Source organism: bacterium (genome assembly GCA_030646995.1).
Lineage (GTDB): Bacteria > Patescibacteriota > Minisyncoccia > UBA6257 > WO2-44-18 > JAUSKF01.
Genome location: JAUSKF010000004.1, coordinates 1 through 110,372, shown reverse-complemented (window position 1 = coordinate 110,372; position 110,372 = coordinate 1). Strand labels below are relative to the sequence as shown.

Annotated in this window: 124 protein-coding genes and 2 tRNA genes (1 of these 126 running past the window's edge); 78 read left to right on the top strand and 48 right to left on the bottom strand. The window is 45.8% G+C overall.

Annotation, left to right across the window (positions count from 1 at the left end):
• The 19 genes from murA to pheT all read left to right on the top strand — a co-directional run.
• Positions 1–156, top strand: partial view of a UDP-N-acetylglucosamine 1-carboxyvinyltransferase gene (murA, locus tag Q7S83_02120; protein ID MDO8466916.1) — the end only. Its footprint begins 1,155 nt before the window's first position; 156 of the gene's 1,311 nt are visible here — the last part of the coding sequence; the start codon falls outside the window, past its left edge; its stop codon occupies positions 154–156.
• Positions 157–172: 16 nt separating this feature from the next.
• Positions 173–1,180, top strand: coding sequence for a rod shape-determining protein (locus Q7S83_02115; GenBank protein MDO8466915.1), 1,008 nt, complete (start codon positions 173–175; stop codon positions 1,178–1,180).
• A gap of 14 nt (positions 1,181–1,194) precedes the next feature.
• A complete protein-coding gene (locus Q7S83_02110; GenBank protein MDO8466914.1) occupies positions 1,195–1,908 on the top strand; it encodes a hypothetical protein in 714 nt (237 codons plus the stop codon).
• Positions 1,909–2,441: 533 nt separating this feature from the next.
• Positions 2,442–2,867 (top strand): hypothetical protein, encoded by a 426-nt coding sequence (locus Q7S83_02105; GenBank protein MDO8466913.1) that lies wholly within the window; start codon positions 2,442–2,444, stop codon positions 2,865–2,867.
• 58 nt (positions 2,868–2,925) lie between these two features.
• Positions 2,926–3,480, top strand: coding sequence for a ribosome recycling factor (frr, locus tag Q7S83_02100; protein ID MDO8466912.1), 555 nt, complete (start codon positions 2,926–2,928; stop codon positions 3,478–3,480).
• Positions 3,481–3,563: 83 nt separating this feature from the next.
• Positions 3,564–4,577 carry a M50 family metallopeptidase gene (locus Q7S83_02095; GenBank protein MDO8466911.1) on the top strand — a complete coding sequence of 338 codons (1,014 nt, stop codon included), beginning with the start codon at positions 3,564–3,566 and terminating at the stop codon, positions 4,575–4,577.
• 47 nt (positions 4,578–4,624) lie between these two features.
• Entirely contained in the window at positions 4,625–5,461 is an 837-nt protein-coding gene (locus tag Q7S83_02090) for a hypothetical protein (protein ID MDO8466910.1), read from the top strand.
• Between the two features lie 373 nt (positions 5,462–5,834).
• Positions 5,835–6,665 (top strand): hypothetical protein, encoded by an 831-nt coding sequence (locus Q7S83_02085; protein MDO8466909.1) that lies wholly within the window; start codon positions 5,835–5,837, stop codon positions 6,663–6,665.
• Between the two features lie 90 nt (positions 6,666–6,755).
• Complete coding sequence (locus Q7S83_02080; GenBank protein MDO8466908.1) at positions 6,756–7,583, top strand: hypothetical protein; 828 nt, start codon at positions 6,756–6,758, stop codon at positions 7,581–7,583.
• 120 nt (positions 7,584–7,703) lie between these two features.
• Positions 7,704–8,729, top strand: a complete 1,026-nt coding sequence (locus Q7S83_02075; GenBank protein MDO8466907.1) for a hypothetical protein — start codon at positions 7,704–7,706, stop codon at positions 8,727–8,729.
• 49 nt (positions 8,730–8,778) lie between these two features.
• Positions 8,779–9,996, top strand: coding sequence for an aminoacyl--tRNA ligase-related protein (locus tag Q7S83_02070; protein ID MDO8466906.1), 1,218 nt, complete (start codon positions 8,779–8,781; stop codon positions 9,994–9,996).
• Between the two features lie 140 nt (positions 9,997–10,136).
• Positions 10,137–10,499: a hypothetical protein gene (locus tag Q7S83_02065; protein ID MDO8466905.1), complete on the top strand. Its 363-nt coding sequence runs from the start codon at positions 10,137–10,139 to the stop codon at positions 10,497–10,499.
• 298 nt (positions 10,500–10,797) lie between these two features.
• On the top strand, positions 10,798–11,847 hold the full coding sequence (locus tag Q7S83_02060) for a rod shape-determining protein (GenBank protein MDO8466904.1): 1,050 nt from the start codon (positions 10,798–10,800) through the stop codon (positions 11,845–11,847).
• Positions 11,848–11,850: 3 nt separating this feature from the next.
• Complete coding sequence (locus Q7S83_02055; GenBank protein ID MDO8466903.1) at positions 11,851–12,456, top strand: rod shape-determining protein MreC; 606 nt, start codon at positions 11,851–11,853, stop codon at positions 12,454–12,456.
• On the top strand, positions 12,453–12,920 hold the full coding sequence (locus Q7S83_02050; protein MDO8466902.1) for a hypothetical protein: 468 nt from the start codon (positions 12,453–12,455) through the stop codon (positions 12,918–12,920). The genes Q7S83_02055 and Q7S83_02050 overlap by 4 nt, the downstream gene beginning before the upstream one ends.
• A complete protein-coding gene (gene mrdA / locus Q7S83_02045) occupies positions 12,917–14,722 on the top strand; it encodes a penicillin-binding protein 2 (GenBank protein ID MDO8466901.1) in 1,806 nt (601 codons plus the stop codon). The genes Q7S83_02050 and mrdA overlap by 4 nt, the downstream gene beginning before the upstream one ends.
• Complete coding sequence (locus tag Q7S83_02040) at positions 14,722–15,708, top strand: HIT domain-containing protein (protein MDO8466900.1); 987 nt, start codon at positions 14,722–14,724, stop codon at positions 15,706–15,708. The genes mrdA and Q7S83_02040 overlap by 1 nt, the downstream gene beginning before the upstream one ends.
• A 101-nt stretch (positions 15,709–15,809) precedes the next feature.
• Positions 15,810–16,796, top strand: a complete 987-nt coding sequence (gene pheS, locus Q7S83_02035; protein ID MDO8466899.1) for a phenylalanine--tRNA ligase subunit alpha — start codon at positions 15,810–15,812, stop codon at positions 16,794–16,796.
• 4 nt (positions 16,797–16,800) lie between these two features.
• Positions 16,801–18,816 (top strand): phenylalanine--tRNA ligase subunit beta, encoded by a 2,016-nt coding sequence (pheT, locus tag Q7S83_02030; protein MDO8466898.1) that lies wholly within the window; start codon positions 16,801–16,803, stop codon positions 18,814–18,816.
• Between the two features lie 29 nt (positions 18,817–18,845).
• Here the strand turns inward: pheT and Q7S83_02025 are convergent, their stop codons facing one another.
• The gene (locus tag Q7S83_02025; protein ID MDO8466897.1) at positions 18,846–19,154 is read right to left on the bottom strand and encodes a hypothetical protein; all 309 of its coding nucleotides are present in this window, start codon (positions 19,152–19,154) and stop codon (positions 18,846–18,848) included.
• Between the two features lie 72 nt (positions 19,155–19,226).
• On the opposite strand from Q7S83_02025, the gene gyrB reads away from it, so the two are divergent.
• Positions 19,227–21,221 carry a DNA topoisomerase (ATP-hydrolyzing) subunit B gene (gyrB, locus tag Q7S83_02020; protein ID MDO8466896.1) on the top strand — a complete coding sequence of 665 codons (1,995 nt, stop codon included), beginning with the start codon at positions 19,227–19,229 and terminating at the stop codon, positions 21,219–21,221.
• A gap of 243 nt (positions 21,222–21,464) precedes the next feature.
• Here gyrB and Q7S83_02015 read toward each other — a convergent pair whose 3' ends face one another.
• Positions 21,465–21,809 (bottom strand): hypothetical protein, encoded by a 345-nt coding sequence (locus Q7S83_02015; protein ID MDO8466895.1) that lies wholly within the window; start codon positions 21,807–21,809, stop codon positions 21,465–21,467.
• Between the two features lie 102 nt (positions 21,810–21,911).
• On the opposite strand from Q7S83_02015, the gene secE reads away from it, so the two are divergent.
• From secE to Q7S83_01990, 5 genes are all read left to right on the top strand, one after another.
• Positions 21,912–22,094 (top strand): preprotein translocase subunit SecE, encoded by a 183-nt coding sequence (gene secE / locus Q7S83_02010; GenBank protein ID MDO8466894.1) that lies wholly within the window; start codon positions 21,912–21,914, stop codon positions 22,092–22,094.
• Between the two features lie 8 nt (positions 22,095–22,102).
• Positions 22,103–22,657: a transcription termination/antitermination protein NusG gene (gene nusG, locus Q7S83_02005; protein MDO8466893.1), complete on the top strand. Its 555-nt coding sequence runs from the start codon at positions 22,103–22,105 to the stop codon at positions 22,655–22,657.
• 23 nt (positions 22,658–22,680) lie between these two features.
• Positions 22,681–23,112: a 50S ribosomal protein L11 gene (rplK, locus tag Q7S83_02000; protein MDO8466892.1), complete on the top strand. Its 432-nt coding sequence runs from the start codon at positions 22,681–22,683 to the stop codon at positions 23,110–23,112.
• Between the two features lie 463 nt (positions 23,113–23,575).
• On the top strand, positions 23,576–24,145 hold the full coding sequence (locus tag Q7S83_01995; protein ID MDO8466891.1) for a deaminase: 570 nt from the start codon (positions 23,576–23,578) through the stop codon (positions 24,143–24,145).
• A gap of 64 nt (positions 24,146–24,209) precedes the next feature.
• The gene (locus Q7S83_01990) at positions 24,210–24,722 is read left to right on the top strand and encodes a hypothetical protein (protein MDO8466890.1); all 513 of its coding nucleotides are present in this window, start codon (positions 24,210–24,212) and stop codon (positions 24,720–24,722) included.
• A gap of 34 nt (positions 24,723–24,756) precedes the next feature.
• On the opposite strand, the gene Q7S83_01985 is transcribed toward Q7S83_01990, so the two are convergent.
• Complete coding sequence (locus Q7S83_01985) at positions 24,757–25,689, bottom strand: hypothetical protein (GenBank protein MDO8466889.1); 933 nt, start codon at positions 25,687–25,689, stop codon at positions 24,757–24,759.
• A gap of 71 nt (positions 25,690–25,760) precedes the next feature.
• Between Q7S83_01985 and gatB the strand changes: the two genes are divergently transcribed.
• Positions 25,761–27,179 carry an Asp-tRNA(Asn)/Glu-tRNA(Gln) amidotransferase subunit GatB gene (gene gatB / locus Q7S83_01980; GenBank protein MDO8466888.1) on the top strand — a complete coding sequence of 473 codons (1,419 nt, stop codon included), beginning with the start codon at positions 25,761–25,763 and terminating at the stop codon, positions 27,177–27,179.
• Positions 27,180–27,222: 43 nt separating this feature from the next.
• Positions 27,223–27,666, top strand: a complete 444-nt coding sequence (locus Q7S83_01975) for a hypothetical protein (GenBank protein ID MDO8466887.1) — start codon at positions 27,223–27,225, stop codon at positions 27,664–27,666.
• A gap of 55 nt (positions 27,667–27,721) precedes the next feature.
• Here the strand turns inward: Q7S83_01975 and thrS are convergent, their stop codons facing one another.
• Positions 27,722–29,470 carry a threonine--tRNA ligase gene (thrS, locus tag Q7S83_01970; GenBank protein ID MDO8466886.1) on the bottom strand — a complete coding sequence of 583 codons (1,749 nt, stop codon included), beginning with the start codon at positions 29,468–29,470 and terminating at the stop codon, positions 27,722–27,724.
• 118 nt (positions 29,471–29,588) lie between these two features.
• On the opposite strand from thrS, the gene Q7S83_01965 reads away from it, so the two are divergent.
• Positions 29,589–30,299 carry a class I SAM-dependent methyltransferase gene (locus Q7S83_01965; protein ID MDO8466885.1) on the top strand — a complete coding sequence of 237 codons (711 nt, stop codon included), beginning with the start codon at positions 29,589–29,591 and terminating at the stop codon, positions 30,297–30,299.
• A gap of 36 nt (positions 30,300–30,335) precedes the next feature.
• On the opposite strand, the gene Q7S83_01960 is transcribed toward Q7S83_01965, so the two are convergent.
• Positions 30,336–33,470 (bottom strand): DNA polymerase III subunit alpha, encoded by a 3,135-nt coding sequence (locus Q7S83_01960; GenBank protein MDO8466884.1) that lies wholly within the window; start codon positions 33,468–33,470, stop codon positions 30,336–30,338.
• 113 nt (positions 33,471–33,583) lie between these two features.
• Positions 33,584–34,555: a S1C family serine protease gene (locus tag Q7S83_01955; protein ID MDO8466883.1), complete on the bottom strand. Its 972-nt coding sequence runs from the start codon at positions 34,553–34,555 to the stop codon at positions 33,584–33,586.
• A gap of 267 nt (positions 34,556–34,822) precedes the next feature.
• Between Q7S83_01955 and rpmF the strand changes: the two genes are divergently transcribed.
• The 5 genes from rpmF (at position 34,823) to Q7S83_01930 (ending at position 40,408) form a co-directional block, all read left to right on the top strand.
• Positions 34,823–34,987, top strand: coding sequence for a 50S ribosomal protein L32 (gene rpmF / locus Q7S83_01950; protein MDO8466882.1), 165 nt, complete (start codon positions 34,823–34,825; stop codon positions 34,985–34,987).
• A gap of 58 nt (positions 34,988–35,045) precedes the next feature.
• Complete coding sequence (nusB, locus tag Q7S83_01945; GenBank protein MDO8466881.1) at positions 35,046–35,510, top strand: transcription antitermination factor NusB; 465 nt, start codon at positions 35,046–35,048, stop codon at positions 35,508–35,510.
• Between the two features lie 84 nt (positions 35,511–35,594).
• Positions 35,595–36,278: a ribonuclease III gene (rnc, locus tag Q7S83_01940; protein MDO8466880.1), complete on the top strand. Its 684-nt coding sequence runs from the start codon at positions 35,595–35,597 to the stop codon at positions 36,276–36,278.
• A gap of 59 nt (positions 36,279–36,337) precedes the next feature.
• Complete coding sequence (locus Q7S83_01935; GenBank protein ID MDO8466879.1) at positions 36,338–38,158, top strand: AAA family ATPase; 1,821 nt, start codon at positions 36,338–36,340, stop codon at positions 38,156–38,158.
• Between the two features lie 51 nt (positions 38,159–38,209).
• Positions 38,210–40,408, top strand: a complete 2,199-nt coding sequence (locus tag Q7S83_01930; protein ID MDO8466878.1) for an AAA family ATPase — start codon at positions 38,210–38,212, stop codon at positions 40,406–40,408.
• A 184-nt stretch (positions 40,409–40,592) separates the two neighbouring features.
• On the opposite strand, the gene Q7S83_01925 is transcribed toward Q7S83_01930, so the two are convergent.
• Complete coding sequence (locus tag Q7S83_01925) at positions 40,593–41,201, bottom strand: hypothetical protein (GenBank protein MDO8466877.1); 609 nt, start codon at positions 41,199–41,201, stop codon at positions 40,593–40,595.
• A 386-nt stretch (positions 41,202–41,587) separates the two neighbouring features.
• Between Q7S83_01925 and rpsP the strand changes: the two genes are divergently transcribed.
• The 8 genes from rpsP to Q7S83_01885 all read left to right on the top strand — a co-directional run bounded on the left by rpsP (position 41,588) and on the right by Q7S83_01885 (position 46,044).
• Positions 41,588–41,986, top strand: coding sequence for a 30S ribosomal protein S16 (gene rpsP, locus Q7S83_01920; GenBank protein ID MDO8466876.1), 399 nt, complete (start codon positions 41,588–41,590; stop codon positions 41,984–41,986).
• Positions 41,987–42,008: 22 nt separating this feature from the next.
• The gene (locus Q7S83_01915) at positions 42,009–42,302 is read left to right on the top strand and encodes a KH domain-containing protein (GenBank protein ID MDO8466875.1); all 294 of its coding nucleotides are present in this window, start codon (positions 42,009–42,011) and stop codon (positions 42,300–42,302) included.
• A gap of 131 nt (positions 42,303–42,433) precedes the next feature.
• Positions 42,434–43,102, top strand: coding sequence for a tRNA (guanosine(37)-N1)-methyltransferase TrmD (trmD, locus tag Q7S83_01910; GenBank protein MDO8466874.1), 669 nt, complete (start codon positions 42,434–42,436; stop codon positions 43,100–43,102).
• A gap of 30 nt (positions 43,103–43,132) precedes the next feature.
• The gene (locus tag Q7S83_01905) at positions 43,133–43,282 is read left to right on the top strand and encodes a hypothetical protein (GenBank protein ID MDO8466873.1); all 150 of its coding nucleotides are present in this window, start codon (positions 43,133–43,135) and stop codon (positions 43,280–43,282) included.
• A gap of 8 nt (positions 43,283–43,290) precedes the next feature.
• Positions 43,291–44,169 (top strand): hypothetical protein, encoded by an 879-nt coding sequence (locus Q7S83_01900; GenBank protein MDO8466872.1) that lies wholly within the window; start codon positions 43,291–43,293, stop codon positions 44,167–44,169.
• Between the two features lie 421 nt (positions 44,170–44,590).
• Entirely contained in the window at positions 44,591–45,235 is a 645-nt protein-coding gene (gene rplJ, locus Q7S83_01895) for a 50S ribosomal protein L10 (GenBank protein ID MDO8466871.1), read from the top strand.
• Positions 45,236–45,264: 29 nt separating this feature from the next.
• The gene (gene rplL, locus Q7S83_01890) at positions 45,265–45,636 is read left to right on the top strand and encodes a 50S ribosomal protein L7/L12 (protein MDO8466870.1); all 372 of its coding nucleotides are present in this window, start codon (positions 45,265–45,267) and stop codon (positions 45,634–45,636) included.
• A gap of 78 nt (positions 45,637–45,714) precedes the next feature.
• Entirely contained in the window at positions 45,715–46,044 is a 330-nt protein-coding gene (locus Q7S83_01885) for a hypothetical protein (protein ID MDO8466869.1), read from the top strand.
• 36 nt (positions 46,045–46,080) lie between these two features.
• On the opposite strand, the gene Q7S83_01880 is transcribed toward Q7S83_01885, so the two are convergent.
• Positions 46,081–46,152: transfer RNA gene (locus Q7S83_01880), tRNA-Val, on the bottom strand.
• A gap of 214 nt (positions 46,153–46,366) precedes the next feature.
• Here Q7S83_01880 and mraZ point away from each other — a divergent pair.
• The 9 genes from mraZ (at position 46,367) to Q7S83_01835 (ending at position 53,961) form a co-directional block, all read left to right on the top strand.
• Entirely contained in the window at positions 46,367–46,798 is a 432-nt protein-coding gene (mraZ, locus tag Q7S83_01875) for a division/cell wall cluster transcriptional repressor MraZ (GenBank protein ID MDO8466868.1), read from the top strand.
• Between the two features lie 3 nt (positions 46,799–46,801).
• Positions 46,802–47,692, top strand: a complete 891-nt coding sequence (gene rsmH / locus Q7S83_01870; protein MDO8466867.1) for a 16S rRNA (cytosine(1402)-N(4))-methyltransferase RsmH — start codon at positions 46,802–46,804, stop codon at positions 47,690–47,692.
• Positions 47,689–47,979 carry a hypothetical protein gene (locus Q7S83_01865; GenBank protein ID MDO8466866.1) on the top strand — a complete coding sequence of 97 codons (291 nt, stop codon included), beginning with the start codon at positions 47,689–47,691 and terminating at the stop codon, positions 47,977–47,979. Before rsmH ends, Q7S83_01865 begins: the two co-directional genes overlap by 4 nt.
• Positions 47,976–49,571: a penicillin-binding protein 2 gene (locus tag Q7S83_01860; GenBank protein MDO8466865.1), complete on the top strand. Its 1,596-nt coding sequence runs from the start codon at positions 47,976–47,978 to the stop codon at positions 49,569–49,571. Before Q7S83_01865 ends, Q7S83_01860 begins: the two co-directional genes overlap by 4 nt.
• Positions 49,571–50,803, top strand: a complete 1,233-nt coding sequence (gene murF, locus Q7S83_01855; protein MDO8466864.1) for a UDP-N-acetylmuramoyl-tripeptide--D-alanyl-D-alanine ligase — start codon at positions 49,571–49,573, stop codon at positions 50,801–50,803. Before Q7S83_01860 ends, murF begins: the two co-directional genes overlap by 1 nt.
• A gap of 57 nt (positions 50,804–50,860) precedes the next feature.
• A complete protein-coding gene (locus Q7S83_01850) occupies positions 50,861–51,202 on the top strand; it encodes a hypothetical protein (GenBank protein ID MDO8466863.1) in 342 nt (113 codons plus the stop codon).
• Positions 51,203–51,628: 426 nt separating this feature from the next.
• Positions 51,629–52,315 (top strand): hypothetical protein, encoded by a 687-nt coding sequence (locus Q7S83_01845; protein ID MDO8466862.1) that lies wholly within the window; start codon positions 51,629–51,631, stop codon positions 52,313–52,315.
• 81 nt (positions 52,316–52,396) lie between these two features.
• Positions 52,397–53,020 carry an NYN domain-containing protein gene (locus tag Q7S83_01840; protein MDO8466861.1) on the top strand — a complete coding sequence of 208 codons (624 nt, stop codon included), beginning with the start codon at positions 52,397–52,399 and terminating at the stop codon, positions 53,018–53,020.
• 212 nt (positions 53,021–53,232) lie between these two features.
• A complete protein-coding gene (locus tag Q7S83_01835) occupies positions 53,233–53,961 on the top strand; it encodes a hypothetical protein (GenBank protein ID MDO8466860.1) in 729 nt (242 codons plus the stop codon).
• Positions 53,962–54,437: 476 nt separating this feature from the next.
• Here the strand turns inward: Q7S83_01835 and Q7S83_01830 are convergent, their stop codons facing one another.
• Complete coding sequence (locus Q7S83_01830; GenBank protein MDO8466859.1) at positions 54,438–54,779, bottom strand: four helix bundle protein; 342 nt, start codon at positions 54,777–54,779, stop codon at positions 54,438–54,440.
• Between the two features lie 85 nt (positions 54,780–54,864).
• Between Q7S83_01830 and Q7S83_01825 the strand changes: the two genes are divergently transcribed.
• Positions 54,865–55,998 carry a reverse transcriptase/maturase family protein gene (locus tag Q7S83_01825; protein MDO8466858.1) on the top strand — a complete coding sequence of 378 codons (1,134 nt, stop codon included), beginning with the start codon at positions 54,865–54,867 and terminating at the stop codon, positions 55,996–55,998.
• A gap of 29 nt (positions 55,999–56,027) precedes the next feature.
• Here Q7S83_01825 and Q7S83_01820 read toward each other — a convergent pair whose 3' ends face one another.
• The 3 genes from Q7S83_01820 to Q7S83_01810 form a co-directional block, all read right to left on the bottom strand.
• Positions 56,028–56,306, bottom strand: coding sequence for an RNA-binding protein (locus Q7S83_01820; GenBank protein MDO8466857.1), 279 nt, complete (start codon positions 56,304–56,306; stop codon positions 56,028–56,030).
• Between the two features lie 106 nt (positions 56,307–56,412).
• Entirely contained in the window at positions 56,413–57,381 is a 969-nt protein-coding gene (gene obgE, locus Q7S83_01815; GenBank protein ID MDO8466856.1) for a GTPase ObgE, read from the bottom strand.
• A 108-nt stretch (positions 57,382–57,489) separates the two neighbouring features.
• Entirely contained in the window at positions 57,490–57,975 is a 486-nt protein-coding gene (locus Q7S83_01810) for a DUF456 domain-containing protein (protein ID MDO8466855.1), read from the bottom strand.
• Positions 57,976–58,065: 90 nt separating this feature from the next.
• On the opposite strand from Q7S83_01810, the gene Q7S83_01805 reads away from it, so the two are divergent.
• From Q7S83_01805 to Q7S83_01795, 3 genes are all read left to right on the top strand, one after another.
• Positions 58,066–58,686 carry a hypothetical protein gene (locus Q7S83_01805; protein MDO8466854.1) on the top strand — a complete coding sequence of 207 codons (621 nt, stop codon included), beginning with the start codon at positions 58,066–58,068 and terminating at the stop codon, positions 58,684–58,686.
• A gap of 116 nt (positions 58,687–58,802) precedes the next feature.
• A complete protein-coding gene (locus tag Q7S83_01800) occupies positions 58,803–60,326 on the top strand; it encodes an ATP-binding cassette domain-containing protein (protein MDO8466853.1) in 1,524 nt (507 codons plus the stop codon).
• 194 nt (positions 60,327–60,520) lie between these two features.
• Positions 60,521–61,288, top strand: a complete 768-nt coding sequence (locus Q7S83_01795; protein ID MDO8466852.1) for a fatty acid desaturase — start codon at positions 60,521–60,523, stop codon at positions 61,286–61,288.
• A gap of 9 nt (positions 61,289–61,297) precedes the next feature.
• Here Q7S83_01795 and Q7S83_01790 read toward each other — a convergent pair whose 3' ends face one another.
• The 4 genes from Q7S83_01790 to Q7S83_01775 are packed head-to-tail and all read right to left on the bottom strand — an operon-like array spanning position 61,298 to position 64,625.
• Complete coding sequence (locus Q7S83_01790; protein MDO8466851.1) at positions 61,298–62,140, bottom strand: phosphoglycerate mutase family protein; 843 nt, start codon at positions 62,138–62,140, stop codon at positions 61,298–61,300.
• A gap of 41 nt (positions 62,141–62,181) precedes the next feature.
• Positions 62,182–62,925: an NTP transferase domain-containing protein gene (locus Q7S83_01785; GenBank protein ID MDO8466850.1), complete on the bottom strand. Its 744-nt coding sequence runs from the start codon at positions 62,923–62,925 to the stop codon at positions 62,182–62,184.
• Complete coding sequence (locus Q7S83_01780) at positions 62,910–64,433, bottom strand: hypothetical protein (GenBank protein ID MDO8466849.1); 1,524 nt, start codon at positions 64,431–64,433, stop codon at positions 62,910–62,912. Before Q7S83_01780 ends, Q7S83_01785 begins: the two co-directional genes overlap by 16 nt.
• Positions 64,434–64,460: 27 nt before the next feature.
• A complete protein-coding gene (locus tag Q7S83_01775; protein MDO8466848.1) occupies positions 64,461–64,625 on the bottom strand; it encodes a DUF5652 family protein in 165 nt (54 codons plus the stop codon).
• Positions 64,626–64,804: 179 nt separating this feature from the next.
• On the opposite strand from Q7S83_01775, the gene Q7S83_01770 reads away from it, so the two are divergent.
• Positions 64,805–64,875, top strand: a tRNA-Gln gene (locus Q7S83_01770).
• Here Q7S83_01770 and dnaX read toward each other — a convergent pair.
• Positions 64,876–65,982 carry a DNA polymerase III subunit gamma/tau gene (gene dnaX, locus Q7S83_01765; protein MDO8466847.1) on the bottom strand — a complete coding sequence of 369 codons (1,107 nt, stop codon included), beginning with the start codon at positions 65,980–65,982 and terminating at the stop codon, positions 64,876–64,878.
• A 321-nt stretch (positions 65,983–66,303) separates the two neighbouring features.
• Positions 66,304–67,053 carry an NUDIX domain-containing protein gene (locus Q7S83_01760; protein MDO8466846.1) on the bottom strand — a complete coding sequence of 250 codons (750 nt, stop codon included), beginning with the start codon at positions 67,051–67,053 and terminating at the stop codon, positions 66,304–66,306.
• A gap of 209 nt (positions 67,054–67,262) precedes the next feature.
• On the opposite strand from Q7S83_01760, the gene Q7S83_01755 reads away from it, so the two are divergent.
• The 7 genes from Q7S83_01755 (at position 67,263) to Q7S83_01725 (ending at position 73,707) form a co-directional block, all read left to right on the top strand.
• Positions 67,263–68,456 (top strand): putative glycoside hydrolase, encoded by a 1,194-nt coding sequence (locus tag Q7S83_01755; GenBank protein ID MDO8466845.1) that lies wholly within the window; start codon positions 67,263–67,265, stop codon positions 68,454–68,456.
• A gap of 9 nt (positions 68,457–68,465) precedes the next feature.
• Positions 68,466–69,179, top strand: coding sequence for a segregation/condensation protein A (locus Q7S83_01750; protein MDO8466844.1), 714 nt, complete (start codon positions 68,466–68,468; stop codon positions 69,177–69,179).
• Positions 69,172–69,762 (top strand): SMC-Scp complex subunit ScpB, encoded by a 591-nt coding sequence (locus Q7S83_01745; GenBank protein MDO8466843.1) that lies wholly within the window; start codon positions 69,172–69,174, stop codon positions 69,760–69,762. Before Q7S83_01750 ends, Q7S83_01745 begins: the two co-directional genes overlap by 8 nt.
• Before the next feature lie 54 nt (positions 69,763–69,816).
• Complete coding sequence (locus tag Q7S83_01740) at positions 69,817–70,734, top strand: serine hydrolase (GenBank protein ID MDO8466842.1); 918 nt, start codon at positions 69,817–69,819, stop codon at positions 70,732–70,734.
• A 25-nt stretch (positions 70,735–70,759) separates the two neighbouring features.
• Positions 70,760–71,809, top strand: coding sequence for a phospho-N-acetylmuramoyl-pentapeptide-transferase (gene mraY / locus Q7S83_01735; protein ID MDO8466841.1), 1,050 nt, complete (start codon positions 70,760–70,762; stop codon positions 71,807–71,809).
• Positions 71,810–71,856: 47 nt separating this feature from the next.
• On the top strand, positions 71,857–72,186 hold the full coding sequence (locus Q7S83_01730; protein MDO8466840.1) for a hypothetical protein: 330 nt from the start codon (positions 71,857–71,859) through the stop codon (positions 72,184–72,186).
• A 417-nt stretch (positions 72,187–72,603) separates the two neighbouring features.
• Positions 72,604–73,707, top strand: a complete 1,104-nt coding sequence (locus tag Q7S83_01725; GenBank protein ID MDO8466839.1) for an isocitrate lyase/PEP mutase family protein — start codon at positions 72,604–72,606, stop codon at positions 73,705–73,707.
• A gap of 31 nt (positions 73,708–73,738) precedes the next feature.
• Here the strand turns inward: Q7S83_01725 and Q7S83_01720 are convergent, their stop codons facing one another.
• Positions 73,739–74,485: a TIGR00730 family Rossman fold protein gene (locus Q7S83_01720; protein MDO8466838.1), complete on the bottom strand. Its 747-nt coding sequence runs from the start codon at positions 74,483–74,485 to the stop codon at positions 73,739–73,741.
• Positions 74,486–74,801: 316 nt separating this feature from the next.
• On the opposite strand from Q7S83_01720, the gene Q7S83_01715 reads away from it, so the two are divergent.
• Positions 74,802–75,524, top strand: a complete 723-nt coding sequence (locus tag Q7S83_01715; GenBank protein MDO8466837.1) for a metal ABC transporter ATP-binding protein — start codon at positions 74,802–74,804, stop codon at positions 75,522–75,524.
• Complete coding sequence (locus tag Q7S83_01710) at positions 75,508–76,284, top strand: metal ABC transporter permease (protein MDO8466836.1); 777 nt, start codon at positions 75,508–75,510, stop codon at positions 76,282–76,284. Before Q7S83_01715 ends, Q7S83_01710 begins: the two co-directional genes overlap by 17 nt.
• Positions 76,285–76,514: 230 nt before the next feature.
• Here the strand turns inward: Q7S83_01710 and Q7S83_01705 are convergent, their stop codons facing one another.
• The 8 genes from Q7S83_01705 to Q7S83_01670 form a co-directional block, all read right to left on the bottom strand.
• Positions 76,515–76,988, bottom strand: a complete 474-nt coding sequence (locus Q7S83_01705) for a hypothetical protein (protein ID MDO8466835.1) — start codon at positions 76,986–76,988, stop codon at positions 76,515–76,517.
• Positions 76,988–77,464: a DUF5671 domain-containing protein gene (locus Q7S83_01700; protein MDO8466834.1), complete on the bottom strand. Its 477-nt coding sequence runs from the start codon at positions 77,462–77,464 to the stop codon at positions 76,988–76,990. Before Q7S83_01700 ends, Q7S83_01705 begins: the two co-directional genes overlap by 1 nt.
• Positions 77,465–77,564: 100 nt before the next feature.
• Positions 77,565–78,014 carry a hypothetical protein gene (locus Q7S83_01695; protein ID MDO8466833.1) on the bottom strand — a complete coding sequence of 150 codons (450 nt, stop codon included), beginning with the start codon at positions 78,012–78,014 and terminating at the stop codon, positions 77,565–77,567.
• Between the two features lie 19 nt (positions 78,015–78,033).
• Positions 78,034–79,662, bottom strand: a complete 1,629-nt coding sequence (locus Q7S83_01690; GenBank protein ID MDO8466832.1) for an FAD-binding oxidoreductase — start codon at positions 79,660–79,662, stop codon at positions 78,034–78,036.
• A 33-nt stretch (positions 79,663–79,695) separates the two neighbouring features.
• Positions 79,696–80,088, bottom strand: a complete 393-nt coding sequence (locus Q7S83_01685) for a Gmad2 immunoglobulin-like domain-containing protein (GenBank protein MDO8466831.1) — start codon at positions 80,086–80,088, stop codon at positions 79,696–79,698.
• Positions 80,089–80,095: 7 nt separating this feature from the next.
• Positions 80,096–80,572 carry a cupredoxin family copper-binding protein gene (locus Q7S83_01680; GenBank protein ID MDO8466830.1) on the bottom strand — a complete coding sequence of 159 codons (477 nt, stop codon included), beginning with the start codon at positions 80,570–80,572 and terminating at the stop codon, positions 80,096–80,098.
• Between the two features lie 59 nt (positions 80,573–80,631).
• Entirely contained in the window at positions 80,632–81,222 is a 591-nt protein-coding gene (locus Q7S83_01675) for a non-canonical purine NTP pyrophosphatase (GenBank protein ID MDO8466829.1), read from the bottom strand.
• Positions 81,223–81,261: 39 nt separating this feature from the next.
• A complete protein-coding gene (locus tag Q7S83_01670) occupies positions 81,262–82,104 on the bottom strand; it encodes a deoxyribonuclease IV (protein MDO8466828.1) in 843 nt (280 codons plus the stop codon).
• Between the two features lie 114 nt (positions 82,105–82,218).
• Between Q7S83_01670 and Q7S83_01665 the strand changes: the two genes are divergently transcribed.
• Positions 82,219–82,707 (top strand): hypothetical protein, encoded by a 489-nt coding sequence (locus tag Q7S83_01665; protein ID MDO8466827.1) that lies wholly within the window; start codon positions 82,219–82,221, stop codon positions 82,705–82,707.
• A 110-nt stretch (positions 82,708–82,817) separates the two neighbouring features.
• On the opposite strand, the gene Q7S83_01660 is transcribed toward Q7S83_01665, so the two are convergent.
• From Q7S83_01660 to Q7S83_01630, 7 genes are read right to left on the bottom strand one after another with little or no spacing between them, the layout of a single operon-like run.
• Positions 82,818–82,979, bottom strand: coding sequence for a hypothetical protein (locus Q7S83_01660; GenBank protein MDO8466826.1), 162 nt, complete (start codon positions 82,977–82,979; stop codon positions 82,818–82,820).
• A 50-nt stretch (positions 82,980–83,029) separates the two neighbouring features.
• Entirely contained in the window at positions 83,030–83,371 is a 342-nt protein-coding gene (locus tag Q7S83_01655) for a methionine--tRNA ligase subunit beta (GenBank protein ID MDO8466825.1), read from the bottom strand.
• Entirely contained in the window at positions 83,368–83,574 is a 207-nt protein-coding gene (locus Q7S83_01650) for a hypothetical protein (GenBank protein ID MDO8466824.1), read from the bottom strand. Before Q7S83_01650 ends, Q7S83_01655 begins: the two co-directional genes overlap by 4 nt.
• 2 nt (positions 83,575–83,576) lie before the next feature.
• Entirely contained in the window at positions 83,577–84,485 is a 909-nt protein-coding gene (locus tag Q7S83_01645) for a trypsin-like peptidase domain-containing protein (GenBank protein ID MDO8466823.1), read from the bottom strand.
• A 19-nt stretch (positions 84,486–84,504) separates the two neighbouring features.
• Complete coding sequence (locus Q7S83_01640) at positions 84,505–85,203, bottom strand: RsmE family RNA methyltransferase (GenBank protein MDO8466822.1); 699 nt, start codon at positions 85,201–85,203, stop codon at positions 84,505–84,507.
• Positions 85,204–85,207: 4 nt separating this feature from the next.
• Positions 85,208–85,945 (bottom strand): class I SAM-dependent methyltransferase, encoded by a 738-nt coding sequence (locus tag Q7S83_01635; GenBank protein ID MDO8466821.1) that lies wholly within the window; start codon positions 85,943–85,945, stop codon positions 85,208–85,210.
• A gap of 48 nt (positions 85,946–85,993) precedes the next feature.
• On the bottom strand, positions 85,994–87,718 hold the full coding sequence (locus Q7S83_01630) for a glycosyltransferase family 39 protein (protein ID MDO8466820.1): 1,725 nt from the start codon (positions 87,716–87,718) through the stop codon (positions 85,994–85,996).
• A 40-nt stretch (positions 87,719–87,758) separates the two neighbouring features.
• Between Q7S83_01630 and Q7S83_01625 the strand changes: the two genes are divergently transcribed.
• Complete coding sequence (locus Q7S83_01625; GenBank protein ID MDO8466819.1) at positions 87,759–89,312, top strand: DUF2079 domain-containing protein; 1,554 nt, start codon at positions 87,759–87,761, stop codon at positions 89,310–89,312.
• Here Q7S83_01625 and Q7S83_01620 read toward each other — a convergent pair.
• Positions 89,295–90,017, bottom strand: a complete 723-nt coding sequence (locus Q7S83_01620) for a polyprenol monophosphomannose synthase (GenBank protein MDO8466818.1) — start codon at positions 90,015–90,017, stop codon at positions 89,295–89,297. The two genes, Q7S83_01625 and Q7S83_01620, sit on opposite strands and share 18 nt — an antisense overlap.
• An 82-nt stretch (positions 90,018–90,099) precedes the next feature.
• Between Q7S83_01620 and Q7S83_01615 the strand changes: the two genes are divergently transcribed.
• A complete protein-coding gene (locus Q7S83_01615) occupies positions 90,100–91,734 on the top strand; it encodes a putative Ig domain-containing protein (protein MDO8466817.1) in 1,635 nt (544 codons plus the stop codon).
• A 73-nt stretch (positions 91,735–91,807) separates the two neighbouring features.
• Here Q7S83_01615 and Q7S83_01610 read toward each other — a convergent pair whose 3' ends face one another.
• Positions 91,808–92,209, bottom strand: a complete 402-nt coding sequence (locus Q7S83_01610) for a hypothetical protein (protein ID MDO8466816.1) — start codon at positions 92,207–92,209, stop codon at positions 91,808–91,810.
• A gap of 125 nt (positions 92,210–92,334) precedes the next feature.
• Between Q7S83_01610 and Q7S83_01605 the strand changes: the two genes are divergently transcribed.
• On the top strand, positions 92,335–92,772 hold the full coding sequence (locus tag Q7S83_01605; GenBank protein ID MDO8466815.1) for a hypothetical protein: 438 nt from the start codon (positions 92,335–92,337) through the stop codon (positions 92,770–92,772).
• 37 nt (positions 92,773–92,809) lie between these two features.
• Here the strand turns inward: Q7S83_01605 and Q7S83_01600 are convergent, their stop codons facing one another.
• On the bottom strand, positions 92,810–93,256 hold the full coding sequence (locus Q7S83_01600; GenBank protein MDO8466814.1) for a hypothetical protein: 447 nt from the start codon (positions 93,254–93,256) through the stop codon (positions 92,810–92,812).
• 249 nt (positions 93,257–93,505) lie between these two features.
• Between Q7S83_01600 and Q7S83_01595 the strand changes: the two genes are divergently transcribed.
• The 3 genes from Q7S83_01595 to Q7S83_01585 all read left to right on the top strand — a co-directional run bounded on the left by Q7S83_01595 (position 93,506) and on the right by Q7S83_01585 (position 94,626).
• Positions 93,506–93,628, top strand: a complete 123-nt coding sequence (locus Q7S83_01595) for a hypothetical protein (GenBank protein MDO8466813.1) — start codon at positions 93,506–93,508, stop codon at positions 93,626–93,628.
• A 58-nt stretch (positions 93,629–93,686) separates the two neighbouring features.
• Complete coding sequence (locus Q7S83_01590) at positions 93,687–94,064, top strand: hypothetical protein (protein MDO8466812.1); 378 nt, start codon at positions 93,687–93,689, stop codon at positions 94,062–94,064.
• Positions 94,065–94,146: 82 nt separating this feature from the next.
• Complete coding sequence (locus Q7S83_01585; protein ID MDO8466811.1) at positions 94,147–94,626, top strand: hypothetical protein; 480 nt, start codon at positions 94,147–94,149, stop codon at positions 94,624–94,626.
• Between the two features lie 17 nt (positions 94,627–94,643).
• Here the strand turns inward: Q7S83_01585 and Q7S83_01580 are convergent, their stop codons facing one another.
• Both Q7S83_01580 and Q7S83_01575 read right to left on the bottom strand, forming a co-directional pair.
• On the bottom strand, positions 94,644–95,270 hold the full coding sequence (locus Q7S83_01580) for a hypothetical protein (protein ID MDO8466810.1): 627 nt from the start codon (positions 95,268–95,270) through the stop codon (positions 94,644–94,646).
• 122 nt (positions 95,271–95,392) lie between these two features.
• Positions 95,393–95,590, bottom strand: a complete 198-nt coding sequence (locus Q7S83_01575; GenBank protein MDO8466809.1) for a cold shock domain-containing protein — start codon at positions 95,588–95,590, stop codon at positions 95,393–95,395.
• Positions 95,591–95,707: 117 nt separating this feature from the next.
• On the opposite strand from Q7S83_01575, the gene Q7S83_01570 reads away from it, so the two are divergent.
• Complete coding sequence (locus Q7S83_01570; protein ID MDO8466808.1) at positions 95,708–96,970, top strand: aminoacetone oxidase family FAD-binding enzyme; 1,263 nt, start codon at positions 95,708–95,710, stop codon at positions 96,968–96,970.
• 2 nt (positions 96,971–96,972) lie between these two features.
• On the opposite strand, the gene greA is transcribed toward Q7S83_01570, so the two are convergent.
• From greA to Q7S83_01530, 8 genes are all read right to left on the bottom strand, one after another.
• Positions 96,973–97,500, bottom strand: a complete 528-nt coding sequence (gene greA / locus Q7S83_01565; protein ID MDO8466807.1) for a transcription elongation factor GreA — start codon at positions 97,498–97,500, stop codon at positions 96,973–96,975.
• A 109-nt stretch (positions 97,501–97,609) separates the two neighbouring features.
• A complete protein-coding gene (locus tag Q7S83_01560; GenBank protein MDO8466806.1) occupies positions 97,610–98,371 on the bottom strand; it encodes a hypothetical protein in 762 nt (253 codons plus the stop codon).
• A gap of 51 nt (positions 98,372–98,422) precedes the next feature.
• Complete coding sequence (msrB, locus tag Q7S83_01555; GenBank protein MDO8466805.1) at positions 98,423–99,109, bottom strand: peptide-methionine (R)-S-oxide reductase MsrB; 687 nt, start codon at positions 99,107–99,109, stop codon at positions 98,423–98,425.
• Between the two features lie 49 nt (positions 99,110–99,158).
• On the bottom strand, positions 99,159–99,773 hold the full coding sequence (locus Q7S83_01550; protein MDO8466804.1) for a DUF1653 domain-containing protein: 615 nt from the start codon (positions 99,771–99,773) through the stop codon (positions 99,159–99,161).
• A 57-nt stretch (positions 99,774–99,830) separates the two neighbouring features.
• Positions 99,831–99,992, bottom strand: coding sequence for a hypothetical protein (locus tag Q7S83_01545; protein ID MDO8466803.1), 162 nt, complete (start codon positions 99,990–99,992; stop codon positions 99,831–99,833).
• Positions 99,989–100,423 carry a RidA family protein gene (locus Q7S83_01540; GenBank protein ID MDO8466802.1) on the bottom strand — a complete coding sequence of 145 codons (435 nt, stop codon included), beginning with the start codon at positions 100,421–100,423 and terminating at the stop codon, positions 99,989–99,991. Before Q7S83_01540 ends, Q7S83_01545 begins: the two co-directional genes overlap by 4 nt.
• Before the next feature lie 85 nt (positions 100,424–100,508).
• Positions 100,509–101,381, bottom strand: coding sequence for a D-alanyl-D-alanine carboxypeptidase family protein (locus Q7S83_01535; GenBank protein MDO8466801.1), 873 nt, complete (start codon positions 101,379–101,381; stop codon positions 100,509–100,511).
• 102 nt (positions 101,382–101,483) lie between these two features.
• The gene (locus Q7S83_01530) at positions 101,484–101,885 is read right to left on the bottom strand and encodes a hypothetical protein (protein MDO8466800.1); all 402 of its coding nucleotides are present in this window, start codon (positions 101,883–101,885) and stop codon (positions 101,484–101,486) included.
• Between the two features lie 145 nt (positions 101,886–102,030).
• Here Q7S83_01530 and Q7S83_01525 point away from each other — a divergent pair, with 145 nt between their 5' ends.
• From Q7S83_01525 to Q7S83_01500, 6 genes are all read left to right on the top strand, one after another.
• Entirely contained in the window at positions 102,031–102,279 is a 249-nt protein-coding gene (locus tag Q7S83_01525; GenBank protein ID MDO8466799.1) for a GIY-YIG nuclease family protein, read from the top strand.
• A gap of 444 nt (positions 102,280–102,723) precedes the next feature.
• A complete protein-coding gene (locus tag Q7S83_01520) occupies positions 102,724–103,935 on the top strand; it encodes an HNH endonuclease signature motif containing protein (GenBank protein MDO8466798.1) in 1,212 nt (403 codons plus the stop codon).
• 293 nt (positions 103,936–104,228) lie between these two features.
• Entirely contained in the window at positions 104,229–106,331 is a 2,103-nt protein-coding gene (locus Q7S83_01515; protein ID MDO8466797.1) for a site-specific DNA-methyltransferase, read from the top strand.
• Position 106,332: 1 nt separating this feature from the next.
• Entirely contained in the window at positions 106,333–109,020 is a 2,688-nt protein-coding gene (locus Q7S83_01510; protein MDO8466796.1) for a DEAD/DEAH box helicase family protein, read from the top strand.
• Between the two features lie 4 nt (positions 109,021–109,024).
• The gene (locus Q7S83_01505) at positions 109,025–109,354 is read left to right on the top strand and encodes a hypothetical protein (GenBank protein MDO8466795.1); all 330 of its coding nucleotides are present in this window, start codon (positions 109,025–109,027) and stop codon (positions 109,352–109,354) included.
• 14 nt (positions 109,355–109,368) lie between these two features.
• Positions 109,369–109,818, top strand: a complete 450-nt coding sequence (locus Q7S83_01500) for a hypothetical protein (GenBank protein MDO8466794.1) — start codon at positions 109,369–109,371, stop codon at positions 109,816–109,818.
• A gap of 12 nt (positions 109,819–109,830) precedes the next feature.
• Here Q7S83_01500 and Q7S83_01495 read toward each other — a convergent pair.
• A partial coding sequence (locus Q7S83_01495) for a zinc ribbon domain-containing protein (GenBank protein ID MDO8466793.1) occupies positions 109,831–110,372 on the bottom strand: 542 nt, incomplete at its 5' end.

Below are 110,372 nucleotides of genomic sequence, written 5' to 3'. Positions count from 1 at the left end.
CTTCGTTCCGGAATTGCTCACGTCATCGCGGCTCTTGTTGCCGAAGGAGAATCGGAGATTGATGGTATTGAAGAATTGGACAGGGGATATGAAAATTTGGATGAGCGACTTCGGAAACTAGGGGCAGACATCAAACGACTAACGACTAACGACTAACAAAGTACACAAAAAAATGTTTACACGAAAAATCGGAATAGACTTAGGAACCGCCAACACGATTGTTTTCGTGCCGGGCCGGGGTTTTATTATCAACGAACCAACCATCGTTGCCTTGAGTGTACCCGACAACACCGTTCTTGCTGTTGGCCGCGAAGCCAAAGATATGATCGGCCGTACACCCGACAACATTGTGGCGTATCGTCCGCTCAAGGAAGGCGTGATTGCCGACTACTACATCACCAAAGCGATGATGAAGTATTTCATCGCTAAGGCCTCCGGCTCATTTAATTTCTTTAAGCCCGAGGTGGTAATTTCCGTTCCTGCCGGTATTTCTCCAACCGAAAAACGCGCAGTAATAAACGCCGCCAAAGAAGCGGGCGCCAAAGAGGCTTATATCGTAAAAGAACCCATTTTGGCCGCGCTGGGTGCCGGCGTTCCGATTAACAACTATTCCGGCAATATGATTATCAACATCGGCGGCGGCACTTCCGAGGTGGCCGTGGTTGCTTTGGGCGGAATTGTTTCCTGGGCCAGCTTGCGGGTTGCCGGAAATAAATTCGATCAGGCGATTATGGATTATATTAAGAAAAAGTACTCTCTATTTTTGGGAGAGCAGAGCGCGGAAAATGTGAAGATTGAAATCGGTTCCGCTTTGCCGACTAAAGAAAAATTGGAATACCGTCTTCGTGGCCGGGATTTAGTTTCGGGCTTGCCTAGAGATTTAGTAATCACCTCCAACGAAATTGCTGAAGCGCTTAATCCGCACTTGCTCGACATTGCCGCTTCCGTGCAAAGCGTTTTCAATAGCACTCCTCCGGAATTGGTAGCGGATATTATGGAAAAGGGAATTATTCTTTCCGGCGGCGGCGCGCATCTGCGTTATATTGATGAATTTTTCCGGCGGATGACCGGCGTGCAGACCTACGTCGCTGAAGATCCGCTTTATTGCGTTGCCAAGGGTACCGGCTTGATTCTGAATCATCTGGAAGTCTACAAGCGAACGCTTTTGAACAAGCGCTAGGTTATACTTAGTTAGTGAAAGCAGGGGATTTAAAAAAACTTTTTTCCGACTTGATAAAAGATGAGCGTCTTTCGCACAGTTATATTTTTTTCGGACACGGCACAGAGAAAGAAAAACTAGTAGCGGCAAAATGCTTGGCTAATTTTTTAGAAGCAGGGAACTGGGAGGCGCCGACTCGGGTTTTAAATGACAGTATTTTTTATGATGCTCACGCCGATGGCGGGATTGATTTAATTCGGTTAGCCTCGGAATTTTTATGGCAACGACCCGCTGTTTCCATTCGCCGATTATTGGTAATTGATAACGCTCACGCTCTGACTTTGTACGCCCAGAACGCAATTTTGAAGATCGCCGAGGAGCCGCCCGCCGGGGCCCTGTTGGTATTGCTTTTAAAAGACCCAGGCGCTTTGTCGCCCGCCGTTCAGTCGCGTTTTCAGCGCATATTTTTGGCTGGGGAGAATGTTGTTGAGGCGGAAGTAAAAGAAGTGGGAATATTTATGAAAACCGCGCCCGCGAAAAGAAAAGAATTTCTCAAAACTCTTATTGAGCGCACCGAAGAAGAGCCTCGCTTAGTGGATGATTTCGTGCGCGGGATGATGATGGAATTGCAAAAAGATCCGGTAAAAAATTGGAAAGGACTAAAGGCTTTATCGCGGCGCTGGGCTTTAATGAGTGAATTTAATTTGAATAAGCGGCTTCAGCTTGAAGCGGCGCTATTAGAGGTATAAAATTAAAGTAATGGACAAAGCTTTTGGAATAATCTTACTCACCATCTTTACGGGTGTTTTGATCTACTTTTTGCCGATTGTCTGCAAATAGCGGAGCCATTGACTAGCAGAAGATTTCTTGCTAAAATTGCTTACAGCAAATCAGAAAGTATATCCGCCCCGCTCGGGCTCCCGAAAACCCGAGACGCCGGTACTTGGCTCGTTAATTCATATGCGATCGCGGCCTCTAAGGCGTGAGCTGTTGCTCTGGTGGCAGCAGTGGCATACGAGCGATAAGCGACCGGCGAGCACCTCCCCCAAAGCGACATCTCCCCAAAGTCGCCGGGAACCGAGCGGGGTTCTTTAATAAATTTTTATGTACTGCCGCAGGCAGTTTCCGGAAAAGGCTCCCGATTGTTGATCGGGTCGTCTGTCCGAAGTTGCTGCCATTGCGGCGCAAACTCAAACCCCCGTCCAGCAGCATGCTGGCGGGGGTATTTTTTATCCTAGGCGTTTGTGTTATAGTAGCCGACGGCACATTTGAGGAGGCGTTCATGTACGCAGTCATCACTGCCGACAAGCCCTTCGCCCGCGACATGCGCGAGAGGGGCTGGAAATTGAAAAGGGATGTCGAGGTTGAGCATGATCTGGTGGTTATGGATATCTGCGGGTTTCATCATCCTGAAGAAGGACTGATCCATGGTAACCGTATGGCCATCCGCGCTCTTGAGCTGGATGCCAATCTTGGCCAGAGACACGCTGAGGCGTTGCTCGAGCGTCAGAATTTCATTCCGCATAGCTGGACGAATTTCTATCTGATTTTTCCCGGTACTGTTTGGAATGATCCGCAAGGCAAGCGCCGTGTTCCTTTCTTGGGCTATAACAGCGATACGGGAAAGTGGGTCCTGGATTTCATCCTGCTGGACCAGGAGAACTGGTGCGGCATCGACAAGCTGATGCGAGCTTACCCCGCCGCATGAAGTACCACCCCCGAATGGGGGCTTTTTATTTTTCAGCCTTTCATTTATTCTTTTTCTTATGACAGAACAACTAATAAAAGATTTCGAGAAAAATTTAAGAGCGATCGTGGATTATCTGAAAAATGAACTTTCCGGAGTCCGTACCAACCGGCCCAGCCCAAAACTGGTGGATAACCTGAAAGTCCGGTATATGGATCAGGATTTTACTGTTCAGCAACTTGGCGCAATCAGCATTCTTCCTCCCCGTGAAATTGATATCAACGTCTGGGATAAAGAATCCTTGAGCGCGGTGGTTAAGGCTATTGAAACTTCCGGGATGGGATTAACCGCTAATTCCGACGGTAATCTTATCCGGATTAATTTGCCGGCCCTGACGGATGAACGCCGTGAAGAATTGACTAAATTGGCCAAGCGTCTGACCGAGGAGGCCAAGATAAAAGTCCGCGCCGGGCGTGATGATGTAAATAAAAAGATTGAGTCCGCTTTCAAGGAAAAATTAATTACCGAAGATCAGAAATTCAAATCGCGCGAAAAGGCGCAAAAGTCCGTAGATAAAACAAACAGCGAGATTGAAGTTTCTCTTTCTGCTAAGATTGAGGAGATCTCCGAATAGTATTTAGTATTCAGTGTGATGTATTAAGTATAAATTCTCCCCCAATACTTAATACCGTATACTTTATACGAAACACTAAACCAATGGACATTTTAATTGTAATTATCGGTATTTCGTTACTGATCTTAATCCACGAGTTTGGGCATTTTTTGGCGGCTCGCAAGTTCGGTGTTTTGGTGGAGGAGTTTGGTTTTGGATTTCCACCGCGTCTATTTTCAAAAAAAATCGGAGAGACTATTTATAGCCTGAATCTTCTGCCTTTTGGCGGATTCGTGCGTCTTTATGGAGAGAATCAGTGGGAAGAAATAAATGCGGAGAAGCGCGCGCGAAGTTTTTTTGTGCAGCCGATTTGGAAACGCTCTTTGGTAATCGTCGCCGGTGTGGCAATGAATTTCTTCTTGGGTTGGATGTTGATGTCTTTAATTTTCGCTGTCGGCACTCCGCGGGTGGTAGTGGTGTCGGAAATTCTTCCGGGTAGCCCGGCGGAAGCGGTGGGAATTTTGGCTAATGATCAGATGAAGGATTTTCAAAATGGAAGCGATTTCGTTTCTTTTATAAATCAGAATCGCGGGAAAGAAATCGTTTTGAACATTAGTCGGGCAGGGGAAGAGTTGCAAATTAAAGCTACACCAAGAGTTTCCGGAGAGGGGGCGTTGGGAGTGGCGGTAGTGGAGGCGGGGATAGAGCGGCATTCTTTGTTGGCTAGTCTTTGGGAGGGATTGAAGGCTTCGTTGATGATTGTGGGTGGAATTTTGGCGGCCTTTGCGAATCTTTTCTGGGGACTGATTACTCAAGGCCGGTTGCTGGTGGATTTCGTGGGGCCAATCGGCATCTTTGGCATCGCCAACCAGGCCGGCTCAATGGGCTTTATTTATCTTGTTCAGTTGATTGCTTTGATTTCTTTAAATTTGGCGGTTCTCAATATCTTTCCATTTCCGGCACTGGACGGAGGAAGATTCTTGTTTATTATTCTTGAAAAAATTAAAGGCTCGCCGTTGCGTCCGGAGATGGAAAGATCTGTTAATGCCGCCGGGTTTCTTGTTCTCCTCCTGCTGATAATTGCCGTTACTATTCGGGACGTTGTCCACTTGTTCTAACTTTAGAAAACCGCTATCCTAATTCCAGCTTTTTAAAGGAGGCAGCCGTGCACAAATTGTCCGTTATCGTGTTCGCCTGTTTTTACGGAGGAAGTCTTTTTGCTGAAGTTGCTGATTTCGAAAAGCCCCCGTCGAGAATGAAAGCACGGATCACCGAATATTGGGATGAAGATGATAAGAATCCGACCGTGCAGTATTTTGACCGCAAGGTTACCGAAACCTTTGATGATAGGGGTGATTTGGTAAATAAGGAGCTCTCGGATTCCACCGGCAAGACCGAAAAACTTATCTATAAACATATCTATGGAGATGATGGCCAGATTAAGGAACGATTGGAGATTGACGACAAAGGAAAGACTTTAGAGCGTTGGACATACAAGAGAGACGTTGACGGCAATTTGGAGATTGAGCAGCGAATCATTCTTGCCACGGGAGATTTGCTTTACATCTCACGCTTCGACAAGAAGGGGCTCCTGAAAGAATGGGAATGCGCTCAATGCCGCGGCTCTAAAACCAAGATCGTCAATCATTACAGCGATGACGGAGTACTAAAGAAGAGCGAGGAAGTGATTGAGGGAAAGATTCGGAATACTACTGATTTCGAATACGATAAGGACGGTAAGTTGCGTCGCGCGACTACCGTCAACCACATGGGCTATCTGTCCGCAGAATCCAGCTACAACCTTGCCGGAGACCTGGAGGAGCGCGCCGTTTACGATTACTATGGTGGCGAGGTGGTGGCTAAGCTGGCTCATGAGTACACCTACGACAAGGACGGACGGATTACCGAAGATGAATGGATGGACAGTAAAATAGAGAAGAGGGCGCTGGCGTTGAAACGCGGCCACGTCTTGTATCAGTATGAGTTTTACGAGAAGAAGTAGCTTAGCCCCCTATTCCCACATATTCTCCGCAGCGATGCGGGGATTTTTTATTTAGTACGAGGCTTTGAGGACGCAGATGTAGAAGTCTACTCCAAGTCCGAGAAACGAAGTAATAAATAATAAAATCCCGCATCCCAGAGGGTTGTGGTTAAAATTCTTTATTTCTATGTCAGCTCATCTTGGGCATAGAGTCTATGCCTCAAAATTCGCTTCCTCGAAATAAAGAATTTATACCTCACAACGCTGCTAGAGCTTATGTGGGAATAGGGGGCTGACCCCGTCTTTACGGGGCTTTTTTCTTGCCCCGTGATGGCGTAGCCATTTTACGGGGTTTGTTATAAAATAATCCTTGGTTACTTTGAAAGGATAGAAAATGAAAAGCTTTCTCTTTCTGTTGTTTTTCGCCGGTCTCGCTTTGGCGAGCGATCCCGAGGATTTCTTCAAGAAAGTTGATGAAAAGATTTCCAAGAAAATTTCTAAGTTCTACATTGATAGCGCAGACCCAGAAGGCACTCTGATGCTGACCCGTACCGAAAGTTATAAGGACGGCGTTCTGGTTTCTATTACCGTAGAGGGTCCAAGTAATAGCGTGAATTACTATGAGCATGACTACGATGACAAGGGTCATCCGAAAGAGCGGCGACAGCTTGATGCTGATCGTAAGCTATATGGAAAGTTTAGTTACACTTACGTCGAAGACGGCAGTTACAAGGTGAGGGTTTATCGTTGTGATGCCGACGGGAAAGAAGTTTCCGGAACGGTTGTCGACTATGCTTACGACATCGGCGGCCGATGGCTCTCGGCTGAGAATGTTCATGTTTCCGGGTTGGTTCGTAGGCGTGAAAACGAATATGACGTTGCGGGTAAACTGACTAAATCCACTCTTTCCTCGACCATGAATGGCACCAAGGAAGTGGATGAAATTGTGACCTACTCCTACTACGCCAATGGCCATCTCAAGGAAGCCAAGACAAATTCCGGTGATGGCGACCCTGTAGATAAGGCGGTTTTCAACACCCGCGGCGATATGATTTCGTTTGCGCAGTACGATGGTTTGGGTAATGTCGCCCAGCGGGTAGAAATTACTCCTGGTTACAAAGCTGGCGATAAGCGGATTAGTGAAATTTGGAAGGTTTTTGTCGGAGATGAAAAGATTCCGCGAGCCTCGGGTCGCAGCACTTTTGAGTATGAATACGCGAAGTAACCATCAGTAAATTTTGAATGCCCGCCTTGTAAGGCGGGATTTTTTTATATAAAATTATTCTTAGTTAATTAAAAGAAGAGGAGGAGAGTCATGAAGCTTTTTGCTCTGCTACTTATTTCCGCTCCCGTATTTGCTCAGGACACCACTTTTGCCAAGGAAAATCCGAATCTCAAGAATGTTGAAGTTGAAATTTTTCTTGAAAGTTCCGGAGGTGATTCGCAGTCGTTGATTCATGCCGTGCGGTCTTACGAGGAAGGTGATTTGGTCGGCGTGGTTACCAGCGGAATATTTGCTCTCGATTTTAAGTACACTCATAAGTATGGCGCTGATGGAAAGATTGCGGAGCGCACCGATTATGTTGATGGAAAGTTGGGGCGCGTCTGGGTTTACACCTACAACGAAGATGGTAGCTGGGAGTTGAATGGTTATTCTTATGACGACGAAGGGGAGCGCTCTGAAGATTCAATTTATGTCGAAAAGTGGAACGACAAAGGAAATCTTCTTACGGTGGAATTGAAATTGGAAGGATACAAGACCGTCAAGAAATTTTCCTATAATAAGGACGGCAAACTTGTGAAGATGGAGGAAACTCCTGACGGCGCCACTAAGCCGATTTCTTGGGAGGTTTATGAATATACCGATGCCGGCAAGCTGGAGAAGAAAGAAGTCTACAGTGGCGATGTTCTCCGTGAAACCACCAGCTACAATGACCGTGGCGACAAGAAAGAGTCTGTTCGCTATGATGAAGTCGGTAAGAATCCCGTAAGCAAGAGTGTTTACTCGACGACTTATGCGGATCTGGCCATATTGGGCGAAAGGAAGACGGAAGATGTTTCTACTTCCTATGCGATGAAGAACGGGCAATGGGTTAAGGGTGGCACTTTGCGCGCCAAGCTCCAGTACTTTTTGAAGAAATAATTTTAAGCCCCACGGTCTCTAGAGAACGTGGGGCTTTTCTTTTGGGTAGTTTTCTGGTATAATCTCCCCAGACTTGTCCCTTACATAAATTATGTGAGGGATTCTTTGAAAGGAAAAGTCATGAAATTCAGCTTCCTGTTCGTGATTTTTTTTGGCATTTCCGCTTTTGCCGAACCTCCGGAAATAGTCACTGCCCCGAAAGGCGCGAAGAAGATTCACAGAGATTTTTATTTTTCCCATGTTAGCAAAGAGGCCGCGCCTCCAATATACAAGAAGGAAATTTTTGCTTTTGATGAAAATCAGCGATTGATTTCTATCGAGACGGAATATGTCAACAGGGAAGGATGCTGTCCGAACATTATGGAATTGTTTTCCTACAAACTAGATGAGAGGGGTAGGATTTTAGAGAAAACCTACCTACTGAACGGGGTTCGTGAAAAGTTCTGGGAGTATAAATACCGTGGCGATGGCGCTTTTACTGTGATTTTTTGGCGATGTGAGCTTGAGGGAGATTTAAGGAGTGACCCCGAAGAGACGTGGCAGTTCAACGAAAAAGGTCTGCCGATATCGATGGAGGCCTTTGATCGTTGGGGAGTTCGGAGGCTTACTTACAAATACGCAAACTGGAGCCAGCCCGGTCAGCGTAATCCGACTCACGGAAACGGAAAGCTGCTTTCGATCTATCAGGATTCCTATAAGTGGGATAAGAAAGACGATGTTACTCACTATGAAGATTTTCGGATTTATCGCGAAGATAACTCTCTCGAGATCCGCTACGACTATGATTGTCGAGGAGCAATTTGCCATAAAGAGGAGTACGACGAACGAGGAGATAAGGTAAAGGGAACCATCTTCTCGAACGAAATCGTGGATGGCAAGTATCTTTACCGCACTCCTATTGGACGCTCCGAAATCGAACGCGCCTACTCCAAGCTTCATGGAATCGAGTTGTTGAGCCAGGAAAGCGAGATTGCGTACAATATCAATTATCCTCGTAAATCAGAGGAAGATTGGAGCTTGGACTTCTCGCAAGACGGCACCGAATCCTTCTCTATAATAAGGAAGTACGTTTACCGCTACGAGTTTCACGAAGATTTTTTGAAGAAGGAAGCCGAAAAAGAAAAAGAAGAGAAAGCAGGTAAGTAAATCCCAGCGGCCTTTATTAAAGGCCGCTTTTTTGTTAGATTTCTACTTAATGAAGCAATCCGAGCTTTTCACGAAAACTTCTAAAACTGCTCCGAAAGAAGAAGAGGCGGTCAACGCTAAACTGCTTACGCGTGGCGGATTTGTGCGCAAGATGTCTGCCGGTGTTTATTCTTATTTGCCATTGGGTTATCGGGTTTTAAATAAAATCAATCAGATAATTCGAGAAGAGATGAACGCCATCGGCGGGCAGGAAATGCTGATGCAGGCCTTGGTGGCGAAAGAATATTGGGAAAAATCCAAGCGTTGGCACACCGACGTGGCCTATGAATTCAAATCTCCATTTGGCGAAGATATTGGTTTGGGTTGGACACACGAAGAAGTAATTACTTCCATTGCTACCCATTTCATTAACTCTTACAAAGACTTGCCGTTTTCGGCTTATCAGATTCAGACGAAGTTCCGGGCCGAAGCTCGGGCAAAGAGCGGTATTCTTCGAGGCCGCGAGTTTTCTATGAAAGATTTATACAGCTTCCATACTTCCGTGGAAGATCTGAATGTTTATTACGAAAAAGTAATTAAGGCTTATCACAAAATTTTCAAACGGGTTGGGTTGAAAGCGAAATTAACCGAAGCTTCCGGTGGCGCTTTTACCAAAGACTACACTCACGAATTTCAGGTGCCGACTCCTGTGGGTGAGGACACAATCGTTTATTGCACCAAGTGTGATTTCGCGCAGAACAAAGAAATTGCTTTAGTGCGTGGCGGAAATCTTTGCCCGAAGTGCAACGCGGAAGTGAAAGAAGAAAAGGCGATTGAAGTTGGCAACGTATTCCGTTTGGGGACTCGCTTTTCGGAAGCCTTTGGTTTGAAGTTCACCAATGAAAAAGGGGAGCAGTCGCCGGTGATAATGGGTTCTTATGGAATTGGCCCGACTCGCGTAATGGGCACGATTGTAGAAGTCTACAACGACGCCAATGGCATTATCTGGCCGGAAGCTGTCTCGCCATTCAAGATTCATTTGCTTGGCATCAATAAATCCGCTGACGCGATCTACAAGCAACTGGTGAAAGCCGGAGTAGAAGTGCTCTACGACGATCGTGATACTTCCGCTGGCGCAAAATTTGCTGATGCCGATCTTTTGGGTATCACTTGGCGCGCCGTGGTCAGCCCGAAAACCGGAGATAAGATCGAACTCAAACGCCGTGACTCGGATAAGGTGAAGTTAGTTGGCATTAAGGAGCTTATTAAAACAGCGACTAGAGTTTAGTGATTACGGAAGGCGGCTAGAAGCATTGGGTGTTGCACTTGAAGGTTGAATCCGGCTTACGAGCTATTGACAAAATAGGCACATTTGTGCTATATTGTGCGTAGATTCAAAACAACCTAGAAACTCTTTGGAGGCCTCCCATGCCTTATACCTTCGACGATTTGGCGAGGGCGTATGAGGAACTGCGTCGTTGTAATGAATGGTCTGCCAACGATTCGAGTAACAATCCCAACAAGTACTCGTCTCTAATCCATAATGCCGCCAACCAGCTTCGTTGGATCGAGGAAGACTTGAAGAAGAGTGGGGCAATCGAGCGTACGGAGGAAGAGAAGCTTCAGCTGGAGATTGACGCTCTTCATCCCAACGCCAAGTCGCGTAGCGTCATCAAGCACAACCGGAAACGTTATCAGATCCGCTACTATCCTGCGCATATCAGCCGTTCCGGCAAAACGGTGATGGAGTGGGAGCATCAGTGGGTGTTACTCGGGGAGGTGAGTTCTTAATCGTGAAGCCGCTACGTCGAAAGATGTGGCGGTTTTTTTCTTCCTACTACCCCGCGGGGTAGTGGTTGCTGTTGCGAGCTTTTGGTCGAAGGCATATTGGTTCGAGGAGCGTGTCGGAGCTTCGCCAGCTCGGTTCTTCCGTAATCGGAAGTGGCGGAGCGAGACACGAGGTGAGTCCCGCCGCTGGAGCGGGACTACACCATCTCTGAGAAGCAATTTCCTGAGGGTACCAAAAGCTAGAAACTTTCCTAGACAAATTTTTTCCAGTGAATTAAAATGTAGGTACTTTATTTAAGCAATGAAATCCCCATTGGCCTTTTTTTCTAAAAATGTCGGTATCGATCTAGGCACGGCGAACTCGCTAGTTTATCTCGCGGGGCGGGGAATCGTGATCAACGAGCCTTCGATCACCGCAGTCAACGCGAAAACTAATCAGATCCTCGCTATCGGCGACGAAGCGCGCAAAATGATCGGCCGCACTCCGGCGCACATCAATGTAATTCGCCCGCTGGTCAATGGAGTTATCTCTGATTTTGAAATGACGCAGGAAATGCTCCGCCATTTCTTGAAGCGCTTAGGCGGCACCAGTATTTTTTACAGCTTCCAAAAAGCCGTCATCGGCGTGCCGAGCAATTTAACTGAAGTAGAAAGAAAATCCGTAGAAGACGCCGTCGTGGGCGCCGGAGTTTCCCGCGCTTATGTAATTGAAGAGCCGATCGCCGCCGCTTTGGGTGCGCGCCTGCCGATCGATGAGCCGACTGCGAATATGATCATTGATATCGGTGGCGGCACGACCGAAGTCGCTATTATTTCTATGGGTGGATCAGTGATCGCCAAGAGTTTGAAAGTAGCCGGTGATAAATTAAACGACGATATTATGCGTTTCGTGCGCGATGAATTTAAATTGGCCATTGGTGAGCCGACTGCCGAGGAGCTAAAGATCAACATCGGTTCGGCTATTCCGCAGAGCGACAAGATGGAAATGGCGGTGCGGGGCCGAGATTTGGCCAGCGGTTTGCCTAGAGAGGCGATCGTGCGGGAGACTCACGTGCGCGCGGCGATCGTGAAATCTTTGAAATCGATGCTTGAAGCGGTTAAAGAAGTCATCGAGTTGGCGCCTCCGGAATTGGCCGGCGACATTTTAAAGAAAGGAGTTTATCTTTGCGGTGGTGGAAGTTTACTGCGAGGAATGGATGCTTTGATCGCCCGCGAGTTGGGCGTGGCGGCAAATATCGTGGACGATCCGCTTACCTGCGTGGCGCGCGGCACCGGTGTAGCTGTAGAGAATTTAGCCAAGTATCAGCAAATCATAGATAACCCTCTTCGGCCGAGAGATATAAAAATTTAGTTTATGAGCAGGTTTATTTCCGCCTTAATACTCATTGGTATTGCGGCATTTTTCCTGGTAAATAATTTTTTTACAGGATTTAAAAATAACCTAGCTTCTTTGGTGGGACTGCGTCCTCTGTCTCAACCGGAGCTGGTTCAGCAGGGTAAGCGAATTGGGCTTTCCGCATTGGTTTATTCCTCTTTTCCGTTGAACTATAAACATTTAATTGCCATCAATGCGGGAGCAACTCACGGAGTCAGGGTTGGTATGCCCGTCACGCTGGAGGGGAATATTTTAATTGGCCAGATCATTGAAGTTTCAGAAGATCAGTCTTTGGTGCGGACTATCTTTGATAAAGATTGGTCTTTACCTGTGAGAATTGGAGTTATGGAGCATGATGCTCTCTTGGTTGGCGGCCAAGATCCAAAACTGACCTTGATTGATAAAGATCAGGAGATAAATATTGGTGATCAGGTTATATCAGCAAAAAAGGATTTACCTTACGGATTAAAAGTGGGAGAAGTGGCGGAGGTTAATAATTTAGTCGCCCATTCTTTCAAAGAGGCGGGATTGATTTTCCCTTATAACTCTAAAGATTTGAGGAGTGTGGTGGTTTTGTTGAAATGATTAAAAGAACTATTCTGGCCGCTACCTTGGTTCCGTTGGCCGGGCTACTGCAAAACACCGGCCTTTTTTCCGTTCTCGGAATCAAGCCCAATCTTTTACTTGCGGTTTTGGTGGCCGCTTCATTTTTCGTAACTTCTTTTCCCGTTTTTATTTTTTTAGTGGTTGAATCTATTTTGTTTCTACGCTTTGAGTCCGGTTTTCAGTTGGACTTGTTAATCTGGGTTTTTCTGCTGGCCATCTTCTATTTTATTGGCCGAGTTTTGCCTTGGCGTCAATCAGTAAATAATCTGGCTTTGGCAGCTTCTGCGATTATAATTTTTTATTTAATTGCAGACTTCGGATATCTTATTGGCGCTCCCTTGGCGGTGGGGATGGAGATTTTCTACACCTCAATTTTTAGTTTATTGTTTTATGACCTTTTACGGCAATTAGGCGATAATGAAGAGAATATATTCAAAAGATGAAGGAGTTGAACGTAGAAGATTTGTTGTTCAATGAAGAGCAACAAGAGTCGGATTATCTGGAGCGGCCGCTTTCTCGGCGGACTTTTTTATTGGTGGGCGCAGTAGTAGTTGCCCTCGCTTTGATTGCTTTTGGCCGCTCAGCCTATCTTAATGTCGCGCGCGGTTCATTTTATCAGGAGCGCGCTTTGGTGAATTTGCACAGGGAAGTGGAATTGCCGGCGCCACGAGGTATCATCAAAGATCGCTTTGGTAATCCGTTGGTAGAAAATAAAAATTCCTTCAGCGCCTTTTTGAATGTCGCTGATCTTTTAAAGAAGAACGAAGACTGGTCGGCGATGATTGGGGAGATTGCTCACGTGCTTGGCTCCGATTCGGAAGAGTTGGAGGAGTTTGTGCGTAAAGCTAATTTGGAAAAAAGAAATTTTATTCCTCTTGCGCGCAACATTAGCCGCTCTCAAACCATTTCTTTAAATAGTCTAAATTTTCCGGAAATTGAAATTACTTCCGACTATGTCCGCGAATATATTGACGGTCCGGTTTATAGTCACACGCTGGGATATGTCGGCGAGTCGGATTCTTCCAAGGATCTCGTCGGGAAAGATGGCATAGAGGCTTATTACGATTCAATTTTACGTGGTATTGATGGAAAAATGTTTATTTATCGCGATGCGTTGGGGAAAACTTTGGATAGAAAAGTCGCAGAGGCTCCGCGAGCCGGTGGAGATCTTGTGGTGACTTTAGATAGTCAGCTGCAGAAATTTTTCTATGATCGAATGAAATCTGCTCTGGCGGGCTTGGGCCGGGAAGCGGGGGTGGGAATAGCCCTAGACCCGCAGAGTGGTGAAGTGCTGGCAATGGTTAGCCTGCCGAGCTTCGATAACAATAACGTTTCTAAGTATCTTGTTGGCCGCAGTCAGCCATTATTTAACCGTGCCGTTTCGGGCACTTATACTCCGGGCTCTACAATCAAACCTTTAGTTGCCCTAGCTGCTTTACATGAGAAAATCGTGGAGCCGGATTTTCAGATTTTATCTACAGGATCAATTGAGATTCCTAATCCCTATGTTCCGGAAAATCCAAGTAGATTTTTGGATTGGAAAGCTCATGGTTGGGTTGATTTGCGTTCGGCGTTGGCGCGCTCAAGCAACGTTTATTTTTATGAATTAGGGGGTGGATTTCAGGGATTCAAGGGCTTAGGAATAGAAAGATTGCGTGGTTATTGGGAGAAGTTTTTATTGGGGCAAAAAACCGGAATAGATCTTTTGTCGGAGAGTAGCGGATTTTTGCCCGAGCCGGAAGAAAAAGAGAAACGCACCGGTCAAATCTGGCGCATCGGTGACACCTACAACGTGAGTATCGGGCAGGGCGACCTTCAGCTGACCCCGCTTCAATTAATTAATTTCATTTCCTCCATCGCCAATAACGGTAAAATTTTCCGCCCGCATCTGGTAAATAAGCAGAATGACCCCGAAGTTTTGTTTGATTACTCCGACTGGGCGTCGGAGTTGAAGGAAGTCCGGCAGGGAATGGAAGATGCAGTAAGCAAGCCATATGGCACGGCGAACATGTTGGTTTATCTGCCGATGAAGTCCGCCGGTAAAACCGGAAGTTCTCAGGTTGCCAATAATACCCGCACTAATGCTTTCTTTGTAGGTTATGCGCCGGCGGAAAATTCCGAGATTGCTGTACTGGTTCTGATAGAAAACTCCAGAGAGGGGAGTTTGAACGCCGTTCCTGTCGCGCGTGATGTAATGCAATGGTATTATGACAATAGAATTAGTAACGGAAAATCTTCACTCTAATGAAAAAATCAGAACTTAGGCAGGATATGGTATCGGGTGACTGGATTATTATGGCACCGGGGCGTTCCAAGCGCCCGCATGAATCCGCTATCCGTTTAGTGAAGCGCAGAAAAGCGTCTATTAAAGAGTGCCCGTTTGAGGATCCGCAAGCAGGAGGAAATCGTGAGCCGATTCTGACTTACCCCGAACGGAAAAAATGGCAGATTCAGGTTTTGGAAAATAAATATCCGGCAGTAGTACATCAGAAAGTTTGCGGGACCATTTCTAAGAACGGCCCATATTCAGTTTTGCCGGGAGTCGGGCATCACGATTTGATAATTACCAGAGATCATCATAAAAATTTCGCGAAGCTTTCCAAAGAAGATGCCAATCAGGTCTTTCAGGTATTCCGTGACCGCTACTTGATGCTCTACGGCGATCCCTGCATCGCTTACACGCTTATTTTCCACAATTGGGGTCCGACCGCCGGCGCTTCGGTTTATCACCCGCATTATCAATTGTTGGCGATGCCAATTGTTCCGCCGGATGTAAATCACTCTCTGCAGGGATCTGCCCGATATTACAAAGAAAATAAAAAATGCGTTCATTGCGAAATGATAGCTTGGGAAACAAAGGATAAAAAAAGAATTGTTTTTGAAAACAAGGGAGCGATTGCTTTTACGCCGTTCGTATCCCGTCTGCCGTTTGAGGTGCGTATTTTCCCGAAAAAACATCTGCCGAATTTTGAAAATTCTTATGACGAAGACATCGCTTACGTGGTTGAGGCTTTGCAGACAGTTCTAAAAAGACTGGAGCATAAACTTAAAGATCCGGATTATAATTTTTTCATTCACACCGCTCCGATTAAAGACAAGAAAAAATATGGCCACTACCATTGGCATATTGAGGTGTATCCGAAGGTCTCTATTCGGGCGGCCTTTGAACAAGGCTCCGGAGTTGAGCTAAATTCCGTTGACCCCAACGACGCCGCTAAGTTTTTAAGATAGGGGTTAGGGAATAGGCAATAGTGAATAGTAAATAGGGCCAGATAGGGCAATTTAGCGTTAAAATTAGCCTTAACAGAGCCCTTTTGCTATAATTGTAGGCAATGGACATATCTAAGCTAAAGAGTGCTTTTGCGAAAGATATTAAGGCGGTAAAAGACGTTAAGGGCCTTGAGGACCTCAAGGTTCAATATCTTGGCCGGAAGGATGGCGAGTTGAATAGAGTTTTGAAATCTTTGAAGGATTTGTCACTTGCCCAGAAACAAAAAGTTGGCCCTGCTGCCAACGCTTTGCGTATGGAGATTGAATCAGCGTTAGAAAAAAAATTGGCGGAGCTGGCGAAAAAATCAGCGCCAACGATTGCGAAAGTAGATGTCAGCTTGCCCGGAAAAAAGATGCCGGTGGGTCATTTGCATCCGCTCACACAGATCGAAAATAAGATTAAAGAAATTTTCTTGGGCTTAAATTTTTCCGTGGTGGAAGGACCGGAGGCGGAAACTGAATATTATAATTTCGATGCTTTGAATATCCCCGCCAATCATCCCGCGCGCGATATGTGGGACACTTTTTGGCTTGGGCAGAAAGAGAACTTGGGGAAAATGCTGATGCGCACACATACCAGCCCGATGCAGATCCGCTATATGGAAAAGAATCAGCCGCCTTTTCAAATTATCGTGCCGGGTAGAGTTTTTCGTTTTGAGGCGACCGATGCTTCTCATGAAATCAATTTCCATCAAGTAGAAGGCTTAATGATCGGTGAAAATGTGAATTTGGCGAATTTTAAATATGTAATCGAGCAATTCTTTAAAAAATTCTTCGGGCGTGAAGCTAAAATCCGCTTCCGGCCTAGTTATTTCCCGTTCGTGGAGCCGGGTTTGGAGGTAGATGTGGAATTCAACGGCAAGTGGTTGGAGGTGATGGGAGCCGGAATGGTGCATCCTTCGGTTCTGGATAAAGTGAAGCTTGATCCAAAAAAATATCAGGGCTTTGCTTTCGGATTCGGGCTGGAGCGATTGGCGATGATTAAATATAAAATTCCTGATATCCGGATGTTTTATTCCGGCGATTTAAGATTTATAAATCAATTCTAACGGAATGAAATTCTCATATAGTTTACTCAAACAACTGGCGCCGAAAATTTCCTCCAAAGAAGCTTTAATAGAAAAGCTGAATTTTCATGCCTTTGAAGCGGAAGATGTGCCAACCGTGCTTCAGGGATTGCCTGGGCAGGGCGGCGCTTCTGATACATTGGAAATTTCCATTCCCGCGAATCGCTATTCCGACGCCTCCTCCCACTGGGGAATCGCGCGGATGGGCGCGGCGCTTTTTGGCGGCAGCTTAGTGGATATATCGGCTGGGCGTGATCCGAAAGCAGAATTAAAAAATCCCGCTGTCGAAATATCAATTTCTTCTAAGAAAGCCTGTAGCCGCTACATCGGGCGATATTTGGAAGTTCCGGCTGTAAAATCTTCTCCCGAGTGGCTAAGAAATATTTTGATGGCCTGCGGTCAGCGCCCGATTAATTCGGTGGTAGACGTGATGAATTACGTGATGCTTGAAACCGGCCAGCCTCTACACGCTTTCGACGCCGATTTAGTGAAGGGTCCGATTGAAGTCCGGATGGCGCAAGAAGGGGAGACGATTCGCACCATCGACGGCGCCGACCACAAGTTGAATTCTAGCCATCTCGTTATTGCTGATTCTCAGGGCCCGCTGGCGATTGCCGGAATAAAAGGAGGGAAGCGCGCGGAAGTCAGCCAAGACACTAGGAAAATTATTGTGGAGGCTGCCAGCTTCGACGGTCCTTCAATTTATAAGACTGCCAGAGATTTGAATTTATTTACTGATGCTTCCGGCCGATTTTCTCACGGTCTGTCGCCTATGCTTGCCGAAGTAGCGATGAAGAGAGCTACGGTTTTGTTGAAAGACGAAACGAAGGCAAAAATTGGTGAACTGACAGATGTAAATTATTCCAAGAACCCGAAGCGTCTGCTGAAATTTGATATCAAACGTTTCAATCAGCTGACCGGATTGTCGCTGGAAGAAAAGGCGGCTTTGGGGTATCTGAAAAAACTCGGCTTCAAGATTACCGGCCGATTTGTGGAAATTCCCGCTTGGCGGAATGATGTTTCGATTTTTGAGGATTTAGTTGAAGAAGTTGTGAATCTCTATGGTTACCAGAAGCTTGAATCCCAAGCCCCGCACGTTCCAATTAAGGCGGCGCACAAAGAAGAGAATATTGTATTAAAAGATAAATTACGCGGAGTTTTGCAGGGTTTTGGTTTGAGTGAGGTTTATAACCATACCTTTCTATCTAGGCAAGATCTGACTAAATACGCCGATCCGAAGTGGTGGGGCGCGCCGGCGTTGCTGAATCCTGTGAGCGCCGATTTCCAATATTTGCGTCCTGATTTAACTGTGGCTCTGATAAAAAATGTGGAAGACAACTTCCGATTCTTTGATTCCGTGAGGATTTTTGAAGTCGGAAAAGTGTTTACCGAAAAAGAGGGGATTTTTAAAGAAGAGGCAATGTTGGGGGTGGCGCTGGCTTCAAAATCGGAAAATCCGATTCTGGAATTGAAGGGCCTGCTTGATGAATTACTGAAGTCTGTTGGCCTTACCGATTTCTTTTTCCGTGACCTTGATTGGGATTTGAAGCACTTAGAGCAGGATCGTGGATTGCGCGTTGAAGCCAATCATGAGGTACTCGGTTATTTGGGAATTCCGCGTGGTTCCGAAGGAACGGCAGTAGCGGAGATTTTCTTGGATAAGCTTTTGAAATTAGTAGAGGAGGAAAAAGAATATGAGCCGCTTTCTAAATATCCTTCGGTGGATAGGGATATTTCGGTATTCGTGAATCAGGAAACTCGCGTGGATAAACTGATGGAGGCGATGGAAAATGCCGCTCCACAATTTTTAGACGACGTGGATCTTATCGATTACTATGATCCTTCGGTAGAAAACAAGAACACTAAGAAAGATCACAAGAGCTTAACTTTCCGGTTGGTTTTCCAAGCCGACGACCACACTCTCACCGACGAAGAAGTGAATGCTGAAATGGTAAAAATTACTTCTGTACTTGAAGAGAAATTCGGAGCGGAGATACGTTAAACAAAAAAGAGGCCTAAGGCCTCTTTTAGTTATTTCATTCCGTTCATTTGCTTGAACCAGATATCGTAGATTTCTTTCTCTTGTGGAGTGAGATCCGGCCGAGGCCTGGAAACGGTTACTGTCACCTCGAACTTATTGTCGTCGGGGTTTGGCTGCAGCTTCATGCTGGCCAGCCAATCTACCCAGAAACCGAAAGAATTAATTTCTTTTTTGATTGCGCCAACGCGTTGAATTGCCGCATTGCACTCCGGTCCATCTTTACCGAGCCATTTTTCCAGCAAACCATGCATCTCCTCGCTTAATTTCAAGGCTTTTTCCTCGTTTTCGCTGAGGCTCATAATTGCTCCCAAAAGGTACTGTTTTTATACTATTCTTTTCCCCATAATTTTGCTATAATCTATGTATTGCTTATGGCGAAAAAAGAGGAAAAAGAACCAAAAAGTGAGATCCGAAAAACCGAAGTGAAGGACGAGAAGCTTTCCCTTAAGGACTCAAATAAGCCCGGCTCTTATACCGCGAAAGACATCTACGTTTTGGAGGGTTTGGACCCTGTCAGGAAGCGCCCGGGTATGTATATCGGCACGACTGATCTCGCCGGTTTGCATCATTTGATCTGGGAAGTCGTGGATAACTCTTTTGATGAAGCCATGGCCGGATATGCGAAAAATATCCGAATCGAATTGTTGCCTCAAAACCGTATCTCGGTAGTGGACGACGGCCGCGGTATTCCGGTAGAAGTTCACCCGCAAACGAAAAAATCCACATTGGAAACTGTGATGACCACCTTGCACGCTGGTGGTAAATTCGGCGGCGAGTCTTATAAAGTGTCAGGCGGTTTGCATGGTGTGGGTGTTTCCGTAGTGTGCGCGTTATCCAGCTGGATGCAGGTGGAAGTAAACCGCGATGGAGGAGTCTACACGCAGGAATATAAGCAGGGCAAGCCGCAATATAAAGTAAAAAAAATCGGCAGTTCTAAAACCACCGGTACCAAAGTTACTTTTGAGCCCGACCCGTTAATCTTTCCGGCCGCCACAGGAAAAGATAATCCATTTGATAGAAAGCGTATTCTTGACCATCTTCGCCAGCAGGCCTTCTTGACCAAGGGCATCCGTTTGGAAGTGGTGGATTTGCGGAATGAAAAAGATGAGCAGTTCCACTCCTTTTATTTCGACGGTGGCCTTCTTTCCTTCATTAAATATTTGAGTAAAGGAGAAAAACCGTTGCAGGAAACTCCTTTTTATATCCAAAAAGATTCCGAGAACGTTGAGGTGGAGGTGGCTTTCATTTACAACAGTGAGATGGAAATTCAGGAGTTGAGCTTCGCCAACAATATCTACACTCCCGACGGTGGTATGCATCTCACCGGTTTCCGCTCGGCTCTTACCCGCTCGCTCAACGATTACGCCCGCTCTGGAGAATACATTCGCAAAGATGATGAGAATTTCACCGGTGATGATGTGCGTGAAGGTTTGATTGCGATTGTTTCTGTGAAGCTTCGCGAGCCTCAATTTGAAGGTCAGACCAAGGCTCGCTTAGGCAACACCGAAGCTCGCACGGCTGTGGAAATTGTGACCGGTGAAGCTTTGAAGGATTTCTTGGAGCGCTATAGCGCGGACGCCCGCCGTGTAATTGAGCGTTGTATGCTCGCCGCCAAGGCGCGTAAGGCCGCGAAAGCTGCTAAGGATACCGTTTTGCGTAAGGGTGTCCTCGAAGGACTGACCCTGCCGGGTAAATTGGCTGATTGCAGCTCGAGGAATCCGGAAGATTCAGAAATGTTTATCGTTGAGGGAGACTCTGCCGGTGGAAGCGCCAAGCAAGGCCGCGACCGCCGCACGCAAGCTATCTTGCCGTTGAAGGGCAAGATTTTGAACGTGGAAAAATCCCGTATTGATAAAATGTTGCTCAACAAAGAAATTAAATCTTTGGTGATTGCTCTCGGTACCGCCATTGCTGAATCTTTCGATCTCACAAAGCTTCGCTATCACAAAATCGTACTGATGACTGATGCCGACGTGGACGGCTCTCACATCCGCACGCTTCTGCTCACGCTTTTCTACCGTCATTTCTTGCCGATTATTGAAGGCGGGTATTTGTATATCGCCCAGCCGCCGTTGTATCACGTGCAGAAGGGGAAAGAGGTGAAATATATTTATAAGCAGGCCGAGATGGATAAGTTGCCGAAAGAGGGTCTTAACGTCCAGCGGTACAAGGGTCTTGGAGAAATGAACCCGGAACAGCTTTGGGAAACCACGATGAATCCCGCTAATCGTACTTTATTGAAGGTGGTGATTGACGACGCCAAAGAAGCGGACCGTCTGTTTGATATTCTTTTAGGCGAAGAAGTTGAGCCGCGTAAGCAATTTATTCAGAGCCGGGCTAAGTACGTAAAGAATTTGGATATTTAACGAGGCAGACATCTCTTCCCTCAACCCGCTTCATTCGCTCCTGCGGCGAACTCCGCTTGGCGCTCGCGCTAATCGGGTTTTTGTTAAAGATATATTATACAAAAACCTCCAAAGCCGATTAAGCTCGCTCGGGTTTCGGGGAAGAAATGTCTGCCTCGATTAAATTATTAGGTGGTAGTTGGCCAAGTATGTAGCGCGATGCGCTTTTTAATAAAAAACCGCCCGCGACAGAGTCGGGGCGATTTATTTTATTCCGTTGGCATTGAGAATTTCTAAGATCTTTTTTGCGGCATCTTTCCTAAGTTCCTCGAGATTAATCTTTTCGAAACTCACCAGCGCATCGATTTCTTTTATGTATATCGCCATTAGGAGGCGATTAATTTCCGCATGCCAATCCCGGGTTTTATTGGGGCGGGTGAACCGATCGTGTAGATGCTTATTGCCGGACATAGCTTCTGCGAGGCCGGTTGGGGCAAGAACGTTTCTTTCGACGTTCATCGGCGAGCCACAAACTCCGCAAGTGGCTGTCGCCATAGTTCCTGGGAGAGGATTGCAGCTGCCGTCATTCCCGTACCAGTCAATGTTCATAGCCGTTCCTATTTTTGGTGCTGGCGTTATTGTAGCATAATTAAGCCTATATTGTCAGTCTGACGTTGACTTTTTCTTAATCGTGATATAGAATAGGTATTAATGTTTAGTAAGGTTACAGCTTTTTGGCAGGAGGCCAGACAGGAGTTCACAAGGGTTAATTGGCCCACTTTTTCAGAAACAATGCGGCTAACGATGATCGTAGTGGTTTTTTCGGTTGCCATAGCAATGTTTTTGGGAGTTTTGGACACCGCGTTCGCTTATCTGCTTAGCCAAATTATTTAATAATAAAAATGGATAAGGTAGAAACTAAAAAAGAAAGGGAGTGGTTTGCCGTACACACTTATTCGGGCTACGAAGATGCCGTAGCGCGCTACTTAACGCAACGCGTGGAGTCTTTGGCTATGGGAGACAAGATTTTTAACATTATCGTTCCGAAAGAGAAGATGATTAAGATTAAGAACGGCAAGCGTCGCGCCGTGGAGGAAAAAATTTATCCCGGTTACGTTCTGGTGGAAATGATTCTCACCGAAGACACTTGGTATGTCGTGCGCAACACGCCACGTGTTACCGGTTTCGTGGGTCCGGACAGTACCAAGCCGACCCCTCTTTCTAAAGACGAGATTGAATCTTTGTTGAAGCGAATCAGCGGCGGAGAGGAGGAAGTAAAGTTCAAAGTAGAGTTGCAGGTGGGTGAGTCTGTCAAAATCACCGATGGTCCTTTCAAGGACTACGACGCTAAGGTGGCGGAGGTTGATGAGGAAAAGGGCAAAGTTAAGGTGCTGGTGGCAATTTTCGGACGCGACACCGTGGTAGAGCTTGATTCCTTGCAGGTTCAAAAGTTATAAGCTATAATCTCTTTACTTAATTTATGGCAGGAAAACCAGTTAAAACAGTATTAAAGTTACAGATTGAGGCCGGTAAGGCCAACCCAGCGCCGCCGATCGGCCCGGCTTTAGGTCAGCACGGCGTAAACATTCAGGACTTCTGCAAGAAGTTCAACGACGCCACAAAGGAAATGATTGGCGACGTAGTCCCGGCGGAAATTACGATTTATGAAGATCGTAGCTTTGATTTCAAATTGAAGACTCCTCCGGCTTCCGCTTTGTTGAAGAAAGCTGCCGGCATTGAAAAAGGCTCTGGTGATCCGCTGAAAACCAAAGTTGGTAAAGTTACCAAAGCTGACTTGCGGGCGATTGCCGAGCGCAAAATGATTGACTTGAATGCTTATGATGTGGAGGCGGCAATGAAAATTATCGCCGGTACTGCTAAGAATATGGGCATCGAGGTAATAGAGAAATAAACTTTCTGGCTTATCGGTCAACTGCCTCCTCGGAAACAGAATTGGCCCCTAATTCCACATATCGCATCAATTTGGCGGAGTTAATTTTGAATAGATTCGCGACCACGAGGATGCAGACATAGACTCTATGTCTAATCCGAGTAACAAAGAAGCTATTCAAAATTAACCCGCCCTTCGGGAAGCTAAAAAATGGCCAATTTCTTTGTTCGTTCGCCTAGCTTTACGCTTGTAAAGCTGTGGCTCACTTCGCGAACTTGCCTCATTTTTTAGCTTCCAAATTAGATGGAATATGTGGAAATAGGGGCCCACAGTCTCCTGCGGGCTGTTTTTCTTCTCCCTCGACGATTTTTCGTTTGTATTAACAAACAAACCAATCAAAATCGTCTCCGGCATGTTCCTTAGAGGCAGCTGCCCTGCGCCAAAAAGTTTTAAAAGAGTGAATGGTTTGGTAGTATAGGAAGTAATGGATTCTTTGAGCCATAAACCCAATTGGGACGAAACTTTCTTGGTGCAGGCTTGGTGGCTTTCCAATCGCGGCTCTTGCGATCGGCTACGCACCGCCTGTGTTTTGGTAAATAAAGATAAGCACGTAGTCGGCACGGGATATAATGGGTCCGTGTCGGGATTGGAGACTTGCGACGAAGCGGGGCATCTTTTGGAGAATAACCATTGCGTGCGCACTTTGCATGGTGAGGTGAACGCAGTTTTAAATACCGTGCGGGAAGATTTACGCGGAGCAACCGCTTACATAGTGGGCACGCCCTGCGTGGACTGTTCGAAGGTATTAATGCAAAAGGGAATTACGAGGGTGGTTACTGCCGGCACCTATTCCAACGCAAAAGCTCGTGAAGCAACAATGCAAATGTTTGCGCAGAAGGGAGTGAAGTTTGAAGAATGGCCAGGCGGAGCAGAGGCAATCTTAAAAGTACTAGGCCGCGGAATAAAACGTTCCCGTGGCTCGGGTGGATTGTTTAAAGACTTACCGCACGATAAATTTGGTGAGCATTTGGCCCCTCCCTCAAATTTGGTTTAGCCGTTGCTATCTCGATTTTGTTTTGTTATTTTTAAGGCAGAACTTCGATTACTTCGGAGGCTTAATGTATCGTCCACTGGTGATCTGTTGCAGTCAGCGATTCAAAGAGGAGTTGCAATCATTTGTGAATTTTCTGGAGAAGAAGGGCGTGCTGGTCTTCTATCCGGATTTTAAATTCCATCGCAAGAAGATCATCAAGAAGCCTGAACGGCTTCGTCCGAAAACTTCTCCTCGCGAAAGCTCTGGCTTGGTGCTCACCCATCTGGACAAGATCAACGAGGTCGGGAATATGGGTGGTGTTTGCCTAATCTTCAATCCCTTGCCGCTCGAAGGGCAGAAGAGGGAATTTGGGTATGTGGGCGACAATACTCTCGGCGAGGTTTTTCACTCTCACGCCAAAGAGATTCCCACGATTATGCTCAAGCCTACCGACAAGCACTGCATTATGGCGATCATCTCCAAAACAGAAAGAAAGAGAATCTTCACTATCCAGTGTCCGAAGATGAAGACCTCCGACCTTGATGTCATCTGGGATAATTGGCTTCGTAAGTGGCTGAACGGTGGAAGCTCTTCGTAAATAAAAAATCCGCCCCCTAAAGGGCGGTTTTTAATTATTCTGCAATCAAAGGCTTTACGATTTTCAAGATATTTTTTGCGTCTTCCTCGTTGTTGCCGGTGATTATGATTTTCTTATGGGGCACGCTTGGAGGCAGAGTAAAAGAGCGAGCTTCCTCCAAGAGCCGTTTCTGCCGTTCAGGGTTGATATCCTTTCGGCGCGAAAAGTTCTTCATCAGAATGTCCGGAGACTTTGCCACTAGTAGGATAGTGGTCAGGTTGACCTCCAGTCGATGCCGATTAAGCGCAATAGCGCCCTTTGGGGTCAGCGCGCAGATGCCGTTGCAGTGCTTCAGCACTTTCCGGATATTGCCGAGCGAGGAGCCATAGTAATTGTCGTGATACCAGACCGTTTCCAGAAATTTATGTTCCGCTCGCGATTTCAAGAACTCCTCTTTGGTAACGAACCGATAAGATTCATAATCTCTTTTATCGCGAGGTTGGCGAGTTGTGGTGTTTTTCACTCTAGCCAAACAATCGCCGAGTTGCTCGAGAAGCCAGTTAGACCAGAAGGTTTTTCCGATGGCTTTAGCTCCAACGAGATTAAACAACTGATGCGGCCCGCGTAGCCGGGCAAAAAGATCGCTGTATTTGCACTTCAACTTTTCATACATTGCATCCCACTCGGGATCCAATCCCGGGAAAACCCGGATCTTCTTTCCTTCATCGAGCGCGGTTTTCAATTCTCCCATCACGCCTTCGGAAATTCCGAAAATTCCGACCGTTCCGCAGATTTTCATATAATCGATCATAAAGCGCAGGGTTTCCGTCCGTCCAATAATGCCGCCTTCAAAATATTTGAAAGGCCCTACATCAAAAGGAATCGATGGAGCAAAGCCGGCCTGCCAGGCAATTCGGCGCACCTTGGCGCTCAAATGAGTCAATCGGGTCGGCATAGCGCAATACATAATCTTCTCTCGAAGTCTCATCCTGCCTCCTCTATTTCTAGGGGTCTTTTTTCAATGAGCCTGGTTGAAGTATAATAAGACTAACGAGAAATATGCAATATAAACCCACAATTGGTCTGGAAGTTCACGCGGAGCTGAAAACGCAAACCAAGATGTTTTGTGATTGTCTTAACGACCCAGAAGAGAAACATCCAAACATAAACATCTGCCCGATTTGTACTGGTCACCCCGGAACTCTACCAGTGATAAATAAAAAAGCCGTGGAATCGGTGTTGAAAGCAGGCATGGCTCTCAACGGAGATATTCCGCAGTTTTCTAAATTCGACCGGAAAAATTATTTTTACCCTGACCTGCCCAAAGCTTATCAACTTTCTCAATACGACCTGCCGTTTGTATTCGGTGGTTCATTATTGGGAGTCCGCTTGCGTCGTATTCACCTTGAAGAAGACACTGGCCGATTAGCTCACTCTGAAGACGGTAAATCTTCTTATGTGGACTATAACCGTTCCAGCGTCCCATTGATGGAATTGGTAACCGAGCCGGATATCACCAGCGCCGAGCAGGCGGTGCAGTTTGGCAAGGAATTACAGCTAATTTTGCGTTATTTGGGCATTTCGGATGCGGATATGGAAAAGGGTCAGATGCGCGTGGAGGCCAATATTAGCTTGAATATGGGGACTAAAGTTGAGGTGAAAAACATCAATTCTTTTAGGGCGGTTTTTGGCGCGATTAATTACGAACTAAAGAGGCAGGAAGAACTTATAAAGTCCGGAGGAAAAGTGGTGCAGGAGACGAGGGGTTGGGATGATGCAAAAAATTCCACCTTCTCCCAGCGCTTGAAAGAAGAGGCGCACGATTATCGATATTTCCCGGAGCCTGATCTACCGCCGTTGGACTTGGCCGGTTTTGATTTGAAAAAATTGAAGTTGGAAGTTCCTGAATTGCCGCACGCCAAGCGTCTGCGCTTCACAAAAGAATATGGTCTCCTGCCGGAGCAGGCGGAGGCTTTGATTCAAAATCGTGAAGCGGCGCAATTTTTTGAAGAAACGGTTTCGGAAATCCGCGAGGAAGATGAATCGGGAGCACTGGAAAAAATAAAATTGGCCTTTAATTATCTGACCAGCGATCTTTGGGGTTTGATTATGGATAAAGGGCTGACTTTCTCGGAATTGAAGATTGACGCGGAAAACTTCGCTGATTTGATTGTGTTAATCAGTAAAAAGGAAATTTCCAGCCGTGGCGCTAAGGATATCTTGGTAAAAATGATGGAAACAGGATTAGACCCGAGGGAGATTATGAAAAAGGAAGGGTTGGCGCAGGTTTCTGATGAAGGAGCTCTACAACCGATTGTGGATAAAATTATCGCCGAGAATCCGAAGGCAATCGAGGATTATCGCAAAGGAAAAATGGCGGCGGTGCAATTTTTAGTTGGCCGGGCAATGGGCGCTTTGAAGGGTTCGGGTAATCCGGAGGTGTTGCGGAAGATTTTCGAGGAGACCTTAAAAAAGTAATTTTTTGTGTTAAAATTGGCGTAGAACATTTAGGGGACCACCGATGAGAGAAATCGTTTCTCCGATCGGCAACCCCGATCGGAAATGGGTTTTCGTGGATAATTTTTATCTTTCAATCCGGGGGTCCGGACTGGACTCAAGCTTATTTTCTACGAGAACCAAAGATAAATACTGGATTGGTCATACTGATGTATATTTTTTGGATGACTCGCAGGGAAAGCTTAATGATGACAATATGGTCGTCTGTCATGCTTTCAAGGTTTTCGGAAAGGAGCTTGCGATGCAGAATTGGGGCTTCTTCAGTGAGCTGGAATCGAGTGGAGGGCAACAGGCGGTGTGTTTGGGCGGGCGCTGGTTCCTAATGGAAAAAGGTGATGAGTTGGAGATGAATTCTAGAGAAAAGGTCGCGCCCTTTAAAGAAATTACTCTGGCAATTCACAATAAAGACGGCATAATGGCGCAGGCATTCAAAAGACCCCCGGGTTAACGGGGGGCTTTTTCTTAAGAGTTTATTATTCGCAATATTACCTCTTTAATTCGCATTATTCGCGATTACTCCGGAGCATTTCTTTCAGTTTTTCTACACTTATCGAGCCGTGGTCTTTGCCGCCGTGTTCGCGCAGGCTAACCATGCCGCTTTCCATTTCTTTATCTCCAACCACCGCCAAGAACGGCACTTTTTCCTTTTCAGCGTTGCGGATTTTTTTCCCAAGCGTGTCGTTTTCGGAAGCAATTTCTACGCGATAGCCAACCAATTCCTTTTTGATTTTTTCCGCATAGGCCAGATGCTTTTCTGAAATCGGCACGATTTTTACCTGCACAGGAGCGAGCCAAGCAGGGAAGGCGCCGCCATAGTGCTCAATGAGTATTCCCAAGAAGCGCTCGGTAGAGCCTAAGATTGCGCGATGAATGACCACTGGAGCTTTTTTGGTGCCATCGGTGTCGGTGTATTCCAAATCAAATCTTTTCGGCAGGTTCATATCTAATTGAATTGTGGAAAGCTGCCAATCGCGGCCAATCACGTCTTTGAAAATGAAATCCAACTTTGGACCATAGAAGGCGGCCTCGCCCACGCCGATCTCATGCTTCCAGCCGCGCTTTTGGATGAGCCGAGCCAGAGCTTCTTCGGATTCCTGCCAGACCTTCTCATCGCCGATATATTTATCTTTCGATCCGCCAGCTGGCGGATTCGGATCGCGCGTGGAGATGCGGACCCAGAAATCGTTGAAGCCGAATTTTTTATAAACCTCTTCTATCATATCCAGCATCAGATTAATTTCTGGTTCTATCTGATCCGGTCGGGCAAACACGTGGCAATCGTCTTGGGTGAGTGAGCGCACGCGAGTTAAGCCGGAAAGCTCGCCGGATTTTTCGTGGCGATAGTTGGTGGTGGTGCAGGTCCAGCGCACTGGTAGCTCTTTATATGAATGCTGTTGAGCTTTATAAAGCATCATAAAGTGCGGGCAGTTCATCGGTTTGATGTAGTAATCCGCCTCGTCTTTGAGCTTCATTGGCGGGTACATCGCGTCGTATTTATCCAAATGGCCGGAGATCTTGTAGAGCTCGCCTTTGGTAATGTGGGGGATCCAGATCGGTTGGTAGCCTCGGCTTTCCTGAAGTTCGGTGATGTAGTTTTCTACGACGCGGCGCAAGATCGCGCCTTTCGGATGGAACAACGGCAATCCTGGGCCGACTTCATCAATGATCTCAAAAAGTTCTAGCTCTTTGCCGAGTTTGCGGTGGTCCCGCTTCTGGGCCTCTTCGCGCATTTTTAAGAAGGCTTCCAGTTCGTTTTTGTTGGCGAAGGCCAATCCATAGATACGTTGAAGCTGGGCATTTTTCTCGCTGCCTTTCCAATAAGCTCCGGCGATGGAATCCAACTTAAAACCTTCGGCATTTATTTCCGAAGTGTCGGCCACATGGCCTCCGCGGCAAAGGTCTTCAAAGACATCGCCGGTTTTATATATAGAAAGCTTCTGATCTTCTTTGGAAAAATCTTTGATTAATTCCAGCTTATATTTCTGGCCCTTCATCCGCTTGGTGGCGGCCGCGGCTGTAACTTCCTCGCCCGAGAAGGGGAGTTTGGCGTTAATCATTTTCCGCATTTCTTTTGTGAAATCTTGCAGGTCTTCGGGAGTCAGCGCTTCGGGCAGGTCAAAATCATAATAAAACCCGTTCTCAATGACGGGGCCAATACCGAGTTTTACTTTCGGATATTTTTTTAAAACCGCCGCCGCTAACAAATGGGCGAGCGAGTGGCGAATATTTTCTAGATTAGTTTCGGAAGCCATAGATACAATTTTACTCATAAAATACAATCAAGTCCATTGAGCTTGACTTTAATCTAATAATCTTGTAATATATCAAGCAGAAGCTTAACATCTCAATCCTCTTAAAAAGGAATATCGTATGCCTGAAACGAAAGGTCGGCTGGTCGTCGATATCGGTTGTGGCGCGAGGCCGGTTTTTGTTGATATTGAACAGGAGGCAAGATCTAAGGAGCGTTTGATTTACTCAACGCCGCTTTCAAGGGATTTTTTGGCAATCAAGGAAGGGGATCGATATATCGGGATTGATCGGCATAAAGAGTCGATTGCTTCTTGTAAGAAATCCATCAAGGAGAAAAAGTGGTCATGGTTTGACACATCTAAGATTTCTTTTAAAGCCGGAGATGCGAGAAGCCTTAGGATCGCAACTGGCTCTGCAGATGTTGTGCTTCTTTCGGATATACTTTCGGCTCCGATCCCAGGCACTACGCCAGTTTCAGAGCCTTATCCGGATGAAACCTGTATCACCGAAGGGGCTAAGTGGGCGATGATCAAGGAGGCCTTGCGTATTTTGCGTGACGACGGTCATCTCGTCATTCAAATCTGTCAGACTCCTCTTTACGCTGAGGAAGTGATGAGTCGGATCCAGCGTGATCTTCTTGAGAAGAAAAGGATTAAGCTTGTTAGGCAGTGTGGCGAGTTCGTCAAAGATAGCGACAACTGGAATCTTTATCAGGCCGCCTTTCAGAAAGCCTCTGGCCCGTTCAAAGGAACACCGGAAGTAATTCCTTGGACCGAGGCTCAGAAGAAGTTCGCCATCAAGTACGCCGCTAGCTGGGACTCTTTTTATTAGTAGATCCGCCGCCCTATCTGGGCGGCGTTTTTTTATTTATAGTTCCTGCACCCAATCACAAATGATCTTACATTCACCGTCGCGGGGGGAGACTTTGCCGGAGACTAGCACAATCTTATTTTCCACCCAAAGATTGGCGTATTTTGCCATTATATCGGGGAAGACCACCACTTCCACCGAATCATCTAAGCCATCCACTTTCACAAACATCATCGGCTTCCCATTTTTAGTCATAATTTTTTTCGCCGTGGAGATGAGGCCGGCAATATTCACGACGCCGGAGGTCATTAGCTTTACCTGTTTGATAGGCTTAGCGCCCTTGGCGGCAATTTTTTCGCGGTGCACGTTCAACGGATGGTCCGACACATAAAGACCCAGCAATTCGCGCTCCCAAGTCAGCTTCTCGTGCGAGGTAGCAGGAGTGGCCGGCTGGAATTTAATAGAAAGGTTGGCGAATGGATTGGCGAAGAGGCCAACTTGAGAACTTTCTTTATTTTTCCTGATGCCTTGGCTGAACTTCAAAATCTCTTCCATATTCGTAAGAATGGCATTGCGTTCTAAGCCGAAGGAGTCAAAGGCGCCGCATTTCGCCAAGCTTTCCATTGATTTTTTGTTCAAATCGCGGTGAAGCACACGGTAAATCATCTCGGAAAGTTTTTTAAATTCACCTCCACGCTGACGCTCCTCAATAATTACCTGTACGATATTTTCGCCCACGTTTTTAATCGCCGCCAATCCGAAGCGGATATTGCCGTTATCGGCAGTGAAATCCGCCGAGCTTTTGTTTATATCCGGCGGCAAAACGGCGATGCTCATTTTCTTGCACTCCGACATCAGCTCGGCGATACGATCTACATCTCCGGATTCGGAATTGAGCAGGCTGGCCATAAACTCCACGGGATAATGAGCTTTCAGGTAGGCGGTTTGGTAGGCGATGGTGGCGTAGCAGGCGGCGTGTGAGCGGTTGAAGCCGTAGCGGGCGAATGGCGGGAACAATTCCCAGATTTCCTCGGCGATTTTTTTATCAATTCCATTCGCAATCATCCCGTTTATTAACTTGCCCTTCTGCTGATCCAACAGAGCTTTGATTTTTTTGCCGATAGCTTTTCGAAGTCCGTCGGCTTCAGCAAGAGTAAAGCCGGCCAAATCACGCGCGATTCTCATCATTTGCTCCTGATAAACGCCCACGCCGTAAGTCTTTCTCATGATTGGCTCCAGCTTCTGATGGAGGTAGACGACTTTTTCCAAGCCATGCTTGCGGGCAATGTAGCTTGGGATAAGTTCCATCGGACCCGGGCGATATAGAGAAACCATGGCGATGATGTCTTCTAGCTCGGTCGGTTTTAATTCTTTGAGGTAGCGCTTCATTCCTGAAGATTCCAACTGGAAGACGCCGGTGGTGTCGCCAGCTTGGAAAAGCTTGAAAGCCTTCGGGTCATTTTCCGGAAGTTTGTTGATATCAACTTTATCGGGATAGGTTTCATTAATCAGGCGGACGGCGTCTTCGATGATGGTCAGGTTTTTTAATCCCAGTAAGTCCATTTTTAAAAGGCCAAGGTCTTCAACGCTGTGCATTTCAAATTGAGTGACGGTCACATCCGGATCCTGCGGAGCTTTTTGGAGCGGCATATAATCCGTCAGCGGGGCGCCGGAAATAACTGTGCCGCAGGCGTGCACCGAAGCATGACGGGCAACGCCTTCCATTTTCCGCGCGGCATCAAGAATCTTTTTGGCGTCGGGTTGGGTGTCGTAAAGTTTTTTCAAGTCTTCATTCTCCATCGCCTCTTCGAGGTCTTGGTTGAAGGGGATTAGCTTGGCGAGTTGGTCGCAAAATCCATAACTGATGCCCATCGCGCGACCTACGTCACGGACTGCGGCGCGCGCTGCCATCGTTCCGAAGGTAATAATGTGGGCGACGTGATCTTCGCCGTATTTTTCGCGCAGATATCCGAACACCTCGTCGCGGCGTTTGTCGGTGATATCTATGTCGATATCAGGCATCTGGATACGGTCTGGGTTCAAGAAGCGTTCAAAAAGGAGGTCGTATTTAATCGGGTCAATATCGGTAATGCGCAGTATATAGGAGAGAATGCTACCGGCGGCGGAACCACGGCCCGGCCCTACGACTACCCCTCGGTCTTTCGCCCAATTCACAAAATCCTGCACAATCAAGAAATAATCGGCAAAACCCATCTTCTCCACCACGCTCATTTCAAATTCTATGCGGTCTTTTACTTCTTGTGTTGGATTCGGGTAGCGGTAAGCCAGCCGCTCGGCTACCAACTTTCGCATGTGAGTATTGGGTGTTTCGCCTTCCGGAACTTCAAATTTCGGCAATCGGATTTTATTTAATTCGATTTCCAGATTGCATTGGTCTGCAACCACCTGCGTATTGCTGATAGCCTCCGGCAAATCTTTGAACATTTCCGCCATTTCGTCAGGAGACTTCATTGAGAAGTCGTCGTCTTTCAGCGAGAGGCGATCAGGGTCGTCAAGTTTGTTGCCGGTCTGAACCGCCAACAAAATGTCGTGATATTTCGCATCTTCAGCTTTTAAATAATGAACATCGTGAGTCGCGATCAGAGGAATGCCGGTTTTTTTAGATAGCTCAACTACGCCCTTGTGAACTTTGATGGTTTCTTTAATGCCGGGGTGATAGCCGGTTTCAAGAAAGAATTTTCCTTTGCCGAAAATACTTTCATAATCCAGCGCCACCCTTTCTGCCTCCGCATTTTGGTTATTCAAAATATTTCGCCCGACTTCACCAGACAGGCAAGCGGAGAGTGCAATCAGCCCTTCGCTGTGTTTTCGTAAAAAATCTTTGTTGATACGCGGCTTATAATAGAAGCCTTCGAAGTTGGCGTGAGTAATCAGTTTTAAAAGATTCTTCCAGCCGGTTTCGTTCTGGCAGAGCAAAATCATATGGAAATATCTTTCCGTGGCGTTTTCTTTTTCCGGCATGATGTAGGCCTCCACGCCGATAATCGGTTTGATGCCTGCGGCTTTGGCGACTTTATAAAATTCGATGGCGCCGTAAAGATTGCCGTGGTCGGTTAGGGCTAGCGAATCCATTCCTAACTCCTTGGCGCGGTCTACTAGCTGGTCAATTTTAGCGAGGCCATCAAGAAGAGAGTAATGGGAGTGGGTATGTAAGTGAGTAAATTTAGGCATTGAGTTCGTTGGACTAATTTTACTCGGCGCACCGGTTTTTATCAATAAAATTTTCTTAAAATAAAAGCCCCGCGCCTGCCTGCTGGTAGGCAGGTTTCGCGCGGGGATTTTTATTAATTTTTTTGTCCTCTGATCAGTTCGGGCATGACTTCCAGAATGCTTCTTACGGATACCGCGATCCCCATTGCCGAAACGAAGTTATTGACGGGGTCGCCGGTGACCATCGTGTTGATGCCGACGATTTGGCCATCTTCGTTGAGTAGCGGTCCGCCGGAGTTGCCGGGGTTGATTAGGGCATTATGCATCAGCAGGTCCCGAGTGGCCGGGGAATCCCGGTAAATTTTACCGATACACCCCACCGACAGCACGAAAGGTTTGCAGAGAGGGGAGCCCATTGCCACGACCCGATGGCCCACCTTCAGACTGTCCTTATCGGCGAAGCCTGGGGTGTAGCCTTCATATTTGAAGTTCGGGTCTTTGAACTTGAGCAGCATCACGTCATAGCTATGATCGTAGCCCACGATCTCCGCTTCCTGGGTGCTGACTCCGAAGTTGAAGGTCGCCGTGATCTTGGAGACCGTGTAGCCCGCCATATCCAGATGGCCGGCAGTCAGGATGTAGGTGTTGCCTTCGTAGCGGATGATCGAGCCCGACAGGCAGGACCGCGCCTTCTTAGTGGGTTCTTTTGTGTTGCTATAATCCACCATCAGATGGGTCAGGTAGCCGGCTTCGCCATAGATCTTGACGATGCAGTTCTTGTAGCTTTCGAAATCTTCGCGGAGCTTGTTCAGTTCATCGCGCAGATCATCGTTCTGGTCCGCCAGATTCGTATTTTGGTCAGTCAGATGTCCGACGTTTTCGCCGAGCGCATAAAGAAGAAAACCAATCTGCAGATTCATTTCGGCTTTTTCTTTTTCCGTTGCGACACGGGCATCTTCAAGTTCCAGCACTCTTTCGGTAAGTATGACATTGGCCTGTTCGCTATCTTTGCGCGTATTTTCAATCTTTTTCTGTACGTAAACGAAGCAAAAAGTAGCAACAAGTACGGCAAGCGTACCGGCAATCAGGGCATTGCGAGGTTTCATGTTCTGACCTTTCTCTATGTCAAAACGCTATAATTAATGTCGCATAGGCTTTTAATTTTGGCAACACGGTAAATGTAATCCTACGCTACGCTCAGGATTGCTACTGCTAACCAAATTTTCTGCTTCTTTGAATTGAAAATTTGGAGCAGTAGGTAAAAAAATCAAGTATCCTCTGACTCTTTGACAATTTTCTTGAAACCCGCTATCTTAAAAGTATTGCTATTGGCTGTTCTAGCTACTATCTACTAGCCACTAGCTACTATTCATATGGGTGGCGTACCAGTAAAACATCATTCTAAATCGAAAGTCGGCCGTCGCCGGTCGCATTTGGCTTTGAAAAAACACATGATTATCGCTTGCCTGAAGTGTCAGGGTCCGATGCTTCCACATAAGGCTTGCCCGCAGTGTGGAGTGTACGAGAAGGCGAAATAGCAGTAAGTAGAGAGTAGTAAGTAGAAAATAGAAAGTTTGAAAATTACAAACTGAAAGAATGGCAACTCGACAACTTGCAAGATCAGTAGTCCTCCAATCACTCTTTGAGTGGGACTTTTACCACAAGAAAGAAGATTTGACGAAAGTCTTGGAAAGAAACCTTGCGGAATTTGCTCCCGGCATTGATGAGCCGGAATTTGCTTGGAGATTGATGAAAGGAATCGTGGATAATCTGGAAGAGCTGGACACCATTATCACTCGCGCCGCGCCGGACTGGCCGATTGAGCAGATTGCCATTATCGATCGCAATGCTTTGCGCATAGGTCTTTATGAGTTGCTGCATGCGGACCATGAGGAGGTTCCGCCAAAGGTTGCTATAAATGAAGCCATCGAAATTTCCAAGAATTACGGTGGGCCGAACTCCGGAAAGTTCATCAACGGTGTTCTCGGCACCATTTATAAAGAAATGTTGGCTTCTGGGCAGATAGTGGAAAAGCCAAAAGAAGAGAAAAAAGAAGAATAAAATTCAGTTATTAAGTTGTTAAGTAATTTGGTTATTTGGCGGTTGAATGACGAAATTACTTAGTTACTTAATAACTCCAAACAAATGGAGTTATCTAAATTAGAAAAAGTAATCGGTTATAAGTTTGAAGAAAAAAACCTTTTGAAAGAGGCGGTAACTCACCGTTCTTATTTGAATGAAAATCCTAAGTGGGATGTGCCGGACAATGAGCGATTGGAATTTTTGGGAGATGCGGTTTTAGAATTATCGGTTACCGAAGAATTGTACAAGCGTTTTCCGGAGCAGAAAGAAGGAGCGCTCACGAGTTATCGAGCCGCTTTAGTGAATTATGTGATGATGGCTCGGATTGCCGGAGATATAGGCTTGGAGAAATTTGTTTTGCTTTCCCGTGGAGAGGCAAGAGATGGCGGAAAAGCGCGTGAGGTTATTCTGGCGAACGCGATGGAGGCGTTGATTGGCGCGATATACCTTGATGGCGGACAGGATGTAGCAAACAGCTTTGTAAATAAATTTGTTTTAGAGCATTTGGAAGAAGTTTTACGGGCCGGGTCTTATAAGGATCCGAAGAGCAAGCTTCAGGAAAAAGTGCAGGAAACCAAGCGAGTCACGCCGGTTTATAAAGTATTGTCGGAAATCGGACCGGATCATGCGAAGGTATTTACTGTGGGAGTTTATTTCGGGGAAAAAATGATTGCTAAAGGCACCGGCCAGTCTAAACAAGAGGCGGAAGCAGATGCCGCGAAAGAGGCTTTGTCCTTGCTCGACTAGTAAATTATTGCTTTACTTGGGCTAGTTTTCAGCTCTTTGAAATTAAGAGAGGTGTACGCATGCCTGCCAATCAGCAGGGAATTCCGCCGGGTCGTTCCCCTAAATTTCGCCCTCCTTCTTTTCGGCTGTTGATGATTTTTATTATCTCTTTGTTGATAATCGGAGCCTATGATCGATTCTTCGGCGGTCCGAATGTTGAAGACAAGGCCATCACGATTGATGAGTTGTATAAGGAAATTGACAGTGGTTCGGTGAAAGAAATGAACATCGATCGAAACACCGGAGTGGTCGCTGGAAAATTTTCCAGCAATAAACTTTTCCATACTCAAGTCGCCGACGTCGAGAAGCTGGAAGCCATAGCGCTGGCCAAAAACGTGAAGCTGACTGCCAAGCCCCTTGGTACTGAATGGTGGGTGTATGCTTTGCAATTCTTTGCTTCTTGGGGGATTTTGGTTTTGCTAATAGTTTTCTTTTTCTGGTTCAATTCTAGACGGCAGAAGGCAATGCTTAGTGTAGGAAATTTGACCAGTAAGGCTCGGAAAGAAAGATTCTCTGATGTTGCCGGTTGCGATGAGGCGATTGAGGAAACGCAGGAAGCGATTGATGCCTTGAAGCGCCCGGAAATTTACCGGAAGTTTGGAGCGAAGGCTCCGCGCGGTATTTTGCTCACGGGTTCTCCCGGAGTCGGCAAGACCCTGATGGCTAAAGCTATGGCCGGTGAATGCGGCGCCTCCTTCTATGCTTTGAGCGGTTCGGATTTTGTGCAGGTTTTCGTTGGTGTCGGCGCAATGCGTATTCGTGAAACATTCGCCATGGCTCGCGCTCATGCCCCATCAATTATTTTTTTCGATGAGTTTGACGCGGTTGCATCGCAGCGGATGCCTGGTCCGGGTGGAAATGACGAAAAAGCCCAGACTGTAACGGCGCTGCTGGATGAGATGGACGGATTCAAAACCGACGAACGTGTTCTGGTGATTGCCGCCACTAATCGTCCGGAAAATCTGGATGAAGCGGTGAAGAGGCCTGGCCGCTTGGATAGGGAAATCAGTATTGATTTGCCTGACTTGAAGGCCCGCGAATTAATCTTGAAGATTCATACCAGAAATAAACCCAAGGCTCCAGAAGTTGACCTTATGCAAGTCGCGAAGTGGACTCCTAATCATTCCGGCGCCAAGTTGGAAGCGGTTGCGAATGAAGCCGCATTCATGGCTATTCGGGCCAAAAAAGACGAGATCGGAATGAAGGAGTTTGACGAAGCGATTGACCGAGTCGCTTGGGGCCCGATTAAAAAGAGTCGGGAGATGACAGATGATGATTTGGAATTGGTGACCCATCATGAGATCGGACATACAATCGTTGCGAGACATCACAAGATTTCTGTGCGCAAAGTTACAAATCTTCCGCGAGCTAAAGCCGGTGGTTATACCGGACTGGTTATGGAAGAAAATCAGATGACCCGCGCTCACCTGCAATACTTCAAAAATATGCTCGACATGCTCTTTGGCGGAAAAGCCGGAGAGATTGCTAAGTACGGAAAATCTTGTATTGGTGATCATCAGGATCGTAAAATGGCCACTGACCTTGCTCGTCGTATGGTCTGTGAATTCGGAATGAGCGAGCGCATTGGTTTGGCGGTGATTGCCCAGCGTAGTGATTTCTTGGGAGCGTCCTCCAACAATCTAAGCTGTTCTGATGCTTTTGCTCAGATTGTGGACGAAGAGATTAAAAAGATTCTGGATGATGCCTTTGAGCGCGCCCAGCAGATTGTTAAGGATAATTTGCGTCAGCGCGACGCGTTGGTTGCCGAACTACTGGAAAAGAAGGTTCTGACCGGTGATGAAATTGATGCAGTGATTGCCGGTTGTGCTAATCCGACGTAAAAATATGAAGCCGCGTAGCAATACGCGGCTTTTTTAGTTAAAATAATAGCAATGCAGTTGAAGCGGCTAGAACTAGTCGGTTTTAAGTCTTTTGCCCAAAAGACGGTTTTGGATTTTCCGGCAGGAATTACGGCCATTGTCGGCCCGAATGGTTCGGGTAAATCTAACGTGATTGATGCGATTCGTTGGCTCCTAGGAGAGCGTGACGCGAAAAATATCCGCGGCACTAAATCTGAAGATCTTATTTTCGCGGGCACGCCACAGAAGCCGCGCATGGGTATGGCGCAGGCAACAATGATTTTTGAAAACAGCGATCATTTCTTTCCCGTGGATTATGATGAAGTTTCCATCACCCGCAAAGTCAGCCGCGGAGGTGATTCGGAATATTTTTTAAATGAAGCCTCGGTTCGCCTGAAAGATATCATAGATTTTTTTGCCAAAGCCCGTCTTGGAACCCGTGGCCTTACTATAGTAAATCAGGGCAATAGCGATATTTTTGTGCGCGCTACTCCGAAGGAACGCCGCGCGATGATTGAGGAGGTTTTGGGATTGCGCCAGTTCCAATTAAAAAAGCATGAGGCGGAACGGAAACTAGTTTCTACTAAATTTAATTTGGAAAAAGTGAAAGCGATGATTGATGAGTTAACCCCGCATTTACGTTTACTCCGTCGTCAGGCCGCCAAGTGGGAGAAGCAGGCAGATGTGGAAAAAGAACTCCACGACCTGGAGGCCATTTATTTCGGCGGTCGTTTATTTGATATAGAAAAGGATTTAAAAGATTTGGAGCCGCAACTTAACGGCTTAGACAAAGAGACCAACGACAAACGACGAGAACTAAAAGACGTGCAGGGCGAGTTGGCGAAAGTCGATAAATCAGGCCCGAAAGGGGACCAGAATTTTCAGGATTTTAAAAAGAAGCAGGCAGATTTTCTCTTTAAGAAGTCTATTTTTCAAAAAGACATCGGCCGTTTGGAGGCGCAGATGGAATTTTTGGTGAATCAGCCAAAGTCGGAGATGAAGGCTGCCGAAGCGGTGAAACTGCTTGAAGAAACGAGGGAAAAGATTGGTGAAGCCCTAGTAGAGGACGACCTAGTGGGCTTGAAATCAATTTTGCGCGAGCTTTCAGATAAGATTGAGCGTGTACTTTCCGTTGGTTCAGATAATCGCGAAGGAAAGGTAAAAGAATTGGAAAAGTCTAAAGAAAAATTATTTTCCGATTTGGCGGCAGTGGATGCCGAGCTTGGTCAGTTGACCGGCATGGAAGATAAGTTAGCAGAAGATTTGCGCGGGTTTAACGCGGTGTTTAAGAAGGCTTTTGAATTAGTGGAGGCAAAGAAAGATGAGATTCAGAAGTTGGAAAATGAGAAAAATAGACTGCTTTTTGATAGGGAAAGGATAACTATTCGGCGGCAAGAATTGCATAATTTGGCGGCGCAGGCCGGTCGTAAGTTGAGTGATTTCTCTGCGAAGGAATTGGTGGGTGGGAGTCCGTCATCCGCCCTGGTTGGCGGAGGCGGATTAGCGGAATTAGAGAAGAAGATGTTTAAGTTGCGGGCCGAGTTGGCCGGAATAGGGGATTTGGATCCGGCTTTGGTAAAAGAAGCCCAAGATACTGAGGCGCGACATAATTTCTTGTCTACCCAAATGGCGGATTTGGATAAAGCTTCCGATGACTTGGGAGTTTTGATTAATGATTTGGATGAGAAAATTCATACCGAATTTGATAGAGCGATGTCGTCAATTAACGATGAATTTGATAGGTATTTTAAACTGATGTTCGGAGGCGGGAAGGCTAGCTTGAAATTGGTAAAGGATGAGCCGAAGCCGGAAGTTTCTGATGAGGTTAATATGGAAAATGCGACTCCGGGCGATGAGGTTCCCAGTGAGGACGAAGATGCGGGTCACAAAGTAGACCATGGTGGCTTGGAGGTGCACGTCAGCATTCCCCGTAAGAAAATCAGTAGTTTGGAAATGCTCTCGGGCGGAGAAAAGAGTTTGGTTTCTATCGCCGCGCTTTTTGCTCTTATCTCGGTCAGCCCCCCGCCATTTCTGGTGCTTGATGAAATAGATGCGCCGCTTGATGAACGCAACGCTCGCCGCTTCTCCGACTTAATTAAAACTTTTTCCGAAAAAACCCAGTTCTTATTGGTTACTCATAACCGCGCCACAATGGAAGCCGCCAGCGTGATGTATGGTGTGACTATGGGAGATGATGGGACTTCGCGGGTGCTTTCATTAAAACTAGAATAGGGCTCCGGGAATAGTTCCTCGGAAACGGCATAATTGAGCTCCAGCGGCTCAATTTGCCTCTCCCTCGTTTCGCCACTTCTGAAAGACCCAGCTGGCGAAACTCCGGCATGTTCCTCGAAGCTATTTCCTTCGCTTTGGTTAATTTGAAAACAACAAAAAGCCCCTCATGAGAGGGGTTTTGGTTTTACTCTTCGTCTTTTTCGGCTTCCGGCTTTTCAATCCAGACATTTCCGGTCTTCATAAAGAGACCGCTGGCGTCGCCTTCATCTTCATAACACAGGCAGTAGCTGAAACCGACTGGATAGTCTTTCGTATCCGAGTCGTTCCAGACGGTCTTCCAGGCCATGATGGTTTTTCCGGGCAAGCCGGGAACCCATTTCCCGTTTTCGTCGAGAACTGCATAGTTCATCTCGCCGTTGCCGTCGGGTACGCCGTTGCCGTCCCTGTCTTCATCCTGCATATATTTACCTTCAACTTTTTTGATGCCCCAGACCTTAGCGAAGGTCACCCATTCACCCCTATCGTTCTTGGAGCGGTAGATGCCGCCGTATTCGCCGGGGTTATCCGGGTCTTCATAAAAAACACTTTCCATCACGGGCTGGCGTGCATCGTCGGGCTTCAGGGCGGTGCCGGTCTTGCTCATACGCACGGCCTGGAAGCCGTGCTTGGGCGGATCCGCATCGGAAACCGTCCAGCCTTCGATGTTAGGAGCCTTTGCTTCCTCTTTGACTTCTTCGTCGGGATAGGCAAAAATCGCAGTCGCGGAAACGAGTAGAGCAATGAAGCTTTTCATCGGCTTTTCCTTGAAAAGTAGCTGCCTTAAAAGTACGCCTACAGTATTTTCAAGTCAATGGCTCGGCCAGACAGCTTCTTGGAAGCAGAATAACTTTTCTCCTGCGGAAAAGTTTCCTTCTCTCTCGGCGGCTGTTCGTTCGGACATAACGAACGAGCCAAGCACAACCGCCTCCGAGATGTTCCTTAAAGCTGTCTAGCCTTACTCTTAAAAAGAGCGAAGGGAATAGTTTCGAGGAACATGCCGGAGCTTCGCCAGCTTGGTCTTAATAGTGGCGAAGCGAGGGAGAGGCAAATTTGCTCGCCGGAAGCAAATTATGCCGTTTCCGAGGGGCTATTCCCGTAGCCCTTTGACTTTGTCCTCAGACTGATATAGAATATCTATCAATGTTGATGTTAAAGCTAAAACGGATTGGCAAGAAGCACCAAGCGAGCTTCCGCCTTATTGTGGATGAAAAGCGCCACAAGCTTTTTGGTAGGCACGTTGAAGATTTGGGCTGGTACAATCCCCGCACGGATAAATCTGAAATTAAGAAAGACCGAGTGGAATATTGGATGAAAACCGGCGCTAAGCCGACCGACACCGTCTACAATTTGCTGATTACCGCCGGGATTCTTTCCGGAAAAAAGATTGCAGTTCATAGCCAGCCGAAGAAGAAAGAAGGGGATGCGAATCCGCCAGCTGGCGGACCCGCCGCAGCTGCTCCAGCAGCTCCCGCCTCGGCGGATAAAGCTCCGGCCGCCGCAGATCCAGCCGCTGAAGCCCCCGCAGAAAAGGTCGCGTAAATAAAATTCTGAATAGAAAGAAATGGCAGAAAAATCTACAGATCTTGAGTTCTTGGAATACCTTGTCAAATCTATCGTTGATCATCCCGATGATGTCGTGGTGAAGCGCACGGTAGATGAAATGGGAGTTCTACTTTCTTTGAAAGTACATCTCCAGGACATGGGTCAGGTAGTCGGCCGCGAAGGCGCTACCGCCAAGGCCATCCGCTCTCTTTTGAGAATCGTTGGCATTAAGAATAATGCCCGCGTGAACTTAAAAATTGAAGAGCCGGAAGGTTCCACTCACGTTCCTCGTGAACGTCAGGAAAAAGAGTAGTCCGCCAGCTGGCGGATCTTACATAACTAAAACCCCGATTATTGCGGGGTTTTAGTTTTCCCGGATCCGCAGTACCATGAGCTTATTCGCATTATTAAATCTTTAATTAGCATTATTCGCGATTACTCCATATGAAATTCCACATTCTCACAATTTTCCCGAAAATTTTTGACTCCTATATTTCCGAGTCCATTATTAAGCGCGCTCAAGAAAAAGGCCTTATTAAAATTCAGGCGCATAATATCCGCGACTACGCTACCGATAAGCACAATAAAGTAGACGATAAGGTTTACGGCGGTGGGCCGGGGATGGTGATGAAGGTGGAGCCAATCTACAAAGCAGTATCAAGTATTAAGTATCAAGTATTAAGTATGGGGAAGCGGGGGAAGAAGCCGAAAGTTAGGACAATTCTTTTTAGTACCCGCGGGAAGAAGTTTGATAACACAATCGCGAAAAGATTATCTAAATACGACCAGCTGATTTTAATCTGCGGTCGCTATGAAGGCGTAGATGAACGAGTGGCGAAATATGTGGCAGATGAAGAAATTTCTATCGGGGATTATGTGTTGTCGGGAGGGGAGTTGCCGGCGCTGGTTTTGCTAGACGCCGTCTCTCGCCAAATCCAAGGAGTATTGGGAAAAATGGAATCTCTGGAAGAAATAAAAGGCTCGTATGAAGTCTACACTCGCCCCGAGGAATTCAAGGCTGTCGTTGGTCGTAAGTCAAAAATCTGGCGCGTCCCCAAGGTTCTCGTGAGTGGGCATCATAAGAAAATTGACCAGGAGCGGGGGAAGGCTTAGATTTATATTAGTTCTCTGGAGGCGATCGCGATGATCCGATTCGTGCCGTTGGCAATCATGGTTACAGGGCTTCTGCTGGTCTGGTTTCTGAATCCGCCGTGGAGTTTGTTGGTAGTAATGGGCATCATTGCCGCTTTAATTGCTTTCCGAATTTTCGTGAATCCGAAAAACTATGAGTAGCTCCGCTATTGACTTTGCGGAGTTTTTTGTTTATTATACCGCCAGTCCCTCGAAAGGCTAGATTAATCCATTGCGGATTGATCGCCCGATCAAACAAGTTTGATTTAGGGAGAAAGGCAATGCTGAAGTTTCTCGGTTCGTCCGCGCTGTTCCCGGTCAAGCTGGTGGTGTACCCGCTGATGGTGCCGATGGCGATCTTGCAGGTGATCGGGTCGGGAGCTTATGTGGCTCTCGTCCAGCTTCCGATGCTGATCCTGTGGAATCTCGGTTCTATCCTGAAGTTGCCGATTACCGTGCCGATCGCGGTGGGGAAGTGGGCAATCCGCAATCGCGGATCAATCGCGATCTTTCCGTTCGCCTCCATCAAAGTCGCGAAGGATGAGGGCTCTGATGGGGGTGTCGTGTTTGGCGCGATGGTCTTTTACCTATATTGTCTCGTTACGGCTGCGCTCACCACTTCCTCGAGCGTTCCCTGGATTGCTCTTGCAGAGACTCCGCTTGCCAGCCTGCCGAGTTCCGTGTGGAAATTGCATCAGATGGGGATGATCCAGCCGTTGCATTATGTTTTCGCCGCATCGGCTCTCCTCCTGGCCAGCAACGTCTTCGTGGGTCTCTTCATGGCTGGCGGGGCCTACTACAGGTACCTGATGAGTCCGAAGCCCAGTCCAAAAGAAGAGATTCCGGAGGCGAAGGTCATGGCTCCGCAAAGTCATCTGACGATGTTCAGCAAGATCCAGGATAAGGACAAGGTTTCCGAGGAGGAAGGCTGGACGCTTCTCGGAGAGGCTGTCGAGGTTGGCAAGAACGGCAAGATGAAGCTTGGCGACGTGCCTCATCTGGCCAAGATGATTTGCGATCGAGCTCCCAGTACGGCAGTCGTTCACTAGAATTTCAAATCCCCGTGTTCAACGCGTTAAACACGGGGATTTTTTTATATGTCATCGCGAGGCACTTACTCTATCCGTCATTACGAGTGAAATGAAGTAATCTTACACTGATGTTATTTATAAATAGCACTATCGTAAGATTGCCGCGCTTCGCTCGCAATGACTGAATAGCGACGTTGACTTTTGTGAGGAGGTGGAGTATATTATTCGTAATCCGCAGACGGTGGGCATTCGCGAAAAAGCGAAACAAGTCCCGCCTAGGAAATCCAAGTTCTAGTTACTATTTTCTAGTTACTAGTTACTGAATTCACCTGTGGACCGTAAAGGTCCATTTTTGTTAGCGGAGGCCTGAATTACAAAAATAAAAAAGGTCGAAATGCTAGATAGCGGAGTGATTCATTTCACTTCGTTCAAAAAATAAATGTTAACTAAAGCGCAGAAAAAACAGCACATAGATAAGAGCGCAGAGATGGTGAAGGGGAGCAAGACTTTGGTATTTGCTGATTTTACCGGCGTAGACACCGCTTCCATCCGCAGAATCAAGATCGAGGCGAAGAAAGTTGGCGCGTCCTTCAAGGTTTTCAAAAAGCGTTTATTGAACATCACCCTGAAAGAAATGGGAGTGGCGTTTGATCCTTTGCAATTTAAAACCCAAGTCGGCACCTTCTTTATTCCTGAAGATTTGAGTTCTATCGCGGCTACGATTCACAAGTTTGCTAAAGAGTTGGCCAGAACCAAGAAAAATTTTATCGTCTTGGGGGCTTATGACTTAGCGAACAAGCAAGCCGTTTCCGTAGAAGAGTTTGCTGTAATCGCCAAATTGCCGGGCCGCGAGGTTCTGCTTTCGATGGTGATTAGTGGTATTACAGGTCCGCTTCGCGCGTTCATGTACATGCTTGGCGAGTTAGCAAAGAAAGCCTCCGCCTCGGCGGATAAAGCTCCTGTGGCTAGCGTTCCAGCCCCCGTTGAATCTTCAGCGGAAACGTCTGTAGTGCCAGCTTCGGAAGCAGTCCATCCGCCAACTGGCGGAGCCCCTGCGGTTGAGCCAGCCCCAGCTAGTCAATAAAAAAGTCGAAATAATAAATAAACAAAACAATGGAAAAATATCAAGATTTACTCACTAAGATTGGCGATATGAAAGTTACCGAGCTTGCTGAGTTAGTAAAAGCAATGGAAGAGAAGTTCGGAGTTTCTGCCTCGATGCCGGCCGCTGCCGGAGTAGGTGGTGGAGCAGGTGGCGCCGAAGCGGAAGAGAAAACCGCTTGGGATGTCATGTTGACTGTGGGTGGTGGCCAGAAAATCCAGGTCATCAAGGTTATCCGCGAAGTCACAGGTCTTGGCTTGAAAGAAGCTAAGGACATCGTAGATGCCGCCCCGAAAGTTGTGAAAGCCGGAATGAAGAAAGAGGAAGCCGAAGACTTGAAGAAAAAGTTGGAAGCTGCCGGCGCGACTGTGGAATTGAAATAAATTCTATCAAAAAGACCCCCTTGACTGTGGGGTCTTTTTGATTTATAATCTTTTCGGTTTCAAATTAAGGAGAAACGGATGCTGCAGTTTCCCGGCGAAGGATCAGTTCTCAAGAAAGGCTGGGCGAATCGAAGAGGAATGAAGGTTTACGCTCGATCCCATGAAATGCGTAAAGCTTTGCGGGATCACTCTGCGACGAATCGGGGATCAAATTTGATGATTACCCCCGAGCCGTTGCCGGAAGGTCGCAGTCTTCATCTGCAAAATCGTCTTAATATTTTGAAGCGTTTCCTGGCGACACCCGTGGACATGCTGGCTAAGAAATTGCTCGTCAATCTTTCGTCTTGTCAGAATGGACACAGAGAAAAAAGGCCGTGGATTCGCAGTGCACGAAAGTTCATCAGTTGATAGCCCCCGCCCCTAACCGGGCGGATTTTTTTATTGTGCGCCCTGTTGGAATCGGACCAACGGCCTTTCCAATGTGAATGGAACGCTCTACCACTGAGCTAAGGGCGCAAGATTTATTTAATCTAATGCTTAATTGGTTCTTTTTCAATGCCTAAAAAGTCGTGATTAACTTTTGGGGATAAAGTGGGTTTTGCATGAGCTCACTTTAAGCTATATTTAGTTGGTAGTGGTGAAAAGTGGATAAAGGTGGGGATAACCGCCGAATCTGGGGACAACTGATAGGAGAGTAATTAAGCTTAAACGAGCTTAAAAAATATAAAAAATGTTCATTGGAGAATACACACATAGCTTAGATACTAAGGGGCGAGTAGCTTTACCCGCTAAATTTCGGCCGAAGCTTGGCGATGGAGCAATTATCGCGCGTGGACTTGATCATTGTTTATTTGTATTCACGAAAGAGAGCTGGGAAAAATTAACTGCCAAGATTGCGGCTATGTCTTTTATGAAATCCGACTCTCGGGCGTTTGCTCGTTTGATGCTCGCCGGCGCGAGTGAAGTGGAATTTGATAATCAGGGAAGAATTCTGATTCCGGAATATTTGCGAATTTATGCATCGCTAAAAAAGCAGGCGATTTTTGCCGGACTCTACGACCGAATTGAAATTTGGGATGAAGCAAACTGGAAGTCCTACAAATCTAAAACCGAAGCCTCTTCCGACGACATAGCCGAAAAGTTGGGAGAGCTCGGAATTTAACAAATGACTTACGACAAACAACTAACGACAAGTCCTTCAGTCGCCAGTCATAAGTCGTCAGTCGGTGGTCACGTGCCCGTTCTTTTAAATGAAGTTCTGAAATTTCTCGAACCGAAGCCGGGAGAATTTTTCATTGACGGAACCTTCGGAGCCGGTGGTCATAGTCGGGCGATTCAGGAACGGATTGGTCCGCCAGCCGGCGGAGGGAGGCTACTGGCCATTGATTGGGAAAAGACCGGAGAAAATTACGCCGACCTTGTGGAGATTTTGAAAGCCAAAAAACTGGGCAAAGCCGATGGTCTTCTTCTTGATTTAGGTTTCTCTTCCGAGCAGCTTGGCGGTGGCAAGGGCTTCAGCTTTCAGATCAATGAACCGTTGGCGATGGTTTATGACATCAATCAAAATCCCGTCCGCACGATTTTAAAAGAGCTGACCGAGAAAGAGTTAGCAGGAATCATTCGGGATTTGGGAGGAGAGAAATTTTCGGGGAGAATCGCCCGAGTAATCAAAGAGATCATTCACCGACGGGGAATTAACACCACCTTCGATTTAGCGGAGGCGGTGAAATCAGCAGTGCCAGGAAATTATGAGCATGGAAGAATTCATCCCGCGACCCGTACTTTCCAAGCGCTGCGCATTTATGCCAACAACGAGCTGGGCAATCTGGAAAAAGTTTTGAAGGATTTGTTCAAGATAGTTAAATCCGGCGGGCGAGTCGCGATAATTTCGTTCCATTCTTTGGAAGACAAGATAGTCAAAAATTATTTCCGTGATTATGCCAAGGAAGAGAAATTGAAAATTCTGACCAAAAAACCGGTTGAGGCCAGCGACGAAGAGGTGAGGAGTAATCCACGCTCTCGCTCGGCCAAGATACGGGCCGCACAAATCATATGACAATCATTGAACCAAATAAAAATAGTTTTAAATCTAAAATAGTAGCCTATTTGCTTATGGGTTTGGTTTTATTTGAAGCGGGTTTAAGTATTTTTGCTTATAATCAGAGCGTGCAGTTGAATTATTCTTTAAAAGAAAATCATAAAAAAACAGAGATTGTGCGGGCAGAGAACGCCGATTTGAAAAATCAGCTTTATTTGGCGTTGGATATAGAAAACGCTGATGTTCTGGCCGGAAAATTAGGATTGATAAAGGAGCGCAAGCCGGAGTATTTAGCGCAGCGATGAAAACTTGGAGATTATGGCTGATTACCGCCTCAATATTTTTCACTTATTCCGCGCTGATCCTGAATATCTATAATTTACAGATTAAGAAGGGGAGTATTTATGCCGCCAAAGCCGTTTCGCAATCGCGGGGTGTTTCTTATTTAAATTCCACTCGGGGCACTATTTATTTTACGGATAAAAGCGGTAATGAGATTCCGGCGGTTTTTAACCGACAATTTCCGGTGATTTTTGCCGTGCCGAAAGACGTGGAAGATCCCGATGAAGCAGCCAATGCCCTGTCGTCGATTTTGAATATTGCGGCCGGCAAAATTCACCTGAAGCCTTCCACGCCGAACGATCAATATGAATTATTATCTTCCAAGGCAACCAACGAACAGGTGTCAAAGGTTCGGGCATTGGGCCTCAAGGGTATTTACATCGACAGTGAATATTTCCGATTCTACCCTTTCGCTAATCTGGCATCTCAAGTTCTTGGTTTCGTGGGTCAGGGCAGTGAAGATGGGGCCCTGACGGGCCGTTATGGTGTAGAAGCCTATTACGAAGATTCTTTAGGCCGCGATGATGTCTACTTGACCATCGACCGAAACATTCAGGCGCAGGCCGAAAAGATTCTAAAAGCTTTAATTGATAAACATGGAGCAGAGGGTGGCACAGTGATTGTGCAGGTGCCTAAGACCGGAGAGATTCTAGCTATGGGAAGTTTCGAGAATTTTGATCCTAACGCATATGCTGATTACCCGATTCGGTCTTTCACTAATCCGGCGATTCAGGGCGTGTATGAGCCCGGTTCGGTGTTCAAGGTGTTGACGATGGCGGCCGGAATTGATTCTGGCAAAATTACTCCGACTACGAAATTTTACGACAGCGGTTCCCTGACTCTGAATGGGAAGACAATTAAAAACTGGGACGGCAAAGCTCATGGCAATGTCACTATGACCGAAGTTATCGAGCAGTCTATTAATACCGGAGCATCTTTCGCGGAAAAAAAGACCGGCCATGATATATTTTATAATTATCTTTTGAAGTTTGGCTTTGATGATCCTACCGGCATTACTTTGCCCGGCGAATTATCGGGCAAACTGACTAATTTGAAAACTGCCACTCGGGATATCAATTTTGCTACCGCCGCTTTCGGTCAGGGTGTTTCGGTAACGCCCATGCAGTTGATTAACGCTGTTTCTGCTATCGCTAACGATGGAGAGTTAATGCGGCCCCACATCGTCAAGGGTTTGCCGGCCGAAAAAATGAATGATGTAATTTCCAAAGAGTCCGCTGATTTGGTTACTGCGATGATGGTCTCCGCCGTAGACAAGGCCGAGATTGCCAGAATTAATGGATATGAAATTGCCGGCAAAACCGGTACTGCGCAGGTTCCGGATTTTAAGAGGGGAGGATACGGCGACCAATATATTCATAGCTATGTCGGATTTGGGCCGGCCTCTGATCCGAAGTTTTCAATTCTGATGAAAATTGATAAACCCAAAGGCGCGAGCCTTGCTGGCTCTACCGTGGTGCCCGCTTTTAGGGAATTAGCTCAATTTATACTAAACTACTATAATATTCCGGCAGACGATTTGGCCGATAAAAACTAATGCGATCATTTTTACGCAATCAATTGAGGGGGATTTTGAGGTTGCTGGTGCGATGGACTTTACGTAAGTATCAGCCGGGAATTGTGGGCATTACCGGTACCGTAGGGAAGACTTCTACCAAAGAAGCGATTTTGACGACCCTACGCTCAATCCGGAAAGTTCGGGCCTCAACCGGAAATTTTAATAATGAATTTGGTTTGCCGCTCACAATTTTAGGAACTTGGGAAAAATCGGGGGGTATTTTTTTCTGGATTAAAGTGATTCTTTCCTCTTTGATGAGGCTAGTGATTCGCGGCTCTTATCCGGAAATTTTGGTATTGGAGTACGGAGCCGATAAGCCCGGCGATTTGAAATATCTTTTGGAGATGGCCCGGCCGCAGATCGGAGTGGTGACGGCAATCGGCGATATTCCTGTGCACGTTGAGTTTTATAGCGGGCCCGATGCGGTGGCGCGGGAAAAAGCCAGATTGGTTGAAGCTTTGCCGGCTATCGGTTTTTCAGTTCTGAATTTTGATGATGAGGCGGTATATGAAATGAGGGAGAAGACTCGCGCTCACGTGATTACTTTTGGTTTTGCGAGTGGCGCCGAAGTGCGGATTACTAATTTTGAAAACAGAATGGAAGACGGCCATCCTGTCGGTCTTACTTTTAAATTGGAATATGGAGGCAGTTTCGTGCCGGTTCGTCTTGATGGAGCCTTTGGTAGGGCTCAGGCTTATGCCGCCGCCGCAGCAGCAGCAGTAGGATTTTCTTTCGGTATGAATCTTGTGCGTATCTCGGAGGCCTTGGCTTATTATCAGGTGCCACAGCGTCGCGGTAGAATTATTAAAGGAATAAAAGATACTTTAATTTTTGATGATAGCTATAACGCCTCTCCGCTTTCAATGCACGCCGCCATTGATACGATGAAAGATTTTAAGGCACTAAGAAAAATAGCGGTGCTGGGAGATATGTTGGAGATTGGAAAGTATGCAATTGAAGCTCATGAGAACGTCGGTCGGTTAGCCGAAAAAGTTTTTGATATTATCATAACTGTTGGGCCGAGAGCGAAGTTTATTGCCGATGCCGCGCAGAAAGCCGGGCTGGCTAGGAAAAATATTTTTACTTTCGACTTCGCAGATGAAGCAAGGATTCCGGTGCAGGATTTATTGAAAAAAGGGGATTTGATATTGATAAAAGGTTCCCGCGCGATTGGGTTGGATAAGATAGTGGAGGAAATAAGGCAGATGTAGGGCTTGGTAGCTGATTGACCCCTCCCCCTCCCTCTGTTAAAATTAAACTAACAGTCAATGACTAAACTACATCAAAATACTCTGCAAAAAGGGTCTTTAAGGTATATAATCTTTCGCGAAGAGGGTGTTTGGTATGGCGTTGGTTTGGAATTTAATATTGTGGAATCGGGCGACACGCCCGATGAGGCTCTGTTCCTTTTGCTTGAAGCCACCCGTGGATATTTAAAATCAGCTAAAAAGGCCAAAGCTCGAATCAATCATATTTTGAATCAAAAAACTGATTCCGAATATGAAAATATGTGGAACTCATTGGAGGTAAAAAAGTCTAATAAAGAAGATGTGCCGTCAAACGTGTTTACTTTTGGCAGCATGAGTAACCGTAGCTTGGTGCATGCCTAGAAAGGTTTTTAATTGGACGTTTCATGATGTTGTAGAGTTTTTAAAAGAGCACGGTTTTCGCCTGAATCATACGGAGGGGAGTCATCATTTTTTCACCGGAGTCTATGAGGGAAAATTGATGCAAGTTTGCGTACCGTTTCATTCATCAAAAACTTTTAAACCTCGAACTTTCAAGGGTATGATTGCGCAGTCCGGTATTCCAAAGGACAAATGGCTAAATTTTTAGAGTCAAAGAAACAAGAAGAGGGCTGGGAAACAATCATAGATTTTACGTCTATTAGAGAAGGCGGTGTTGACGTTGAGGAGGTTTTAGCGTGCTTAAACAGACTTCTTGACAAATAGGCCTAAAGTGTGCTACATTTACCGCAGTTCTGAAGTCCGCAATTAAGCGGAAAATAACTGAAAACCCAATTCAAGGAGATTGCCGTGAGCGAAGAAAAGAAGTCTTCCGACGTGGAGGAGGCAGTGGAGAACAGCCAGAACATGTGGGACCCGGTGATTGCTGCTTTGGAAGAGATCAATAAGGATCTCAAGGGCAAGCTAGACACGATGTCGCAGGAAGCTGAGCAGGTTCTTCAGGAAGCCAAGTCGGAGATGGAGCAGGTGGCGGCCAGCGCGAAAGCGACGGCCGAGAAGATTCAGGCAGTGATCGACAAGTTCGGTCGCGCGAAATCCGGAAAGCCTCCGGACAATTCCTTGATCGTGAACTACGGAAAGTCCATCTCTCAGCTCATCGGCGAAGCCGGGTTTAGCTACGTCAACTCCGACATCACGGAAAAGCATTTCAATCAGGAGAAGACGGACGGCACGGAAACGCTGGAGTGCAAGATGTATCACTTCAGTCGGGACATGAATTCCGACAACGTGGTCGCCGAGATGAAGCGTGACGGCTTCGAACCGGCCTCCCTGAAGACGCTCCTCCACTACCAGATGGCCCATCCCGACGAGCACAAGCAATATCCGATCGTCGGGCTCGGGAATCCTTGGCGGGGCTCGTTCGGCAACCGCCGCGTGCCGTATCTGTACTGGTTCGACGTTCGGAAGCTCAATCTCTACTGGTTCGGCAGCGATTGGTACGGCAGCTATCGTTTCCTCGCCGTCCGCAAGTCTTAGGCCCTTGGACACTTGGGCGCCCTCATGAAGCTAGCTTCATGAGGGCTTTTTTATTGCGAGCTTTTATTATAAAATAGACGCATGAAAGCATATGGTTTTGTGGATGCATCCAATCTTTTTTATGGCGGCGAAAAGAGTTTAGGTTGGAAAATAGACTACAAAAAACTCCTTGAGTATCTAAAAGAAAAATATGGAGTAGATACGGTTTTTTATTTTGGCGGCGTGGAAATTTATGAATTTCCATATGATTACCAATCCAATGAGACCGTTCCTCTAAAAGAGCTAGAGAAGTATTTGAGACAGCTACCCGAGAACAAAGACAGGAAGCTCAATGAAGCGCAGCTCGCTTTAATCAGTAGACATCTTCAAAGAGTTAAATTCTATATTCGTCTTGAGAAGTTCGGATACAAACTTTTTCTTAAACCAGTAAAGCTATATAACCAAGATGACGGTTCCACAAAAAGAAAAGCTAATTGTGATGTGGATATGGCCTTTCACTTAATGAGAGAAAAAGACAATTTTGATAGAGTTCTTGTTTTGTCAGGCGATGGAGACTTCCTTCCCGTATTGAAACATCTTCGATCTGAGAAGAAAGAGGTTGTGGTTTTAGGTAGAGGAGCGAGGACTGCTAAAGAAATCAAGCAGTTTGCAGGCAGTGATTTCAGGGACTTCGAATATCTTAGAGAGCGTATAAAAATGGAATAAAAAACGAAGGGCACCCATATAGGATGCCCTTCACGTTTAGTATCCCCATTATAGCGTTCCATTTGGACTAAGTCAATATCCCCCCCCGTTGCCCCCTAAGGAGGGCCAAAGGTTGGGGTTGACAAATAGCCTCAACTCTGCTATATTTACGGCAGTTCACAAATCCGCTATTCGGCGGATAAAAATTGATAACCCAATTCAGGAGAGCTCCGGTGAGCGGAAAAAAGAAGTCTGAAGAAGACGTCGACTTGAGTGGGGATTTGACGAAAGTTTGCGAGGAGGCCAAGGAAGAGGTGAAGAAAATCGGAGAGTTGGAAAACCAGCTTTCGGAAGCGAAGCAGGCACACAAGAATGATTTGGAGGTGCTTCGTTCTGAGCTCGGTGAAAAAATCACCGGACTTCAGCAGTTCTGCGACCGAATCGACCAGGCGATTGCCAGGGTTGGCGAGATCAAGCCGATTCGATGCTCTTCCGCTCTTCCTGTCTGGAAGACCCTCAAGCTGGGAACGCATCCGTCTCCGGAGGCTCTCCGAAAGGCCATCATCGGCAAGAAAAACCGGGTCTCTGACTGGGGCAACGACATTCTGAAAAAGATCTCGGTCAACCCCAAGGAGATAGAGATCGATCTGGTCAAGATGACGGTCGCCCAACTGGGACTTCCCAGTGGCGGCACTCGCGAGCAGATCTACGCCGAAGCCAAAGAGCTTGGCTTGGATCGCTGCCCTGCCGAAGTCGGCCCCCAGCTCCGCCTCCAATACCAGGACCAGCCTTACGGGGAATGGATTCTGGTCGGAATGGAGCCGATTTCTGACTCGAGCGGCTACCCGTTCGTGTTCTGCGTGGAGCCGGATGGCGGTGGGCATTGGCTCCACGCGAGCGACGGCGACGCTGGCCGCTTCTGGGATCCCGACGACGTCTGGGTGTTCGGTCGTCGCAAGTAGCTCTTAGTCCTTGGAACTTTTGACCTGGCCCTTTGACTCTTTGTCCCCGCGCTTTCGAGCGCGGGGGTTTTTGTTTTTAGCGTATGTTAATATAATTTTGGTATTAGGCGAATACGCGGGGGACTAAGGTTCCTTGCTGCCGAATCCAGTATCCGCGTGTCGAGTGTGTTTCTGATCAAGGTTGGAGATAGAGTGGCGCGCGCAGAACTCTAAAAAAATAGAGATACTTGGTATAAGAGGCTATCGTACTTTAGGTACGGAATTCGATACAACCCAGAGAGTATTCAATGGGCGGTGGCATAGGCAGCCTCTTATATATAACTGACTCGAACGGCAACCCGAACGTGTTCAACGTGGAGCATAATAGCGATGAGCATTGGCTCAACGCGAACAACGGCAACGCTGACAACTTCTGGAATCCCGACAACGTCTGGGTGTTCGGTCGTCGCAAATCTATCTATTTCTCTCCCCGCTTTTTAGCGGGGAGAGTTTTGTTTCTGAATCTTTCCCAGCCAGCCGCCAAGCATTTTTCCTAGTTCGCTTATTTTAAAAGATATTTGAATATATTTTTTATCGTTCAGCGATTTATTCTCCCAGAGAACCATCATCAAAACTTTTAGCGTATCTACTTTCATAATCGCCAAACTTAAATATGCCAGCTTCTTTTCCTTGGCGATAAAGCCGGCAGCAGCCACGGTTTCTATAATTTCTACAAAAAGAGAGTCAATTTTCTGGCCGAGCGAGTAGCGGTGGGTTTTTGGTAGAATCTGGTAGTAGGAATACCAAAGCGCGTAAGCATCTTTTATTTTATGCAACAACGGAAAAATCGGCTGGGGGGGGGGCGTTATAGGTAGAATTCAATTCCGTCATAGTTTTGAGGATATAATTTCTATTGAAAATCTTTTGGTTGCTTGGCAGGAATTCTTGAAGGGGAAGCGAGGTAAAAAGGATGTGCAGGAATTCGGTTTCAATCTTATGGATAACATTCTATCGCTTCACGGGGAGTTGGCAAGTCAAAGATACCGTCACGGCGGCTATTATCAATTCCGAATCGCCGACCCCAAACCACGCATCATTCACAAGGCGGAAGTTCGCGATCGTCTCGTTCATCACGCCATTCACCGATTGCTTTATCCATTTTTTGATAAAACTTTCTTTGCCGATTCGTTTTCCTGCCGGATCAAAAAGGGAACCCATCGAGCGCTTAATCGTTTCCGAGCGATAGCATATAAAGTTAGCAAAAATCACACCAAAACCTGCTGGGTATTAAAGTGTGATATCAAAAAGTTTTTTGACAGCATTAATCATCAGATTCTTCTCAAAATTCTGAAGGCATATATTCCCGACCAGAAAATAATTTGGCTGTTAGAGAATGTCATAAGTAGTTTCTCCACCAAGCCGGGTTTTGGTCTGCCCCTCGGCAATCTCACTTCCCAGTTATTCGCTAATGTTTATATGAATCAATTTGACCAGTTCGTGAAGCATAAACTCAAAGCCCGACATTACGTAAGATACGCCGATGACTTTGTGTTTTTGTCTCCGGACAAGGAACGACTTGTGGAAATAATCCCGAAAATTCAGGATTTCCTTGAGGAGAATCTCAAATTATTCATTCACAAAGACAAGTTATTTCTGAAGACCCTTGTTTCGGGAGTGGATTTTCTCGGCTGGGTGCATTTCCCGGATCATAGGGTTATTCGCTTCGTCACAAAGTGGAAAATGTTCCGGAGATTGAAAGAGAATCCAAATGAGCAATCCCGGCAGTCATATTTGGGGATGTTGGGGCATGGGAACGCGAATAAAATAAAAGCGAGGCTAAATTTATTACTTCCGTCGACGGAAGTACCCATCTTTCGGTCAGATTGGTTTGAGGAACATCTCGGAGGCGGTTGGGCTTGGTTCGTTCGTTTATATAATCGAACGAACAACCGCCGAGAGCGAAGAAAACTTTTCCGCAGGAGAAAAGTTATTCTGTTTCCGAGAAGCTGTCTGGCCGAAAGATGTAGGGTGTTCTGCAACCAAAAACCGCTCCGATAAATCGAGAGCGGTTTTTGTGTAAGTCGCGCTTAGTAGCGGGACTCGCGAGGAGCGCGGGGCTCCATTGGACGTGCCTCGTTAACAGTGAGAGCGCGACCACCCATATCTTTGCCATTGAACATTTCAATAGCTTTAGTAGCTTCCTCGTCATTCGTCATCTCGACGAAACCGAAGCCCTTTGACCGGCCAGTGGCGCGATCCATGATAATGGTAGCGGACTCTACGCTGCCAGCAGCTGCGAACATCTCCTTTAGAGATTCGTCGTTAGCGCTGTAAGGCAAGTTACCAACATACAATTTCTTTGCCATGTGTAATTTAATTAATTTTCATAGGGCGACCACTCAGAAGACTTAACTTGACTGAGAAACCTACGAACTCGTTTATCATACTCTAGCTAGTTTTTTTGTCAAATACCTAAGATTTCTTCGCGTCGATGAGCTTGTTTAAGATTTTCTTTACTTTCTCGAGGCTGTCGGAGTCGTGGATAGAAATGGCGATGGCGTTTTTATTTAGTTTTTTCAGGGTGGCGAGTTTTTTCTTCAATCCGGCGGCATCCAGCATGTCGCTTTTTGTAAGGAAAACATATTCTTTCTTTTCCAGTAATTCTTGGTTGTATTCTCCCAGCTCACCGCGGATAATTTTGTAATCTTTGGCTACATTCGCTGATTCGGCGGAAACTAAATGGAAAATCGTCTGCGTGCGCTCTACGTGGCGAAGGAATTTTATTCCTAGGCCTTTGCCGCCCGATGCTCCTTCGATTAGTCCCGGAATGTCAGCGATAATTAGGTCATAATAAGCGCCCAAACTTGGCTCCAGTGTGGTGAAGGGGTAATTGGCCACCTTACTATTCGCGGCCGTTAATTCATTTATCAAGCTGGACTTACCGGCATTCGGCAGGCCAACTAAACCAACACCGGCAATCAGTTTGAGCTCTAGCCGTACAGGAAATTCATCTCCCGGTAGTCCAGATTGGAATCTGACTGGGCTGGTATCGCGAGGGGAGCGGAATTGAAAGTTGCCCTTGCCTCCTTTGCCCCCTTGCGCGATTAAAATCTTCTCCCCAATTTTTGTGACCTCCGTGTGTGCTCCGGTCGCGAGATTGTGGATGACTGTGCCGGCGGGGACTTTTAAGACCAAATCCTGCCCATCTTGGCCGTCGCGATATTGACCGCGACCCTCTTGGCCGTTTTCTGCTTCTACTACTTTTCTGAAACGAAAATGACGCAGTGCTCCGATGTCGGCCACGCCCTGAAAAAAGATGCTACCTCCTTTGCCTCCACTGCCTCCGGCCGGGCCGAGGGCTAATTTATTTTTATCAAAAGCCACGGCACCTTTGCCTCCATGCCCAGCGGCGATTTTGATTGTAACGTCGTCAATTAACATAGTTAGTTTTCGCTAATAATACGAATTTTGGCAAATAATGCAAATAATGAGTATTTAAGCCCATTCGCAATATTAAATCTTTAATTAGCATTATTAGCGATTACTCTTCTAGAACAAGGCAACGATGAAAAATCCCAGCATTACGAAAATGACTATCAATTTAATCAGTGAGCCGGCGAGGAACCCGAGAAAGGTTCCCATAGCGGAGTGGATCGCGTCCTTCGATTTTCTTCCCGCGGCAACTTCTCCGATTAGCGCTCCCAAGAATGGACCAACGATTACTCCCAGCGGTCCGAGGGCGAATATTCCAAACAGCAAACCCAACGAAGAGCCCACTACTCCATATTTGGTAGCGTGATATCGCTTGGCTCCAATCAGCGGAGCGATTATGTCGGTAATCAGAGTAAGGATGGTTAGACCAAGGGAGACTAGGATGGTAGTCAGGGAAATCGGTTCGAAATGTTTCACGTAGGCGTAAATAAATAAACCAAGCCATGCTAGTGGCACCCCCGGCAATATCGGTAGCACCGTGCCTAATAGTCCGATTGCGAATAGGGCGAACACCGCTAAAACTAAAAGTATTTCTCCAATCATTAAGGTAATTATAGCACTATTGCGAATATTTGACGTTCTTCTGGAGAGTTGGTAATATAACCATCGGTTCATTAGAATAAGGAGCTTGCAATGAAAAGAGTTGTAGGCTTTCTCCGGTCGCGTGGCGATGATTCGTTGATGTCGCCCGGCGATGTGATTGGAGATTTTTACCGGCCTGGATGGGTGTTCGGGGTCTTCTATGAGGAAGCTGATCCGGGAATTCAGGAAGCGAGCTGTTTGGTCACCGAATTCACCGGACGGTTTCTAAGAGTGTTGAATTCCACCAGGTCGCAGATTTCGGCGTTTCAGGAGGGCTATGACGTCTTGATGGAAAGCGGCCGGCGTATTGAAAATTTCGTATGCTTCTTGGTTTCCGGCGATGGGATTTGGTTTGCTGCTGCTGACGAAGCTAAGCTATTGCGGGTCCGGGTGGATGGTGAAAGCAGTTTGATAAAGATTCGTCCTCCTGCCCAGCAAGTGCTGGAAAGTGGATTCACGCGGCCGAAGATCGATTGGGAGATGATTGACGACCAAGACCTCTATCTGGTTTCCGGAAATTCCAATCTTTTTTCGGTTTTAGATATCTCCGAGATTTCCCGCATCGTTCGTGAATGTTGTGATCCCGAAAAGTCTGCGGAGGCTTTGGTGAAGGCGGCTCAGAAAAAGCTGCCCCGGCCGAACTACTCCGCCGTAGTCGTTCCACTGAAATAGAATACCCCCCGAATTCGGGGGTTTTTTTATCCCGCTGCGCGGGATCCCGCCTTCTTTATATTTAAAATTGGCGCGACGGGACAAAATAAGGCAATTATGATATCATTTCCAAACATATGGCTAAGGAGAAGGAAGCTAAACAACCGCAAAAAGAGGCTAAAAACTACGACCACGGAGATGTGGTTTTAAGGTTTAATAAAGTTACTTTCGGATTCACAGCCGCCAAGACTCTTTTGGATGAGGTGGATTTTAGCATACGGGAAGGAGCCAAAATGACTTTAATGGGGCAGAACGGCGCCGGAAAAAGTACCATTTTCAAAATGATTTCCGGAGAGGTGGAGCCGGAAGAAGGCGCAATTAATATAAAAGACGGCGCGACTATTGCTACTGCTAAGCAGGTAATTCCTCGTGATCAGTTGGATTTGACGGTAATTCAATTTTTCGAAAAGGCATTTCAGGAGAAGGTTTATGATATTGAGCCGAAGGTAAAGAAAATCTTGAATGTGGTGAATTTGAAGTTCGATGAAAAAAAGAAAGTCCGGGAATTTTCCGGCGGCCAACAGGCGCGTTTATTGTTGGCCTTTGCGTTGATTCAAAATCCGGATATTTTGTTGCTCGATGAGCCGACTAACAATCTCGACAAAGAGGGCATTGAGCGATTAACGAAGTTTTTGGTGGATTATGAAAAGACTTGCATTGTTATTTCTCACGACGCGAAATTTTTAAATGCATTTACGCATGGGGTTTTATATCTGGATTCTTTTACCAGAAAAATGGAGCAGTATGTCGGTGATTATTTGGATGTGGTGGCGGAAATCGCCCGTCGGATTGAAAGGGAGCGTCAGGCCAACGTTCGTTTGGAGCGGGATATTACTAATCGCAAAGAACAATTCAATTTTTTCGCCCAGAAAGGAGGCAAGATGCGTGATGTGGCCCGCAAGATGGGAGAGGCGATAGAAGAACTGGAATCCCAACTGGTGGATATGAGACAGGAAGACAAAACAATTCGGAATTTTGCGATTCCGGTACAGACTTTCATAGATTCCGAATTGCCGGAATGGAAGATTGCCGAGATTAAAGCCGTGACGGTGATGGAAAATCACAAGCCGACTCAAAAAAAGGTTAATGTCATTTTGAAGCGGAAAAACAAATTACTTTTAAAAGGTCCGAACGGAATCGGTAAGAGTACTTTTTTGCAGCTGATTGCTTCCGGAAAAGCTAAAGGGGCTTCAATTAGCGATGGTGTGAAAATCGGATACTATCAGCAGGATTTTGCCGGCTTGGATTTTGAGCAGACGGTTTATAAATCTCTGGCGGATGTTATGGAAGGGGGATCGGAAGAGTCTTTGCGTTCGGCAGCGGCGAATTTTCTTTTGACTGATGATCTTCTGAAAAATAAAGTTGGTTCGTTGTCGGAGGGTCAGAAAGGGCTCCTTTCTTTCGCCCGCTTCGTTCTGCAGAGGCCGGGATTATTGATTTTAGATGAGCCGACTAACCATATTAATTTCCGTCATCTGCCGGTCATCGCCGAAGCATTGAGTAAATATGATGGCGCGATGATTGTAGTCAGTCACATGAAGGAATTCGCCGCGCAGATTAATTTTGATTATCAGTTGGATATGGGGGAGCTCCGCACCTAGCCGAGCGCTGCATCGTCCAGCCGTTCTTTTGATACTGGAGCTAGTTGTTCGCAAATTAAGTTTATTGAGTAGCGCTTTGTTTGGCGAAGACGATGTTGGAGAAGATTGGCGCTCGTTCTGGTGTCGGAGCATGCTTTAGTGCTACCCTGAAGCCAGATTCTTTGACAGACGTTGAGGGGTAAGAGGAGGCCGAGATGAATCTTTTCATCGCAGCGATCTGCTATGTTTTGGTTGCTCATCAGATGGACGGCCTACTCACTTCTATCTATTTGCATCGGGCTATGACTCATCAAGGAATCAAATTGAATTCGGCTGTGGCATTTATGATGAGGGTTTGGCTCTGGTTGTTTACCTGGCAGGCGATGAGAAGCTGGGTGGCAGTACATCGCAAGCATCACCGTTTTACTGACGTTGAAGGAGATCCCCATAGCCCGGTACTAATTGGTCTTTGGCGTCTTTTCTGGACGCATGAAAAGTATTACACCGAGGCGGCTAACAACGCGCAATTGGTGGAGGAGTATTGCTGGGGCATTCCGAAAACGAAAGCGGATGTTCTTTTGGAAAATGGACCGCTTGGCGTAGCTATCGGATTTGTTGCTTCAATGTCGGCATTCGGTTTGCTTTACGGCTGGTGGGGCGTTCTGGCGGGTGGCCTCGCTTTCGTGGCCCAACTCTACCTTTATTTGAGAACTGCTGCGGCCATCAATAGCATTGGCCATACGCGTGGGTATAAAAATTTTGATAATACGGCTACCAATGTTTGGTGGCTGGGATTGTGGGGTGCCGGAGAAGGGTGGCACAACAATCATCATCATGATCAGAATTCGCCCAAGCTTGGATTTCTCAAGAGTGAATTTGATCCCTCTTGGGTAGTTATCTGGGCTTTGATTAAGTTGCGGTTGGCCGTGAAAGTTAAGCCAACAATTAACGAAAGAATGGAAAAACAAAAATCCCGCGTTTAGCGGGTTTTTTTATTCAATCATTCTTTTTGTCTGTTCGGCGATTTCCCAAAGATCACTGTTGCTGTATTTTTTTCTTTGGATGGGTGTCCAGATATTACTCGATAAGGCGGTATTGGTCGGGCAGACGGAGCGCATCCAGGTGAAGTGGGGGAGAAGCTTTTTGGATTTTTTAGTGGCCCCGCCGATGGCGGGGTTCGTGCTAAACACTCGATCTTCTCGGGTATATTGTAGGATTTGGCAGTTGAGAATGCGGTCTTTTTTATCGGTCGAGGCATCAAGGCGGGCATATTCCCAAGGCGACATTCTTTCCAAGATGATTCGGAAAGCCCTCATTGTCTCCCCGTGGCAGACTACAATCACATTTTTGCCGCTACATTCACGAGCCATCGTTTGAATAACTCGATCTACCCTAATGCAGAGGTTCGACATAGACTCGCCGTTTGGTGGCCGCCAGAATATTCCATCTGATTTCCGCGCCTCCATAATCTCTTTATATTTAGTCTCCTTTTCTTCTTGAGAAACTACATCGAGATCGCCCCAGTCCCTTTCGCGGAGAAAAATCTCTGCTCGCCATTCCGCGAACGGAAGTTGCAGGATGCAAGCTGTTTCAATCGCGCGTAGATATACGGATGTGTAACATCGGTCGAATTCTAAGCCAACGTTCTTGCGAATCCAATCGCCGGCCATTTCTGCCTGCTTCCTGCCTTTGTTTGTAAGGCGGAAAGTGGAGCTGTGGCGTTTCATAAACGCTTCCGTGAATAGACTGTGGTCGCGTTTTTCAGATAATTTTTTTGCGACGTTACCTTCCGATTCTCCGTGGCGCACCAGCAGTAGACTCCTTGGCATTGCCATTCTGGTTTTCTCCTAGAAGCTAGGCAAGAACTGCCTCTATCTTACAAATTTTGAATATATTTCTCAACTATCGCGAGCTCCTCCGGGTTATTTACACCCATTCCTTCAATAGGATTTTTTACTTTAACGGCCGGGACTTTATGACCCTGCTCGGTTGCGATATTCAAAAGATCAGTTAAATAATACTCGCCGGCGGCGTTATTGGGTTTTATTTTTCCGATATTTTCCCAGAGCCAATTGGTATCAAAAACATAATAACTAGGATTAACTTCGGTGATCTTTTTCTCTTCGTCTGTGGCATCTTTGAACTCCACGATTCGGTTGGCCGAACCATCACTGCTTCGGATGACCCGCCCATAGCGTTCGCAGACTTTAAATTCATTTTCGAAATTCGGTACCTTAATCGTTGCCATTGCCATCACGCTGTTGTTTCCCTCCTGATCGGCGAGCATTGCTTCTATTGTTTCCCGGCTGACCAGGGGATTGTCTCCGGGAATTACCACGATGGTTTCAAAATCGGATAGAGCTTCTTTGGCTGATAGCAGGGCGTCGCCTGTGCCACGCTGTTCCTTCTGCTCGGCGTAGGTGTATGAAGATCCGAGAGCATTCCTGATTTCCTGGCTTTTGTGGCCGATGACAATCACCGGTTTCGGGAAGAGGTCGCGCATTCGCTCCAGAAGTCGCTCAATTATGCTTTTGCCTGCGATAGGAACGAGCGGTTTGGGCAGGTGATGATTCATCCGTTTTCCCTGACCACCCGCCAGAATTACTAATTGGCTAGACATAGATTTTTATAATCAGCCTCAAAGCCGTCACAGATAAGTTTTCGGCGCTCTGGTGTGTTGAATACATCCAGCAGGCGAGAGGCGAGTGTAGTGTAGCAGGAGCGTTTTCCGGTTTCGGGAAGGATTTGGCAAAGCTCGGTGGCTTGGGTGGTGAGCAGGTCGCCCCAGAAATCAACGACCACGTTCACCGCGCCCACTACGCAGATGTAGTAGTAGTTTTGGATGTCCGGAATTTTTCCGCATAATTCTTTAATCTTTTGCGGATTGCGCAGGGTGTGGCCGGCCGCGTCCCTGCCATAGCTTTTAAAGCAGACCTCAACCATATCCGGGCGGGATTTCAGGCATTCTTCAGAGACTTTATTGAAGTCATAACTAAACAGCGTCAGCATCCAGCTGGTCTGCATCTGATAGCACTGATATTGAACTTCGTGGTCCTGATCAATGGCATTACAGGGGAACTGCGGATCTTTGCTGACCCATTCCGTGTCGTGGTCCTTACTCCCGCCGGAACCCTGGCCGGTGATGATATTTTCCATAAACATTCCGCCGTAGCAGGAGGAGACAGAGTAGTCATCCTTTAGGAGCCGGCAGGTTTTTATGGCCTTCGGAAGGTCGTAGTTATCATAGGCCAGGACGCCATGGCCGACACCGTGCAGACATTCAAAGCGTCCGAAGCTGGTGTTGAAAGTATCACAGACATCATTGATGGTTTTTGATAGATTGGCGGTGCCCTTTTCTTTTAGCAACTCTTCCATTGCTCCGTGATAATAGCCGGAGTGGCAGGAAGAATTGCCGTCGCCGAAAGCCGAGGCGCCGTATATTTTAAATGCTAATCGTCCGACGGTGTGGGATTCCTGATGGCAGTCCACCAACGAACCGCCGTTGGTGTCTTTCAGTAGTTTTTCCATTATTTTTTTCGGGCCGACCGCGTTCAGCCATTTGGTCAGCTGTTCGTTATCTTTCAGGGCCGCCATGATATTTATGGAGGCGAAATCAGTTTCAGTTTTAGTGGTCGGTTTTGGAACAGATTTTTTCGGTTCAACTTTTTCCGACGCGATATTTTCGATCGCTCCGGCAACCGGGATTACTTTGATGTCCCCAACGATACCGGGGGCGAGGTGGTCGTGGAATTTCCAGGTTCCGGGTTTGTTAAAGGTGAAGCTCCAGGATTCTCCGGGCGCCATTTTTTTCTTCGGATCAAACTCCGAATATATTTGATGAGTCGGATGGATGTTGGAAGCCGGCCAGCGGTATTTGGTTGTCCCAGTATTTTCAAAAGTGACCGTATCGCCCTGCTTTATTTCCAAAGCCAACTTGTCATAGCCGGCATCGCTCATCTTGATGACAAAACCTGCTCCGCTTGTTGAGGGATTTGCTGCTACATTTTCGGTTTTTTTGTTCGCCACGCTAAGCGTGGCCTGACCCAGCTCAGCTGGGTCGCCAAGAGAGAAAAGTCCCGCGCTGATAATCACAGCTAAAATAGCTCCGAAAGTAAGATACTTAGACATTACTGCTACTTTACACGATTTTAACGTTTATTGCTTTACTTCTGCAGGCGCCTCGTTCTTCTTGCTGAAATGATAGATATAAAGAATGTCCAAAATTCCGGCCGTATTGAGTATCAATAGAGCAATAAACCAATTACGGTCTCCTTTTTGAGCCGCTTTCCACATCGACATTCCCTTCCAAATAGAGACCATACTACGAAAGCCAAGCTTAAAATCATTCCCGCCCCCATAAGCGGTGTCCAGAGGCTCCAATTCATCGTTGAAAAATTAAAATTCATCATAAATATATTATACATAACTACGGAGGAATAAAAATCCCAGCAATCCTCAATGATTGAATGAATGGCTTTTTTGAGTTAAAGTAGGTTTATTCCGGGGTCGTCTAATGGTCGGACGCATCCCTTTGAAGGATGATATTGGGGTTCGATTCCCTGCCCCGGAACTATTTCTGCAAATTCTCAATTATCGCGATTTCCAGCGGGACGATTGCAAAAGGGGAGTAGCGCATTTCGCTGTAGGCGCGGATGAGGGATTTTATGAAATTAATGTGTTTATCGGCGACGACTTTCACGCTTTGCGCTTTCATTTTTTCCAATTCTTTTTTCGTCAGTTCGTTTTTATATAACTCATCCAGCTTTGGGTCAAATTTCAGACTCAACAACCGGCGCCAGTAATTTATCAGTTCCTTGTTGAAGTCCACTAAGTTATAGCCGCCCGAGTTCAGGTCGGAAATATATTTCAAAGCGCCCGCTAGATCGGTGGAGAGTACCAGTTCGGAGAAGTCGGCAGTGCGAGCGAGGCCCACTTTGCCGATAATTTTTTCTATATCTTCAACGGAGATCTCCGTTTTGATGCTGGCCATCTGGTCCAGCAGAGATTCGGCGTCGCGCAAGCTACCTTCGGCTGAGGCGGCAATCAATTCTATGGCATCTTCGGCGACTTTGAATTTTTCCGTGGCGGCAATCCGGTTCAACTTCTCAATAATTTCTTCCACGGTCAGTTTTCGGAAATGAAATCGCTGGGTGCGGGAGATGATGGTCGGAGGGACCTTTTCCAGTTCGGTGGTCGCCAAAATAATTATCGCGTGCGCCGGCGGCTCTTCCAGAGTTTTCAAAAGCGCGTTAAATGCGTCGCGGCTCAACATGTGGACCTCGTCTAGAATGACCACCTTGTAGTCGTAAGAAGAAGGGGAGAGGCGGATGCCTTCGCGCAGTTCGCGCACGTCGTCTATGCCGCGGTTGGAGGCGGCGTCAATTTCAATTACGTCTAGCGCCCGGCCGGAATCTATCTCCGAACAGTGAGCGCATTTGTTGCAGGGTTCGCCTTTCTGGCCGAAAGCTTTGTCTTCTTTGCGAGTCTCGCAGTTGGCGAGTTTGGCAACGAGGCGGGCGACGGTGGTTTTGCCGGTGCCCTTTGGGCCATAGAAAAGATAGGCGTGGGCGATTTTATTTTGCCGCGCCGCGTTGCGGAGTACCTCGATTATTTCTTTTTGACCCAAAAGCTCGTCAAAACTTTTCGGGCGGTACTTTCTATATATAGCGAGTGCCATACGGCAATGTCTAAATACCCTCCTTTACCAATTGAAGGCTACGACTATAGCCTAGATTTCGCGAAGCGACGATGAAAGCGTAGACTCTACCCTGAAGAGGAGCGACAAAGAAATCGGCTATAGTCGTGCCTCCCGGATGGGTAAGGAAATTTTTATAAACTCCTTCGTTGCTCAAGCTTGCAGTAGAGTCTACAGCTACACTCTCGCGCCTTGGAGATTGAATAAAAATTTCTCTTATCAATTGGGAAAAAGGGTATTTGGACATTGCTATTATTCTATAACAAAAGTAAAAAAACCGCCCCTGTGGGGGGCGGGTGATTGTTAGTCTTGAATCAATCCAAGACGGCGCAGGTGTTTTACGTAGATGTAGTCGGGTTTGCCGAAAGAGTTCTTGTAATTTCTTCCGCGCTCTTCGAGATATTCGCGCATCGCCCACATCCAGCCGTCTACGTTCCCGGCGATCTCGTTGCGAGTTCCTAGATCATCGATGTTGAGGATGTCGGCGGCATCTACCTCAAACAGCCAGGTCGTATGAGTCCCACCGTCGCGGCCATTTTCTGGCGTCGGCTGGCCGATCATTTTTATCAGGCCGAATTTCTTTGCGGCAGAGGCATATTCCGTGATGATCGCATTGCGTTCCTCAACAGCCGGCTTCAGCCGAGGATCTTCGATCTTCAGTCGCTTGATCTCCCTTGTGAGACTGTCCAGCCTTTCCGGCATTTTTTCAAACCGGTGAATGGTGAGAACTTTTTTCTGATCTTCCTCGTTCATATACTCCAGATAGCCGAACTCATGCTCGCGTCCGATAAATTCTTTCATCAGCTCTCTGACGACATTGAGGAATGCATTGCTTTCTTCAAACAACTCACGGAGCGTTCCCTCATACTCATTTTCATCTTCGCGAACTCCACCGCCCGGTGTTCCCCAGCCAACATTCTTGGGTTTGCCATCGGGCATTGGCTTGGAAAGATTGTGCACGAGAAGCAACTCGATCCACTCACCATCTTTGCCTTTCTTCACCAGCTTAACGAATCCCGTACCTTTCGTTCTAGCCTTCTCTTCTCTGGCCATCTGCCGCCTCCTTCATCTGAAACTTATTGAAAATTGGTAAGGACTTGGCACCACGCCAAATCTCGCTACCGCCATCCTACAACACTTTCTCGAACCCGTCAATACCTAGGAGTGTCATAGGACAAATACGTCACATAGGACTTATAAGTCTTATTGGCAGTCGGCCTCGGGTGAGGTAAAATTAAGGTAAATTCATGCGCGTGAGGAATATGATAATTTCAATAGGGATATTTTTAGCCGGCCTCGGGCTTTTTTTATTTTCACAGGAATCCAATAAGATAATTATTCTATCTACGGAAGACATGGGGGTAGAGAAAAAAGTTGCTCCGGCGGAACCGGTTGTTCCAAAAATTGTTGATATTGCCCCGCAGAAGCCACTGATCAATCCTCCGGAAAAAATCAAAGCTATCTACGCTACTAGCTGGTCAGCCGGCAGTGAAAAAAAATTAAAATATTTAATTGATCTGATAAAAGAAACGGAATTAAATGCGATAGTTATTGATATTAAGGATTATTCCGGTTACGTGGCATACAACACTGATTTAGAGCTTCCTAAAAAATACGACGCTATTGAAATTAGAATTCCCAAGCTGAACCAACTAGTGAAGCGTTTTCATGACGAAGGAATTTATGTAATCGGCCGTATTTCGGTCTTTCAGGATCAACGTCTGGCCTTGGCCCGTCCGGACCTCGCTCTTTATAGTTCTTCAACCGGAGGACTATGGAAAGATTTCAAAGGTTTGATGTGGATGGATACGGCTTCTACGGAAGTTTGGCAATACAATGCCGATATCGCTAAAGAGATTCTGGCCAGGGGAGTGGATGAGGCGAATTTTGATTATATTCGTTTTGCTTCCGACGGCGATATGGATGATATCAAGTATCCTTTTTGGGATGAGAAAACTTTAAAAACGAAAATCGTTCGGCAATTTCTTGAGTATCTTCACGCGCAGATTCCTGACGGTAAAATTTCCGGTGATTTGTTCGGATTGGTGACTATAAACAAAGACGGATTGGGCATCGGTCAGCATCTGGAATTCGCTCTGCCGTACTTAGATGCCATCGCTCCGATGACTTACCCATCTCATTACTTCACGGGATTCATCGGATTTGAAAAGCCGGCAGAGTATCCTTATGAAGTGATAAAATACTCTATGGACACTGCGGTGAAAAGAATTGAAGAATTTAAAGTCTATGCTTCTACTACTCCGATTCGGGCCAAGCTTCGGCCGTGGTTTCAGGATTTTGATTTGGGGGCTGACTATGACGCCGTGAAAGTGAAGGCCCAGATTCAGGCTTGGGAAGATTCAGTAGCCGGCCACCCCGATCTTGATGGCGGCTGGATGCTTTGGAACGCATCAAACATTTATACTAAAGATGCGCTGAAGCCTGAAACGCCATAGGAATATTTTATGACCAATTACGAAGTTAAAACACAACAATTTGCCGGGCCACTTGGGAAGCTGCTGGAATTAATCGAAGAAAAAAAGTTGGAGATCACCGCCGTCAGTTTGGCGGAGGTTACTGCCGACTTTTTACGATATGTGAAAACGTTAGAGAAAACGGCTCCAGGAGTGATTGCCGATTTTTTGGTGGTGGCGGCGAAATTGGTGCTTATAAAATCAAAAGCGCTTTTACCGATGTTGGAGCTTTCTAAAGATGAGGAAGAAGATATTAAAGATTTGGAGGGCAGATTGAGAATTTATCGCGAGTTCAAGCAGGCGAGTGGGTTCATTAAAAATCTTTGGGATAGGAATGTTTCCGCCTATGCGAGGCCGTTGTTTTTTAGCTTAGGCGAGCAATCAATTTTTTATCCTCCGGAAGATTTGAAAATTTCTGATCTGGCTCGCGCCGTGAATAATCTGGCGGCAATTTTAAAAGTATTGTTGCCGGAAGAGCAAACCGTCAAAAGGACGGTGGTAACTATTGAACAAAAGATGGAAGAGCTGTTAAATAGATTTAAAGATGCTGGTCAGCACAGCTTTCGCACAATGTCCGGCCAGAAGGCTCGGCATGAAGTAATTATTTTATTTTTGGCTATTCTGCATCTTTTGAAAGAGCGTATTATTAATGTTGAACAGGGGAGTCAGTTTGAAGACATGGTTATTCAAAAATCTAATGGCTGAAATAATAGCTAAAATTGAGGCGCTACTTTTTATCTACGGAGATGCAATTGGTTTAAAAAAGATTGCACAAACTTTAAAGGCTTCTGAAGAAGATGTAGAGGCGGCGCTTAAGAAATTAGCGGAAGAGTTGAAGGCCGGGAATCGCGGACTTTTTTTGGTTTACGATAAAGAAAAAGTTCAACTAACTACCAAGCCAGACTTCTCTTCTTTGCTGGAGACAGTGATGAAAGAAGAATTGCGGGAAAATCTGACACCGGCCGCCCTAGAGACGCTTTCCATCGTCGCTTATGCCGGCCCGATGACTCGCGCAGAGCTGGATTATATCCGAGGCGTCAATTCCAGCTTCAGCTTGCGGAATCTTTCTATCCGAGGGCTTGTGGAGCGTTATCCTGACCCGAAGAGGGGGAATGTTTATTTGTATAAGCCTAACTTCGAGCTTTTGAAGTTTTTGGGCGTGGCCAGAGTTGAAGATTTACCTGATTATGAAAAATTCCAGAGCCTGATATCAAAATTAAGAAATCCCGCCGAGGTTGGTCCACCCCCAGCGGCACCCGAGACTTCAGCTGGTCTCCCAACCGAATGAACCCACGCTTTATGTTTCAATATTTAAATCTTTAAATAATAAAAATATTCTACAATGACCAAGGAACACAAGGAGCATAATTTTCACGGTTTATTTTTTACGATTGTGGTTTTTATTTTGGTTTTAGCCGGAGGCGCGCGCGGGCACAGTCAGCGTGAGCAGATCCGTCAGGCTGATAGAATATCAGGTGTTATCTCGCGAGATAACATACTAGCCAAAGCGGTCGTTATTCCTGATCTGATTTCCAAGAGGGGCGCTTTATTAGTGAAAGTAACAGAGTCGGCAATTCTTACCCCCTCCATTTCAGGAATTTCCGCCTTAGTACAAGAAATTGGAATTATTAAGCCGGTGTTTAGTTTTAATTCTCAAAAACAATGGTCGGCCGCCTCTTTGGCCAAGTTAGTTACGGCCGTGGTGGCGATCGAAAATTTAAGCAGTGATCAGATTATTAAGGTGAGCCCGGCTGCAATCGCCACGGAAAGTTCTGCCGGTAATTTAGTCAGCGGGAAATCTTATCCACTTATGGATCTTTTGAGGGTGATGATGGTTTTTTCCAGTAATGACGCAGCAGTAGCTATCGCAGAGCATTTCGGGAAAGAAAATTTTGTATCGATGATGAATAAAAAGGCATCGGAGATGGGAATGTCTAATACCCGATTCTTTGATTCAAGCGGACTTTCGCCGCTGGATTTGACCACCGCAGAAGATTTGAATCGTCTTGTGAATTATATATTCACAAGACATATAAACCTATTAACTCTCTCGCAAGAAAAAATCGAAGGCGCGACCCATCCTTTTGCGGGATATTCTAATTTTATCGGCGGGAAAACCGGATTTATTGATGAGGCAGGTGGTAACTTGGTATCATTATTCAATTATCGCAACCGCGCGTTCGCGGTCATCGTTCTGGGAAGCAAACAGCGGGCGGAAGATACTGAGATTTTAAGTGACTGGTTTCTAGTCGATAATTAATCAATAGCAACTAATTACCACCCCAATGATTGTTCTTCAAGCAGTCCGAGTCATAGGTCTTTCGCTAGTGTCATTTTTAGTGGCATTGGCTTTAACGCCCTTGATTTCCAAGCTGCTTTATAAATTTCACGCCGCAAAACAAATTCGTTCCAGTGAATCTGCTCCGATATTTTCCAGCTTACACGCCAAGAAAGCCGGTACGCCGACGATGGGCGGCTCGATTATTTGGATTACGGTCTTAGGTTTAGCAATGTTTTTTTTGATTCTCGATCTTCTTTTTGATGGATTCTGGACCTATTTAAGTTTCGTGGATCGGGCTCAGACTTATTTGCCGATTGCGGCTATGTTTATCGCGGCAATCTTAGGATTATCTGATGACATACTTGGGGTTCTCAAGATTGGACCCTACGGAGGGGGATTGAGGATGACTCAGAAACTGGTCCTCTATCTCACCTTGGCGATAGTTGGTTCGCTTTGGTTCTATTATCGATTGGATTGGAGCGTTCTTCATATTCCTTTGGTTGGAAATCTGGAAATTGGCTTATGGTATATACCGCTATTCGTATTTATTATCGTAGCCAGCGCTTTTTCAGCCAATGAGACTGATGGCTTGGATGGTTTGGCTGGAGGGGTTTTGCTTTTCGCTTTTTCGGCGCTTACGGTCGTGGCCTTCGCCATCGGTCGCTATGATTTGGCAGCTTTTAGCGGCGTTACCATCGGCGCCCTGCTCGCGTTTTTATGGTTCAATATCTATCCGGCCCGCTTTTTTATGGGAGACACCGGTTCGATGTCATTGGGAATAACCATGGGCGTAATCGCGATGCTGACCAACACCACTTTACTACTACCGCTGTTCGCTTCGGTTATGGTGTTCGAATCTTTCTCTGTTATCGTGCAGGTTCTTAGTAAGAAGTTTCGTGGGAAGAAAGTTTTTTTGTCGGCCCCTATTCATCATCATTTTGAAGCCCTGGGTTGGCCGGAAACTAAAGTTACTATGCGTTTTTGGATTATCTCCGCAATTTTTAGCGCGCTTGGCCTGGTGTTTTTCTTTTTGGAAAAGTATTTGATTTCTTAGCGCATTTTGTTTAAATTGACTCTAGAACATTGAGAGGGAGGCAGAATGTGGCCATCTGGACATCATGTGCTCAAGGTCTTAAAAGCGCCTATTACCGACTTAAGAAATCCTATCTGGAGCTGGCAATGGTCCGTGATGGCTTTTCTTTCACACTTTGCGCTGGGCTTTTTGCTGGGCTGGCTGCTGTCTTCATTGATATCGATCATTTGCCGATGTTGTGGGGCGGGCCGGATCGAGTACTCCATACGCCACTATGTATTTTGGCTGTGTGTGTCGCTATCTATTGTAGTGCACGTATTGGAAGACTACTTGTTGGGGTGGTTTTAGAAAATCGCCGGAATAAGAAAAGGGGGCGTCGCCATGAATCTTTGCGGTAATTGCGGATATAAGATGGGTTCGGTAGCGAATTTTTGTGGGATGTGCGGAGTGATTCTACCGGTAGCTAAAAATCCGCCTTCCGAGGAAGAGCGCAGTGATACAGAGCAATGGCGGGAGCCGGATGAGAATGGCGTTTGCTCGAATTTCTTTCATAGCCTAATTAGGGCTTGTGAAGGATGGTGCTCTCTCTGTAAAATTTTCTGCAAACGGACCGACCATAGTCGTCATCAGAAATCCTCTTTCGAATATTGTCCGGAATGCGGCATAAAATTTAAGCAATGACCCCAAGTAGGGGTCATTTTTTATTTATAGTGAGCCTGTTTACCCTGAGCTAGTCGAAGGGCCGAACTATAGTTGATTTGCAGGAGGGAAAAGTTTAGAATATTCTCAGTTCTTAATTAGTTAAGAGGTTGACCATGGGATCCAAAGATTTCATGGAAAAGGACTTCGAAGTTCTTTTCCAGTGCCGACACAAGCGTCCTGGGGATGTGTTTATGAACACGCTCAAGCGCGACGGCTGTATTATTGCTCCTGGCGTTTATAACGCCATGGGTGCCTACATCGCCAAGGAAATCATGCTAAGGCGAAAGGCTGTCAGTCAACCCTGTGTTTTCAATGGAGTCTACATCGGTGGCTGGTCAATCAGCGCAATGAATTGGCGCCGTCCTGATATGGGATTTCATGATCGCACCATGATGAGCCTGATGGCTCGTTATGCGGTTTCATCGGCCTATCCCTTGCCAACAATCGTGGACGCAGAAACTGGCTTCGGAACCGAGGTAACTCTTCCTGAATTGGTCGAGCTTTATCACCAGATGGGTGTGGGTTTGGCTCACATGGAAGACCAGGACTCTGAAGCGACTCGTCGCTGTGGCAATCTTGGCGGTAAGCAGTGTATCGCGCCAGAGAAGATGGTTGCCAAGATTCGTTCTTGGTTGAATGTTTCTAAAGCTCTCGGTACCTCGATGCGTCTCATGGTTCGCACTGATGCTCTGACAGCGGTGGGCGGTGGCATCGATAACGCACTCGACCGAGCTAAGCGCTACATGGATGTGGATTATCGGGGTTTGCGCCCAACTGTGCTTTGGGCGGACGCTATGATTGGCAAAAAGCAGATTGAGCGTTGGGTTTCGGAAATGCTCAAGCATGACCCGAAGATGATCTTGGGTATCAACTACTCACCCAATAAAGATTGGGTGAGTTACTATCGAAAAAATCACAATTGTTTGCCCCCGACCTTCAACGAACTGCGCGATCTTGGATTTAAGGTGATTTGGCACACAATCCTTCAGGCGCGTATCGATATGGAGGCTACGTGGAGGGGATTTGTACAAATGGCTGAGGATGGCCAGCAAGTGCTTTGGGATCTTCATGAGCGTCAGCGCAACCATCCGGTCGGTGATTCGCAGGAAATGAGCGGCGCTAAGATTTGGCAGGCCTACGAGCAGTTTATTGGCGGAGATGAAGCCAAAGAGCGCTATGAAAAGTCTGAAGGCTACAAAGGAGAGATTAAGAAATAAAACAAAACCCCCTCGAAAGAGGGGGTTTTTATTAGAATTCTTCGCGGGGTTTAGATTTCTTAATTATCTCGAAAGCCTCTTTCGCGGTATCTACAATCGTGTAGAGCTCCAGATCTTCGGCATCGATTGTCTTGTGCTGCAAGAGGAGTTTCTCGCGCATCCATTTATCGATATCTCCCCAGAATTCTTTTCCTACCAAAATTATCGGAATTTTGTCATAAATCTTTTTTGTTTGAACTAAAGTTAAGATTTCAAAAAGCTCATCTAAAGTTCCGAATCCACCGGGAAAATAAACATAAGCCTGCGAAGCGAAAGAGAGCATTATTTTTCTGGTGAAGAAATAATAGAAACCATGACTTTTAGTTACATATTCGTTGATGCGTTGCTCAAAAGGCAGTTGGATGTTGATTCCGATAGAGTCGCCCTTACCCTCAAAAGCGCCGCGGTTACCGGCTTCCATAATACCCGGTCCGCCTCCTGTAATTACGCCAAATTTGGCCTTAGCGAGCATTTTGCTGAGCTCTCGAGCCACTTCATACCAGCGGGTTCCTTCATTGAGGCGGGCAGAGCCGAAAAAAGTAACCGTATTCTTTAGGTCAGCTAAAAATTGAAAGCCGTCCACAAATTCCGCCATAATGCGGAAGATGCGCCAGTGGAAAGAATGACGCCAATCTTTCGGGTGGAGATGGATCGGCAATTCTTTCGCCGGAACCAATAATTTATCTTTCTCGCTCTGAGCTTGCCGAACGGGCTTATCTTGTTTTTTATTTTTTTTCATTTTGGTAATGACTAAATACCCTCCTTTTCCAATTGAAGGCTACGACTATAGCCTAGATTTCGCGAAGCGACGATGAAAGCGTAGACTCTACGCTGAAGAAGAGCGACAAAGAAATCGGCTATAGTCGCGCCTCCCGGAAGGGTAAGGAAATTTTTATCAATCCCTTTGTTAAGTTTATTGGTCATATGTTTATATGACGGCATAAACAAGCCTCGGGCTTGAGTAAAAATTTCTCTTATCAATTGGGAAAAAGGGCGTTCAGTCATTACTGTTTATTTTACCATATCTTAGTTATACTGAAAGCAATGACTTATTTATGCCTGCAATACTTAAAGTTCAAGATCTACGGGTAGTTTTTGGGGGCGAGCCGGTGATTAGTAATCTCTCTCTGGAGGTAACAAAGGGAGAAGTAGTCGCGGTAATCGGTCCGAATGGAGCCGGAAAGACCGTATTCTTCCGGGCGCTTTTGGGTATTTTACCATATGAAGGAAAAATTGATTGGATGCCGAATGTAAAGGTGGGATACGTGCCTCAAAAGCTATCCATTGATAGGGATTTGCCGATGAGTGTATTGGATTTTTTGCGCTTGAAGGGAGCTTCAGAAGCGGAAATTTATGAAGCCTTAGAATCTGTGGGAATGCGCCGCGGAGAGTCTGCCGATCAACATCATTTCCGGAGGCATGTTCTGGGCGCGCGCATTGGTGAGCTATCGGGAGGTCAATTTCAGAGGGTGATGATAGCTTATGCTTTAATGAATCACCCCGACGTTTTACTTTTTGATGAGCCGACCACCGGCATTGATATTGGCGGCGAAGAGACAATCTATAATCTACTTGGGAAGCTGCACCGCGAGCATGGCCTCACTATTATTTTGATTACCCATGATTTTAATATCGTATATCGTTATGCCGAGAAAGTTTTGTGTTTGAATAAAGAGAAAGTTTGTTTCGGTTCGCCGAAAGAGGCTTTGAATCCGAAAATTTTGGAAGAGTTGTACGGATCGCAGATAGGAATTTACCCACATGAGCACCAACATTGATTCTAATTTAATCGCCAGTATTTTAGTGGGTGTATTTGTGGGGGCGGCTTCGGCTTACCTTGGTTCTTTGATGGTCTTGAAGCGCATGGCATTAGTGGGGGATGCATTATCGCACGTTGCCCTGCCCGGCATTGGCATTGCCCTTACTTATGGTATAAATCCCTTCTTGGGGGCGTTTTCTGCCTTGGCGGTAGGAGTATTCTTAGTTTGGAAACTAGAAGAGAAAACGGATATTCCCGCCGAAGCGATTGTGGGTATTATTTTCGCCGTGGCGCTGGCAGTCGGCATCTTGGTGACTCCGGAGCCGGAATTACTGGAGTCGTTGTTCGGCGATATTAGCAAGGTTAATTTGATGGACGCAATTTTGGGAGTCGTTTTGTCGCTGGTGGTTCTGGTGGCAACTTTTGCAATTCGTCGCCGGATTTTATTAGACATAGTTTCGTCGGATCTCGCCCGGTCCCAAGGAATTAACACGCGTGTCTGGAATTTTGTGTTTATGGCGTTGGTGGCGGTGGTTGTGGCGTTGGGCGTGAAGGTAGTAGGAACTTTATTAATGGGCGCGCTGGTTGTTATTCCGGCTGCTGCTTCAAAGAATATCGCGAAAAATTTCAGCACCTATGGCTTTATGAGCGTAATACTAGGATCGGTCAGTGCCTTGGGTGGCATTCTATTGGCGTTTACTTTCAATCTCCCCCCCGGGCCGTTGGTAGTCTTATCCAGCGCGGCCGTATTTCTGTTATCGCTGTTCGCAAAAAAATAACTACGCCTCCCAACATGAGTGAGGCTACTTTTTGTTCTCTTGGTGTCTTGGGGCTTGGTCGTGTTGCTTTAAGGAACATCTCGGAGGCGGTTAAGCTTGGTTCGTTCGTTATTATTTTACGAACGATTAACCGCCGAGAGAGAAGAAAGCCCCACCGTTGGAGTGGGGCTATTCTGTGTCCGAGAAGCAATACGAACAAGCCTTTTGTAAGAGAGCAAAAAGTAGCCGAGCTACTTCTTGATTGGGGTCGGGCGGTATATCTCCTTATCGATAGTTCTATCAAAGCAAACTTCTCCTTCGCCATGTTGCCAATTATCTTGCGCGTACGGCTCTGCGTAGTACATTGCCGGTATAGGCTTCGGGCTAATATTTGAACGGGTTGAAATTAGACTTGGCTTTGCAAATACGGCGCATAATTTAAAGCTTTCCGCTCCCGTGACGGTGTAGGTATAAGGCGCGCCGGTTTCGGGGTCGCTCGGGATGCGCACGCCGCGGATATCGTCTTCTAATTCAGAAAGCATCTTCGGCAATCTTGCTTTGTTAATCCAAAAATTAATTATTTCCGATTGAATCATTTGAAGACTGGAGAGCCGTTGATTGTCTTGCTCGAAAAGGCGGGCAGTTTTTGGTGAGCCGACGATAAAGAAACCGGCTACTACCGATGTCGCGACAATTGCGATAATTGTATAAACGTAGTATTTCATTACTCAGCTTTTTTATGTTTTAACTCCCAGATGTAGTAATAAAAAACATTTCCGGATACAAAGAATACAGCCAGTACCTTCAATAAGAAGCGCATCGTTAATTCACCGTTGAGAAGATTGTTAATCAGACTTACTAAGTCGCCGATGATAATCAGCGCGGCGACAAAGAGCGTGAAATAGACTAGCCACTTTCGGACCCAGATTTTTTTCTTGGCGGGAGTTTTGTCGTAGGATTTATTCAAAAACCAGGTGGCGATAATATAGGTCGGGAAAACTATAATTAGAGAAGAAATAGACCATCGAATCATCCGATAAGCGGACTCTAGTTGATAATAATTATCTCCAGCTACGGCATCGGGGAAGAGCACATTCACATATTGGAAAATCAGCACTAAAAAAGCGATTCCGCTCGTATATAGCGAAACAATTGATAGGAGGTGTAGGAATACATCTTTCGGGGAGGTCTTTGCTTCCATTCTAATAACTATACCATTTTATCTCTAATTTTATAAGTCTGGTACACGTAACACAAAGCCATAAAAAAATCCCTCATTCTAGCGTGAATGGGGGATTAGACTATTTCTTAAAGTGAATCGGTTTTAGTTGGCTGGCGATGCCCATCGCGAGAGCGATAATTACCAAGTTTTTTATTATGTACTGCCCCTCAAGAGTTGGAACAAGGAAAGAGCTCCAGGCAATTTCAGGCAGGAGAAATAGCGGCATTCCGGTAGTAATCATGTGCGGCACCAAAAGCAGGATTGCCAGCCTCTCTAGGCGAGGAATGGCGAAACAGATTCCGATTAGCATCTCAAAGATTCCGAGACCGATTATGAATTCGTTAAATCCAATGAAAGGGAGGGTGTTGTGTAGTAAGTTTTCAACCAGTGGATTAGCCGGACTTGCATCAAAGAGCTTTAGGGCACCAAATCCGAAAAAAACCACAAATAATGCGAGGCGCGCCACAAAAGGGAAGGCGGCGCTGATTTTGGAGATTATTTGCCGGTCAAGTTTTTCGAGGAAGTGCATATAGTATTTTTTCAACATGCTATTTCTCCGCTAGGTGTCCCATAGAATATTCTATACTAACATCTACTTTTTTGCCCGGGTTAAATAGATTGTCCGGGTCGAATATCTTTTTGGTTTTTCTGAATAATGCCATCACCTTTTTGCCGTACATTTTTTCCAGAAAAGGCGTGCGGATCAAGCCGTCGTTGTGCTCACCGCTCATTGAGCCGTGAAATTTGAATACTAAATCATAAACCTTCTCGGACAGCTCCGGAATAATTTTTCTGGACTCCGGATTGGTCATGTCCATCAATGGAATAATATGGAAATTGCCGTCGCCAATGTGGCCGGCGACCGTATAAACCAGCTTGTATTGGGCCATTATTTCGTTTAATTGCGGCAGAAATTCCGGAAGCTGTTCGGGGCGGACGGTCATATCGTCTATAAACGGAGCCGTATGTTTACCTTTGATGTGATGACGAAGCAAATTAAAGCTTTCCCGTCTGATTACCCAATACTTTTTCGATTCCTTGTCGCTTTTTGTGATTCTGGAGCGCACAGAAAATTCTTTGAGGGCAGTTCTGGCATTAGTGGCGCGACGTGTCACGTCCTCCTCCGAATCACCGGCGAATTCAGCAATTAGAATCAATTTTGGTATACCGCCGGTAATGGCGGTCCAAAATTCCGGCAAGAAGCTCCATGCCAGAGAAAATAGATTAGTTTTCATTAGCTTGATGAAGTCCGGTAGATATCGGATGGCTAATTTTAGAGTGTTGTCGTCGTAGGATTCAAAGCTTTCCGGCTTGTAGGAAAGTACAATATTTATAATTTTAGCGAGCGGCTTCAAGTCTTTCAAAAATATCGCCAGCATTTTAGTGTGCGGTTTTGGTTTGACGAGCCGGAATTTGATTTCAGTAGTGATGCCGAGAGTGCCTTGGGAGCCGACCAAAAGCTTAGTCAGATCAAAGGTTTTTTTATCCCAAACATTCCAAAGATAATATCCGGAGGAATTTTTTGAAACCTTAGGTTTTGCGGCCTGCAAAAGCTCATAATTTTTATCTATTAAAGTAAAAATTTCTTTATAGATTTTCCCCTCGATTGTTTTTGAGTCCAGCTTTTTTTTCAGCTCTATTCCGGCAAGGGGCTTCACAGTGTATTCGTTGCCATCCCGCAAGATTACTTTTAGCTCTTCAACGTATTTTTCAGTTTTCCCATACGCTAAGGTTTTTTCTCCGCCGGCGTTATTGCCTACCATTCCGCCAACAGTGCAAATTTCTCGGGATGCCGGATAGCACGGCAAAATCCACCCTTTCGCCAGAGTGGCCTTTTCAAAATCACGGTAAAAAGCTCCTGGTTCAGTGACTGCATAGCCATTGCCCACCTCTTTTATGTGATTGAGGTGTTGATTCACGTCCACTATGACCGATTCGCTAAGCGGGCCGCCGGTCATGCAAGTACCACCTGAACGGGGGGTAAGGGAAATCTTTTCCTTTTTATGCTTTCCCGCGAATTTTACAAGATTTTTAATGTCTTCCGTGTTCTGGGGAACGGCTACAATCGCCGGTTTTACCACAAATAAGCTGGCATCCCGGCTGTATTTTTCTAGAGTTGAGTTGTCGTCAAAAACTTCCCCTTTGAAAAATGATTTAATTTCTTCTTTTAAGGACATTCCTACCAGTATAACAAAAAACCGTTAACGGAATTATCGGAATCTAACTGGGATTCGAATTTCGGCGTCGTGCTCCGGTAAACCCGAGGGATTGTCTTTTTGCAGTATCAAAGTGCCGGTGTCGGTCTTTGGGGCGATGAATTCCATCTTTGTGGAGAAGGGGACGAATCTTTCCGTCATCCACTCATCCAGGGCCTGCACCGGAATGATAGCGATTTCTTTCCCATTTCCGTCCAGTAATCTTGCGGGGAAAGAAGCTTCAAAGTACCAAAATCCGCGGGCCTGACCGCTGATAGTTACCGGGCTGGTGATGATCGAATCATTCTTTGGAGAATAAACCTCAATTAAACTTTTTGGTGTAAACCAAAAGATTAATGCCGCGATTGCTGCAATTAAAACGGCAACTAAGAAATATATCCTTTTCATCTGGAAACTATTCTACTACTATCTCCCCCTTCATGTAAGGATGTGGAATACAGTGATAGGAATACGTGCCTGGAGTATTGAAGATGTATTCAAAGCTCTTGCCTTGGCTTAAAATTTTACTGGCGAAAAGGCCGGTGTCGCTGGTAACAGTGTGGCCGGCGGCATCAAAGTTGGTCCAGGTTATTTTTGTGCCGGCTTTGACCCGGACAGTTTCCGAAACGAACCCGAAACCTCGTACGGCTACTTGGATATTGGAGGTAAAGGCGGGTTCTTGCGGTTTAATAGAGCTCGGAGCCGGAGTTGGTCCGCCAGCTGGCGGAGGAGCCGGTTTTATTCCGCCGGTTGGTGGAGTCGGTGGAATGATGTTCATTTGCGCGGGTGGCGGAACGGGCGAAGGGGTAACCGCTGTTTTATATCCCCAATTGTAAACTGCAATAGCGATGCCGGCGAGAATTAAAACGGCGCCAATTATATTTTTATTCATTACCATAATGATAATTGGTGCCGCTCTAAGGCTCAATCGAAAAGTTGTCCACTGAAGTTTTAGAGAAGAAAGGGGAGTAATTTTTCTAATGCCTGCTTGCGGTGCCCAATCTTCGCTTCTTCGTTCATAGTCATCTCGCCAAGTACTTTATCTAGTTCTGGCACATAGAACATTGATCGGAAGGGGAATCCGGTAATTATAGTTTCGGTCGGCTTATCGGTAATAATTCCACGCATTGTGCCTTCTGCGGTTACTATGTCTTTTCCGGGAATTTTTAGAGCCATAACTACCCGGAATTGAGCTCCACGTTGTTCTTTCGGCACGCCCTGCATTTTTTCTTCAATCAGCTTTACGAGCTCATCATCGGTGGCGCGGTGGCCCGGCCAGCGTCGTGATTTAACCCCCGGTTCTCCGTTGAGGTGGTCGATTTCTAAACCTGAATCCTCCGCAATCGTCGGGAATTCTGTGAGTTTTGAATAAAAAGCCACTTTCAATCTGGCATTTTCTTCAAATGTTGGGGCGTCTTCCGGAGCTTCTTCGGTAACTCCCAAATCCTGTAGCGTAATTACTTCCAGCGGCAGATCTTTCAGCAATTCCTTGTATTCCAATATTTTACCGGGATTTTGTGTAGCGACCAAGAGTTTCTTCATAAGAGTAATTATATTTTAAATCTGGAAATATTGAAATGTTTAAAACAGCGCTTTCAGTTTCTCAATATTTTCTTTATCCGGCCCCCGGTCATCTTCGCCCGGAACCTCCAGCAGCCATACCTTGCCGTGCAGTCTTTTTTCCTTCGCTAAATTTGTGAATCCCTTTTTTCCAATTTCGCCCTGCCCGATATTTTCATGCCTATCGTTATGTGATTCAAAAATAGTTTTTGAGTCATTGGAGTGCAGGACTTCGATATTACCGATGCCGATTTTTTTATCCCAGAGGTTGAAGAATTCTTCAACTTTTTTCGCTGACTCATATCCGATCATTCCGGCTTCAAAGGCATGCGCCGTATCGAAACAAAACTTAGCCCTTGGTGAATTCACGCCTTCAAAGATTTCCGCCAGCTCTTCCAGGGTTTTTCCTAATTTATTGCCCCCCCCGGCGCTGTTTTCTAATATTAGGCGGGCGTTTCCCGGAACCTTTTTTAAAACTTCGCGGATTCCGGAAATCAGATTTTTTAGGCCTTTTTCGTGGCCCTCTTCTCCAAAAGAACCAAGATGGAAAATTAAGCCTTCGGCATTCAGGGATTGGGCTATCTGATAATGCTCGGCGAGGCTCTTAATGGACTTTTCTCGGTTGATGGGATTTGGGCTTGTTAGGTTGACCAGGTAGCCGGCGTGCAGATATACCGGTGGCGAGCCGGCATTGGTTTTTTTAGAAGTAAAATCCTGTATTGCCTCCGCAGTCGGCATTTTGGTGAACCACTGTTGGGGCGAGGATCCGAAAATTTGGATAGCCTTTGCTCCCATCGCCGCAGCGTTTTCAAAACATTTAGAAAGCCCTCCATTGGTTGATACGTGTGCACCTATTATTGGCATTGTAGGATATTTTATTATTTAAAAATTTAAATATTTAAAGAAGGCTCTTACTCTTGATTTAAACATATTTTCAGCGCAAAATTTAGTCAGAAGATTAAAAAGAGAGGAGGCGGCATGTCGACCGTTGATCGCGGCAGATCTTTGTTCGAAGAATTTCTTATTTTGTCGGCGAATGCCTCTCTACTCCGAATGAAAAAACTTGCTGAAGAGGAGAGGCCGAATTCCGCGACGGGTTTTCATGCCGCGGTAATGCCAATCTGGAAAGAGGCGCAAGCAAACCTTTTTGCTCTTCTTCAGATAACTAAACCTCGATTTGGTATTACCGAGATAGAATCAGTCTTTTTCCGTCTGGTAGCCGAATTGAATGGCATCCTTCCGATGGATTATCCGTTCGCCTTGGCATTAGCCACTTTCACCGGCGAAGATCCCCGCAGGCTGATTATCTCGGTGATTCGGAGAAAGATGATTCCCGGTTTGCACGATTGTCTAAACCCTAAGTTGGCTATTCGTATGGCGGCGCAAACCAAAGAAGAGTTTGATCAGAATCTTGGTCGCACCATCTCTTTCTATCGATTTCCGGAAGAGCAGGAAGAGTTCATTTGAAATCCCCGCATTGCTACGGGGATTTTTTTACCTACTGCTCCAAATTTTCAATTCAAAGAAGCAAAAAATTTGGTAAGCAGTAGCAATCCTGAGCATAGCGTAGGATTACATTATGCCTGCTTGTCTTTCTTTTCGAACTCTCCTTCGTGCTTTCCGTCAGTACAATCACAATGCTTCAGATCTTTTTGATAATCCGGGCATTTAGGATCCCCGCACTTACTTTCTTTTTCCGCTACCCCTTCGCAGCCGCCGAGGCAAATGTAGTGATGCATGCCTTCAATATACAATAACTAACGACTAATGACTAATGACTAACAACTAATCAACCAACTACAGATCCCGGAGGTACTTCCTTTTCCGGAATAAGAATTACCGGGCCATTTTCGTCTTTTGCGGCGAGGAGCATTCCTTGGCTCTCGATTCCCATTAAAGCTCTGGACTCCAGATTAGCGACAATGGTGATTTCTCTGCCCGCGAGTGTTGCCGGATCATATACTTTCCCAATCCCGGCTACGATCTGCCTGCTTTTGGAATTACCGGCGTCATCTTTATCCCCGGCATCCAGCTGAAGCTTTAAAAGTTTATCCGAGCCTTCTATCCGCTCGGCGGAAAGAATTTTGGCAATCTTTAATTCAATTTTAGAAAAATCTTCAAAATTAATCATTTTTTCTTTTTGGCGAATAAAAACGAAATTAATCCGATTATTCCAAAAAATAGAACGCCAATCAGGCAAAAAGCGACCAGAATGAATAGCGGCAGAATTGCGGCTAAACCACCGGCGCCTTGCGATAATTTGGCCACATAGTAGATGCCTAGCAAGAGCGAGCCAGTTCCTAGCGCGAACATCAGATATGAAAATAGTTTCATAGTTAGAAAATTTCTCCGGATTTTTTAATCATTTCCCAAGATTGGATTTGACCCAGAGATTCTCCGGTGCTTAGGTTTTGCCCAAGCTCTCCGCCGAATTTAGTCCAAGTTGGTATACCGATTACGCAGCGATGTTTATTATCTACCGCCAATCCGCCGGAGTTGCCGAAATCAATTTTGGCAGAAGTTTTATATCTTGGCCCCCATTTAGTTTGTAGCACTCCGCTGATAATTCCATCAGTGATTGTTAGGGTTTTCCCGCCGAAGCTTGGGTATCCGAATAAAGTAATCGGGTTGCCGGTTTTGATATCTGCTGGAGCGCAGAAGGGAATCGGGAAGACCCCGAACTTTTCCGTCACATTTTGCGCGTGCACTAGCGCCACATCAACATCCGGATAATTGCTGTCATATTTGCCCACGAATGCCGGCCGCGTTGCTCCAAGTTTTTCATAAGTTGGGCTAGTTGGTAGTCGGGCGGTACAGAAAGAGGTCGGATATCCGGTGACGTGTAGGTTGGTCGTAATCGCTAAGCCACTTTCCGTGCTTTTTACCAAGCCGATGGTTCCGGATCCCGCCCGATCCCCTGCGCTATCTGAATCCCTACATTGAACATAAACGATACGTGCCATTAGGTTCTGCAATAAATCCTGCGGTAGAGACAGGCCTTCCAATTCCCCTTGAGACTTTTCCAATTCTTTGGATAGGGTTTTGTTTTTATCCTGAAGATTCGAGAGAGAGGCGGTGGTTTTGTTTTGTATATTGCCGACGGAGCGTTCTAAGAGGGCCAGTTGAGTTTGTGTGGCCTCCAGTTGGTAGGTTAACTGCTGATAAGTCTTGTAACCCACAAAAATTGCGCCGGAGGCGGTTATTAGGGCGATTATAGATGTCAGGGCGAAAACTAGTCTTTTCATCAGGATTAGCCTACACCTTTTATCGGTTGAGTACCAAGTAGGAGGCAATCGAGGCCGCAGTTTCTGCTCGGAGGATAAGTTTTCCTAAAGAAGCCATAGTAAATTGATTTTTTTCCGCTGATTCAGTTTCCAGTTCATTCCAGCCACCTTCCGGTCCGATAAAGATGCCGACTTTCGGGGGCAGTATTTTTATTTTGGCTATCGGCAATCCGCTGGGGCGGAAAAATATATTCGCGTTATTCGTTGAGGCATGCTCAAAGGCTTTTTCAAAAGATAGAGTCGGGTGAACTTTCGGAATAATTCCTCGGCCGGATTGCTCCGCCGCTTCTTTAACTATTTTCTCTAAACGAGGAAGATTGATCGCTGTTTTGACCGTTCGCTGGCCGATAATCGGCACTATTTCAGAGATTCCCGCCTCCACCGCTTTTTGGGCGGCGAGTTCAAAGTTTTCCTTTTTTAATATCGAGCAATAAAGAATCCCATAGATTTCCGGTTCGTTGGTATTTTCCTGTGTACGCTTGATAATCAAAGTCGCGGCTCCTCTGGAAATTTCTTCTACGCAAGCCAGCGCTTCATTTTTCTTTCCGTCTCCAAGTAGAATTTCATCGCCGGTTTTTAGGCGGAAGACGTTCTTTAGCTGGTTTACCAAATCTCGGTCGCTGATTTTTAAATATTCTTTCGATAAATCGAAATCGCCGATAAATCTGTGCAGTCTCATATATCTACAGTTTAGACGCTTCAATAAACAAAAACAAAGGAATTTCTTTTCGCGCCACATCTTCCGCCTTGGCCCTAGGCCCCATCTCGCTTTTTTTGTTGGACTCCCATTCCTCAAGTGCGCTCACCACAAAACCGGAATTTTTTAGTAATTTGAAATACGTTTGTAGCGGCCTATGGAATGAGATGGTATAATCTTTCGGGTCTTTGCCCATTCCTATTGAGGGGTGCATGGCGATTTTTTCTTTTGACTCGGATAAATAGCTATCAATGCGGCGATATTGGATTTTTTTCGTGTCGTCCCAGCCCCATTCGCTATTTTTCAAAACTCGGAAGGCCGGATGGGTTATTACTATATATAGCTTGCCGTTAGTTTTAAGAATACGGGCGCATTCCGCCAGTATTTTGTGAGGGTTATCCATATTTTGAAGAGCCAGTACGGCCGCCACCTTATCGAATTCCGATTTTTGCAAAAAAGGCATATCCTCGGCCGAACCAACGCAGGACTTCAAGCCGGGATATTTCTTTTTCGCCTCCGCTATCAAAGCTTGAGAAAGCTCTACGCCTGTTACCTCCGCTCCTCTTTTCGCGAATTCATTAGCAAAAAAACCCGGACCGGACCCGATATCCAAAATATCTTCATCTTTCTTGATGTTCATCAGTCGGAGCAGGTTCGGCAAAATCAAAGTTTTTTGATAGTGGCCGATGACAGTTTCCACGCCCCAAGATGTGTCCTTTTTCATATTGGCAATGTCTAAACTTACAACTAACCGCTAACAACTGCAAACTTCTTAAAATTTATAAACTTTGAAAGCCACCTCTCCTTTCGGGTTTTTGATTTCTATCGGCGATAATCCTTTTTTCAGTAAAGATTGCTCAAGCGCTGGACCGTCCGTGGTTAGTCTCGCCCCTTCTCTGACCAGTACTTTGTCGGTAGGGGCAATGAAATAAGTCGTGCGGGGAGGTAATTCGAATTTTTGCAGCTCCGCGAACCCCTCGGCTTTGATGACGGGCCAGCCGTGGTAGATCTGTAGTCGGTCTAGACTCCAGAATCTTGCCGAATCCCGTAAATTGTCGTCATAAATAAAAAGAGCGGAATAGGGTTGATCGCCCAGCCGTTTCCGTTGCGTAATATCGCGGTCGATTATTTTATCCAGGAATTGATATTTTTGATTCAAAACAAAAGCCGGAAATTTTCCACCGAGCTCTTTTTCTAAATAATCGTCGAGTTGGTTATATCCCCAGCGGTAGTTTTCGTAACGCAATCGCGACCAGGCAAAATGTTTCGGTCCGACCGGATAATTCAGGATGTCGGTGTTTGTCGTGTAGGTGAGTTCCCAAGCCAAAAATATTACTAGGATAGTGATTACCGGCTTCGCGGATAAGCGCGCCTGGGATAAAAGATTCCCGGCTGCCAGCGCAAGAAATGGAGTTAGCATCGCCAGAAATCTTGATGCCGGTCCAATAGCCACAACGATCAACAGGAATAAAAAGCCATTTATTATAAGAAGAAAAGTTGCTGGCTGATCTTTTTTTAGAGCGCGATAAGTGAGCCAGCAAAGCCCTGCTACGCTAATTAACAGGAATGGCCAAGAGTTGAATTTTGCTAGATTTGGAACGATGGCTGTCATTTTGTTAAACAGCGTTCCAGCGTTTTCTTTGCCGGGAGCGGATTGCCAGACTTCCACATTTTGCCCAAGAAGATAAGAAAGCTGGAAATCGAAGTGGCTGGTAGCATTATAGAGCCCCAAGTTATAAATGATTACCGGGCTAAACACGGCAATCGCGAGCAGTATTCCGAGCCAGAGATTTTTTTCTTTCAGCCAACCCCTTCGAAATAGCAGGATGTAAGTAAAAAAGATCGGCGCGAGGATGATGGCGTTGTATTTCGCGAGCATCGCCAGCCCCGCGAAGATGCCGGTTGTCAGGAGATGTTTCTTATTATCTTTGGCAAGCGTGAAAAAATAGACCGTCGCCAGCATCAGCAGAATCAGGATTGGTTCTTGCAGGCCGAGCCGTGAATTGTGGACTGAATTGACGGTTACCGCAGCGATTGCCGCCGAAAATAATCCCGCTCGCCTAGACTCGGCGAGGCTGGCCTTTTCGGACGTTAGGCGTTTCCCGAGCAGATAAAGTAGATATACCGTTAAAATTCCGGCGAGCGCGGAAGGCAGACGAAAGGCGAATTTATTCTCGCCGAAGATCTGCATTGAAAAATGTTGCGCCAGAAAAACCAGGGGCGGATGGTCGTGGAAAGAAAGTTTTGTCCACAAGGGAATGCCACCCTCCAACGAAAGATCTGCCGGGTGGGGAATTATATGGTTCTGCCGATTGATCGGGTCGAACCATTCAAGGGGCGTGGATTGTTTTGGCGCGTTGTCATAGTCCAGCATGCCGATTGCCCGGACGCCGTAAAAAATTTCATCGCTGCCAATCAGATCTCCGGAGCCCAGTCCGGCTAGCCGCAATATCGCCGCGGCAAGCAGAATTCCGAATAAGAGTTTTTTCGTAGTCACAAAATTAAGTTTAGCTCTAAATTGGGGTAGAATAAAAGAAATGAGAATTACCGCGAAGCAGTCTATCTGGCTTTTAATCCTCGGTTATTTTGTTGTTTTCGGCGTGATGACTGCCTTGCGCCATTATAATTTCCAGACTCAAGCTTGGGATTTAGCCGCATTCGTACAAACTTTTTGGAATACGGCGCAGGGGCGGATAATGGAAAATAATTTAGAGCAGGTCCATAACCATCTCGGTTTGCATATGAGCCCTTGGTTGCTGGTGCTGGCGCCGGGCTACGCGCTTTTCCAGACCCCTTATTATCTATTATTCATTCAGACGTTGGCTTTGGCGCTTGGAGCGTGGCCGCTGTATCTGCTGGCCCAAAAAGTCCTCGGTCGTAAGTGGTTGTCTTTTGTCATTGTTTTCTCGTACCTCCTGTACCCCTCACTTCATTGGGCGAACTTCTATGATTTTCACGAAATCACTTTCTTCGTTCCGTTATTTCTGGCGGCGTTTTATTTTGTTGAAAGCAAAAGATGGGGTTGGGCGGGATTATTTTTTGCCTTGGCGGCCAGCGTCAAAGAAGACGCGATTCTGGCGGTATTTTTTGCCGGGATCTATTTTCTATTCCTTGAGACAAACCCTAAATCCGAAGCTCTAAACTCTAAACAAGATCAAAATTCTAACCTTCAAAATTTTAAACTTTTGAATTTATTTAGAATTTCGAATTTAGGATTTAGAGTTTTGAGAAATAAAAAAAAGGCTTTTGGGATAATAATAGCAGTACTCGCATTATTTTATTTCCTGCTGGCGGTCAAAGTTTTTATGCCCGCGCTGGGCGGGGGAGTGTTGCGCTTTGATCGTTACGCCAATTTTGGCGCCACTCCGGCCGCGGCGATTGCGACCGCCGTTACTCATCCCGCGTTGGTAGCGCAAACCATTTTTACTCCGGAAAAACTGTTCTATCTGCTCATTTTGCTTTTCCCGGTGGCTTTTTTGCCTATTTTTTCCCCGAAAACCTGGATATTATTCCTACCCGGCCTGCCGGAAAATTTACTTACCAACTACAATTTCCAATTTAGCGGCCTCTATCACTATGATTCCATTTTAATTCCTGCGGTTTTGATCGGCTCTGTTTATGGGTTGAAGAATTTGATTGATAGGTGGCCATCCGCCTCCGCCAGAGAGGGCGGATGGCGGAGGGAAAGATTATTTTTCTGGGTCATTCTTATTGTGGCGGCGCTGGGATTCCTGACCCGTTCTCCGCTTTCTCCGAAAAACTTCCCAATTTCTTATTTTCAGGATACTCCGCAAAAATTGGCCTATCGAAGTATGGTTACTTTAGTGCCTGATGGCATAAGCGTAGCCGCCAATACCAATATGGTGCCTCATCTGGCGCATCGAGAATACGTTTACGCTTTGGGTAGCGAGCCGAAATTTATGGATATGGTGCTCATTGATCTTGGTGATAGCTTCGGCTTTAAAGACGAGGGGGCGTTCCAGACTTACATTGATAACTACATTCAGTCGGGATTCTTTGATGCCAATCTATTTGAAAATCGTTACTTGGTAATCACCAGCAAGAAATTGAAGTTAGTTCCTAAACCTTAAAGTCAGTACTTTCCAGAAGCTTTCTAAAATAATCCTAAGATTAAATTTTGATTTTCCGGTTTTGCGTTCGGCGAAAGTGATTGGGACTTCGCAGATCTTAAATCCCTTTTTGTGGGCTGCGTAAGTTGTTTCAATTTGAAAATTATAGCCGGTGGAACTTAAGGAGTCGAGTTGAATCGTTTTTAAAACTTCGCGACGGAAACATTTAAATCCTCCGGTCAGGTCGCGGTAGGGAAGTCCGAGAATAGTTCGGGCGTAGAAATTTCCAAAGCGGCTAATCATTCTACGGATCAGATTCCAATTTTCAATTTTCCCACCCGGAACGTATCGTGAACCTAGCACCAGGTCGCAGGGAACTTGTCCTGAGCCAGCCGAAGAGTTTATTTTTTCTAGCATTGCCGGTATGACAGCCGGGTCGTGTGAAAGATCGGCGTCCATTTGGATCACTATTTCCGTTTCCGGCGGTAAAGATTGGAAACCTTGCGCGTAGGCTTTTCCCAGCCCGGATTTTTTTTCACGATGAATCACGGAAATTGGATACTTCTGACGTAGCTCGTCCGCAATTTTGCCCGTACCGTCAGGGGAGTTATCATCTATTACCATTAAGTGGAGATCGGGAATTTTCAGCGCAAAAATCTTCTCCGCCAGAATCGGGAGATTTCCCTGCTCATTATAGGTTGGCGTTACCACGTAAATGCGAGCCATAGTATCAAGTATTAAGTATTCAGTATTGGGTATCAAGGGAAATATTGACAAAAAGAGAATTATACACTAGAATAACCCGGATATGAAAAAGCTTCTTTTGTCTCTATTTGCCCTCGCTTTAGTCTCGGGAAGTATGCTTTTTACGCCTAATAAAGCCGAGGCTTTTCATCATGTAGTTATTTTTTGCTGGATTAGCGGTAATTGTGATGATGACGATGATGATTCTGAGCCCTCTCCTGCTCCCACTCCCGCCCCAGCACCCGCTCCGGCTCCTGCCCCAACTCCGGCCCCCGCCCCAGCACCCGATCCGGCTCCTGCGCCAGCTCCAGCTCCGGTTAATAACCCTCCGGCCTGGTCTTCTTCTAATACAACCTACTATTCCCTGAAAGTCGGAGATAATGTGCAGTTTTCAATTTCCGCCACCGATCCGGATGGCCAGCCTTTGACCTATTCCGGTTCCTCTTTGCCGTCCGGCTCCACCTTTAATCCTTCCAGCCGCACCTTCTATTGGGTACCGGCTTCTTACCAGCTCGGATTTTATTCCCCTCAATTTACCGTTTACGACGGCACTCATTATGCATATCTGACCGTTACTATTAACGTTGAGAAGCAAATCTCTATCTCTTCCACTAACGAAAAGCCGGTCTGGCAGTCTATCGGTGATAAAACCGTGCGAGTCGGCCAGGTTTTGCAATTCTCGGTTTCAGCCAACGATCCGGAAGACGAACCAATCAGCTACAGCATTTTTAATTTACCGACCAACGCCAGCTTCCAAAATTCCAGCCGATTATTTTCTTGGACTCCTAAGGTGAGTGATATCGGATCTCACCTAGTAACTTTCCGCGCTTCTGACGGCGTGAAATACGCCGATCACGATGTATACATTAATGTTCAGGAAGCGGCTACTGTTTCGCCGGTGAACAATGCTCCGGTTTTTGTGAATTTTAATCCCCCGATCAAAGCCCGGGTTGGGCAGCTCTACAGCTATGATCTGAATGCTATTGATGCCGAAGGTGATAATCTGACCTTCGCTTTTGTAACCGAACCCTCCAACGCCACCATGAGTTCTTTGACCGGTGTAGTGCAGTGGGTGCCGACGGCAGCTCAAGAGGGCTTCAATAAATTCAAAGTTACCGTTACAGATGGAAAGGCGACTACCCCGATTGAATTCGTGGTTTTTGTAGAAAACGTTTTCACTTCTCCGCCAGCTGGCGGACCATCGCCATCTCCGGCTCCAGTTCCGCCAGCTGGCGGACCAGCCGAAGCGCGCATCATCATCTCTAATATGAAGATTGAGAGCGCCGGAGAAGGGGAGATTATTGTTTCTTGGGATACCAATATTCCGACTCGCGATCGCGTAGTTTACGGCACTGATTCTCAAATCAACAAAACCAGTAATTTTACCTACCCGAACGCCACCGATGAATCAAATAGTTTATCTACCCGCCATGAAGTGAAACTTAATGACTTGGAGTACGACGTAGTCTATTATTTCCGCGCGGTGGCTAAAACTAACAGCCAGAGCGTTACTTCCAACGAAATCACCTTCGTGCAATTGCCGGATAATTCAATTCGGAGCTTCGGTGTGGCCTCAATTTTCGACATCATCGGCCCGCTGGTAAAAGACCCGATGTTTTTGTGGTTGGTCATTTTAGCCATCGCCGGCTTCAGCTATTGGCAGTACCGCAAATTGGGCAAGGCAGTAGCCCAGATTTAAGCCTAAATAGGCCTGCGGTCAAGCCTCGGTTCACAATGAACCGAGGCTTTCTGTTTATAGTGAGCGAATCAAACTATTTGCTAAGCCACATACCCCTCAAAGTTTTAGTGCTCAAATATAAAGCCAAGAAAAAGGCTAGGGCTAAGAATTGGTTGACCAGAAAAAGGGCGCTCTCTCCTCCATATCGGGAGGCGGCATCCACTGCGTAATATTCAAAAGTCGCCAAACCAAGTATTGAAGCGCCCATATTTAGAGCGGCAGTCCATGATTTGCGGGGATTGGTCAGGCCGGCGGCAATGGAAACCACTAAAATCGTGAAGATAGATACAAAAGCGTTTACCGGCAGCAGGTTATTAAAAAAAGGAAGCGTGAGCAACATCACTACGCCCGAACCTACAAATATTTTTCGGACGTCATCTCCGTAGTAATGATACAATTCCGGCGAACTCCTTTTTAACGGTTCTAAATCTTCCATATCTGATGATAATAACATAATTGTAATGAGTAGTGGACTGGTTCGTCTCATATTGCAAAGGTCGCCTAAATAAGTAGCGAGTAGTAAGTAGACAGTAGTAAGTAGCAAGAAGAAAATCTAATTTTATGAATAAATTAATTAAAGGTTTTGTAGTTGCCAACGTGATTCTTTCTTTAAGCGGAGCCGCCGCTTTAGCGAAAGGAAATAATGAGCCGGTTAAGTTGAAGAAAGTAGAGGATTTGGCTTGTATGCAAAGCGCGGTAGTAAAAAGAGATGATGCAATCATTGCAGCTGCCAAAGTCCATTCCGACAGCTTGATTAAAGCTTTAGAGACTCGCCGAGATGCTTTGAAAGCCGCTTGGGGTGTTACTAATCCGGAAGAGCGTCAGAAGGCCTTGAAGTCCGCGTGGGACATCTTCCGTTCTTCTAAAAAGCGAATAGTGGAATCGTGGCGTGAGGTCAGGAAGTCCGCTTGGAGGCAGTTTCAGGTAGACCGCAAAGCTTGCAGAGTGCATGGCGCTTCAGATGATCATGTCGGCGAAGGCATCGACGCGAACTTGTAAGTTTGAAAAAGCCACCCATAACGGGTGGCTTTTGGTTTCAAAAAGTAGGCTCCTTCCAGCCAGTATAAGTCTTTCTGGCTTTTTCGATAATTTCCATGCATTCCTGCGGATTTTCCGTCAGGGAAATTCCGACAATGGGAGATGTGGTCACAACCCTTCTGTTGAATGGTCCGGTTAGTCTTGTGAGCTCTAAATGCATTCCAACGCCCACCCAGCCCAACATTTGCATTGACCCGCCCCAGGTAGAGCCGCCGATGTAGACCACTGTTGGTTCGGGAAAGCCCCTGCCTCCTTGTGCCGCCCATTCACTATTCTTAGGATTAAAAGAGCAGATTTTGTACTCACTGTTGAAAGTACGGACTTTTGCCAGCCAGTTTATCAGCAGACTTTTAAGAAAAAATCCTCCGTTCTTCTTGGTGTACTCAACCATTTCATCGATATTAGGGATTGGTACAAGTCTTGGCAGGTCGTCGTTGTCGTTCACATTCCGGCTCCCTTTGAGGCCAGCATTATGTTCTGCCTATAAAATATCAAATTATTGGATATTTTGCAATCACGCTTAGCGTGATTTGGCCCAGCTAAGCTGGGCAATACAAAAAATTTATGCTATCTTCTATGCAGAACATCGAATTTGCAAAGGAGCAGCCTCCTCTTTTCCTGTAATCCCTCGCCGCGTTGGGAGGAGAAATTTCAGGATATAAGGAGTGAGGAAGCAGCCAAGCTAAGCTTGGCCATGACGAACGACGCCATAGTCCTGAAATTTAAACCCCAACCCATCCGGGATGCGGATATTTTAGCTCATAGCTTCGTTGCTCGGATGAAGAATAGATTTCTATATCTTCATCCTCGCGCCTAGCTCTGAAGCTAAAATTTCCAGCATCGCGGCTGAGGTTTACAAGAAAAGAGGAGGCCAGATGGTTGAAAAGTTCAAGAATATTTTTTTCATTCGACGGAAGAAAGATGACGGGAATTATCTTGATCCTTCTTCTGAGGATTTGAAATATTCAGCACTAGTTTGCATTTCCGTTTTTCCCAACCCGGAACTCACTTGGCCCGGCCAGCAGGATATGTATTACTCGCAGTTGAATAAGATGAGCTCTTTGGATGCGCTGGGTATTTTTAACTTCGAGATTAGGGAAATGACCAAGGGGCATGATGGATTCCTTGAAATTGCCGCCGAATTTCCCAATTTGCGGCTGGCACAGCAAGCATTTAGTGATGCGACCAGAGTTGCGCGAGTAATTGATATTTATCTCTACGAAAACGGTCAGCTAATCGACAAGTTGGATTGATTACAAAGCTCCGCCGCGCGCGGAGCCTTTTTATTTTAATTTGTTCTACTTATAATGAAATTAGATTTTTGAGGGGTAGAAAATGGCCATTTACAACGCCGACGAAAGTAAGGGCAATCTCTTTCGTTTCGATCTTTTAAAGCCGGTTATCGATAGGGAATTGCGGGACCGCTTGCCGGAGCTACTGCTTGGCGGAGAGCTTGAATTCATTGAGGCCACCAGTCGGGTTTTGAATGATGTGAACCCCAAAGCTTTAAAGCTTTTCGAGACCGTTAAAAAGGAAGACGACGCTTTCGCCCTGAAGATAATCTGTACGATTTTTACCGTGGCTGATTGTAATTCTGTCTTTCCTGCGGATTTCCAATTTGCATTGGTGATGCTCTTCCTTGGTGACACCGAGGGCAATCATTCTTATGCCGTGGTTAAGAGGTCGCTTGTTGCCAGAATAGACATAGATGACGGTCTTTTACGGGTCCCGATTTGCAGGGCTGCATCGCGGAAAGATTTCGAGGAAGGCCGCTACACAATCGCTTGGTTCACCCAAAATCCAAACCCCTCCTAGTACTTTACGAGGGGTTTTTATTTGGAGGGGAAGCTAAAAAGAAATTTCGAGACGCCATCAATGACCGCGTAGAACTTGTAGTAGAATTTTGGCTTTCCGGAAGAAGTTTTTTCTAAAGTTATATTTAAATTTTTCACGAAGCTATCAATATCAACGGAGTAGGTGGTGCTGGCGATGGTGGTGAAGCCGGTTTGTGCGTCATATTCCTGCTGGAGCATCTTTACCGCTATGCCGGAATTTTTTGAGCCGCTTGTTTCGTAGATGGCAATCTTGTCCAAATATTCTGGTTGGTCGCCGCCGTGCGGATAAAGGCGGATGATATAGCCCTCGGCATCGTTGATGTCGCCGACTTCCCGATAGGTTTGATTGAGTTGAGTTTTCAGCGTGGCGATCGTATTCTCGTATTCATTTATTTTTGCTTGGGAAATGTCCTGAATCACGATTTTTTCTTTCGTGACCGGAACCTCTTTTATTACTTCCTTAATAACTTCTTTTACAGCAACTTCAGCCGTAGAAGTAGCGATTGACTCCACTTGCCTTGTGGTGAGCTCGCCGAACCATTGCGTGGATAAATTAGCGCCGGCGAACCATCCGGCCGCTAGCATGGCAATTCCTACTAAAATTACTTGGATAACATTAGGCATATTGTATCCGCCTATACTGCGATACCTAGCCATTTTTTGCAATCACGCTCAGCGTGATTTTGCCCAGCTAAGCTGGGCAAACAAAAACCGCCCCTTGCGGAGCGGTCTCTGTGACTAGAGTCTTAAGCTTTTGCTACGTTAGTAGCGGCCTGACCCTTTTCAGTATCAATGACGTCAAAAGTCATGACATCACCAACCTGCAATTCGTCATAAGTAACTCCCTTTAACTCCTTAGAGTGAAAAAAGAGGTCCTTAGTCTCACCTTCGCGGGAAATGAATCCAAATCCTTTGTCGGTAAGAGTTTTTATTGTTCCTTTCATTTGTTTCTTGATTTTGTTTATAGAGGATCGACGACGTCTTCTAGCTTCACAGCGCCTTAAATATAGCATACTCGGATACCGTTTGTCAAGGGCTATTTCCTGTGTTACTTTCAGGTAATGAAAAGCAGCCCTATTTGGGATGTAGTTGTTATAGGCGGTGGGCCGGCCGGAATGATGGCGGCAGGGAGGGCGGCAGAGCTCGCCAAGGCGAGTAAACTTGCCCGCTCGGTTTTGTTATTGGAAAAGAATCCTATTCCCGGAAAAAAACTCTTAATTACCGGTGGCGGGCGGTGTAACGTGACCAACAATAAACCGGAGGTGCGCGCGATGGTTTCTAAGTATAAAGGCAACGACCAATTTCTTTTTTCCGCCTTTTCCCAGTTTGGAGTCAAAGAAGCTTTAGATTTTTTCAATAAGCGGGGAATGAATACCAAAGAAGAAAATGAAGGAAGAATTTTTCCGGTCTCCGATAAGGCGCAATCAGTTTGGGATGTGTTGGCTAGATATATGAAAGAGGGTGGGGTGGAAGTAAAAACTTACTCTCCCGTTGCCGGTTTGGCTATCAGCGTAGAGGGCAATATTGTAATTCATTTAAAAGATAAAACTGTCATAAGAGCTAAGTCCTGCATCGTTGCTACCGGTGGCACCTCTCGCCCCGACACCGGTTCTACCGGGGAAGGATTTGCTTGGTTAAAAAAACTTGGTCATAAAATCATTGATAATAATGCCGCATTGGTTCCGATTGCGCTGAAAGATGCTTGGGCGAAAAAACTTGGCGGAGTTTCACTCAAAGATATTAAATTGACCACTTTCCAGAATGGGCAGAAGCAGGACGCGCAGAAAGGTAAGTTACTTTTTACCCATTTCGGCATCAGCGGCCCGACAGTTTTGAATATGAGTAAGGAGGTAGGGGAGTTGCTGAAATATGGAGAGGTGGTTATCGAATTGGATCTCTTTCCGACGTTGGACTCGGGGGCGTTGAAACGGAAACTTCAGGGATTGCTCGTTGCCGACAGCAATAAAAAGCTGAAGAATGTTTTCAATAAATTAATTCCTTCCGCGCTGGTTTCGGCAGTTCTAGAACTCGGGCAAGTTGATGGCGAGACCGCCAATCACAGCGTCAGCAGTGAGGCTCGGGTCAAGTTAGCGGCTTTACTGAAGGCGGTTCCGTTGAATGTAAAAGGCCTACTCGGTGCTGATAAAGCGGTGGTTTCTTCCGGCGGCGTGGCGCTGGAAGAAGTGAATTTCAAAACGATGCAGTCGCGTTTAATTCCGAATCTGTATCTTATCGGGGATGTTTTAAATGTTGACCGACCCTCCGGCGGCTATAGCCTCCAGCTCTGTTGGACGACTGGTTTTGTGGCTGGCAGTAACGTCTAGAGTTACTGAACCTCCTTGATAGTATATTTTTTTTCTCCAGATTCGGTTTTTATAATGACTTCATCACCTTGCTGGTGGCCAATTAAAGCCGATCCGAGTGGTGAACTTTCGGAAATCACTCCCTTGCCGGGATTAGTTTCAAAAGATCCTAGGATCTGGAAAGTCAGTGTTTTTTTGTTTTGTTGTAAGTCGTTAGTTTTGTTGTTGTAAGTTTGTAGCACCACCGTCGAGCCCAGTTGAATCCTTCCGGAATTATTAGCTTTTATAATCACGGCTCGTTTTAGTTGATTCTCAATCATTAAGATTTGCCGATGGGTGCCCCGCAGTTTGCCTTTGGAAATTTGATACTCCGCGTTCTCTGACCGGTCACCCAAATCGGCCGCCGCTTTGGTGGTCACAATTTGCTCCGGCAAGGAAGCCTTCAGGCGCGCGAGTTTTTCTTTCAGTTTCTCTAAAGCCTCCTTCGTAAGAGGAATCGGGCTTTCGTCGCGCACCATCAATTTTTCGTGCCGCCGAAGGGGGATTTGCATAAGTATAAGTTTATCAGAGAATGATAACAAAAAACCGCCATTTCTGACGGTTTTTTTATTTTTCCTTACCTCGCGCTTACTACTTACTACCAGCTACTCACTACTCCCACTATTCCGCCCAGATTACAAAAGTGAAGACTTTCTTATCTTTTCCGAGATCAAGTTCGTGTACAGAAGCTTTTTTGTCGGAAGAAGTCCGTAATACTTTGCCCCAAGCTTTCGGATTGTTGTGATCGATGTCCTGTCCGGCAGAAGCCGTGGAGCTTTGGCTCAAAGTGGTAGAGGTGTCCAAGTGGGCGTATATCGCCTCTAACATGTCATAGTCGTGCTGGTTCGGGTGCTGGTTCGGGGTCGGGTCGCTGGTGTAATCCATGCAGGTTCCAAGCGCCGGATTGTTGAAATCCTCATCCTGGTGATCCAAGCCGAAGGCATGGCCGACTTCTTGGCACATTACCAGATTTTTCCAGGCCGGGGTGTTGTATTTAGCGGTGCTGAAATAAGTGTCATTTACTTTCACCGTGCTCTGGGTAATATGGCTCCCACTGACCCAAACGCTGGCGATGCCGAGCCAGCCATTCTTTCCATATTTACTGTTGCAAACCTCAACCATTCCGGGCATAGCTTTGCAGGTTCTTGGGTTTACTGTTCCGGGAACAACACTAGTATCCAAAACGCTGGACAGGGTCCAGTCATAAGAAGTAGTGCCGAGATACGGATCCCAAGCGCTCGCAAGATTATCGCCGAGCTTTACCGTGAAAGGATTCGCGGTTCTTGCCCAATGATAGCCGCCCCAGGAATGAGTGGCTCCGGCCAGACTGGCTACTGCTCCCAGCGACAGAACTGCGACTGCAATGATGATTTTTTTATTCATAATTTTTATTATTCAATGAATTTAGCACAAAAGCTGATTTTGTAAACAGGCCTACGGGGTTGTGCCGTCTGCGGGCGGTTCGGTTGGCGGAGGTGTCGTTCGTGGCGGAACAATTACGGATGCAGCCGGCGCAGGTGTGGGCGATGCTGGAGGGGGAGTTTTCGTGCCGACTGCCGCAGCTGCTGGCGCTGGAGCTGGTGGAATTACTTTGGTATTTTCGCAAATCAAAAATCCAGCCCTAGCCCCTATCGCTACGCTAACCGCCGCAGTAGCCGCTATCATCGCCATACTTTTTATGGCCGATTTAACTTTGGTGGTTTTGTCGGATTTTTTACTACCTTCTTCCTTTTCTTCTTCTTCGTCCTCTTCATCTTCCTCATCCGGATTTAATTCTAAAGATAATGAATTTAACTGGTAGTATTTTTCTTTTCCATCAATTACATATCCCAAATGACTGGCGCAATTTTTACATCGCAGTTCCATACGGCTTGGCGTGGTTGGATCCGCGATGAGTTCTATCTTTTTGGTATCCAGTGATTTTTTAAAGCTCGGAAATCCCGAACCGGAATCAAACTTATCTTCCGATGAAAATAATTTATTACCGCAAGCCGCGCAGGCGTACATGCCGTCGTCTTCACTATCCCAGTATTTTCCAGAGAACGGCTTCTCCTCGCCCTTCTCGCGCATTACTCGGTATTGTTCAGGGGTTAGCTTTTCTTTGAATTCCTCTTCTTTCATATATAAAAAGAATAACCCTTCGATAAGTTCAGGGCAAGAAAAAACCGCCTTATTCAGGCGGCTTGGCTTTTGTGAATTTTTGTTTCAGAAGCTCGTAGCGGGCCTTGGTGTCCGGATTGGATAAGACGTAGGAGCGAGTACGTGTCTCCGGTTGTAGGCCGATAGGATAATTATCGCCGAATTGAGGTGCCGTTAGGTCTAACTCCATCCCGCCGGGCAATTGGTTCCAATAATGCGAGCGCATATCGGCGAATGGAGTTCCATCAAGTGATGCTCTAAGTAGTTCTCCACCAAATAAGTCCTGCGTCAGCAGGGCGACCACTGCGCAATGACCCCAGAGCGGATTTGCTTCGCTGCCATCGCCCGGATCTGCAGATGTTTCCCGGCCGCAGATTTTTGGAAGGAGCAGCTTTAAGTTGGTCACCATCTTTTCGAATGACTCCATGGAGCGAAACCTCGGGCCTTTGTAGTTCAGCTCGGGGCGGTCCACTTCTTCCAGAAAGTTTTTCAAAGGACGACGGGCGTGTTTGCCTACGTGTGGTCCATAGAGCGAGGAGTATTCCACGCCTTGTTCGCCGCTTTCTACGTCTGTGGATACCCAGAACACCAGGTATTTCCCGCCTTTGAAGTGTCGGTAAATTCCGGGACGCGGTTCCGATTCCATACTTACTCCTGATGAAATGAGCTGTTTCTATTATATCTTATTTATAAAAAAACCGCCCTACTTGGGCGGGAGTTTTCCTTCTTCTTTTAGGCGGTCAAATAGCGCTTCGGCTGCTTCCCTTTTCTTTTCGAGAGATTTGGAGCAATGCTCCGGCCGCTCGCAGGAATCTTCTTCGCCGTCCGCGCATGCACCGCAAGTCCAGTCCCAGGATCGGCTCAATGTTTTCCCCCTTTATCGTGCGCTTGCTTCTCGCGCAGTTTTGCAGCGCTGGGTTCGTGGGGTTTAGCGATGGCAATCACCTCGATTTCCACTTTTGCTCCCAGCGGCAGAGAGGCGACGCCAACCGTAGTTCTGGTCGGCCATTCGGGGCTGTCACGGAATGCTTCCCTGAAGGCTTCATTCATAACCACAAAGTCGTTCATATCCGTAAGGTAGACGGTCGTTTTGAAAATCGCGCTCATCTTGGCCTCGTGATGTTTCAGGAGGGTTTCGATGTTCAGGAAAATCTGTTTTAGTTCAGCCTGAATCCCGCCCTTAACAAGTTTTCCCTCTAAAAGACCCAGTTGACCGGAAAAATAATGTCTTTTCCCGACAGTTACGATTGCCGAGATTGGAAGAGTGCGCACATCAAACGGTTCCGGCTCAGGCATCCAGCCTCCTTGATTGGGGTTGAAGTACTAATGAAACGAACTGGATATATAATAATATATTTTCTTGCCTTTTGCAAGCGCCGTCCTAGTTAAAAATAGTTATGCGATACCCATCTATTTCCCGCTGGTCTAAATCATAAAAACGTTTATTCTGGTCGTGGAGATAAGTTGCCAATGCGACTCCCACGAAGCGCCAGTGCCAGGGCTCGGATTGATAATAGGTATTACCTTTCGGATAAGAAAGCACAAAGCCAAATCTGTGGGCGTTGTTGCTTAGCCACTGGAAAGCGAGGGACTTCTCGAATGCAGGGAAATTGCTTTTCAATTCCGGAGTAGTGAAGTCGACGGCAGTGCCGAGTTGGTGCTCCGAGTAGCCTTGGTCGGCCGAAAATTGATTCGCTCCCGAGCCGTAGGTTACTTTATAACCCGACTTAAGCGCCTCCTGATCATAAAATGACCGATAGCCGGAAATAATTTGTAGTTTGTTGCCGTTTTGGTCCGCTGCCTCCAATAGCTTTTGTAGATTGGGTAAGACTCCGGAGTGAATAAGTTGTGGCCTGCTTTGCTCATACAAAAACTGTGGCGCTATGCTGGAGAGTTGGGCGGGGCTGTAATTTTCACTCAAAAAATATACTTTGGAATATTTCTTGAGTAATTCCGGATCGGTCGCGCTCAATTTCTGTAAACTTCCGACCACCAGCGAAACTTCGTTAATCTTTGCCTCAAAAACATTATTTTTATCCTGCTCGGATTTCAAAATTTGGTTCAGTGTAGAATTATCGTTGTAGCTTTGCTCCAGACTTGTCGTTGCGACGGCCAGTTGTTGTTCCAGCGCCGCTATCTGTTCTTGCAGTTGTTCGTTGCCCTTGTTTAGTCGCCAATAGCCATATCCGCCCGTGCCGGAAGCGACGACTGCCGTCGCGGCGAGTATTATAAATTTAATTGAGGATGCCTTCACGATTTAAGTATAACCAAAAACACCCCCTCCCGGGCCGTTTTTGATCTTATGTATCCCGTATCCGCTCCACCACTATACTGAATACTTTATACTAAATACTATTTATACCGAGGTCGGGTTTAGCCGTTGGTAAATTTCTCCGGCCGATTCTCGGGATACTTCCCGTTTCTTCCAAAAGGAATTGCTATCAGACACATCCTTATTGCGGATTTTCTTCAGTTCCAAAAGCGTGGTGTACCGAGTATGCCCTAAGTCCTCATTGGTGGTATTATCGGCGTCTTCCAAGCCCTGATAAATCATTTTCAGGTAGCTGTACTTGTTTGGAATGTTTAAAGCCAGATTAGCTTTCGCATTAGACGACACGTGACCTGCTAATACTTTATTGGCTTCTATATACTCAACGAAATCGTGAATCGCCACAAAGAAATCAAAACCAGCCGGAGTTTTTAATACCTTTTGATACTTTTTCTCTAAACCCACTTTTACCTTTGGGAGTATCTTCATTCCCAGATTCTACCATGAATCTTTGAAAAAAGCTAGTTAAAAAGCGCTTCTGGACAAATTTCAAAAATTCGGTAAAATAATAAACAGTTCATAAATTCCGGAGTAGCTCTCCGCCAGCTGGCGGAGGTAGAGCAGCCAACACAAAATGTTTACGATATACGCCATTTATAACAAACAGAATAAGAAATTTTATATAGGCCAGACTGACGACTTGGAACAGCGAATAAAATTTCACAACGAAAAAATGTTTAAAGGCTATACGTCTCGTTTTGACGGTTCTTGGGAGCTCATCTACTCTGAAACAGTGAGTACTCGGCCGGAAGCTTTATTGAGAGAAAAACAATTAAAAAGTTTTCGTGGTCGTGAATTCATAAAAAAACAAATTCCCTGGTAGCTCAGTGGTAGAGCAATCCGCTGTCGATTAGGCAGCTTTCCGCCGAAAGGCGGATTGAAAAATGAGGTGAAATCGGGGAAGTCCGCTCCGCCAGCCGGCGGAGGATAATCCCGAGCCAAGCTCCGACGCAAAGTCGGAGAAGGTGTAGAGACTATCCCGCAAGGGAGTAGTTCCGACTAAAAGTCGAGAACGAAGCGCCTCGCGTCCCGAAAGCCTGCCTGCCGTAGGCAGGGACGATGATATAGTCCACCCCTACTAGCAATAGAAGGATAAGTGTAACGGAAAGGTCGTAGGTTCGAATCCTACCCAGGGAGCAGTTAGTTTTGGTGCAAGTGACCTGCCTGCCGGCAGGCAGGCCTAGGCGCGTCCAAAAACCCCAATCATGGGGGTTTTTGGTGTTTACTCCGGTTTTATAAAAACTAAATAGAGTGATAAAATAAATCAATGATTTCTAATTATTTTATTGAAAAGAATATAAATGAATACGTAACTAAGTACGCTGAATACATACTTCGTGACCCCGAATTTTATAAAAAAGACGAGGGCTATAAATATCAAGCAGTAGCTACTTTCCGGAAATATTTTGATCTAGATGCTAAAAATTTTATTGATATGCTTGAGCTTGCCTTGGCAGATACGCGCAATCTTATTGGGTCCGGCAGTTACTTCCCAAAGCGGATGCTTATTGATTACGCAAGGCAAAATCCTAAATTTGTGCGTGGTGAGTTGCGAAAATTACTTGGCGGTGGAAAAAACGTGTATGAGCGCATAGATAATTTTATCAATAATATTAATACGTATTTTCCGCAAGATAAGAAACAATCGTATTTTGACTACCGCTTTGTCAGTTTTTTTCTAGCTGCCCATGATCCTGAGAAGCATATTCACGTTAAGTCAAAAGAATACAAAGTTTTTGCAGGCATGGTTAGTTACGAAATGATTATCTCCGGATCACAGGGACAACGGTACAAGTCTCTGTTTGAGTTCGCTGAGATAATTCGTAACGTTATTAAAATAAATCCAGAGTTCAAAAAAGTGCATAAACAAGTAACGGAGCCGTTTGCATACAAAGACCCGTCCTTTAGTTGGGGCACTGATGATTTTATATTTAACGTAGCGCGACGGCTTAGTTCCGCCTTCAATGAAGAGGCCAAAAAAGCGGTTAAGCGAAATACTGAAATTCAAGAGAATAAAATAGAGGAGCTTGAAGATATGCTAGCCGCGGATGATGTTGTAGAAAGCGAGAGGGGTAAAAGCCGAGAGGAATTAATTAAATTAGTTAAAGATTTTAAGCCGATTGGTAAGGCTTATACAGAGAGGGAGGGAAGTTATCGAGTTCGTTGTGATAGTGCCGCACAAAAGGAGCGAATAAAAATTCTAGAAAATTATGCATGCCAGATTTGTGGATTTTCATTTGAATATAGTTCCGAAGATGGGACAAAACGAAAATTTTCTCACGCGGACCACATTATAGACAAGAGTAGCGGCGGGACCGAGGAGGCGGATAATATTTGGATTTTGTGTCCCAATTGTCACGCAAAGAAAACATTGGGAGTTATTGTAGTGAATTTAAAACGAGGCATAGTGTTAGAAAATAATAAGGAAATAAAATTACACCACAATAACCACCTTTCGTGGCATCACGAACAAAAATAAATTATGAAAAGAAAGGCGAGGGAAAATCAGCCAAAAGTAATATGGAAACAAGCGAAGGGGTTATCTGAAGAAGGAGCCAAGCGAAAACTGGATACAGCTTTCGATGTACTTTTTAGTGAAGTAATGAAAGCACATAAAAAGATACAGCATATCGCAAGGTAGCAAGTAGTTTCGGTACGAGTGATCTAGTGCGTCCAAAAACAGCTTAGATTACGATCTAGGCTGTTTTTGTTTGGAGAGTTGAAACTTTCAAGAAGTTATAAAAAAATGTAAGCTTAAGCAAAGCTACGAGAATGAACTTATCAGACAACGAGAAAAGAGACGTAATTAAATATTTGGAAGCTGGGAAGCCCCTTCCGGAGAAGTATCGTTTTTTGTTATTCGACGACGATCGTGAAGTTGAGCTTCTTTGGAATGGCAAGACCAACGAGGTGACTAATGTCGTGTTGCCTTTTCAGGTTATAGAACAGATAGACGAGCCGAGAAGTGATTCTAAGTTTGGCAATCAGAATACTCTATTTGATACATCAGGCAGACAAATAACTGGCTGGACGAATAAGCTAATTTGGGGAGACAACAAACTCATTCTGTCATCGCTAAAAAATGGCCCGTTGCGTAAAGAAATAGAAGCGCAGGGCGGCTTGAAGTTGATCTATATTGACCCCCCTTTTGATGTAGGAGCAGATTTTTCTATGGAGATAAAAATTGGTGACGGCGAGGACGAAGAAAGTTTTACTAAAAAGCCGTCAGTAATAGAAGAGATTGCCTTTCGTGATACTTGGGGTAAAGGGGCAGACAGTTTTATTTCTATGATCTATGAGCGATTAAAGCTCATGTGCGACTTACTCGCAGAAGATGGAAGTATTTACGTGCATTGTGATTGGAAGGTCTCTGCATATATGAGACTCTTGTTGGATGGTATTTTTGGAAAAGAAAATTTTAAAAACAATATTGTTTGGTATTATCCCAATAAGATTCCGGATAAACGGAAGCCTTTGTTCACTAACACTACGGATGATATTTTTTATTATGCTAAAAATGACGGGAAGCAAATATTTAATATCCAGTACGAATCTATCGCGCCCCATAAAAGAGCAAAAGAAGTTAAAATAGCAGGAGTTAAACAAAGTCTTCGTGACGAGAACGGTAACGTTGTTTATGAAACCTTTGATAAAACGATGGTAAATAATGTCTGGAATATCGCATCATTAGCTGGTTCGTCTGGCGAAAGGTTAGAATATCCAACTCAAAAGCCAGAAAAATTATTGGCTCGTATTATCTCGACGGCAACCAATGAAGGCGATCTTGTCGCTGACTTTTTTTGTGGCTCAGGAACAACACTTGCTGTCGCTGAAAAACTCGGCAGAAAATGGATTGGTTCTGATTTGGGAAAATTCAGTATACATACGGCGCGTAAACGGTTAATTGACGTTCAGCGAGAAATGAAAAAAGCGAGTAAGGATTTTCGAGCCTTTGAAATATTAAACGTTGGCAGATATGAAAGAGAAAATTTCTTAGCGATAAATAACGATTTACGATCAGAGGAGAAATCAAAGCAAGCCGAAAGGAAAGAAAAAGAATTTGTGAAATTAATAATTTCTGCATACAAAGCCGAGCCGGTAGATTCTTTTAAAAACTTTGTTGGTAAAAAACGAGACCGGTTGATTGCGGTTGGGCCAATTAATGCCCCAGTTTCAGAAAAGTTCGTAGAGGAAATAATGGAAGAATGTAAGGATAAAAAGATTACTAAGGTAGATGTGTTGGGATTTGATTGGGAAATGGGATTTGACCGGCATGAATTTAAAAATAGTGGCGTAGACATTGCTTTTAGAATTATTCCGCGAGAGGTGTTTGATAAGCAGGCCGTAGAGAAGGGACAAGTTAAGTTCTATGACGTGGCATTTATCGAGGCGAATCCCGTAATCAAAGGCCGGGGGAATAACAAGGAGCTTTCAATAGAACTCACCGACTTTTCCGTTTTCTATAATCAGGACGATTTGGACGAAGTGGCCGAGGGTCTTCGTCCTGGAGGATCAAAAATTGTGGTAGAAAATGGACAAGTAGTGAAAATATCAAAAGACAAAACGAGTGAGCTTGTTTCTAAGGAAATTTTGACTAAAAAATGGAGTGATTGGATTGACTACTGGGCGGTAGATTTAGATTTTGCAGATAGGAAAGAGATTATTAAGGTTATAGAAGATGGCAAAGAGAAAGAGGTTTGGACTGGAGATTATGTTTTTGATAACGAATGGCAAAGCTTTCGTACGAAAAAGAAAAGGAATCTTGATCTGGTCACTTCACCCAAAGAGGTGACTAAAGGAATCTATAAGGTCGCCGTGAAAGTGGTAGATATCTTCGGTAATGATACAACGAGAGTAATTGAGGTAAAGGTATAAAATGGCACTCCATAAAGATTTTCCCAGAGATCCCTATGTAATTCTCGACCCGGGTATTCGGTGGTTTCCGGCTGATGAAGATTTACGCGAAAAAGGATATGACAAGCTTTTGCCGCCTCTTGTAGCTGAACTGCGCAAGAAGGTGAAGGAATGGCGAGATCTACAGTACGAAGGCGCGAGCGATACTTCAAAGGCACTTTTAGGTTGGTGGTTTAAGGAAGAGCATATTTTGTATGACGCTAAAGGTTTAGCTTTTAATTTTCGTTATTACTTTGCGCAAAGAGAGGCCCTAGAAACAGTTATCTGGCTGTATGAGGTTGCTCAGGTAAAAGATAAGTATGATTTGATTCGGTATAACTCCACAGGCGTACTTAGTCCGCAAATGTTTACTGAAGAATGGCTACGCTTTGTGATTAAAATGGCCACTGGCGCAGGCAAGACCAAGGTAATGAGCCTTATTATTGCTTGGGCATACTTCCATAAAAAATACGAAGAAGGCTCTAAATTAGCAAAAAACTTCTTGTTGATAACCCCGAACGTCATCGTATTTGAGAGAATAAAAAATGACTTTGCGGGTCTAAAAATCTTCTTCACCGATCCCATTTTACCGGACAATGGATATCGGGGTCAGAATTGGCAGGATGATTTTCAGATTACGATTCACCTGCAAGACGATTTGAAGAATATTTCTGATACCGGGAATATCTTCCTAACAAATATTCACCGAGTATTTGAGGGTGATGTAAAAGAACCGAGCATAGAAGACGAAGACACCTCCTCCTATTTTCTTGGTGATAAGCCGGTCACCAAAACAAGTGACTCTACTGTTGATTTAGGAACTATTGTTCGCGACATCGACGAGCTTATCGTGCTTAATGACGAAGCTCATCACTTACACGATCATCAGTCCGCTTGGTCTAAATCCATTCAGGATATAGACAACAGGTTAAAGCAGAAAGGTTCTGGGTTGGCATTGCAGCTGGATGTTACTGCTACTCCGAAAAAAAATGACGGTTCGATTTTTGTACAAACTATTTCTGACTATCCGCTCGTTGAGGCTATCCATCAGCGTGTAGTAAAAAATCCTGTTGTTCCGGATGCGGCCAGTAGGGCTAAGCTTAAAGAAAATCAAAGTTCGTTATTTAGCGAAAAATACAGAGACTACATCAATCTTGGTATTGAGGAGTGGCGTAAAACATATGAGAGTTTGGCCCCAACTGGTAAAAAGTCGATTCTTTTTATCATGACCGACGATACGAAGAATTGTGACGAAGTAGCCGAATATATTGAAACAAACTTCAAGGATTTAAAAGGCGCAGTTCTAACGATCCACACCAACAAAAGTGGTGAAATTTCTGAAAATGTTTCTGGTAAGAATAAAGAGGAATTAGAGTTATTGAGAAAGCAGGCAAACGACATAGATAGCTCCGAGAGTCCTTTTAAGGTAATTATTTCGGTGATGATGCTTAAAGAAGGATGGGATGTTAAGAATGTAACGACAATTGTTGGATTACGTCCTTACGCCGCAGACTCGAAGATTTTGCCGGAGCAGACGTTGGGACGCGGCCTTCGAAGAATGTTTTTTGGCAGAGATGACATTGAAGAGTATGTGAGTGTTGTTGGTACGCCAGCTTTCATGGATTTCGTTGAGTCGATCAAGGGGGAGGGAGTTATTCTTGAGCAAAAAACTATGGGGGTTGGCGCTAAGCCGATTGCGCCAATGGTTATTGAGGTCGATAAAGAAAATCCCAAGAAAGATATTGAAAAGCTAGATATTGAGATCCCTGTAATGTCCCCGAGAATACAAAGGGAGTACAAAAACCTTGCGGAGTTAGACGTTGCTAGTTTTGGTAATAAAAAGGTTAAGGTAAAAACTTTTTCTGAGGAGCAAAAGAGAGAGATTGTATTTAAAGATGTAGTTGATGAGAAAACCCACCATACGACCATACTAACTGGAGACATTGAACCAGATTATCAAAGCGTTATAGGATTTTTTGCTCAAGCGGTAATGAGAGATCTGCGGTTGTTTGGTTGTTATGCTATTTTGTTCGGGAAGGTCAAGGAATTTGTTCAGAATTATTTGTTTGATAGTCAGATAAATTTATCGGATCTAAATATTTTACGAAATTTATCAGAAGTAGAATATATACGACTGATTAAGGATTCATTCAAAAAAGCCATCAATGAGCTTACGGTTCAGGATACTGGAGATACCGAAATTAAGAATTATATTAAGATTAGCGAGGCCCGGCCGTTTGTGGTCAATGATAAATCCTTCCTTATTCCTAAAAAGTCAGTTTTTAACAAAATTATTGGGGATAGTAATTTTGAGTTAGAGTTCGCAAATTTTATTGAAAATTGCGACGATGTGATTTCTTTTTCGAAGAATTTTCAGAATAAAGAGGCTAATGCTCTTAGAATAGAATACAAAAACTCTGAGGGTTTTATAGCGAACTATTATCCAGATTTTTTTGTAAAGAAGGATGATAAGACAGTCTTCATAATTGAAACAAAGGGGAGAGAAGAAGAGGACGATAAGCTGAAGTTTGATCGATTACAGAAGTGGTGTGAGGATGTTAATAACAGACAAAGTAGAATGGCCTATAAAGCTCTGTACATAAAACAAGAGGATTGGGAAAAAGATCGGCTTAAGAATTTTGATGAAGTCGTGAGGGTATTTAGTGTATGACAATATGGATAAGAAATTTATCACATCACAAGCTAAATCATTACACGAGGCCTTAGCAAAGAGGAGCATTGCTTCGACTTTAGAATATTCTGATGGGCATAAATGCGTAGATATTGGCATTCCAGAGGCGAAGCTTTATATAGAAGTTAACGGATTGCAGCACTTTACTGATCCGAAACAGATCATCGCCGACTTCAAACGAGCCCACTACTCTAATCGTGACAACTTCGTGACGTTTTATGTCACGAATCAACTCATTGAGAAGTTTCTGGACGATATTGCGGACGCAGTTGCGGAAGTAGTCAAAGAGCGGATTAAAGACATTCAAAAATAATTTATCCAAAAGAGATGAAAGAATCAGGAACAATTAAGTTTGAAGGCCAAGACTATTTCGACGACAGAATTTTTGTTTTGTATTTATGCAAAGGCACAGTCGAAATCGAGCCTGGACCGGAAGGTTCCGTGTGGACGAGGATTTATCACGAGAAAGCGCCCAATGATTACATTTGGTGCGTTGTAACATATAGAAATTGCAATCGCTACCCACTTTATCGAGTCGATAGTTTTTATAAAAAAGAAGATGCCGAGCAATACATTAAAAAGATTGAGCCGGAAACGCCCCTAATCAGTTTTGGTGGTAAGCCATCTAAGTCACCACTTTCGTATGAAGAGTATTCAGAATGGAAGGTGAAAAATGGGTTTAAAGATTATGATTGGCAATCTTTGTATTTTTCTGATGGTACTAACGCAAGCGAATCTGTGGGGCAGACAAAGGCCCAATTTAAAGGTGTAAGTTAATTTTTTATGCTATTAATTACCCCCGCTTATTTTCAAGGAAATCAGCCGGTCTTTTAGTTCGATCTTACTTCTTAGACACAACAGTAACTCCCTCTTTTCATCTTTTGATCCCTCGATGAGTATGTATTTGGCGTAATTCCTTGTATCTATATCAATCGGCCGCCTTTCAAAGTTGATGTCCTGCCCTAAGATTCCATAGCTAAATTTTCGATAACGCGCCACCTCCCGCTTGATTTGGTCTTGAGCTTCCAATTCGTCTAAATCAACTTTATCTATTAGATATAGGAGTTGTTTTAATAATTCTTCTTCGCGGATTGCTGGCTGTTTGCAATCGCGATCTTTACCTTTAGCGCAATGATAGTAAACATATCGATGTTTATTTCCATTTTTTTGATGTTTAAATCTTTCTTCTGCCGAAATGCTCGATCCGCAGGCGCCGCAATATATGAGGCGAGTGAAATCAAATTCATGTGTGCCGGGATGTCGCCTTGGCGTTATTCCTAGTTTTTCTTGAACTTTTGTAAATAGATCTTTAGAAATGATTGGTTCGTGCT

What these genes read in the sequence shown, in the direction of transcription:
- Q7S83_01925 (MDO8466877.1), bottom strand. Translation starts at nt 41,201, where the DNA reads ATGAAAAGCTTCATTGCTCTACTCGTTTCCGCGACTGCGATTTTTGCC.
- Q7S83_01905 (MDO8466873.1), top strand. Translation starts at nt 43,133, where the DNA reads ATGATCCGATTCGTGCCGTTGGCAATCATGGTTACAGGGCTTCTGCTG.
- Q7S83_01915 (MDO8466875.1), top strand. Translation starts at nt 42,009, where the DNA reads ATGGCAGAAAAATCTACAGATCTTGAGTTCTTGGAATACCTTGTCAAA.
- murF (MDO8466864.1), top strand. Translation starts at nt 49,571, where the DNA reads ATGCGATCATTTTTACGCAATCAATTGAGGGGGATTTTGAGGTTGCTG.
- Q7S83_01760 (MDO8466846.1), bottom strand. Translation starts at nt 67,053, where the DNA reads ATGGCCAGAGAAGAGAAGGCTAGAACGAAAGGTACGGGATTCGTTAAG.
- pheS (MDO8466899.1), top strand. Translation starts at nt 15,810, where the DNA reads ATGGACATATCTAAGCTAAAGAGTGCTTTTGCGAAAGATATTAAGGCG.
- Q7S83_02105 (MDO8466913.1), top strand. Translation starts at nt 2,442, where the DNA reads ATGTACGCAGTCATCACTGCCGACAAGCCCTTCGCCCGCGACATGCGC.
- Q7S83_01585 (MDO8466811.1), top strand. Translation starts at nt 94,147, where the DNA reads ATGGCCATTTACAACGCCGACGAAAGTAAGGGCAATCTCTTTCGTTTC.
- mraY (MDO8466841.1), top strand. Translation starts at nt 70,760, where the DNA reads ATGATTGTTCTTCAAGCAGTCCGAGTCATAGGTCTTTCGCTAGTGTCA.
- Q7S83_01645 (MDO8466823.1), bottom strand. Translation starts at nt 84,485, where the DNA reads ATGAAAAGACTAGTTTTCGCCCTGACATCTATAATCGCCCTAATAACC.
- Q7S83_02050 (MDO8466902.1), top strand. Translation starts at nt 12,453, where the DNA reads ATGATTAAAAGAACTATTCTGGCCGCTACCTTGGTTCCGTTGGCCGGG.
- mrdA (MDO8466901.1), top strand. Translation starts at nt 12,917, where the DNA reads ATGAAGGAGTTGAACGTAGAAGATTTGTTGTTCAATGAAGAGCAACAA.
- dnaX (MDO8466847.1), bottom strand. Translation starts at nt 65,982, where the DNA reads ATGGCACTCGCTATATATAGAAAGTACCGCCCGAAAAGTTTTGACGAG.
- Q7S83_01705 (MDO8466835.1), bottom strand. Translation starts at nt 76,988, where the DNA reads ATGAAATACTACGTTTATACAATTATCGCAATTGTCGCGACATCGGTA.
- Q7S83_02060 (MDO8466904.1), top strand. Translation starts at nt 10,798, where the DNA reads ATGAAATCCCCATTGGCCTTTTTTTCTAAAAATGTCGGTATCGATCTA.
- Q7S83_01550 (MDO8466804.1), bottom strand. Translation starts at nt 99,773, where the DNA reads ATGGAATCGGAACCGCGTCCCGGAATTTACCGACACTTCAAAGGCGGG.
- Q7S83_01960 (MDO8466884.1), bottom strand. Translation starts at nt 33,470, where the DNA reads ATGCCTAAATTTACTCACTTACATACCCACTCCCATTACTCTCTTCTT.
- Q7S83_01850 (MDO8466863.1), top strand. Translation starts at nt 50,861, where the DNA reads ATGACTAAACTACATCAAAATACTCTGCAAAAAGGGTCTTTAAGGTAT.
- mraZ (MDO8466868.1), top strand. Translation starts at nt 46,367, where the DNA reads ATGTTCATTGGAGAATACACACATAGCTTAGATACTAAGGGGCGAGTA.
- Q7S83_01675 (MDO8466829.1), bottom strand. Translation starts at nt 81,222, where the DNA reads ATGAAGAAACTCTTGGTCGCTACACAAAATCCCGGTAAAATATTGGAA.
- Q7S83_01575 (MDO8466809.1), bottom strand. Translation starts at nt 95,590, where the DNA reads ATGAAAGGAACAATAAAAACTCTTACCGACAAAGGATTTGGATTCATT.
- Q7S83_01785 (MDO8466850.1), bottom strand. Translation starts at nt 62,925, where the DNA reads ATGTCTAGCCAATTAGTAATTCTGGCGGGTGGTCAGGGAAAACGGATG.
- Q7S83_01560 (MDO8466806.1), bottom strand. Translation starts at nt 98,371, where the DNA reads ATGAATAAAAAAATCATCATTGCAGTCGCAGTTCTGTCGCTGGGAGCA.
- Q7S83_01790 (MDO8466851.1), bottom strand. Translation starts at nt 62,140, where the DNA reads ATGGCAATGCCAAGGAGTCTACTGCTGGTGCGCCACGGAGAATCGGAA.
- greA (MDO8466807.1), bottom strand. Translation starts at nt 97,500, where the DNA reads ATGCAAATCCCCCTTCGGCGGCACGAAAAATTGATGGTGCGCGACGAA.
- Q7S83_01755 (MDO8466845.1), top strand. Translation starts at nt 67,263, where the DNA reads ATGATAATTTCAATAGGGATATTTTTAGCCGGCCTCGGGCTTTTTTTA.
- Q7S83_01655 (MDO8466825.1), bottom strand. Translation starts at nt 83,371, where the DNA reads ATGATTAATTTTGAAGATTTTTCTAAAATTGAATTAAAGATTGCCAAA.
- Q7S83_01660 (MDO8466826.1), bottom strand. Translation starts at nt 82,979, where the DNA reads ATGCATCACTACATTTGCCTCGGCGGCTGCGAAGGGGTAGCGGAAAAA.
- Q7S83_01935 (MDO8466879.1), top strand. Translation starts at nt 36,338, where the DNA reads ATGCCTGCCAATCAGCAGGGAATTCCGCCGGGTCGTTCCCCTAAATTT.
- Q7S83_01775 (MDO8466848.1), bottom strand. Translation starts at nt 64,625, where the DNA reads ATGGTCTCTATTTGGAAGGGAATGTCGATGTGGAAAGCGGCTCAAAAA.
- Q7S83_01580 (MDO8466810.1), bottom strand. Translation starts at nt 95,270, where the DNA reads ATGCCTAATGTTATCCAAGTAATTTTAGTAGGAATTGCCATGCTAGCG.
- Q7S83_01710 (MDO8466836.1), top strand. Translation starts at nt 75,508, where the DNA reads ATGAGCACCAACATTGATTCTAATTTAATCGCCAGTATTTTAGTGGGT.
- Q7S83_01625 (MDO8466819.1), top strand. Translation starts at nt 87,759, where the DNA reads ATGAGAATTACCGCGAAGCAGTCTATCTGGCTTTTAATCCTCGGTTAT.
- rpmF (MDO8466882.1), top strand. Translation starts at nt 34,823, where the DNA reads ATGGGTGGCGTACCAGTAAAACATCATTCTAAATCGAAAGTCGGCCGT.
- nusB (MDO8466881.1), top strand. Translation starts at nt 35,046, where the DNA reads ATGGCAACTCGACAACTTGCAAGATCAGTAGTCCTCCAATCACTCTTT.
- Q7S83_01595 (MDO8466813.1), top strand. Translation starts at nt 93,506, where the DNA reads ATGACGAACGACGCCATAGTCCTGAAATTTAAACCCCAACCCATCCGG.
- Q7S83_01690 (MDO8466832.1), bottom strand. Translation starts at nt 79,662, where the DNA reads ATGTCCTTAAAAGAAGAAATTAAATCATTTTTCAAAGGGGAAGTTTTT.
- Q7S83_02095 (MDO8466911.1), top strand. Translation starts at nt 3,564, where the DNA reads ATGGACATTTTAATTGTAATTATCGGTATTTCGTTACTGATCTTAATC.
- Q7S83_01505 (MDO8466795.1), top strand. Translation starts at nt 109,025, where the DNA reads ATGGATAAGAAATTTATCACATCACAAGCTAAATCATTACACGAGGCC.
- trmD (MDO8466874.1), top strand. Translation starts at nt 42,434, where the DNA reads ATGAAATTCCACATTCTCACAATTTTCCCGAAAATTTTTGACTCCTAT.
- Q7S83_01680 (MDO8466830.1), bottom strand. Translation starts at nt 80,572, where the DNA reads ATGAATAAAAATATAATTGGCGCCGTTTTAATTCTCGCCGGCATCGCT.
- Q7S83_01515 (MDO8466797.1), top strand. Translation starts at nt 104,229, where the DNA reads ATGAACTTATCAGACAACGAGAAAAGAGACGTAATTAAATATTTGGAA.
- Q7S83_01750 (MDO8466844.1), top strand. Translation starts at nt 68,466, where the DNA reads ATGACCAATTACGAAGTTAAAACACAACAATTTGCCGGGCCACTTGGG.
- Q7S83_01965 (MDO8466885.1), top strand. Translation starts at nt 29,589, where the DNA reads ATGCCTGAAACGAAAGGTCGGCTGGTCGTCGATATCGGTTGTGGCGCG.
- Q7S83_01720 (MDO8466838.1), bottom strand. Translation starts at nt 74,485, where the DNA reads ATGAAAAAAAATAAAAAACAAGATAAGCCCGTTCGGCAAGCTCAGAGC.
- Q7S83_01695 (MDO8466833.1), bottom strand. Translation starts at nt 78,014, where the DNA reads ATGCACTTCCTCGAAAAACTTGACCGGCAAATAATCTCCAAAATCAGC.
- Q7S83_02025 (MDO8466897.1), bottom strand. Translation starts at nt 19,154, where the DNA reads ATGAGCCTCAGCGAAAACGAGGAAAAAGCCTTGAAATTAAGCGAGGAG.
- Q7S83_01715 (MDO8466837.1), top strand. Translation starts at nt 74,802, where the DNA reads ATGCCTGCAATACTTAAAGTTCAAGATCTACGGGTAGTTTTTGGGGGC.
- Q7S83_01865 (MDO8466866.1), top strand. Translation starts at nt 47,689, where the DNA reads ATGACAATCATTGAACCAAATAAAAATAGTTTTAAATCTAAAATAGTA.
- Q7S83_02015 (MDO8466895.1), bottom strand. Translation starts at nt 21,809, where the DNA reads ATGAACATTGACTGGTACGGGAATGACGGCAGCTGCAATCCTCTCCCA.
- msrB (MDO8466805.1), bottom strand. Translation starts at nt 99,109, where the DNA reads ATGAAAGAAGAGGAATTCAAAGAAAAGCTAACCCCTGAACAATACCGA.
- gyrB (MDO8466896.1), top strand. Translation starts at nt 19,227, where the DNA reads ATGGCGAAAAAAGAGGAAAAAGAACCAAAAAGTGAGATCCGAAAAACC.
- Q7S83_01640 (MDO8466822.1), bottom strand. Translation starts at nt 85,203, where the DNA reads ATGAGACTGCACAGATTTATCGGCGATTTCGATTTATCGAAAGAATAT.
- rplK (MDO8466892.1), top strand. Translation starts at nt 22,681, where the DNA reads ATGGCAGGAAAACCAGTTAAAACAGTATTAAAGTTACAGATTGAGGCC.
- Q7S83_01665 (MDO8466827.1), top strand. Translation starts at nt 82,219, where the DNA reads ATGTCGACCGTTGATCGCGGCAGATCTTTGTTCGAAGAATTTCTTATT.
- Q7S83_02075 (MDO8466907.1), top strand. Translation starts at nt 7,704, where the DNA reads ATGAAATTCAGCTTCCTGTTCGTGATTTTTTTTGGCATTTCCGCTTTT.
- rplL (MDO8466870.1), top strand. Translation starts at nt 45,265, where the DNA reads ATGGAAAAATATCAAGATTTACTCACTAAGATTGGCGATATGAAAGTT.
- Q7S83_01840 (MDO8466861.1), top strand. Translation starts at nt 52,397, where the DNA reads ATGAAAGCATATGGTTTTGTGGATGCATCCAATCTTTTTTATGGCGGC.
- Q7S83_01930 (MDO8466878.1), top strand. Translation starts at nt 38,210, where the DNA reads ATGCAGTTGAAGCGGCTAGAACTAGTCGGTTTTAAGTCTTTTGCCCAA.
- Q7S83_01995 (MDO8466891.1), top strand. Translation starts at nt 23,576, where the DNA reads ATGGATTCTTTGAGCCATAAACCCAATTGGGACGAAACTTTCTTGGTG.
- Q7S83_01740 (MDO8466842.1), top strand. Translation starts at nt 69,817, where the DNA reads ATGACCAAGGAACACAAGGAGCATAATTTTCACGGTTTATTTTTTACG.
- Q7S83_01860 (MDO8466865.1), top strand. Translation starts at nt 47,976, where the DNA reads ATGAAAACTTGGAGATTATGGCTGATTACCGCCTCAATATTTTTCACT.
- Q7S83_01670 (MDO8466828.1), bottom strand. Translation starts at nt 82,104, where the DNA reads ATGCCAATAATAGGTGCACACGTATCAACCAATGGAGGGCTTTCTAAA.
- rplJ (MDO8466871.1), top strand. Translation starts at nt 44,591, where the DNA reads ATGTTAACTAAAGCGCAGAAAAAACAGCACATAGATAAGAGCGCAGAG.
- Q7S83_01810 (MDO8466855.1), bottom strand. Translation starts at nt 57,975, where the DNA reads ATGATTGGAGAAATACTTTTAGTTTTAGCGGTGTTCGCCCTATTCGCA.
- Q7S83_02085 (MDO8466909.1), top strand. Translation starts at nt 5,835, where the DNA reads ATGAAAAGCTTTCTCTTTCTGTTGTTTTTCGCCGGTCTCGCTTTGGCG.
- Q7S83_01725 (MDO8466839.1), top strand. Translation starts at nt 72,604, where the DNA reads ATGGGATCCAAAGATTTCATGGAAAAGGACTTCGAAGTTCTTTTCCAG.
- Q7S83_01605 (MDO8466815.1), top strand. Translation starts at nt 92,335, where the DNA reads ATGAATAAATTAATTAAAGGTTTTGTAGTTGCCAACGTGATTCTTTCT.
- Q7S83_01990 (MDO8466890.1), top strand. Translation starts at nt 24,210, where the DNA reads ATGTATCGTCCACTGGTGATCTGTTGCAGTCAGCGATTCAAAGAGGAG.
- rpsP (MDO8466876.1), top strand. Translation starts at nt 41,588, where the DNA reads ATGTTGATGTTAAAGCTAAAACGGATTGGCAAGAAGCACCAAGCGAGC.
- Q7S83_01610 (MDO8466816.1), bottom strand. Translation starts at nt 92,209, where the DNA reads ATGGAAGATTTAGAACCGTTAAAAAGGAGTTCGCCGGAATTGTATCAT.
- Q7S83_01885 (MDO8466869.1), top strand. Translation starts at nt 45,715, where the DNA reads ATGCTGCAGTTTCCCGGCGAAGGATCAGTTCTCAAGAAAGGCTGGGCG.
- Q7S83_01805 (MDO8466854.1), top strand. Translation starts at nt 58,066, where the DNA reads ATGAAAAGAGTTGTAGGCTTTCTCCGGTCGCGTGGCGATGATTCGTTG.
- Q7S83_01635 (MDO8466821.1), bottom strand. Translation starts at nt 85,945, where the DNA reads ATGAAAAAGGACACATCTTGGGGCGTGGAAACTGTCATCGGCCACTAT.
- Q7S83_01615 (MDO8466817.1), top strand. Translation starts at nt 90,100, where the DNA reads ATGAAAAAGCTTCTTTTGTCTCTATTTGCCCTCGCTTTAGTCTCGGGA.
- Q7S83_01820 (MDO8466857.1), bottom strand. Translation starts at nt 56,306, where the DNA reads ATGGCAAAGAAATTGTATGTTGGTAACTTGCCTTACAGCGCTAACGAC.
- Q7S83_01540 (MDO8466802.1), bottom strand. Translation starts at nt 100,423, where the DNA reads ATGCCTGAGCCGGAACCGTTTGATGTGCGCACTCTTCCAATCTCGGCA.
- Q7S83_01510 (MDO8466796.1), top strand. Translation starts at nt 106,333, where the DNA reads ATGGCACTCCATAAAGATTTTCCCAGAGATCCCTATGTAATTCTCGAC.
- Q7S83_01590 (MDO8466812.1), top strand. Translation starts at nt 93,687, where the DNA reads ATGGTTGAAAAGTTCAAGAATATTTTTTTCATTCGACGGAAGAAAGAT.
- Q7S83_02065 (MDO8466905.1), top strand. Translation starts at nt 10,137, where the DNA reads ATGCCTTATACCTTCGACGATTTGGCGAGGGCGTATGAGGAACTGCGT.
- Q7S83_01985 (MDO8466889.1), bottom strand. Translation starts at nt 25,689, where the DNA reads ATGAGACTTCGAGAGAAGATTATGTATTGCGCTATGCCGACCCGATTG.
- Q7S83_01955 (MDO8466883.1), bottom strand. Translation starts at nt 34,555, where the DNA reads ATGAAACCTCGCAATGCCCTGATTGCCGGTACGCTTGCCGTACTTGTT.
- rnc (MDO8466880.1), top strand. Translation starts at nt 35,595, where the DNA reads ATGGAGTTATCTAAATTAGAAAAAGTAATCGGTTATAAGTTTGAAGAA.
- Q7S83_02040 (MDO8466900.1), top strand. Translation starts at nt 14,722, where the DNA reads ATGAAAAAATCAGAACTTAGGCAGGATATGGTATCGGGTGACTGGATT.
- Q7S83_01795 (MDO8466852.1), top strand. Translation starts at nt 60,521, where the DNA reads ATGAATCTTTTCATCGCAGCGATCTGCTATGTTTTGGTTGCTCATCAG.
- thrS (MDO8466886.1), bottom strand. Translation starts at nt 29,470, where the DNA reads ATGGCTTCCGAAACTAATCTAGAAAATATTCGCCACTCGCTCGCCCAT.
- Q7S83_01975 (MDO8466887.1), top strand. Translation starts at nt 27,223, where the DNA reads ATGAGAGAAATCGTTTCTCCGATCGGCAACCCCGATCGGAAATGGGTT.
- frr (MDO8466912.1), top strand. Translation starts at nt 2,926, where the DNA reads ATGACAGAACAACTAATAAAAGATTTCGAGAAAAATTTAAGAGCGATC.
- Q7S83_01780 (MDO8466849.1), bottom strand. Translation starts at nt 64,433, where the DNA reads ATGTCTAAGTATCTTACTTTCGGAGCTATTTTAGCTGTGATTATCAGC.
- secE (MDO8466894.1), top strand. Translation starts at nt 21,912, where the DNA reads ATGTTTAGTAAGGTTACAGCTTTTTGGCAGGAGGCCAGACAGGAGTTC.
- Q7S83_01520 (MDO8466798.1), top strand. Translation starts at nt 102,724, where the DNA reads ATGATTTCTAATTATTTTATTGAAAAGAATATAAATGAATACGTAACT.
- Q7S83_01500 (MDO8466794.1), top strand. Translation starts at nt 109,369, where the DNA reads ATGAAAGAATCAGGAACAATTAAGTTTGAAGGCCAAGACTATTTCGAC.
- Q7S83_02055 (MDO8466903.1), top strand. Translation starts at nt 11,851, where the DNA reads ATGAGCAGGTTTATTTCCGCCTTAATACTCATTGGTATTGCGGCATTT.
- Q7S83_02070 (MDO8466906.1), top strand. Translation starts at nt 8,779, where the DNA reads ATGAAGCAATCCGAGCTTTTCACGAAAACTTCTAAAACTGCTCCGAAA.
- Q7S83_01650 (MDO8466824.1), bottom strand. Translation starts at nt 83,574, where the DNA reads ATGAAACTATTTTCATATCTGATGTTCGCGCTAGGAACTGGCTCGCTC.
- Q7S83_01685 (MDO8466831.1), bottom strand. Translation starts at nt 80,088, where the DNA reads ATGAAAAGGATATATTTCTTAGTTGCCGTTTTAATTGCAGCAATCGCG.
- Q7S83_01700 (MDO8466834.1), bottom strand. Translation starts at nt 77,464, where the DNA reads ATGGAAGCAAAGACCTCCCCGAAAGATGTATTCCTACACCTCCTATCA.
- gatB (MDO8466888.1), top strand. Translation starts at nt 25,761, where the DNA reads ATGCAATATAAACCCACAATTGGTCTGGAAGTTCACGCGGAGCTGAAA.
- Q7S83_01525 (MDO8466799.1), top strand. Translation starts at nt 102,031, where the DNA reads ATGTTTACGATATACGCCATTTATAACAAACAGAATAAGAAATTTTAT.
- Q7S83_01570 (MDO8466808.1), top strand. Translation starts at nt 95,708, where the DNA reads ATGAAAAGCAGCCCTATTTGGGATGTAGTTGTTATAGGCGGTGGGCCG.
- nusG (MDO8466893.1), top strand. Translation starts at nt 22,103, where the DNA reads ATGGATAAGGTAGAAACTAAAAAAGAAAGGGAGTGGTTTGCCGTACAC.
- Q7S83_01530 (MDO8466800.1), bottom strand. Translation starts at nt 101,885, where the DNA reads ATGAAGATACTCCCAAAGGTAAAAGTGGGTTTAGAGAAAAAGTATCAA.
- Q7S83_02080 (MDO8466908.1), top strand. Translation starts at nt 6,756, where the DNA reads ATGAAGCTTTTTGCTCTGCTACTTATTTCCGCTCCCGTATTTGCTCAG.
- Q7S83_01800 (MDO8466853.1), top strand. Translation starts at nt 58,803, where the DNA reads ATGGCTAAGGAGAAGGAAGCTAAACAACCGCAAAAAGAGGCTAAAAAC.
- pheT (MDO8466898.1), top strand. Translation starts at nt 16,801, where the DNA reads ATGAAATTCTCATATAGTTTACTCAAACAACTGGCGCCGAAAATTTCC.
- Q7S83_01620 (MDO8466818.1), bottom strand. Translation starts at nt 90,017, where the DNA reads ATGGCTCGCATTTACGTGGTAACGCCAACCTATAATGAGCAGGGAAAT.
- Q7S83_01745 (MDO8466843.1), top strand. Translation starts at nt 69,172, where the DNA reads ATGGCTGAAATAATAGCTAAAATTGAGGCGCTACTTTTTATCTACGGA.
- obgE (MDO8466856.1), bottom strand. Translation starts at nt 57,381, where the DNA reads ATGTTAATTGACGACGTTACAATCAAAATCGCCGCTGGGCATGGAGGC.
- Q7S83_02115 (MDO8466915.1), top strand. Translation starts at nt 173, where the DNA reads ATGTTTACACGAAAAATCGGAATAGACTTAGGAACCGCCAACACGATT.
- rsmH (MDO8466867.1), top strand. Translation starts at nt 46,802, where the DNA reads ATGACTTACGACAAACAACTAACGACAAGTCCTTCAGTCGCCAGTCAT.